97 protein-coding genes (2 of these 97 cut by a window edge) are annotated in these 115343 nt (G+C 70.9%); 43 read left to right on the top strand and 54 right to left on the bottom strand.

Translation table 11 applies throughout. The features are described 5' to 3' along the window. The 6 genes from WMF11_RS08395 to WMF11_RS08370 form a co-directional block, all read right to left on the bottom strand. Positions 1-491, bottom strand: partial view of a rhamnogalacturonan acetylesterase gene (locus WMF11_RS08395; protein ID WP_437977083.1) — the 5' end (the start) only. It extends 514 nt beyond the left edge of the window; the window shows 491 of its 1005 coding nt (coding positions 1-491); the start codon lies at positions 489-491; the stop codon falls past the left edge of the window. Between the two features lie 116 nt (positions 492-607). After that, complete coding sequence (locus WMF11_RS08390) at positions 608-1198, bottom strand: tetratricopeptide repeat protein (protein WP_437977082.1); 591 nt, start codon at positions 1196-1198, stop codon at positions 608-610. After that, a complete protein-coding gene (locus tag WMF11_RS08385) occupies positions 1195-1833 on the bottom strand; it encodes an RNA polymerase sigma factor (protein ID WP_437977081.1) in 639 nt (212 codons plus the stop codon). Before WMF11_RS08385 ends, WMF11_RS08390 begins: the two co-directional genes overlap by 4 nt. Positions 1834-1905: 72 nt before the next feature. Beyond that, positions 1906-3144: an arabinan endo-1,5-alpha-L-arabinosidase gene (locus tag WMF11_RS08380; protein WP_437977080.1), complete on the bottom strand. Its 1239-nt coding sequence runs from the start codon at positions 3142-3144 to the stop codon at positions 1906-1908. A gap of 427 nt (positions 3145-3571) precedes the next feature. Beyond that, on the bottom strand, positions 3572-5062 hold the full coding sequence (locus tag WMF11_RS08375; protein WP_437977079.1) for an MDR family MFS transporter: 1491 nt from the start codon (positions 5060-5062) through the stop codon (positions 3572-3574). A 286-nt stretch (positions 5063-5348) separates the two neighbouring features. Continuing rightward, on the bottom strand, positions 5349-6107 hold the full coding sequence (locus tag WMF11_RS08370) for a hypothetical protein (protein WP_437977078.1): 759 nt from the start codon (positions 6105-6107) through the stop codon (positions 5349-5351). Between the two features lie 703 nt (positions 6108-6810). On the opposite strand from WMF11_RS08370, the gene WMF11_RS08365 reads away from it, so the two are divergent. From WMF11_RS08365 to WMF11_RS08345, 5 genes are read left to right on the top strand one after another with little or no spacing between them, the layout of a single operon-like run. After that, positions 6811-7554, top strand: coding sequence for a TRP-like protein (locus tag WMF11_RS08365; protein ID WP_437550771.1), 744 nt, complete (start codon positions 6811-6813; stop codon positions 7552-7554). Continuing rightward, positions 7554-8429 carry a DUF4388 domain-containing protein gene (locus tag WMF11_RS08360; protein ID WP_437977077.1) on the top strand — a complete coding sequence of 292 codons (876 nt, stop codon included), beginning with the start codon at positions 7554-7556 and terminating at the stop codon, positions 8427-8429. The genes WMF11_RS08365 and WMF11_RS08360 overlap by 1 nt, the downstream gene beginning before the upstream one ends. Then, a complete protein-coding gene (locus WMF11_RS08355; protein WP_437550767.1) occupies positions 8426-9229 on the top strand; it encodes a ParA family protein in 804 nt (267 codons plus the stop codon). The genes WMF11_RS08360 and WMF11_RS08355 overlap by 4 nt, the downstream gene beginning before the upstream one ends. Further along, positions 9201-9770, top strand: a complete 570-nt coding sequence (locus WMF11_RS08350) for a hypothetical protein (RefSeq protein WP_437977076.1) — start codon at positions 9201-9203, stop codon at positions 9768-9770. Before WMF11_RS08355 ends, WMF11_RS08350 begins: the two co-directional genes overlap by 29 nt. 52 nt (positions 9771-9822) lie before the next feature. Beyond that, entirely contained in the window at positions 9823-10197 is a 375-nt protein-coding gene (locus WMF11_RS08345; RefSeq protein WP_437977075.1) for a hypothetical protein, read from the top strand. 272 nt (positions 10198-10469) lie between these two features. On the opposite strand, the gene WMF11_RS08340 is transcribed toward WMF11_RS08345, so the two are convergent. Both WMF11_RS08340 and WMF11_RS08335 read right to left on the bottom strand, forming a co-directional pair. Further along, positions 10470-12146 (bottom strand): hypothetical protein, encoded by a 1677-nt coding sequence (locus WMF11_RS08340; protein ID WP_437977074.1) that lies wholly within the window; start codon positions 12144-12146, stop codon positions 10470-10472. A 139-nt stretch (positions 12147-12285) separates the two neighbouring features. Continuing rightward, complete coding sequence (locus WMF11_RS08335; protein WP_437977073.1) at positions 12286-12942, bottom strand: TlpA disulfide reductase family protein; 657 nt, start codon at positions 12940-12942, stop codon at positions 12286-12288. Between the two features lie 279 nt (positions 12943-13221). Here WMF11_RS08335 and WMF11_RS08330 point away from each other — a divergent pair, with 279 nt between their 5' ends. The 4 genes from WMF11_RS08330 to WMF11_RS08315 all read left to right on the top strand — a co-directional run bounded on the left by WMF11_RS08330 (position 13222) and on the right by WMF11_RS08315 (position 17215). Then, positions 13222-14475, top strand: coding sequence for a GAF domain-containing sensor histidine kinase (locus tag WMF11_RS08330; RefSeq protein WP_437977072.1), 1254 nt, complete (start codon positions 13222-13224; stop codon positions 14473-14475). Positions 14476-14570: 95 nt separating this feature from the next. Beyond that, positions 14571-14987 carry a Smr/MutS family protein gene (locus WMF11_RS08325; protein ID WP_437550758.1) on the top strand — a complete coding sequence of 139 codons (417 nt, stop codon included), beginning with the start codon at positions 14571-14573 and terminating at the stop codon, positions 14985-14987. A 55-nt stretch (positions 14988-15042) separates the two neighbouring features. Next, a complete protein-coding gene (locus tag WMF11_RS08320; protein WP_437977071.1) occupies positions 15043-16458 on the top strand; it encodes a sigma 54-interacting transcriptional regulator in 1416 nt (471 codons plus the stop codon). Positions 16459-16576: 118 nt separating this feature from the next. After that, positions 16577-17215 (top strand): hypothetical protein, encoded by a 639-nt coding sequence (locus tag WMF11_RS08315; RefSeq protein ID WP_437550755.1) that lies wholly within the window; start codon positions 16577-16579, stop codon positions 17213-17215. 88 nt (positions 17216-17303) lie between these two features. Here the strand turns inward: WMF11_RS08315 and WMF11_RS08310 are convergent, their stop codons facing one another. Then, a complete protein-coding gene (locus tag WMF11_RS08310; RefSeq protein ID WP_437550753.1) occupies positions 17304-18647 on the bottom strand; it encodes an MATE family efflux transporter in 1344 nt (447 codons plus the stop codon). 447 nt (positions 18648-19094) lie between these two features. Here WMF11_RS08310 and WMF11_RS08305 point away from each other — a divergent pair, with 447 nt between their 5' ends. After that, positions 19095-20570, top strand: coding sequence for a carboxypeptidase regulatory-like domain-containing protein (locus WMF11_RS08305; protein WP_437977070.1), 1476 nt, complete (start codon positions 19095-19097; stop codon positions 20568-20570). A gap of 463 nt (positions 20571-21033) precedes the next feature. On the opposite strand, the gene WMF11_RS08300 is transcribed toward WMF11_RS08305, so the two are convergent. Next, on the bottom strand, positions 21034-21387 hold the full coding sequence (locus WMF11_RS08300) for a hypothetical protein (RefSeq protein ID WP_437977069.1): 354 nt from the start codon (positions 21385-21387) through the stop codon (positions 21034-21036). A gap of 40 nt (positions 21388-21427) precedes the next feature. On the opposite strand from WMF11_RS08300, the gene WMF11_RS08295 reads away from it, so the two are divergent. Beyond that, on the top strand, positions 21428-22282 hold the full coding sequence (locus tag WMF11_RS08295) for a glycoside hydrolase family 5 protein (protein WP_437977068.1): 855 nt from the start codon (positions 21428-21430) through the stop codon (positions 22280-22282). Between the two features lie 59 nt (positions 22283-22341). On the opposite strand, the gene WMF11_RS08290 is transcribed toward WMF11_RS08295, so the two are convergent. The 9 genes from WMF11_RS08290 to WMF11_RS08250 form a co-directional block, all read right to left on the bottom strand. Continuing rightward, entirely contained in the window at positions 22342-22527 is a 186-nt protein-coding gene (locus WMF11_RS08290) for a hypothetical protein (protein WP_437977067.1), read from the bottom strand. A gap of 175 nt (positions 22528-22702) precedes the next feature. Continuing rightward, positions 22703-24376 (bottom strand): AMP-binding protein, encoded by a 1674-nt coding sequence (locus tag WMF11_RS08285; RefSeq protein WP_437977066.1) that lies wholly within the window; start codon positions 24374-24376, stop codon positions 22703-22705. Then, on the bottom strand, positions 24373-25317 hold the full coding sequence (locus tag WMF11_RS08280) for an SAM-dependent methyltransferase (protein WP_437550744.1): 945 nt from the start codon (positions 25315-25317) through the stop codon (positions 24373-24375). Before WMF11_RS08280 ends, WMF11_RS08285 begins: the two co-directional genes overlap by 4 nt. Further along, complete coding sequence (locus tag WMF11_RS08275) at positions 25314-25640, bottom strand: acyl carrier protein (RefSeq protein WP_437977065.1); 327 nt, start codon at positions 25638-25640, stop codon at positions 25314-25316. Before WMF11_RS08275 ends, WMF11_RS08280 begins: the two co-directional genes overlap by 4 nt. A 251-nt stretch (positions 25641-25891) precedes the next feature. Then, positions 25892-26911 (bottom strand): hypothetical protein, encoded by a 1020-nt coding sequence (locus tag WMF11_RS08270; RefSeq protein WP_437907880.1) that lies wholly within the window; start codon positions 26909-26911, stop codon positions 25892-25894. Between the two features lie 50 nt (positions 26912-26961). Further along, complete coding sequence (locus WMF11_RS08265) at positions 26962-28038, bottom strand: polysaccharide deacetylase family protein (protein ID WP_437977064.1); 1077 nt, start codon at positions 28036-28038, stop codon at positions 26962-26964. Continuing rightward, positions 28031-28879: a methyltransferase domain-containing protein gene (locus WMF11_RS08260; RefSeq protein ID WP_437977063.1), complete on the bottom strand. Its 849-nt coding sequence runs from the start codon at positions 28877-28879 to the stop codon at positions 28031-28033. The genes WMF11_RS08265 and WMF11_RS08260 overlap by 8 nt, the downstream gene beginning before the upstream one ends. A gap of 11 nt (positions 28880-28890) precedes the next feature. Next, on the bottom strand, positions 28891-29694 hold the full coding sequence (locus WMF11_RS08255) for a class I SAM-dependent methyltransferase (RefSeq protein WP_437907877.1): 804 nt from the start codon (positions 29692-29694) through the stop codon (positions 28891-28893). Positions 29695-29993: 299 nt separating this feature from the next. After that, positions 29994-30983: a transaldolase gene (locus WMF11_RS08250; RefSeq protein ID WP_437550734.1), complete on the bottom strand. Its 990-nt coding sequence runs from the start codon at positions 30981-30983 to the stop codon at positions 29994-29996. 113 nt (positions 30984-31096) lie between these two features. Between WMF11_RS08250 and WMF11_RS08245 the strand changes: the two genes are divergently transcribed. Both WMF11_RS08245 and blaOXA read left to right on the top strand, forming a co-directional pair. After that, a complete protein-coding gene (locus WMF11_RS08245) occupies positions 31097-33046 on the top strand; it encodes a MutS family DNA mismatch repair protein (protein WP_437977062.1) in 1950 nt (649 codons plus the stop codon). A 74-nt stretch (positions 33047-33120) separates the two neighbouring features. Then, positions 33121-34065: a class D beta-lactamase gene (gene blaOXA / locus WMF11_RS08240; RefSeq protein WP_437977061.1), complete on the top strand. Its 945-nt coding sequence runs from the start codon at positions 33121-33123 to the stop codon at positions 34063-34065. 21 nt (positions 34066-34086) lie between these two features. Here blaOXA and WMF11_RS08235 read toward each other — a convergent pair whose 3' ends face one another. Further along, on the bottom strand, positions 34087-35034 hold the full coding sequence (locus WMF11_RS08235; RefSeq protein WP_437977060.1) for an alpha/beta fold hydrolase: 948 nt from the start codon (positions 35032-35034) through the stop codon (positions 34087-34089). A gap of 156 nt (positions 35035-35190) precedes the next feature. Between WMF11_RS08235 and WMF11_RS08230 the strand changes: the two genes are divergently transcribed. Then, a complete protein-coding gene (locus WMF11_RS08230; RefSeq protein WP_437550726.1) occupies positions 35191-35682 on the top strand; it encodes an LEA type 2 family protein in 492 nt (163 codons plus the stop codon). Between the two features lie 53 nt (positions 35683-35735). On the opposite strand, the gene WMF11_RS08225 is transcribed toward WMF11_RS08230, so the two are convergent. Then, positions 35736-36416, bottom strand: coding sequence for a nucleotidyl transferase AbiEii/AbiGii toxin family protein (locus tag WMF11_RS08225; protein ID WP_437907872.1), 681 nt, complete (start codon positions 36414-36416; stop codon positions 35736-35738). Continuing rightward, positions 36409-36606 (bottom strand): hypothetical protein, encoded by a 198-nt coding sequence (locus tag WMF11_RS08220; protein ID WP_437907871.1) that lies wholly within the window; start codon positions 36604-36606, stop codon positions 36409-36411. Before WMF11_RS08220 ends, WMF11_RS08225 begins: the two co-directional genes overlap by 8 nt. Positions 36607-36878: 272 nt before the next feature. Here WMF11_RS08220 and WMF11_RS08215 point away from each other — a divergent pair, with 272 nt between their 5' ends. The 7 genes from WMF11_RS08215 (at position 36879) to WMF11_RS08185 (ending at position 42445) form a co-directional block, all read left to right on the top strand. Beyond that, positions 36879-37169 carry a hypothetical protein gene (locus WMF11_RS08215; RefSeq protein ID WP_437550722.1) on the top strand — a complete coding sequence of 97 codons (291 nt, stop codon included), beginning with the start codon at positions 36879-36881 and terminating at the stop codon, positions 37167-37169. 16 nt (positions 37170-37185) lie between these two features. Continuing rightward, entirely contained in the window at positions 37186-38067 is an 882-nt protein-coding gene (locus WMF11_RS08210) for a galactose mutarotase (RefSeq protein ID WP_437977059.1), read from the top strand. Positions 38068-38216: 149 nt separating this feature from the next. Beyond that, on the top strand, positions 38217-39383 hold the full coding sequence (locus tag WMF11_RS08205; protein WP_437977058.1) for a polysaccharide lyase: 1167 nt from the start codon (positions 38217-38219) through the stop codon (positions 39381-39383). Between the two features lie 157 nt (positions 39384-39540). Beyond that, complete coding sequence (locus tag WMF11_RS08200) at positions 39541-39906, top strand: DUF2089 domain-containing protein (RefSeq protein WP_437550717.1); 366 nt, start codon at positions 39541-39543, stop codon at positions 39904-39906. Then, positions 39903-40556 carry a YIP1 family protein gene (locus WMF11_RS08195; RefSeq protein ID WP_437977057.1) on the top strand — a complete coding sequence of 218 codons (654 nt, stop codon included), beginning with the start codon at positions 39903-39905 and terminating at the stop codon, positions 40554-40556. Before WMF11_RS08200 ends, WMF11_RS08195 begins: the two co-directional genes overlap by 4 nt. Before the next feature lie 127 nt (positions 40557-40683). Continuing rightward, positions 40684-41784: an alpha/beta hydrolase gene (locus WMF11_RS08190; RefSeq protein ID WP_437977056.1), complete on the top strand. Its 1101-nt coding sequence runs from the start codon at positions 40684-40686 to the stop codon at positions 41782-41784. Positions 41785-41917: 133 nt separating this feature from the next. Then, positions 41918-42445: a hypothetical protein gene (locus WMF11_RS08185; RefSeq protein ID WP_437907865.1), complete on the top strand. Its 528-nt coding sequence runs from the start codon at positions 41918-41920 to the stop codon at positions 42443-42445. Between the two features lie 71 nt (positions 42446-42516). On the opposite strand, the gene WMF11_RS08180 is transcribed toward WMF11_RS08185, so the two are convergent. The 8 genes from WMF11_RS08180 to WMF11_RS08145 form a co-directional block, all read right to left on the bottom strand. Next, positions 42517-43527, bottom strand: coding sequence for a P1 family peptidase (locus WMF11_RS08180; protein WP_437977055.1), 1011 nt, complete (start codon positions 43525-43527; stop codon positions 42517-42519). A 133-nt stretch (positions 43528-43660) separates the two neighbouring features. Next, positions 43661-45220, bottom strand: coding sequence for a M1 family aminopeptidase (locus WMF11_RS08175; RefSeq protein WP_437979292.1), 1560 nt, complete (start codon positions 45218-45220; stop codon positions 43661-43663). Positions 45221-45271: 51 nt separating this feature from the next. Then, the gene (locus WMF11_RS08170; RefSeq protein WP_437977054.1) at positions 45272-46225 is read right to left on the bottom strand and encodes a M1 family metallopeptidase; all 954 of its coding nucleotides are present in this window, start codon (positions 46223-46225) and stop codon (positions 45272-45274) included. 155 nt (positions 46226-46380) lie between these two features. Continuing rightward, positions 46381-48066 carry a mechanosensitive ion channel family protein gene (locus tag WMF11_RS08165; RefSeq protein ID WP_437907862.1) on the bottom strand — a complete coding sequence of 562 codons (1686 nt, stop codon included), beginning with the start codon at positions 48064-48066 and terminating at the stop codon, positions 46381-46383. A 14-nt stretch (positions 48067-48080) separates the two neighbouring features. Next, positions 48081-49481 (bottom strand): family 2B encapsulin nanocompartment shell protein, encoded by a 1401-nt coding sequence (locus WMF11_RS08160; RefSeq protein WP_437977053.1) that lies wholly within the window; start codon positions 49479-49481, stop codon positions 48081-48083. Between the two features lie 96 nt (positions 49482-49577). Continuing rightward, on the bottom strand, positions 49578-50984 hold the full coding sequence (locus WMF11_RS08155; RefSeq protein ID WP_437907859.1) for a family 2B encapsulin nanocompartment shell protein: 1407 nt from the start codon (positions 50982-50984) through the stop codon (positions 49578-49580). A 21-nt stretch (positions 50985-51005) separates the two neighbouring features. After that, the gene (locus WMF11_RS08150; protein ID WP_437977052.1) at positions 51006-53321 is read right to left on the bottom strand and encodes a family 2 encapsulin nanocompartment cargo protein terpene cyclase; all 2316 of its coding nucleotides are present in this window, start codon (positions 53319-53321) and stop codon (positions 51006-51008) included. 532 nt (positions 53322-53853) lie between these two features. Beyond that, positions 53854-55104, bottom strand: coding sequence for an MFS transporter (locus tag WMF11_RS08145; RefSeq protein ID WP_437550695.1), 1251 nt, complete (start codon positions 55102-55104; stop codon positions 53854-53856). A 292-nt stretch (positions 55105-55396) separates the two neighbouring features. Between WMF11_RS08145 and nrfH the strand changes: the two genes are divergently transcribed. The 3 genes from nrfH to WMF11_RS08130 all read left to right on the top strand — a co-directional run bounded on the left by nrfH (position 55397) and on the right by WMF11_RS08130 (position 59123). Then, a complete protein-coding gene (gene nrfH / locus WMF11_RS08140) occupies positions 55397-55915 on the top strand; it encodes a cytochrome c nitrite reductase small subunit (protein ID WP_437977051.1) in 519 nt (172 codons plus the stop codon). Between the two features lie 30 nt (positions 55916-55945). Then, on the top strand, positions 55946-57373 hold the full coding sequence (locus WMF11_RS08135; RefSeq protein WP_437907854.1) for an ammonia-forming cytochrome c nitrite reductase subunit c552: 1428 nt from the start codon (positions 55946-55948) through the stop codon (positions 57371-57373). Between the two features lie 424 nt (positions 57374-57797). After that, a complete protein-coding gene (locus WMF11_RS08130; RefSeq protein WP_437977050.1) occupies positions 57798-59123 on the top strand; it encodes a M28 family metallopeptidase in 1326 nt (441 codons plus the stop codon). 92 nt (positions 59124-59215) lie between these two features. Here the strand turns inward: WMF11_RS08130 and WMF11_RS08125 are convergent, their stop codons facing one another. From WMF11_RS08125 to WMF11_RS08115, 3 genes are all read right to left on the bottom strand, one after another. Then, on the bottom strand, positions 59216-61366 hold the full coding sequence (locus WMF11_RS08125; protein ID WP_437977049.1) for a substrate-binding domain-containing protein: 2151 nt from the start codon (positions 61364-61366) through the stop codon (positions 59216-59218). Between the two features lie 349 nt (positions 61367-61715). Beyond that, positions 61716-62264 carry a hypothetical protein gene (locus WMF11_RS08120; RefSeq protein ID WP_437907851.1) on the bottom strand — a complete coding sequence of 183 codons (549 nt, stop codon included), beginning with the start codon at positions 62262-62264 and terminating at the stop codon, positions 61716-61718. Positions 62265-62361: 97 nt separating this feature from the next. Next, positions 62362-63063, bottom strand: coding sequence for a hypothetical protein (locus tag WMF11_RS08115; RefSeq protein ID WP_437977048.1), 702 nt, complete (start codon positions 63061-63063; stop codon positions 62362-62364). 98 nt (positions 63064-63161) lie between these two features. Here WMF11_RS08115 and WMF11_RS08110 point away from each other — a divergent pair, with 98 nt between their 5' ends. After that, on the top strand, positions 63162-68138 hold the full coding sequence (locus tag WMF11_RS08110) for a sigma 54-interacting transcriptional regulator (protein WP_437977047.1): 4977 nt from the start codon (positions 63162-63164) through the stop codon (positions 68136-68138). 3 nt (positions 68139-68141) lie between these two features. Here the strand turns inward: WMF11_RS08110 and WMF11_RS08105 are convergent, their stop codons facing one another. The 5 genes from WMF11_RS08105 to WMF11_RS08085 form a co-directional block, all read right to left on the bottom strand. Further along, positions 68142-68936, bottom strand: a complete 795-nt coding sequence (locus WMF11_RS08105) for a hypothetical protein (protein WP_437977046.1) — start codon at positions 68934-68936, stop codon at positions 68142-68144. Beyond that, a complete protein-coding gene (locus tag WMF11_RS08100) occupies positions 68933-70327 on the bottom strand; it encodes an AAA family ATPase (protein ID WP_437977045.1) in 1395 nt (464 codons plus the stop codon). The genes WMF11_RS08105 and WMF11_RS08100 overlap by 4 nt, the downstream gene beginning before the upstream one ends. Positions 70328-70520: 193 nt before the next feature. Next, positions 70521-72215 carry a hypothetical protein gene (locus WMF11_RS08095; protein ID WP_437977044.1) on the bottom strand — a complete coding sequence of 565 codons (1695 nt, stop codon included), beginning with the start codon at positions 72213-72215 and terminating at the stop codon, positions 70521-70523. A 57-nt stretch (positions 72216-72272) separates the two neighbouring features. Beyond that, positions 72273-72791 carry a tetratricopeptide repeat protein gene (locus WMF11_RS08090; RefSeq protein ID WP_437977043.1) on the bottom strand — a complete coding sequence of 173 codons (519 nt, stop codon included), beginning with the start codon at positions 72789-72791 and terminating at the stop codon, positions 72273-72275. 37 nt (positions 72792-72828) lie between these two features. Further along, positions 72829-73386, bottom strand: a complete 558-nt coding sequence (locus WMF11_RS08085; protein ID WP_437977042.1) for a hypothetical protein — start codon at positions 73384-73386, stop codon at positions 72829-72831. A 91-nt stretch (positions 73387-73477) separates the two neighbouring features. On the opposite strand from WMF11_RS08085, the gene WMF11_RS08080 reads away from it, so the two are divergent. The 3 genes from WMF11_RS08080 (at position 73478) to WMF11_RS08070 (ending at position 77518) form a co-directional block, all read left to right on the top strand. Beyond that, positions 73478-74074 (top strand): hypothetical protein, encoded by a 597-nt coding sequence (locus WMF11_RS08080; protein ID WP_437977041.1) that lies wholly within the window; start codon positions 73478-73480, stop codon positions 74072-74074. 325 nt (positions 74075-74399) lie between these two features. Beyond that, complete coding sequence (locus WMF11_RS08075; protein WP_437977040.1) at positions 74400-75035, top strand: hypothetical protein; 636 nt, start codon at positions 74400-74402, stop codon at positions 75033-75035. Positions 75036-75349: 314 nt separating this feature from the next. Continuing rightward, complete coding sequence (locus tag WMF11_RS08070) at positions 75350-77518, top strand: substrate-binding domain-containing protein (protein WP_437977039.1); 2169 nt, start codon at positions 75350-75352, stop codon at positions 77516-77518. A gap of 30 nt (positions 77519-77548) precedes the next feature. Here the strand turns inward: WMF11_RS08070 and WMF11_RS08065 are convergent, their stop codons facing one another. Then, positions 77549-78532: a LysR substrate-binding domain-containing protein gene (locus tag WMF11_RS08065; protein ID WP_437977038.1), complete on the bottom strand. Its 984-nt coding sequence runs from the start codon at positions 78530-78532 to the stop codon at positions 77549-77551. Between the two features lie 126 nt (positions 78533-78658). Between WMF11_RS08065 and WMF11_RS08060 the strand changes: the two genes are divergently transcribed. From WMF11_RS08060 to WMF11_RS08045, 4 genes are all read left to right on the top strand, one after another. After that, positions 78659-81826 (top strand): efflux RND transporter permease subunit, encoded by a 3168-nt coding sequence (locus WMF11_RS08060; protein WP_437979291.1) that lies wholly within the window; start codon positions 78659-78661, stop codon positions 81824-81826. Beyond that, positions 81823-83130: an efflux RND transporter periplasmic adaptor subunit gene (locus tag WMF11_RS08055; protein ID WP_437907839.1), complete on the top strand. Its 1308-nt coding sequence runs from the start codon at positions 81823-81825 to the stop codon at positions 83128-83130. The genes WMF11_RS08060 and WMF11_RS08055 overlap by 4 nt, the downstream gene beginning before the upstream one ends. A gap of 602 nt (positions 83131-83732) precedes the next feature. Continuing rightward, complete coding sequence (locus WMF11_RS08050) at positions 83733-85154, top strand: serine hydrolase domain-containing protein (protein ID WP_437977037.1); 1422 nt, start codon at positions 83733-83735, stop codon at positions 85152-85154. Between the two features lie 164 nt (positions 85155-85318). Further along, positions 85319-85828, top strand: a complete 510-nt coding sequence (locus tag WMF11_RS08045; protein WP_437977036.1) for a hypothetical protein — start codon at positions 85319-85321, stop codon at positions 85826-85828. Between the two features lie 103 nt (positions 85829-85931). Here the strand turns inward: WMF11_RS08045 and WMF11_RS08040 are convergent, their stop codons facing one another. After that, entirely contained in the window at positions 85932-87971 is a 2040-nt protein-coding gene (locus WMF11_RS08040; RefSeq protein WP_437977035.1) for a hypothetical protein, read from the bottom strand. Between the two features lie 139 nt (positions 87972-88110). Next, entirely contained in the window at positions 88111-89451 is a 1341-nt protein-coding gene (locus WMF11_RS08035; protein ID WP_437977034.1) for an ATP-binding protein, read from the bottom strand. Positions 89452-89475: 24 nt separating this feature from the next. Between WMF11_RS08035 and WMF11_RS08030 the strand changes: the two genes are divergently transcribed. Continuing rightward, the gene (locus WMF11_RS08030; RefSeq protein WP_437907834.1) at positions 89476-90021 is read left to right on the top strand and encodes a response regulator; all 546 of its coding nucleotides are present in this window, start codon (positions 89476-89478) and stop codon (positions 90019-90021) included. 371 nt (positions 90022-90392) lie between these two features. Here the strand turns inward: WMF11_RS08030 and WMF11_RS08025 are convergent, their stop codons facing one another. Next, complete coding sequence (locus tag WMF11_RS08025; RefSeq protein WP_437977033.1) at positions 90393-91574, bottom strand: MFS transporter; 1182 nt, start codon at positions 91572-91574, stop codon at positions 90393-90395. A 389-nt stretch (positions 91575-91963) separates the two neighbouring features. Here WMF11_RS08025 and WMF11_RS08020 point away from each other — a divergent pair, with 389 nt between their 5' ends. The 3 genes from WMF11_RS08020 to WMF11_RS08010 all read left to right on the top strand — a co-directional run bounded on the left by WMF11_RS08020 (position 91964) and on the right by WMF11_RS08010 (position 94368). Next, positions 91964-92347, top strand: coding sequence for a hypothetical protein (locus tag WMF11_RS08020; protein ID WP_437907832.1), 384 nt, complete (start codon positions 91964-91966; stop codon positions 92345-92347). Positions 92348-92464: 117 nt separating this feature from the next. Further along, positions 92465-93271: a trehalose-phosphatase gene (otsB, locus tag WMF11_RS08015; RefSeq protein WP_437977032.1), complete on the top strand. Its 807-nt coding sequence runs from the start codon at positions 92465-92467 to the stop codon at positions 93269-93271. A gap of 263 nt (positions 93272-93534) precedes the next feature. Beyond that, positions 93535-94368 (top strand): hypothetical protein, encoded by an 834-nt coding sequence (locus WMF11_RS08010; protein ID WP_437977031.1) that lies wholly within the window; start codon positions 93535-93537, stop codon positions 94366-94368. Between the two features lie 46 nt (positions 94369-94414). On the opposite strand, the gene WMF11_RS08005 is transcribed toward WMF11_RS08010, so the two are convergent. Beyond that, positions 94415-95158: an SDR family oxidoreductase gene (locus WMF11_RS08005; RefSeq protein ID WP_437907829.1), complete on the bottom strand. Its 744-nt coding sequence runs from the start codon at positions 95156-95158 to the stop codon at positions 94415-94417. A gap of 73 nt (positions 95159-95231) precedes the next feature. Here WMF11_RS08005 and WMF11_RS08000 point away from each other — a divergent pair, with 73 nt between their 5' ends. Together WMF11_RS08000 and WMF11_RS07995 are read left to right on the top strand one after the other, a co-directional pair. Next, positions 95232-96128: a cupin domain-containing protein gene (locus WMF11_RS08000; protein WP_437977030.1), complete on the top strand. Its 897-nt coding sequence runs from the start codon at positions 95232-95234 to the stop codon at positions 96126-96128. Positions 96129-96359: 231 nt separating this feature from the next. Continuing rightward, complete coding sequence (locus WMF11_RS07995) at positions 96360-97874, top strand: M6 family metalloprotease domain-containing protein (protein ID WP_437977029.1); 1515 nt, start codon at positions 96360-96362, stop codon at positions 97872-97874. A 97-nt stretch (positions 97875-97971) separates the two neighbouring features. Here the strand turns inward: WMF11_RS07995 and WMF11_RS07990 are convergent, their stop codons facing one another. From WMF11_RS07990 to WMF11_RS07980, 3 genes are read right to left on the bottom strand one after another with little or no spacing between them, the layout of a single operon-like run. Continuing rightward, positions 97972-98370: an SRPBCC family protein gene (locus WMF11_RS07990; protein ID WP_437977028.1), complete on the bottom strand. Its 399-nt coding sequence runs from the start codon at positions 98368-98370 to the stop codon at positions 97972-97974. Next, on the bottom strand, positions 98367-98684 hold the full coding sequence (locus WMF11_RS07985) for an ArsR/SmtB family transcription factor (protein ID WP_437977027.1): 318 nt from the start codon (positions 98682-98684) through the stop codon (positions 98367-98369). The genes WMF11_RS07990 and WMF11_RS07985 overlap by 4 nt, the downstream gene beginning before the upstream one ends. Before the next feature lie 4 nt (positions 98685-98688). Further along, positions 98689-98856: a hypothetical protein gene (locus WMF11_RS07980; protein WP_437977026.1), complete on the bottom strand. Its 168-nt coding sequence runs from the start codon at positions 98854-98856 to the stop codon at positions 98689-98691. Positions 98857-98964: 108 nt separating this feature from the next. Here WMF11_RS07980 and WMF11_RS07975 point away from each other — a divergent pair, with 108 nt between their 5' ends. From WMF11_RS07975 to WMF11_RS07965, 3 genes are read left to right on the top strand one after another with little or no spacing between them, the layout of a single operon-like run. Continuing rightward, positions 98965-100425, top strand: coding sequence for a protein kinase domain-containing protein (locus WMF11_RS07975; RefSeq protein ID WP_437977025.1), 1461 nt, complete (start codon positions 98965-98967; stop codon positions 100423-100425). A 31-nt stretch (positions 100426-100456) separates the two neighbouring features. Further along, positions 100457-101503, top strand: coding sequence for a hypothetical protein (locus WMF11_RS07970; RefSeq protein WP_437977024.1), 1047 nt, complete (start codon positions 100457-100459; stop codon positions 101501-101503). A 1-nt stretch (position 101504) separates the two neighbouring features. Further along, a complete protein-coding gene (locus tag WMF11_RS07965; protein ID WP_437977023.1) occupies positions 101505-102845 on the top strand; it encodes a hypothetical protein in 1341 nt (446 codons plus the stop codon). 94 nt (positions 102846-102939) lie between these two features. On the opposite strand, the gene WMF11_RS07960 is transcribed toward WMF11_RS07965, so the two are convergent. From WMF11_RS07960 to WMF11_RS07925, 8 genes are all read right to left on the bottom strand, one after another. Next, on the bottom strand, positions 102940-104148 hold the full coding sequence (locus WMF11_RS07960) for a PAS domain S-box protein (protein WP_437977022.1): 1209 nt from the start codon (positions 104146-104148) through the stop codon (positions 102940-102942). Positions 104149-104383: 235 nt separating this feature from the next. Further along, positions 104384-105490: a substrate-binding domain-containing protein gene (locus WMF11_RS07955; protein ID WP_437977021.1), complete on the bottom strand. Its 1107-nt coding sequence runs from the start codon at positions 105488-105490 to the stop codon at positions 104384-104386. A gap of 123 nt (positions 105491-105613) precedes the next feature. Continuing rightward, entirely contained in the window at positions 105614-106879 is a 1266-nt protein-coding gene (locus tag WMF11_RS07950) for a PAS domain-containing protein (protein ID WP_437977020.1), read from the bottom strand. Between the two features lie 414 nt (positions 106880-107293). Beyond that, complete coding sequence (locus tag WMF11_RS07945) at positions 107294-107638, bottom strand: hypothetical protein (protein WP_437977019.1); 345 nt, start codon at positions 107636-107638, stop codon at positions 107294-107296. Beyond that, a complete protein-coding gene (locus tag WMF11_RS07940) occupies positions 107635-110064 on the bottom strand; it encodes a TonB-dependent receptor plug domain-containing protein (RefSeq protein WP_437977018.1) in 2430 nt (809 codons plus the stop codon). The genes WMF11_RS07945 and WMF11_RS07940 overlap by 4 nt, the downstream gene beginning before the upstream one ends. A gap of 1 nt (position 110065) precedes the next feature. Further along, a complete protein-coding gene (locus tag WMF11_RS07935; RefSeq protein ID WP_437550623.1) occupies positions 110066-110641 on the bottom strand; it encodes a YfiR family protein in 576 nt (191 codons plus the stop codon). Next, a complete protein-coding gene (locus WMF11_RS07930) occupies positions 110638-111048 on the bottom strand; it encodes a response regulator (protein WP_012234032.1) in 411 nt (136 codons plus the stop codon). The genes WMF11_RS07935 and WMF11_RS07930 overlap by 4 nt, the downstream gene beginning before the upstream one ends. Before the next feature lie 4 nt (positions 111049-111052). Next, positions 111053-113275 carry a HAMP domain-containing protein gene (locus WMF11_RS07925; protein WP_437977017.1) on the bottom strand — a complete coding sequence of 741 codons (2223 nt, stop codon included), beginning with the start codon at positions 113273-113275 and terminating at the stop codon, positions 111053-111055. 312 nt (positions 113276-113587) lie between these two features. Between WMF11_RS07925 and WMF11_RS07920 the strand changes: the two genes are divergently transcribed. Next, positions 113588-114433: a PPK2 family polyphosphate kinase gene (locus WMF11_RS07920; protein ID WP_437977016.1), complete on the top strand. Its 846-nt coding sequence runs from the start codon at positions 113588-113590 to the stop codon at positions 114431-114433. Between the two features lie 388 nt (positions 114434-114821). Further along, positions 114822-115343, top strand: the 5' portion of a protein-coding gene (locus tag WMF11_RS07915) for an RDD family protein (RefSeq protein WP_437977015.1). Its footprint extends 48 nt past the window's final position; only the first 522 of its 570 coding nucleotides appear in the window; the start codon lies at positions 114822-114824; its stop codon lies beyond the right edge, outside the window.

The following is a 115343-nucleotide window of genomic DNA, read 5'->3' as shown; positions in this document are numbered from 1 at the left end:
CCCTCGTCGATGTACCGGCGCGCGGTCCGGCCGCCGATGGCCCGGTTGTCGACGCGCACCCGCTCGTCGAAGAACTCCCCCAGCATCTGGCCCCAGCCCGCCTGGTGAAGGGCGCTGTTCACGTAGGTCTGAACGGTCGAGTCGCCGGCGATGTACACCGTGACGTCCGGCAGCTCGGCGCTCCCGCCGCCGCCTTCCGAGCCGCCTGAAGCGCTCGTCGTCCCTCCGGCCGCGCCGCCGCCGCCACCGCCACCCTCTCCCGCGCCGCCCACCCCCGCGGCGCTGGAGCCGGAAGCGCTGCTCGCACCGCCAGCACCGCTGCTGGCGCTCGTGCTTGCGCCGGCGCTGGTGCTGCTGCCGCCGCCGCTGCCCGTGGTCTGCGCGGCGGGGTGATCGTCGGGGTCTCCCGAGCTGCAACCCCCAGACGCGAGGCCGATACCGGCGACGAAAGAATGAAGCACGATGGTCATGAAGATAGGCCGAATTCGCATGACGAGCTCCTGCAGGAAAACAGTGCACGACGAGCACGCGTCGGGTGCGTGCCCGGAGGGACGTACGTGGCCAGCGGGGGTGAAGAGAGCGCGACGCGATGACAAAGCACCGCGGATCACCCTCCGAGCTCGGCGAGGCGGCGGCGGGCGTGCTCGACGTACGGCGAGCCCGGGTGCTCCCGGAGCAGGCGCCGCCAGGTCTGCGCCTCGTCGCCGGCGCGCCCGAGCGCCCGCAGGGCGCGCCCGCGGCCGTAGAGCGCCTCGACCGCGAGCGGGCGCGGGCCGGCGACGCCGAGGTACCGGTCGAACTGCGCGAGCGCCGCGGCAGGCGAGCCGTTGTGGAGGAGCAGGCCGCCCAGCGACACGAGGGAGAGCGTGGCCTCGGGCCCGCGCCGGACGTCGTTGTCGGGCCGCACGGGCGCGCTCGCGAGCCGCACGGGCGCTCCTTCGCGCCGCCGCCGCGCCGGCGCTCCCTCGCACGGCAGGTCGATCACGGCCCCGCCGATCGCCGCGTTCGCGATGCGCGCGAGGAGCTCTGCGTCCCCGGGCTCCGCCGCGCCCGCGGCGTCGAAGTCCAGCGCGAGCACCCAGCTGATCCGGCACGACGCGCAGGCGCCGAGGTGGGCGTCGAGGGCGAGCCGGTCCGGCGCGGTCGCGACGCCGCGGCGCACCCGCGTGAGGAGCTCGCTCCGACAGCCGGCGGTCATGTCTCCCTCCCGCGGAAGAGCTCGGCCAGCTTCGCGTTGTTGGCGAGCGCGCGCCGCAGCGCCTCCTTGCCGAGCCGGAGCCGGCTCCACACCGTGTTCGGAGAGACGCGGGCGAGCGCCGCGATCTCGTCGACCGTGTAGCCGAGCACGAAATGGAGGGCCAGCGCCTCCGCCGTCGCCTCGGGCATCCTGTCGAGCACCTCGAGCACCATCTTACGCCGCCGGCTCGAGACCGCCTCGGCGAACGGCGACGCGCCGCTCTCGTCCGGGGCCACGTCGATCGGCGCGCCCGGCTCGTCGAAGCGCGCGCGCACGCTGAGGCGCCGGCGCGCGCCGAGCGCGGTCATCACGGCGATCCGGTTGGCGAAGTGGAGCACGGTGCACTCCGCGCGAAAGGACGGCAGCGCCTGGAGCAGCGCGAGCACGGCCTCCTGGGTCACGTCCTCGACGTCGGGGTGATGCGGGCCGAGCACCTTCCGCACGCTCCGCAACATGGCGCCGCCGAGCTCGGTGATGAGCGTGCGGATCGCCGCCGGATCGCGCCCCGCGGCGGCGCGCGCGAGCCCGAGCAGCTCGTCCGCCCGCGGAGGCGCTCCCTCCGGCGGCGCGTGGAGGTCCGTCACGGGCTTTCGCATTCTGGCGACGAGGGAGGAGTCCATGAGTCCCGATCAGGGCGCGCAGCGCGGAGCCCGGCGGCGGTGGCGCGACTAGGGACCTCCGGAGCGTGGCCAGCCGTCGGTGTCCCACGCCAGATCGGAGATCCGCAGCGTGGGGGCGCCGTTCGATTGCGCGTCGTAAGCGTGATAGATGTTGTAAGAGCGATCGCCGGCGAACAGCACGGCGTTGTGCCCGGGCCCTCGCCAGCGGGAGCCTCCTTCCACGATGATGCTGCCGCCGCCGGACATCATCGGAGCCCCCTTCTCGTCGACGTACGGGCCTGTGATGCTCGTCGAACGACCGACGGCGATCTTGTACGTGCTGTCCGTCCCACGGCAGCAGGCGTCGAACGAGACGAACAGGTAATAGAAGCCGCAGCGCCGGACGATGAAGGGCGCCTCGAGCGCGCCGCGGGCGTCAGGGCGAGCGGCGAGGGCGTGGAGCTCCTTGTCGGCCCGCTCCCCCGACGGGGCGAGCTTCACCATCTTGATACCGCCCCAGAAGCTCCCGAACACGAGCCACGGCGTCCCCGCCTCATCCATCGCGACGTTGGGATCGATCGCGTTCCAGTCGTCCCGCGCCCCGCCGTCGTTGGAGCAGATGGCGGCGCCGCGGTCCGTCCAGGGACCTGGCGAGTCGAGCGATGCCTTCGTCGCGTGCCCGATGCACGACCGGTTGCTGCCGAACGTGGAGGCGGAGTAGTAGAGATGGTAGGTGTCGCCGAAGCGCGAGATATCGGGCGCCCACAGGTCGCTCACGCCCGGGACCTTCTCTGCCAGCCAGGCGGGCTTCGCGTCGAACACCCGACCGGCGGCCTGCCATGCGGTGAGGTTCGACGAGGTCTTCATCGGGAGCCTGTCCCCCGTCTGGAACAGGTAGTAGCGGTCGCCGGCCTGGATGACGGCCGGGTCGTGGGTCCCCAGGTTCCCGGACAGGGTCAGCGCCTCTGGCGGGCTCGCCGGGTCGTAGAGGGCATCGGCGCACCTGTCCGCCGCCCCGCCCGCGCCGCCGCTCCCGCCAGCGCCGCCGCTGCCTCCGGCGCCTCCGCTGTCTCCGGCACCGCCGCTGCCGCCCGCGCCGCCGCTCCCGGTGGGGCCCCCGGCGCCCCCCACCCCGGCCGTCGCGCTCGGATGGCCTCCCGCGCCGCTGCTCGCCGTGGTGGCGGAAGCGGCAGTCGCGCCGCCGGCGCCGGCGGCGCCGCTGTCCTGGCCTCCTGAGCCGGAGCCCTGCGCCGAGGGCTCCGTGCTGCAGCCCGCGAGCGTCGCGACGACGCCGATCAGGAGGCTCAACGTGGGCGCGGATACCCGTCGTCGCCGCGACCGGCAAAGCGTGAGATGCATCGTGAACTCCTGAGGATCCACGGGCGGATCATCCGTCGAGGTGCTGGCCATGGGGGTCGGCTCGATGTCCTCCGGGACGAGTCGTCCCGCTCTTCCACGTGGGCCGGAGCGCCCACGATCCATCGTGGGTTGCTCGAGCTTCTCGTGGAGCGTCAAAAACCGTCTTCGAAGAAATTTTATACCGCGACGGCGATGTCACGAATCATCGTGCGACGCGCCGAGCTTCGTGGATGTCGGCCACCCCGCTCCGCGTCGATGCGAAGAACAGGACGGCCCCGTCTCCTCCGCCCTCGCGGCTCGACCGGAGCAGGCTCTGGCGGCCCTCGTCGAACACGCTGGATCGAGCCCCCGTCCCTGCCGGCGAGGGCGGGGCGCCTCACCCGACGCCGGCCCCGCTCGGCGGCGCGACGGCCGCGTCTCCCCCATCGGCCTGGAGCGGCACACGGGGGAACCACAGCGCCGCGATGAAGCCCGTGACGCCCATGGCCGCGATGATCCAGAACACCGTGGTCAGGCCGGCCGTGAGCGCCTCCCCGAGGTGCTGGAGGATCGACGGATCGAGGCCGCGCGCCCCCTCCGCCGTCAGGAGCCGGCTCGCGGCGTCCGCGGGGATCGACGGGTCCTTCGCGAGCTGGGCCGTCAGGACGCCGCCCATGATGCCCACCGCCACGACGCCGCCGAGCAGCCGGGAGAACATCGTGCTCGCGGTGGCGATCCCCCGCTGATCCCACGCGACGCTGCTCTGCACCGCGATGAGCAGCGCGACGTTGGAGAGCCCCATGCCCACGCCGAAGACCAGCGTCGTCGCGCGGAGCATCAGCGGCGTGTCGTGCGCCCCGCCGAGCGCGAGCGCGAGCCCCGCCGTCGCCGTGACGCCGAGGCCGATCCAGATGAGCGGGCGGAACCCGACCCGGGGAATGAGCCGCCCGCCGATGGCGCTCGCGACCGGCCAGCCGATGAGCATCGGCGCGATGGCGCTCCCGGCGTCCGTCGGGGTGCCGCGGAGCACGCCCTGCACGAAGAGCGGCACGAACGTGATCGTGCCCATCATCGCGCCGCCGAGGATCGCGCCGGCCACGTTGGAGATGAGCATCACCGGTCGCCGGAAGAGCGGCAGCGGGATCATCGGCTCGGGGGCGCGGCGCTCGACCGCGAAGAACGCGGCGAACAGCGCCGCCGACGCAACCGCCGCGAGCAGCGTCGTCTCCCCGCCGAGCCTCCCCGTGGCGAGCAGCAGCGCGACAACGCCGGCGGACAGGAGCGCCGCCCCGAGGAAATCGAGCTCGTGAGGCCGCTTTTCGATGCGCTCGTGGAACGACGTGGCCACGAGCGCGGCGGACGCAACGCCGAACGGGATGTTGATGTAGAAGACCCAGCGCCACGAGAAGTAGTGCACGATGAGCCCGCCCACCATCGGGCCGATGATGCCGAACAGCCCCCAGGCGGCCCCGAAGACGCCCTGGATCCGCGCGCGCTCCTTGAGATCGAAGATGTCGCCCGAGATGGTCATCGCCATCGGCTGCATCGCCCCGGCGCCGGCCCCCTGGAGGGCGCGGAAGGCGATGAGCTGCGGCATCGTCTGCGCCGCGCCGCTCGCGATCGAGCCGAGCAGGAAGACGGCGATGCCGAAGAGCATGATCGGCTTGCGGCCGTAGATGTCCGACAGCTTGCCGCAGATGGGCACCAGCACCGACGAGGTGAGCAGGTAGGCGGTGGTGACCCAGGCGTACTGGTGAATCCCGCCGAGATCGCCGATCACCGTGGGCATGGCGGTGGCGACGACGGTCGATTCGAGGGCGGCCATGGCGAGGGCCAGGATCAGCCCGGCGACGGTGAGGGCGCGGTGCGTCTTGCGTTCTGGAGCCATGCAGGTGGTGGATGTGGTGTGGACGAGCCGGCGCGGCAAGCGGGACGCCGCGCCGCGCGTCATCACCGTCGAGAAGACCGGTAAGGGCGGAGACAGTCGTCTGCGTCGCCATGGTCGAGCGCGAGACGAGAACAGGTGGGCATGCCGCCGCTCGCGCGGTCGGCGACCGCTGTCGGGGCAAGATGTGCGTCAACGTCTTGTGCAGAGAGCTCGTCGCATGACGAGCGCCGGGGGGTGGGTCCCGTAGAGCGGGCAGTGCGACCCGACAGGCTTCAACCGCGCTGATTCACGCGGCGAGCACCGACGACCGGGTCATCACCTGGCTCACGCCGTCCGTCTCGGGGTCGGCCACGGGGGCGCTCACGGGGTGCGCGAGGGCATAGCGCAAGAGCTCGTGTGTCCACGGCTCGAATATCGTGAACACCTCGTCCGCGAGCGCGATGTACCGCGCGCGCGTCTCGGCGTCGAGCGGGATGCGCGCGAGCTCGGCGTGGTCGGCGTTCACCGCGTGGCCCGACTCGCGCTCGAAATGGAACGAGCCGCAGTAGCGCAGCTGCGTGCCAAGGCGCTTCTCCAGGGCCTCCGCCAGGGGAAGCATCGCCCCGAAGAGCACGTTGCCGGTCTCTTCGATCGCTTCGATGATGACGAGCCGCTCGAGGCCCGTCGTGCCCTTGATGAGCGCGGTGAGCCGCGCGGTGAGGATCCGATTCTGTATCGTCTCCTCACCCCAGAGGAAGTTCAGCAGGTCCGTGCTCCGGCCCTCGACGTCGTGGCCGAGCTTGGACAGATCCTCCAGGTACCACGGCCAGTGATGGTCGTCCTCGCGCGTGTGGGCGTTGACCATCTCTTGGTATTTGTCCGCGGCGTGCTCCTCCCGTAATACGAATTTGTTCAGATCACCGAAGCTCAGGATGAAGTACGCCATGCATGGATAGAACGCGAGCCGCTCGCTCGGATCGAGCAGTTCGTTACGCATGTGCTCGAACAGGGGTAGACGAGCGTATGCCTGCTTCTTCTCGAAGATGTGCCGCAAGACCTGCCGCATGAGCGATCTCCTTTTCGGCTGTGGGTGTCAGTTGGTTGAACAATCCCTCTGTTTGCGTGAACCAAGCGCCGTGAGTGCCTGAGGCCTCAAGACAAGATCACGGCGCACCGAGCATGGACGTTGCTGCTGGACCTCACCTCGGTTGAAATCCTGCGCCCCCTCGCGCTGCATTCCGAGCGCGATTACTGGAATTTTCCACGAACCACCTCAGACGTTTCTGCAACGCTGTGGGGTGCGTCCAGCCGGTGCATCCACTGTAGCGCACGCCCGGTGTAAGTTGCACCCACAATCTTGGGGTCACCATTCAAATTTGAAACGGCGGCCGGTGGGCGAACCGGCGCTGGGGTGCGATACGGCTTGCGACGTTCGCGATTGGCTGACGATTGATCCTGCGGGACGCCCGAGAATACGTGGCGACTCAATGGACCGAATGTGGAAGCAGGCCGCGGTCATTGCCCCGTCCCATGTCTCCCCCGCCTTCCCATGGGGCGCATGTCGCGGCTCCCCGTGTTCTGGTGGGATGCTGGTTGGTCCCACACGCGCGTACCTGAACGATGACGAGCCGGTCACGATGGCGCGCCGGTATCGACGGCGCGGACCGAGGACGGCCGCTGCGAAGGTTCAGCCAAACAGCTTGAATGCCGGCGGTCGAGGCCTGTAACTTGCCGGCTGTGCCGTGAAAGACCAACTCGACTCAGCTCTGATGGTGGAACCCGAGAGCCGCGCGGTCCCGAAGAGCGCGCCCATGCGGGCGGAGATCGTGCGGCTGGTCCGTGAGAAGCGCTACGAGGAGGCGCTGGCGGTGCTGTACCGGGCGCGCGCGGAGTCGCCCGGCGATCGCGAGCTGCAGGCGAGCATCGAGCGGATCAAAGAGTTCCTCGCCGGCGCCTACGCCAAGCGGCTCGGCGGCCTCGATCAGGTGGCGGGGCCCATCCCGGTGTCGGCAGGTCGCTCGCCCGACGCGCTCCTGGTGGCGCGGTACATCGACGGCTCGTCGACGTTCGACGACATCATTCAAATGTGCCCGCTCGGGCGGCTCCGCACGCTGCAGGTGCTGGTCGGCCTCTACACGGGCAGGGAGATGGCGTCGCCGTTCAGCGACCGGCCGTCGATCTCCTTCCGGCCGCCGCTGGACACGCTGCCGTCCGAGGCCGGCGCCGATCCGGGGCCGCCGACCATGCCGGAGCGCGGTCTGGAGCGGCGACCGCCGGGCGCTCCCCCCGCGAGCGCGCCAGCTCCCCCCGCGAGCGCGCCGTTCACGCCACGGGTATACGAAACCGAGGAGGATCGGCTCTACCGCGAGGCGTTCGCCCGCGGCACCGCCGCGTTCGTGCAGCGCCGCTACGACGCTGCCATCGAGGCGTTCGAGGCGTGCGCGCGCATGCGCCCGGGCGATACGGCGTCGTCGGTCATGCTGCGCCGAGTGCGGCGCGACACCGGAGGCTGATGGCCATCGTCGTGGTCGCTGTTCCCGATCTGCGCGAGCGCATGCGGTGCATCCGCGTCATCGCCGGGCAGGCGCCGGTGAGCGCCCTCGGCGCCGCGACCTGGGAGGAGCTCGATCAAGCCCTCGACGGCGTGCAGAGCGCGGAGCTCATCATCTATGCGCCGTCGCTCCCGGGTGGGCCGGAGGACGCCGTCGCGCAGCTCCTCCGCCGCACGGCGCGGCTGGTGCTCGCCGTCAACGATGGCGTGGAGGTCCCGGGAGCGGCGAGCACCACGCGGGTGACGTGGCCCATCGCCGAGGAGACGCTCATCCTCTTGGCGCACGCCGCGGGCGCCCAGTCGGCGCCGATCGGGATGAACTTCGTGCCCGTCGACTTCTTGCAGATGATCTGCATGTCCGGCGAGTCGCACGTCCTCGTGGTCAGCAACGCCAGCGCCGACGTGGGTCTGATCGAGGTGCGGCGCGGCCAGGTGTGGACGGCGTTCGACGGTCTCGGCGTGGGCGAGGAGGCGTTCGCGCGGCTCATCCGCCCCGAGATGCGTGTGCGCGTCACCCCCGCCGTCGGCTCGACGAAGGAGCGCACCATCTTCAAGGATCTGGCGGAGCTGTTGCTCGACTCGCTGCGCCGGATCGACGAGGGCAGCGTGGAGGTGCCGCCGCCGATCTCGTCGAGGCGGATCGAGATCGCGCTCATCTCGCCGGAGCAGCGCGCGGCCCGCATCAAGCAGCTCAACGCCGACGCGCGGCGCCTCTTGATGGAACGCAGCTACAGCGAGGCGGCCTGCGTCCTCATCGACCTCTCGACGCTCGACCCCGCATCCAGCCTCGTGCGCGCTAACCTGGAACAGCTACGCAAGCTCGGATACCCAAGATGACCCGATCCATCGCATTCGCCAGCCTCAAGGGCGGAGTCGGAAAGACCACCGTGGCGCTCAACTGCGCCTTCGCCTTCGCGCGCCGAGGCGCGCGGACCCTGCTCGTCGACACGGATCTGCAGGGCGCCATCGGCATGTCGCTCGACGGCGTCAGCGACCGGCCCGGCCTCGCCGCGAACCTCGCGCGAGGCGGCCCCCCGCTCGAGGGTCTGGTGAAGACCCGGCTCCCGGAGCTCTGCCTCTTGCCCATGGGCCCCGTCGACGCGCTCGATGAGGATCGCTTCGCCATCAACGCGCGCGAGGCCAACATCGTGGGGCGCATCCTGGAGCACAGCCAGCGCGACTTCGACCTCGTCCTCTTCGACACGCCGGCCGGGCTCGGCGGGATGTCGCGCATCGCGCTGGAAGAGGTGGACAGCGTCATCGCCGTCGCGCAGTGCGAGCCGCTCGCGCTGCGGGCCATGCCCCGGCTGCTCGAGCTCCTGGCGCGGCTCCGCGACATCGGCTCCGCCTGCTCCCTGCTCGGCGTGGTCGGCACCATGAGCTCGTTCCGCGATCCGGTGCTCTTGGCCTCGCTGGAGGAGCTGTGGTCCCTCTACCGCGATCAGGTCTTCGACACCGCGGTCCCGCGCGACAGCACGTTCCTCCAGGCGAGCCGCGCGGGCGTGCCGCTCGGCCTGCTCAGCCGCCGCCCTCCGGCGGTCTCCGCGGTGTTCGACAAGCTGGTGGCCGAGATCGAGGAGCGTCTGGGCTCCAACGCAGGAGGCGAGGATGACGGTCCGATCCGTCTCGTGGACTGACGCGCAGCGGGTGACCTCGCTCCTCGCGCGGGTGACCACGACGCGGTCGCGGGAGCCCGCGACGCTCGTGACCGCCATGGGGGCAGGGCGCGCCGGCGCGCCGGGGAAGGCGGCGCCCGTGCCGGCGAAGGCCGCGCCCAAGGAGGTGAAGCAGGTGAAGGAGGTGCCGCGCCTCGTTCAGACCTCCGACAACCCGGCCGATCGGCTCGACACGCTCGTCGCCTGGACGCTCGATCACCATCCGTGCGTGGGCGCCTTCGTGGCCGACGACAACGGCCTCACGCTGGCGGCGCACGGCATCTCCGAGGCGCACGTGTCCCTCGTGGGGCCGCTGCTCTCGGCGCTGGTCGGCGTCCGCTCCATCCCCGGCGTCGACGCCACGGCGGGCGCGCTCTGGCTGGGCGCGCAGATGATGTCCTGGGTCGAGGCGCGCACGGCGCGCGGCGGCTTCTGCCTCGGCACCGTGGGCGACGAGGCTCTCTCCACGCGGTCGTTCGAGCAGCTGAAGGAGGCGCTCGCGACGACCTTGCGCGGGCTGTAGTACATCCGGGTTTTCAATGCGGGCGCGCGCGCCCAGGAGCGACGGAAGCACGATGATCGATACCAAAGTCCTCGAGGCCGCAGTCCATGATCTCCGCAACATCCTCCGCGACGGGCTGCTGGCCACCGACATCTGGGAACGTTCGGCGGGCCTGTCGCTCGCGGGCTTCAACCAGCAACCGGTGGCGGTGGCCCTCTTCACGCGCATCACCGAGGAGCTGGACAGCTCGCTGCGCGACTCGAACTTCCCTCCGCTGGGGCGGTATTACCTGCTCGACATGGCGGGCAACCACACCGTGGTGGTGGTCAACCACGGGAAGCTGCTCCAGGGCATGCTGGTGGACAACAAGCGGGCGAACCTGGGGATCCTCATCTCCGTCGCCATCCCGCGCATGATCGAGACCATTGCGCACGCGAGCGAGCGCTGAGCTGCTCGGCACCCCTCACCCGCCTCGGCGCCGCTGCCTGGAAGAGCGACGCTCTATCAACAACTTATTCAAAGGGACCTCCTTCACGCCACGGCGAGCTGCGTCGCCCGCCGCGCCGTGGACGTGGTGTGGATGAGCCGACGCGGCAATCGTGATGGGCGCGGCTCACGAGGCCCGCGGCGCGCGCGCAGATCGTCGAGAACGCGCCAGTGCGTCGTGACCCTCCGCCCCGCCAAGAGCCCGGCCTCGCCCAGCACGAACGCGCCGGATCGTTACGGCATCGAAATCGCGTCGGTGCCCGGGACGGGCTGGAGCTCGATCTCGGCAAAGCGGCGATGGGTGAAGTTGAGCCGGATACGGAAGGGCGAGGTGGAGAGCACGGTGGCCTTGGCGCCGCACACCTCCTCGCCCACCCCGATGGACGTCTGCGTGAGGCCGCCGGACAGGGCCCCGTCGTCGCTGATGCACGAGGTCTGGTTGATGCCACTCTTCCGGGACCAGAGGAAGACGCCGAAGCCCTTCTCCTGACCCTCGGGCGGGGGGTACGCCTCGTCGACGTACTCGAACATCCCCACGTGCAGTTGGGCGCCGTAGAAGCCGGTGATGCTACCGTCCCGCTCGAGGAGCCCGGCGGGGCCGCACACGCCGTAATCGAGCTCGTTCGTGCTCCGTCTGTACACGACCGTGCCCACGTCGAGCCCTTCGCAACCGGCGCCGGAGCCCGTCAGCTCCACCGCACCTGAAGGCGTGCCCGTCACGTCGACGAAGCCATCGAGCGGGGTGGGCGCAGGCGGCGTCGGCGCCGGATCGCCCGCACAGAGCGGGACCATGGTGGGGATCGCGGCCCGGGTCGGCCCCGGCTCGGGCAACGTATCACCCCAGCACCAGAGACGGTCGTTCTCCATCACCGCGCACGGCGTGATCCCGAGGGTTACCCGCTTCGCCTTGCCGGCCCAGAGATCCACGTCGACGAAGGCCGTACGGTCGATGTACGCGCCGTTGCCCAGCTCCCCCTGGTCGCCCCTTCCCTGGCACCGAATGCCGCCCTCGAGCGTGACGTAGCACTGGTTGAAACTTGCCTGCGCGACATCCGCGGCAGAGACGTCCGGCACCAGCACCGGAGCCCCCAGGCAAGCGCCGCCCCCGGCGCGCTCGGCGATCCCACAATAGACCGCGCCTGATCCCGTCACCGCGCAGCCCCATCGCAGCGAGATGACACCCTCGCCTCCGAAATCCAGCTGCACCGGGTCACAGGACGCCTCGCGCGGCGTCACGCAGTGGACGGCGCCCGCCTCGTCGAGACCGCACACCGCCGGGTGGTCCGCGATGATTTCCGTGATCCTCGCGCCGTCACCGAGCGCAAAGGACTCCCACGCGACGAGCTGATCGTTCCAGCAGGACACATCGTTGTCATCGCGCAGCACGCAGAAGAAGCTCTCGTCGCTGATCGCGACGTCCCGGATGCCAGCGGGCGTGTCCGGGAACCGGACGGGCTCTCGCTCGGTGCCGGCGACGGCACGCGCATCACGGATGGGGGCGGGCCCTCTATCTGCTCCCCAGTAAAAGAGCTCACCGGCCTGGTTCACCGCCAGGGTCGCGCCGCCTGGAGCGACGTCGAGCGTGAGCACACCGCCCGGCACCGTGACCTGGGCGAGCCCATCTCCATCTGCCCTGTCGTTGGCAATGCAGCTCTCGACGCCCCAGCACCACAACGTGCCGTCTTGCTTGATCACGCAGGTGCAGAGACCTGGGAATATTTCACTCACCTTGCAGGCCGAGCCCTCATCGCCGGTGCCGCCCGTGCCGGATGAGCTACCGCCCTCTCCGCCGCTGCCCCCCGAACCGCCCATTCCGCCGCTGCCGCCGCTCGTCGCGGTGCCCGTTCCCCCGGAGCCCTCCGACGGGTCGCCGCCGGAGCAACCGAGCAGATACCCCAAAGTTGCCATCATCGAGAACCTGACCCACCGGATCCGCAGAGTCTGCCGCATGGTCCATCCGTTCTCACGCGAGACGCCACGCCGTCAACGCGAGCAGCGCCGCAGCAAGGATCGGACGCGCCGGGGAGGTTAAACGATGCTGGGTGTGGCGTCAGCGCGAAGGCTCGTCGAGCAATCCGCGGACGCGCCCCTCGACCGCCGCGAACTCGGGGGTGGCAGGCTCCAGCTTGCCTCCGAGGTGCACGTGCCGCACGAGCCCCGCCCGATCGAGGAGGAAGCTGACGCTCGTGTATTGTCGATTCGGATGGCCATCCATCCACCAGCGCTTGAGCGTGCGCCAGTCCGGATCGATCGCGACCGGAAAGGTGTATTTGAAGTGCGCCAGGTAGCCTCTGACCGCCTCGGGATCGAGGGGCTCGGGATCCTTGTGGTGGTACATCCCGACGACGACGAGCCCTCGTTCACGATAACGCTCGTCCAGCGCCTTGAGCGCCGGAGCCGTGGCGCTGCAGAACGGGCAGCTCGGCGACATGAACCACCGGACCAGCACGACCTTGCCTCGAAGGGCCGCCGGCGTGAGCGGCGGCGAGTTGTACCAGGGCCCCACGTCCCACGCAGGCGGCGGCGCCCCGATGACGCCCGACACATCGTGGTCGAAACCCGGGTCGCCGCTCGACAGGAGAGCGGCGCTTTCCGGAGGCGGCTCAGGCGCGGCGGGCGCCGCCGGCAGGGCCGCGGGCGCAGGCTCCGGGGAGGCACACGCGAGGGCGAGCGCGGCGAGGGGCAGCGAAAACAAGCGAGCGAGCATGGCGATGTCCCCGCGCGAGACGATCGCAGGCCCGTACATGCGAGTCAATCGTGGCCGGCCGGCGTCCCGCCTCCGCGCTGGCACGCCATGTCCGTGAGCCGAGCTCGTCCGTGTCGCCGGTCGCTCGCGTGGGCTCGCGCCGGAGCGGCAGCCAGCGCCGCGCACATCTACCGATCGGCGACAGCGTCGTCATAACGACCCAATCCACCGTTTACCGCCGGCTCGCGCTTCCGCCGCCGAGCGAACGGCGTCGAGCGGATCACGGAGCGAGAAAGCAGCATGTCCGGAAAGGAAGCCTGCTCGAAGGAAGGTAGGCTGATATCGACGCTCCAGCGCTTGCTCGAGCTGCCGGCGGCCGACCTGAGGCAGTCGCTCAACCAGGCGAGTGACCTCCTCGCCGGCGCGCTCTGCGCCGACAAGATCGACATCTTCCTCTTCGACCCCAGCAGGAACACGCTGCGTGCCCTGGGGACGAGCAAGACGCCCATGGGCCGGCTGCAGCGATCGCTCGGGCTCGACATCCACCCGGTCGCGAACGGCGGGTCGATCGCCCGTGTCTTCACGACCGGCGATCCCCACATCACCGGGCACTCGGAGCAGGAGCCCGGCGAGCTGCCCGGCCTGGTCCACGAGCTCGGCGTGCGGTCGCACATCGCGGTCCGGCTCGTCGTCGACGGCGAGCGGCGCGGCGTCGTCTCTGCTCACTCCGCCGCGCCGGATTTCTTCTCCGACGAGGATCTCCGCTTCCTCGGCGCGGTCGCGCACTGGATCGGCGCCCTGACGCACCGGGCGGAGCTCGTCGAGCAGGTCACCTCCGCCGCGCTCGCGCAAGGCAGGCGCCGGGCCGCGGAGGAGCTCATCACCGTGCTGGCGCACGATCTGCGAAACCACCTGACCCCGCTCATGGGCCGCCTTGGTCTGCTCCACCGGCGCGCGGAGCTCGACGGCCGGGTCGACGACGTGCGCGACGCCGACCGGGCGACCGAGTCGGTCGCCCGGCTCGGCCAGCTCATCTCGGACCTGCTCGACGTGGGGCGCATCGAGCAGGGCCTCTTCGAGATCGCGCCTGCGCCGATGGACCTGGTCTCGCTGGCGCGGGACATCGCCGTTGCGCTCGGGACACCCAGCGTCGAGATCCGCGTCGAGGGCCCGCGGGAGCTCGTCGTCGTGGCGGACAGGGATCGCCTCCGCCAGGCCCTGGAGAACCTCGTCAGCAACGCGATCAAGCACTCGCCTCCGGGAAAGGGGGTCCTCATCACGCTCACCAGCGAGCTGATAGAGGGGACGGAGCACGCCCACGTCGACGTCGTCGACCGCGGATCCGGCGTGCCGCCGGAGATCCTTCCCCGCATCTTCGACCGCTTCGTCACGGACGGCTATGCGTCCGGGATGGGCCTCGGGCTGTACCTGGCGAGCAGGATCGCCGCCGCCCACGGGGCCACGTTGGCCGTGAGCTCCTCTCCTGGAAACGGCGCGACGTTCCGACTGAGCTTGCCCGCGAGCGGACCGCCCGCTCGCGGGGACGACCTGTGATCCCGCTGCGGTAGCGGCGCAAACGCCCCCCGCGCCTGCGAGCGCGGCGCTCCGGCCGCGGTGGCGGGCGCCGCCGGCTCGGCTACACCGCGCGGATGCTCCGCCGGCTCCGCGAATGGCTCGACCGCGCGCTCTCGCCCCGCGCGCCCGCGCCCCCCGATCTCGCGGGGCTCGACGCGCCCGGGGCCGGGCCCCCCGACGGAGCGCCCGAGCCGCCCGGCGGCGACGACGTCGTGGTCATGCCGATCGAGGACGCGATCGACCTGCACACGTTCGCCCCGCGCGACGTCGCCTCCGTGGTCGAGGAGTACCTGCACGAGGCGCAGCTGCGCGGGTTCCGCGAGGTGCGCATCATCCACGGCCGCGGCAAGGGCGTGCAGCGCCGCGTCGTCCGGGCCGTCCTCTCGCGCCACCCGGCCGTGGACGGCTTCCGCGACGCCCCGGCCTCCCGCGGCGGGTGGGGGGCCACCGTCGTGTGGCTCAAGCCGGCGGGCGGCGACCTCTCGCCCTGAGCCGCCGGCAGGGCCGCCTCTGGACGAGCACAGGCCCACGCGTAAGATGGCGCGCATGCCGCGCCCCCCCGCCACGCCCGACGACCCCGGCCCGCCGAGCCTCGCGGCCTCCACGGAGCCCCGCATGGCGAAGGGCGAGGTGCTCGCGGTGCCCCGGATCGAGCTGTGCGTCGAGCGCGAGGCGGGCAAGCCCGCGAGCCGGGTCATGGTGCTCGACGGCGATTTCATCCGCATCGGCTCCCACCCGAGCAACGACCTGGTGCTCGCCGACCGCGCCGTCTCCCGCTTCCACTGCATCCTCGAGCGCGTGAAGTCCACGTTCCGGCTGACGGACGTCGGCTCGCTCAACGGGACGACCATCGCCGGCGTCCGCGTGCGGGACGCCGACGCCATCCTGCCGGAGTGCCGCATCGAGCTCGGCGAGTCGGTCGTGCGCATCCGCGACGCCGACGCCGTCGCCGAGACCGAGCTCGCGCGCGCGGTCAGCTTCGGGGCGCTCCAGGGCGTGTCGGTCCCCATGCGGCGCCTCTTCCCCGTCCTCGATCGCGTGGCGAAGAGCGCGCCCGACGTGCTGATCGAGGGCGAGAACGGCACGGGCAAGGAGGTCATCGCCACCGAGCTCGTCCAGCGCGGCGCCCGCGCCGACAAGCCGCTCGTCATCGTCGACTGCGGCGCCATCTCGCCGAGCCTCATCGAGAGCGAGCTGTTCGGCCACGTGCGCGGCTCCTTCACGGGCGCCACGCGCGACCGCGCCGGCGCCTTCGAGGAGGCCGACGGCGGCACCGTCTTCCTCGACGAGATCGGCGAGCTGCCGCTGGAGATGCAGCCGAAGCTCCTCCGCGCCCTCGCCTCGCGCGAGGTGCGCAGGCTCGGCGAGAGCCGGGTGCGCAAGGTCGATATCCGGGTGATCGCCGCCACGAACCGGCGCCTGGAGCGCGAGGTGAACAGCGGCAGGTTCCGCGAGGACCTCTATTACCGCCTCTCGGTGCTCACCGTGCGCGTCCCGCCGCTGCGGGAGCGCAAGGAGGACATCGGCCTCCTCGTCCACTGCTTCCTGAACGAGCTCGGCGCCGTCGACAAGGTGCACCTCTTCTCCCCCGAGGTCATCGAGGACATGAAGCGTTACGACTGGCCCGGCAACGTGCGAGAGCTGAGGAACTACGTCGAGCGCCGCGTCGTGCTCGGCGAGGGCGCCGCCATGGGGGCGGCGCCGCCCGAGCGCAGCCCCGCGCCGCCGGGCGCCGCGCCGCCGGGCGCCGGGCCCGAGGAGCCCGCCGCGAACATCGAGATGCCCTTCAAGGAGGCGAAGGACGCGATCATCGACCAGTTCGAGCGGCGCTACCTCGCCGCCCTGCTGGAGTGGTCGAACGGCAACGTGAGCCGCGCCGCGCGCAAAGCAGGGCTCGACCGGATGTACCTCCACCGCCTCCTCCAGCGCCACGGGCTGCGCCGCGCCGCCGCCCTCGACTGAGCGAGCCGGGCATGCCGGGTCACATCGGGGCCAGCCCGAAGCCGCCACCCTGCGATAGAAAAGGGCGCAGCGGTGCTGCACATGTCACAGTCGCGTCGCAATGGCGCGATCCGTCCGTGTGCGCAACCTCGCAAAATCTCTGAATATTTCAGAAACCGATCTGCTCCTCTGGCTCGCGGAGCACGCGCCAGCGACGGAGCTCCGCCACCCCGCGGACTTCCTCCCGGCGGAGCTCGCGGGCCGGGCGCAGCAGGCGCTCGGTCGCTCCCCGCCGTCGGCGCCGGCGGAGGAGCGGGTCGAGCGCCGCTGCGCCGAGTGCGCGAAGCTGCCGCCGAAGGCCGGGCTGCGCGTGGTCGAGGTCGGCGCCGATGCCGTCTGCGACCTGTGCGGCAGCTCGGCGAACAAGCGGGCAGCGCTCGCGATGATCGGCGCGTTCCACGCGCGCGGGCTGCGGAGGCTGCTCGTGGTCGGCGGCGGGCCAGGCACGTCCGAGGACCTGCGGCAGCTGCTCGCGGGCGAGGTCGAGATCCGCATCGTGGACGGAGAGGGTCACCGCAATGCGGCGAAGGCCGACGCCGATCTCCGCTGGGCGGACGTGGTCGCGGTCTGGAGCTCGACGATCCTCTCCCACAAGGTGTCGAAGCTCTACACCGATCAGCGCGCCAGCTTCCGCGAGAAGCTCGTGACCGTCCCGCGGCGCGGCGTGGCCGCGCTGTGCATGGCCGTCACCGAGAAGGTGGGCGCGCCCGCGGGATGAGCGGCGCCCGGCCTCCCCGGCCGGCTTCCGCCGGGCGGCGCCTCACCCTTGCTCGGGGCGGTTGTTCGGCGAGCGCAAGCGCGAGCGCTCACGCGGGGCGGCTGCTCAGCCGCACCCGGCGGAAGGTGCGCCGCGCGTGGGGCACCCAGCCCTGGAAGTGCCAGCGCGCGGCCATGACCAGCCCGCGGACCCACTCGTCGGCGGCGTAGGCGACCCAGACGCCGGCGAGCCCCCAGCCGAGGTGGACGCCGAGCAGCCAGGACAGCCCGACGGCCACGGCGAACATCGAGAAGACGCCGAACCCGACAGGGAAGCGGGCGTCGCCGGTGGCGCGGAGCCCGTTGATGACGACCAGGTTGAGCGTGCGGCCCGGCTCGACGAGGAGGGTCAGCCAGAGCAGCCGGGAGCCGGTGGCGATCACCTCGGGATCGCGCGAGAAGAGGCCGAGCAGGTGGGGGCCGAGCAGCGCGGTGGCGACCACCAGGCTCACGCACACACAGAACCCGATCGCCAGGCCGCTGCGCACCAGGCGATCGGCGCCCTGAAGATCGCCGGCGCCGATGTGGTGTCCGACAACAATCTCGGTCCCGAAGCCGATCGCCATGCCGAACAGCAGCAGGAAGTGCATGATCTGCATCGTGTACGTATGGGTGGTGAGCGCCGTCTGCCCCATGTTGGCGACCATCGCGAGGATGATCATGAAGCTGATGCGATAGACCACGTTCTCGCCCGCCCCCGGCAGGCCGATGTGCAGCATCTCGCGGAGGCGGTCGGGGCGAATGCGCCAGAAATCCTCGAACGTCGGGCGGATGCCGAGGCGCGAGATCCACAGCTGCCGGTGCATCCAGAACGAGAGCGCGCGCCCGACCACCGCGGCGACCGCGAGCCCCATCATGCCGAGCCCCGGAGCCCCGGCGACACCGAACATGAGCGGCAGGCTGAGCGCGAGCTGCACGACGTACATGACGACGATGAGGCGCAGCGTGTCGCGGGTGTAGGTGTGCGCGCGCAGCACCGAGCCCATCGAGAAATTCACCGCGTCGAACGCCAGCATCACGCCGACGGCGATCAGATAAGGCTCCGCGATCGGGAACAGGGAAGGCGGCAGGCGCATCAGCTCGAGCAGCGGCCTCGCGCCGATCGCGATGACGACGAAGCTGAAGACGCCGAGCCAGAGATTGGCCGCGAGCGACGCCCGCGCGACATGCTCCGCGCCGGCGCGGTCCCGCGCGCCGAGATACTGGGTGACCACCACGCTCGCGCCGACGCTGACGAAGCGAAAGGTGATCATGAAGGTCAACATGATCTGGTTGGACAGCCCGTACGCGGCGGCGGCCTCGTCCGACAGGCGGCTGACCAGCCATACGCCGAACACGCCGACGAGCATGTGCAGCAGGTTCTCGCTGAAGATGGGCCAGGTGATCTCCAGCAAACGAGGGCGAGGGAGAGCGGGTGCAGGTAGGACCGATTGCAAAGCGCCGCATCCTACTCTGCCGAGGGGCACCTCGCCATGACGGAACACGGCCGCGCAGGCGCGGTCTCGCGGTCTCGCGGTCTCGCGGTCTCGCGGTCTCGCGGTCTCGGGCGCGGGGCGCGGTGGTACGCGGAACGAAGGTTGGCGCCGCTGTCGCCTATCTCCTCACGGTCCGCTCGATCGCGCGGAAACCTAGCGAGGCAGAGCGAAACCGAGCGAATGACACCGACTGCCCCGCGCCGCCCCCGGCGGCGCAGACGGAGAGGAAAGCTTCCGTCAACACACGCAAGAGCGTGTTCTGGCTCGCATCCTTGCAGGGTTGTCCCTTCCCGTATCCCCGCGGTTCGATTACTCTGGGAATGGGCGGAGCAGGGCACACTCGCCTCTCTGCGCCTGGAGGATCAAATGGGGATAGTGCACGGCAGCGCCCGATGGCTCCTGGCCGCGGCGGCCATGGCGCCGGCTGTCGCTGGCGGATGCTCCTGCGGCGATTCCGGCGGGACGATCGGCGCCACGTCCGGCGGCGGAGCCGACCAGAGCGCGGGGGGTGGCGGCTCCGGGGGAATCCCCTTCCTGGCGGGGAGCGGCGGGTCGGGGGTCACGAGCGGCGGGTGCGAAGGGCTCGAGTGCCAGCAGATCGCCTGTCCAGGCGGCGGCACGACCACCGTGAGCGGCACCGTGTACGAGCCCGCGGGCAAGCTCCCGCTGTACAACGTCACGGTGTACGTCCCGAACAGGGAGCTTGAGCCCATCACCGACGGGGCGAGCTGCGATCGGTGCAATGTGACGCTCTCCGGCGATCCGATCGCGACCGCGCTGACGGACACGAACGGGCGATTCGTGCTGGAGAACGTGCCCGTCGGGGTGGATATCCCGCTGGTCGTCCAGCTCGGCAAATGGCGGCGCCAGATCACGCTGCCGAAGGTCGAGGGGTGCGTCGACAACCCGACCGTGGACACGACGGTCCGCCTGCCGCGCAGCAGGGCAGAGGGCCACCTCCCGAAGATCGCGCTGACGACCGGCGGCTCGGACGTGCTGGAGTGCCTGCTGTACAAGATGGGAATCGACGCGTCGGAGTTCACGCCGGAGGCGGGCGACGGGCGGGTGAACCTGTTCGCCGGGCGCGCTATCGAGGGCGACAGCGCGACGAGCAGGTATCGAGACGGCCTGAACGACGGCGCCCCCTTCTCCCTCGCGCGGGAGTTCTGGGGCTCTCTCGACGACCTGCGTCGGTACGACATGGTGATCCTGTCGTGCGAAGGCTCCGAGTTCAGGGACGACAAGCCGGAGGCCGCGCTGCGAGCGATGTTCGACTACGCCTCCGCGGGAGGCCGCGTGTTCGCGTCGCACTGGCACAACACCTGGATCCGGCTCGGGCCGGAGCGGTTCCCGGAGACGGCGGAATGGGACGAGGAGAGCGATCCCGACGACGGGCTCCCCGTGCTCGTCGACACCACGTTCCCGAAGGGCCTGGCGCTCCGGGACTGGCTCGCCAACGTGGGCGCGTCGACCGTGCCCGGGCAGATCGAGATCGACGATCCGCAGCACTGGGTCGACTCGGTGAACGAGGAGATCGCGACGCGGTGGCTCTACAACGAGGCCAACACCGATTTCGACGCGCCCGCGGGGGTCAAATACTTCACGTTCAATACGCCCATCGGCGCGCCGGAAGAAGAGCAGTGCGGCAGGTTCGTGTACACGGACATCCACGTTGCGGCGAGCGACGTCGCCGGGGCGCCGTTCCCGAGCGGCTGTGAAGACCGCGACGGGGCGATGCATGAGCTGACCGCCCAGGAGAAGGCGCTGCTCTTCATGCTGTTCGACCTGTCCGCCTGCATCGCGCCGGACGACCAGCCGCCGCCAGTGCCGGTGCCGACGTGACGAGCGCCTCGACGGCGCGGCGAGGCGAACCGGGCGCGGCGCCCGACGCTTGACATCCCGGGGGCGCTCGCTCGCAATTTCCTGAGCGATATTGACGCCCTGCGCATGGATAGGCGATTGCCCAGGGTGGTCACCCGACCACCAAGGGGAGCACTGTAGCCTGCGTGGACCGGCGCGGGACAGCCCTCGCGCCCAGACCAGAGACGCAGCGCATCAGCGTCCGTTCCACGGGCTCCACCAACTGGCATATTTTTTGCGGAGTTTCTGTTGACTGCGTTGCCTGCACACCACAGCTCCCTCAGATCGGCGCCCGTGAAGGCTTCGCCTCACGGTCTCGCTGGAGACCACCGGCCGCAGCTGTCACCTGCGTGAACCAGCACTGTATTTTGCCATACAAACAGCGCGGATTTTATCCCTTGATCAGAGGCACGCAGAGGGCTTGCCATGGCGCTGAACTGCCCTTTTAATGCCGCGCCATCCGGATACTTCTCTTGGAGGACATGATGAAAACTGTTTTGCTTCGCGGTGTGCTTGGCAGGTCGAAGTGGTCATTCGGCCTTGCGGTGGTTGCGCTGCAAGCCACCGTGCTGATCGGCTGCGGTGACGCGGCGACGGAGGACGGCGCGGGCGGCTCGGGCGGCGGCGGGGCGACCTCCGCGAGCGCGACGACCTCGAGCGCCTCGACGACCTCCGCGACGACCTCGAGCGCCTCGACGACCTCCGCGAGCGCGACGACCTCGAGCGCCTCGACGACCTCCGCGAGCGCGACGACATCGGCCTCGTCCACGACGAGCGCGAGCACCGGGGGGATCCCCACGGACGGCACGCCGGTCGAGCGTCATGGCCGGCTGCGGGTCATGAACGGCAACATCGTCGGCGAGCACGGGTCCCCGGTCCAGCTCAAAGGCATGAGCCTGTTCTGGAGCCAGTGGAGCAACTACTACAACGGCAATGTCGTCAATTCGCTCGCGGACAACTGGGAGTCGACCGTCGTCCGCGCCGCCATGGGCATCGAGGGTGAAGACGGGTACCTCCAGGACGCGGGCGCCCAGAAGGCCAAGGCGAAGACCATCGCCGACGCGGCGATCGCGAAGGGCATCTACGTCATCCTCGACTGGCACGATCACAACGCGCACCAGCACCTGGACCTGGCGAAGAACTACTTCCGCGAGGTGGCGCAGGCCTACAAGAACACGCCCAACGTCATCTTCGAGGTCTTCAACGAGCCCCTCAACACGAACACCTGGCCCGCGGTGAAGTCCTACGCCGAGGCGGTGATCTCCGAGATCCGCGGCCAGGGCGCGAACAACCTGGTCATCGTCGGCTCGCCGAACTGGTCGCAGGACGTCGACATCGCCGCGGACAATCCCCTCAGCGATCAGAACGTGGCGTACACCCTCCACTTCTATGCCAACACGCACAAGGCGTCGCTGCGCGACAAGGCCCAGAAGGCCATCAACAAGAAGCTGGCGCTCTTCGTGACCGAGTGGGGGACCTGCTCCGCCGACGGCAACGGCCAGCTCAACCTCGGCGAGTCGCAGACCTGGCTCGACTTCCTGGACTCGCACAACATCAGCTGGGCCAACTGGTCGCTTGGCGACAAGGCCGAGGCGTGCTCCGCGCTCAGGCCCAACGCAAACCAGATGGGCAACTGGAACGACAACGACCTCACCGAGTCGGGCAGGTGGGTGAAGGGGAAGATCGCAGAGTGATCCCCGTACGGGTCACCGGCCGCTCGCGCCGGTGACCCGGCCCCGACCGAGGGCGCCGCTCACCCGTGCGCTCGTTTGCTCTCCACGGACAGGGGCCGCCCGGCACAGAAGGGGCATTGTTCGTCCGAGCACCAGTCGTCGTCCTCGAGGCCGAGCGCCCGGAGCTGCTCCAGCTCCCACGCGCGCGCCTCGGGCGAAAGCGGGGAGGGACAGGTGGACTCGTGGTCTCGCAGGCTGCTCAACATGGACGGTCCCGTTCGGTTGTGCTCCGGAGAGCGATTCCGGGATCTATCGCGCACCGCCCTGCAGCGCCCGCGAAATCGGCCGTTCCCCGCCGCGTCCTCCTACATCCGAACGTTTACGTTCACGTTCACACTCACGTTGGTGACGGATGATGGGGAGAAGGGGCCGGAGCGCTCTTCAGCGGAGCGCACCCGCGCGCAGCCGCTCGGCGACCTCCCGGCGTCGCAGCTTGCCGCTCGTCGTCTTGGGCAGCTCGCCCGGCGGAACCAGGACAACCTGGTCCACCGTGACGCCGTTCGCCCGCAGCGCCTCCCGCACGCGCTCCACGAGGCCGGCTTGCTCGGACGCCTCGGCGCGCGTCTCGGCCACCACGTAGACCGACTCGGTCTGGCGCTCCTCGACGAACAGCCCGACCGCGACGACGCACCCGGCCCGGATCCCGTCGACCCGGGAGGCGATCTCCTCGATCACGGCGGGGATCATCGTGTGACCACCCTTGATGATCACCTCCTTCTTCCGGCCGGTGACGAACAGCGTCCCGCGGTCGATGAACCCGAGATCGCCCGTGCGCAGCCACCCGCCCACGAGCGCCTCGGCGGTCGCCTCGGGCTCGTTGAAATAGCCCTCCATCACCGTCTCCGAGCGCACCTCGATCTCCCCCACCGTGCGCTCCGGGACGGGGCTGCGCTGGGCGTCCACGATCCGGATCTCCGTGTGCGGGATCGGCCTGCCGACGCCGGTGAGCTCCAGCGAGAGGGGGCCAGGCGCGGCCTCCTCGACGCGGCCCTCGCGCTCCAACAGGCCGCGATCCACCGTGAGGGCGCGCGGCTCGGCGTAGAGGTCGGGGAAGGTCACGGCGACCGTCGCCTCGGCCAGCCCGTAAACAGGGAAGAACGCCTCGACGCGGAAGCCGCAGGGCGCGAACGCCTCGGCGAAGCGGCGGAGCAAGGCGGGGGAGATCGGCTCGGCGCCGATCATCGCGCACCGCCACGCGCCGAGATCGAGGCCCGCCTCGGCGGCGCGGCGGGCGAGGCCGATGCAGATGGCATAGGCGCTCGGCGGCCCGAGCGAGATGACGCCCCGGATGCTCGACATCTCCGCGAGCCACGAGAACGGCCGCGTCCGGAACTCGAGCGGCGAGAGCATGTGAACGGGGAAATCGTTGAAGAGCGGGAAGAGCAGCCCGCCGACGAGGCCCATGTCGTGGTGGAGCGGCAGCCACGAGACGCCCCCCGCGCCCTCGCCGCGCACGGGGAGCCGCTGGCTCATCGCGTCGAGGTGCAGCATCAGCCGCTCGTGCGGGATCACCACGCCGCGCGGGTGCCCGGTGCTGCCGCTCGTGAGCTGGATGAGCGCGGGCCCGGGCGCGCGCTCCGGATCGGGCAGCGAACCCGCGAGGGGCGCGTCGAGCAGCGGCTCGGCGGCGAGCTGGAGGAGGCCGTCCGCCCCCTCTTCACCCTGCGCGAAGCCGAGCAGCGCGGACGAGACGACGAGCGCGCGCGCGCCGACGCGGTCGGCTGTCCGCTGGAGCTCGCCGAGGAACGCCGCCACGTCCGTGAGTCGGTAGGGCACCCCGACCTGGATCGGCACCGCGCCGAGCACCCAGACGCCGAAGAGGCACGGCACCGCCACCTCCACGTCCGTCACGAGCAGGAGCACGCGATCACCCGGGCGCACCCCCGCCGCGAGCAGGCCCGACGCCGCCGCGCACGCGCGGCGCCAGTACTCCGCCCACGACCACCCGACGAACTCGCCCTGCTGCTTGTGATAGAACCCGAATCGATCCGGCGTCGCCTCGGCCCGCGCCCTGAGCAGGCCCGCGACCGTCCGCGCAGCGAGCCCGCGGCTCACGGCGCGCGCCCCGGCTCGGGCGAGGGCGCGACGCCGAGGCGCTCGCGGCCGCCGCCCTTCGTCGCCACGATCATGTACTCGAGCGCGGTGCGGCGCGCGAAGGAGAGCCGGCCCACGGTCATGTACGTCTGGAGCAGCCGCGAGAAGCCGGGCGCGCGGGCGTCGATCCGGGCGCGGTTCGCGCGCACGTTGTCGATCCACCGGGCGACCGTGTGCACGTACGAGCTCGTGAGATCCTCGACGCGCCGGACATCGAGGCCGGCCTGCTCGATCATCCCGAGCTCCTCGGCCAGCGAGATCAGGCGGCAATAGCCGAGCGCCTCGACGAAGATGTACTGCGTCGCAGAGCTCTCCCGGTCCCCGCGGGCGCGCGCCGGGAAATAGCAGTCGGAGATGAGCAGCCTGCCGCCCGGGCGCAGCGCGGCGGCGATCTTCTGGTGGATCCGCTCGCGGTTGTGCATGTGCACGATGCTGCCCACGAAGAGCACGGCGTCGAGCGACTCGGGCGCGAGGTCGATGTCCTCGATATGAGCGAGGTCGATGCGGACCCGCGAGGCGACGCCCGCCCGGTCCGCGCGGCGGAGCGCCTCCTGCCGCTGCTTGTCGCTCAGCGTGACGCCCTGGAAGCTCCCCCCGGTGCGCTCGGCGAGATAGATGAGGTTCGAGCCCCAGCCGCACCCCACGTCGAGGACGCGCTCTCCGGGGTGGATGTCGAGCTCGCGGCGGACCCAGTCGTACTTCCGCTCTTGCGCCGTCTCTAGGCTCTCGGCGGGATCGAGGAAGATGCCCGTCGCGTAGGCCAGGCGGCTGTCGAGGACCATGGAGAATATCTCCGGGTCGTTCTGGTAATGCGCGGCGACCTCCCGCCGCTCGTGCTCCCGCTGCTCCTCGGGCGTCCGGACGGCGGCCTCGCGCTCGGCGCGCGTGCGCGGGGCGGTCAAGGCGCCCCTCCCCGGCCGCCCCGCGCCGCGATCTGCGCCTCGACGAAGGCGATGACGTCGCCGACCGTGCTGATCTGCGCCTGATCGGGCGCCGCGAAATCGGGCGCCACGATCTGGAATCGCTCCTCGAGCGCGACGTTGACCTCGATGAGCGCCAGTGAATCCACGCCGAGGCCGCTCTCGAGCGACAGGTCGGGAGTCACGGCGTCGACGCTCATCCCACATCGCTCTGCAATGATGGTACGGACCTCTCTGGCGATCTCCGGATCTCCACCGCTCGCCACCTGCGGCTGCTTCCGAAGCGCCGCCTCGCTCTTGTTCATCGCGCTCTCCAGTCCAGGGTTCGGCGCGCGCGACCATCAGCACGCCGGCGCGATAGATGCTCATGCCAGCGCCGGTCACGGCCGTAGCGCGACGTACCATGATCGCCAGTCGTCGTCCATGGCCGGACGAGCCCGCTCGACCGCGAGGTCAGCGCGTCGCGGGCGCGCTCGCGTGCTGCGCGCCGGAACCTGCGCGCGACAGACGCGCGAGGCCCTGCCGCGGCGCCTCGCCGCGGCCCGGCGCGAGCGGCTCAATCGCCGAAATCGCCGTCGAACCCGCCGCCGTCATCGACCCCGCCGCCGTCATCGACCCCGCCGCCGTCATCACCCCACGGATCGCCGTCATCCGCCCCATCCCCCTCGTCGCCCGCCGAGAGGTCGTCGCCGCCGCGATCCGCGCCGCTCAAGAGGTCAGGATTCTCGGCGGCCTCCTGCGCTGTGCCGAGCATCGTGCCCGCCGGGTTCACGAAGAGGACGTGTGGCGGCGTGAGCATGTGCATGAACGAGGAGATGAGCATCACGTCCAGCATCATCCCCAGCGGGCTGGGTGGGTAATAGACGACGAACGGGTCATAGCCGGGGTGCGTGGGGCTCACGGGAGGCCGCTCGGCGCCCGCGCCGTCGCCCGCTGGCGCGTGCACGACGCGCGCGTCGGCGTGGTGATGCTCCACGCGCGCCTCCGGCATCGTGGCCTTGAGGGCGCCCTCGACCCGCCCGACGAAGGACTCGAACTGCAGCCGCGCCGCCTCGAACAGCGCCGGATCCTTCGCCAGGGGCTCGACGCGGCGGCGGTAGTCCTCCGCGGACTCGCCGGCTCGCGGCTCGAGATCCCGCAGGCGCCCGCCGATGGAGACGAGCCCCGCCGGCTCGTCGTCGGCGTGCTCGGTGCGCGCCCGCGTCTCGATGACCAGGTGCAGCCCCGCCTCCTCGTGCTCGGCGGCGAACCTGAGCTCGCTGAACCCGCGCCCGAACACGGCGGAATGCTCGGACAGCGCGAGCACGAGGTCGGGAAGATCGTCCGGCTTCCCGTCCGTGTCCTGGAAGATGACCGTGTCGTCGATCACGAGCGAGAGGGCGTTCGTGACCCCGAGCTGGACGAGCGCCCCCCGCACCTGATCGACCACGGCGGTGGCCTCGAGCTCGACGCGCACGCGATCGGTGTCGAGATCCACCGTGGCGCCGAAGCTGCGCTTCAGCTTCTCCCAGACGGTGGGGTTGCGCTGGATGATGCTGCCCTTGAGCGAAACGTGGATCTGTCCGATGAGCCGCATACGCGCTACTTAGCACCGCGCAGGAGCCCGGCCGCCCCTGGCCGCCCCGGTCAGCCGAACGTGAACCGCTGCGCCACGCGCTTGTACGCCTGCTCGACGACGCGGCGGGCGTGGTGGATCGCGTTGGAGTGGGGGAACTGCAGCGAGGGCGGCGCGCCCTCATCGACGCCGCGCGCCCCGTGCGTGGAACCGTGCGTGGAAGACGCCGCGTCCGAGAGCCGGCGCGCGAGGGCGCCCACAGTGTCGACCTCGAAGTCCTTCGAGTTCTCGTCGAGGAAGCGGCAGAGCCCGCGGAGCCGCTCGACGTTGAGCCGGTTCGGGAAGCCGCGGCGCGCCTCCGCCGAGTCGAGGAAATAGAACTCGAACGAGTGGGTCACCAGCGTGACCTCCTTCACCCCGAGGGCGCGGTAGCGGAGGAGACAGTGCTTGATCTCGTCGAGGGTCACCGCCGTGATCTGAAGGTGCCTGAAGCGCTTCGTGGGCTCGATGAAGTTCGTGACCGGCAGCTCGTACACCCCCGGCTCGGGCGTCTCGAAGAGGCCGAGCCGCGCGCCCGGATACTGCATCTTGCAGTTCTTGCTGAAGTAGCAGGGGTTGTAGTTGCTGCTCAGCACGAGCCCCGCCCGCTTCATCGCCCGCCATGTGTCGTTGCTCGCGCCGAAGTTGCCGGCGCGGTAGCCGAGCAGCTCGCTCGCCGGGACGCCCGCGCGCACGAGCAGGTCGCGCCCCTCGAGGAGGAGCCGCGTCTGCTCCTCGACCGGGTAGTCGGCGATGTCGTCGGAGACGCGGGGCTCGCCCCGGGTGTGCCAGTCCGCGCGCCGCTGCACGGGGTGCACGTGCAGCTGCACGTCGTGGCCGCGGCTGTGGAGCGCCTGGCACACGCTCGTCAGCCCGTCCATCCCGAAGCTGTACGAGCCGATGGCCTCGACGAAGAACGTCCCGCGCTGGCCGTACGCCTCGAGCTCGCGCATGATGAGCTCGATGCCGAGGGGCTCGCGCTGGTTGACGAAGCGGCCCCAGATCCGGAGGTCGTAGCCCATCGCGGGAGACTTGGTATCGCCCAGGATGCGCTCCTCGGCGCACTCCACGTCCACGGTGATGTATACCCGCGTCCTCCCGTCAGCCATCGCCAGCTCCTCCCTCACCGCGCTTCTGAAGAACCATCGTGATCGTCGGGGACACGCAGCCCACGTGCATCCCGAGCGGGCCGAGCAGCCGGTTCGCCGCCGACAGGGCCATGAGCCGCGGCCCGGACAGCCCCATCTTGGCCTTCAGGTCGACGATCAGCCGGCCGCGATCCTGCTGCGATATGTCGACATAATCGCCGAACCCGCGCCGGAGCTGCCAGGGAAATACGCTGTAGATCGACCTGCCCGGGAACAGCGGGCGCAGCAGCCGAGGCACGTAGTTCATCAGGGGGCGGCGGCTGTGGCACTCGACCGGCCAGAGGCGGTTGCTCGTGCCCAGGATGACGATGAACCCCCACGGCCCGAGCACCCGATCGATCTCGCGCTGGACGGCCGGCAGGCGCTCAGGCGGGACGTACTCGAGCACGCTGTTGCAGGAGACGAGCTCGAACTCCCCGTCGGCGAACGGCATCGCGGTCGTGTCGGGGACGTGATGAACGCGGATCCGGTCCGACAGCCCGTGGCGCTCGACGTTCAGCTGCGCCAGCTCGACGTACATGGGGTCGACGTCGAGCGCGGTCACCTCGGCGCCCAGGGTCGCGAGCACGATCGACGTCCCGCCGAAGTGGCAGCCGAACTCGAGCACCTTCTTGCCGCGGACCGACGTGAAGAGGTCGTCGTAGGCGTGGCGGCTGCGGCGCCACTCCAGCGTGGCATACCCCCCGACCCACGGATCGTCGGGATCCCAGCCGTGGCGCCGCGCGCTCTCGCGGAAGCGGTGATCGGCGTCTGCGTCGCGGACAGCCGGCGGGGTGGCGACGTTCTGGCTCGGTTCGCTCATCGGGGAGAGGATCAAGCGTCGGCTGTCCCTGCGGGCAGCAGGGGCGCCCGGTAGATGGCGAACAGGAAGGGCGAGAACCAGGGGTTCGTCTCGCCGGGGACCACCCGGCGCGCGATCGCCTTGAGGGGCGGGACGACCTTCCAGACGACACGCCGCGCCACGAGCGGCGCCTCGTCGTCCAGCCAGAAATCGAAATGGCCGCCCGTGTAGCGGGCCTGGACGATCTCGGCGCCGTTGCGGCGGGCGGCGGCCTCCAGGAACGGCAGGTTCATGATGCGGGTGTTGTGGCCCTTCAGGTTCTTGCGATCGAACAGCCAGTGGAGCGCCTTCTGCCCGCCGGCGAAGTTCGGCATGCCCACCACCACGGTGCCCCCCGGCTTCACCAGCTCGAAGTGCCGATCCATCACCGCCCCGGCGTCATCGAAGTGCTCGATGAACCCGAAGGAAGCGACGATATCGAACTTCTGCTGGGGCTTCCAGCTGAAGAAATCCCCCTTCTCGATCTTGCCGACCTTGATGCCGCGCTTCCGGATCTCCTGCTCGACGACCTCCGGGTCGCAGGCGTAATCCAGGCCATACGCCGTGAACCCCAGGCGCCCACAGAAGTCGACAAGGATACGGCCTGGTGCGCAGCCGATCTCGAAGAACGACAGCCCCTCCCCGCGCGGGAGGAACGGAGCGACGTCGTCGTAGATCTCGCAGCCGCCACCCAGATCGTCGGTGCCGACGTAGCCCTTCCAGTGGTTCTCCCAGTACTCCTGTGACGTGAGCTTCAACGTCGCCTCCTCGATGCCATCGCGAAAAGGGCGGCTCATGAGGAGCCTCCCGGAGAACCGCAGTCGACCACGCGCGGCGCGGGCGATCGAATGCTGTCCGAAATTCGTCCAGTTTTGACGAATCCTAGAGGACGGGGAGGCTCACATGCAAGCCGGCCCTCCGCCTTCTTCCCGCGCCTCCGTTCCTCAACGCAGGCGCACGCAGGCGCGCGCCTGTCAACGCAGGCGCACCTACGCGGCGCGGGGTCGCCGCGTAGGTGCCCCAGCGCGCGCGGCGCCCGGGCCCGCTCCCAGGAGCTCCGCCGCGCGCCGCGCTCGCGCGTCGCGCGTCGTCAGCGCTAGGAGGCGGCCCCCTGCTGGAGGCGCTCGCGGAGCAGGACCTCGAGCGAGGCGAGCGCCTTCGCGAAGCCGTCGATGCCCTCGCTCAGCTTGTCGCTCGCCATCCGGTCGGCGGCGTGCATCGCGCCGAACGCCGCCTCATCCATCGGGATCTTCGCGATCTGCAGGGCGCGCGCCGCGTCGGGGTCGAGCTTCCTCGGCAGGTCGCCGCGCGCGGAGGCGAGCTCCGAGAGCAGCTTCGGCGAGATCGTCAGGAGGTCGCAGCCGGCGAGCTCCTTGATCTCGTCGATGTTGCGGAAGCTCGCGCCCATCACCTCGGTCTTGTAGCCGTGCTTCTTGTAGTAGTTGTAGATCTTCGTGACCGAGACGACGCCGGGGTCCTCGGCCGGCGCGTAGCTCGTGCGGCCGGTGTCCTTCAGGTACCAGTCGAGGATGCGCCCGACGAACGGCGAGATGAGCGTCACGCCCGCCTCGGCGCACGCGATCGCCTGGTGCAGCCCGAAGAGCAGCGTGAGGTTGCAGTGGATGCCCTCCTTCTCGAGGACCTCCGCCGCGCGGATGCCCTCCCACGTCGAGGCGATCTTGATGAGGACGCGCTTGCGCGAGACGCCGGCCTCCTCGTAGAGGCGCACGATGCTCCGGCCCTTCTCGATGGTCGCCTGGGTGTCGAAGGAGAGGCGCGCGTCGACCTCGGTCGAGACGCGGCCGGGGATGATCTTCAGGATGCGCAGGCCGAAGTCGACGGCGAGCCGCTCGAACGCGAGGCCCACGACGTCGTCCGGCCCCTTGCCCCGGCCCGCCTCCTTCTGGCCCCAGGCGAGCGCGCCGCTCACGATGTCGGCGTACTCGGGCATCTGGGCCGCCGCCGTGATGAGCGACGGGTTCGTCGTCGCGTCCTGGGGGCGGAATTTCTCGATCGAGTTGATGTCGCCGGTGTCCGCGACGACGACGGTGTACGCCTTGAGGCGCTCCAGCAGGTTCTGGTCCATGGGCGGCATTGTACGAGCAGCCAGCCAGGACGCTTCAAAGCTTTCGTGTCCTTCGTGGGAGGACCCCCCTCCGGCTGGATGCACGGCCGGCGGTGGCCTATGGAGAGGGCCCCGTGGAGCCGCCCCCCAACGCCGTCGCGCAGCGCGTCCTGTCCGCCTACGAAGATCGCCTCTCGGTCCTGCGCGCCGAGGCCGGCGCGCTCGATCGCCGCTCGAGGACCTTCTCGCTGCTGCGCGGGGTCTCGTTCCTGGCGGCGGCCGTGGCCGGGGGGTACGCGCTCTTCGGCGACGTGCCGCGGTGGGTCACGTACGCCGCCGGGGCGGTGACCGCGGTGTTCCTCGGGCTGCTCGTCGCGCACGCGCGCCTCGTCACCCGGATGACGGAGATCGAGCAGCGCATCGGCCTCTACGTGCGCGGCAAGCGGCGGGTCGCCGGCGATTTCGCCGATTTCCCGGAGCGTGGCGATCGGTTCGCCGCGCCGGACCACGATTACGCGGGCGATCTCGACGTGTTCGGGCAGGCGTCGCTGTTCCAGCTGCTCAACGTGGCGCAGACGGGCGAGGGCGAGGCCACGCTCGCGGCCTTCCTCGCGGAGCCCGCCCCGGCGACCGCCGTGGCGGCGCGGCAGGAGGCGGTGCGCGAGCTCGCCGGCCTCGGGGCGTTCCGGGAGGATCTCGCGGTGGTGGGCATGCAGGCGGGGGCGCGCGGGCGCGAGGCCGGCCCGCTCATCGCGTGGGCCGAGGCGCCGCCGGCGCTGCTCGGCCCGGAGGCCCGCGCGGGCGGCCTGCCGGTGAGCGCGCTCCTGACCGCGGCGAAGGTGCTCGTGCCGCTGACGCTGGCGCTGCTCGCGGCGCCGCGGTTCATCCCGGCGGAGCAGCTCGGGCTGCTCCGCCACGCCTACCTCCTGCCGCTGGCCGCCCAGATCCTCGTGCTGGTCCTGCTGCGGCCCGCGGTCGAGCCGATCGTCGCCGCGGCCTCGTCGCGCGAGGCGCCGTTCGCCCGGTACCGGCCGATCCTCGCCCGCGTCGAGGAGCAGGCGTTCTCGTCGGCGCTGCTCGGCGAGCTCAAGGCCGAGCTCGCGGGGCCCTCGGGCGTGCTCGCCTCACGGGAGATGACGGCGCTCGAGAGCCGGGTCGGCTACTCGGACCTGCGCCACAGCGGGCTCGTCCACATCGCCGCCAACCTCTTCCTGCTCTGGGACGTGTGGTGCGCGCTCGCGCTGGAGCGGTGGAAGCTGCGCGCGGGCCGGCACGTGAAGGCGTGGATGCGGACGCTCGGGCACATGGAGGCGCTCGCGAGCCTCGCGACGTTCGCGCACGAGAACCCCGACTACGCGTACCCCGACGTGAAGGACGGCGAGCCGCGCTTCACGGCGTCGGGGCTCGGCCACCCGCTCCTCCCGCGCGATCGGCGGGTGACGAACGACGTCTCGCTGGAGGGCGCGGGCGCCGCGCTGCTCGTGACGGGGTCCAACATGTCGGGCAAGAGCACGCTGCTGCGCGCCGTCGGGGTGAACGCCGCCCTCGCCCTCGCGGGCGCGCCGGTCTGCGCGTCGTCGCTGGCGCTCTCGCCGGTCCGCGTGCGGACGAGCATGCGGATCAAGGACTCGCTCGAGCACGGCGTCTCGCACTTCTACGCCGAGCTGACCCGCCTGAAGCGCGTCGTCGACGGCGCGAACGGCGGCGAGCGGGTGCTGTTCCTGCTCGACGAGATCCTCCACGGCACGAACGCGCGGGAGCGCCAGATCGGGGCGAGGGCGGTCGTGCGGCACCTCGTCGCGCGGGGGGCCATCGGCGCGGTGTCGTCCCACGACATGGGGCTCTCCGTGCTGGAGCAGGAGACCGCGGGGCGGGTGCGCAACATGCACTTCGAGGAGCTCGTCGTCGAGGACAGGATGACCTTCGACTACAAGCTGAAGCCCGGCGTGGTGACGAGCGCGAACGCGCTGCGGCTCATGAAGATCGTCGGGATCGACGTCGACTTCGCGGAGGGCGAGCGGACGGCGCCGGCGGCGACCGCGGCGGCGATGGCAGCGACGACCGCGGAGGCGGCGCGGGAATGAGCGGCGGCGACGGCGGTGACGACCGCGGCGATGGCGCGGGAATGCGCGCGGCCCCCGGCCGCGTTGAGGGCGCCATGCTTTCTCCGCTCCCCGGGTACCTCTCGCGCCGCGCCCTCGCCTCGGCGCGTCCCCTGCTCTCCGGCGCGGTCCTCGCGATCACAGCGAGCGCCTGCGCCACGGCGCCGCCGCCGCCGTCAGCTCCCCCGGCGGCGAGCGGCGGGGCGGCCCCGCCGGCCGCGAGCGCGCCGGCCGCGAGCGCGCCGGCCGCGGCGCGGACCGAGATCGACGAGGGCGGGGCGGCGCTCCTCCGCGCCGAGGGCGTGGACGGCGCGTTCGTCCTGTTCGACGCCGCGCGGGGCGTCACCCGCGTCGTGAACCCCGACCGCGCGGCGTCGCGGTACGTGCCCGCCTCGACCTTCAAGATCCCGAACACGATCATCGGCCTGGAGACCGGGGTCATCCCGGACGAGCGCTTCACGCTGCGGTGGGACGGGGTGCAGCGCCGCGTGCCCGACTGGAACCGCGATCACGATCTCGCGTCGGCGATGAAGCACTCGGTCGTCTGGTTCTACCAGGAGGTCGCGCGCCGGATCGGGCCCGAGCGCATGCAGGCGCACCTCGACGCGCTCGGCTACGGCAACCGCGACATCTCGGGGGGCATCGACCAGTTCTGGCTGACCGGGGGGCTCCGCATCTCCCCGCACGAGCAGATCGATTTCCTGCGGCGGCTCCACGCCGGCGCGCTGCCCTGCTCCGCGCGGAGCGTGGACATCGTGAAGCGGCTCCTCGTGCTGGAGCAGACGCCGGCCTACACGCTGCGCGGCAAGACCGGGATGGAGATGGACGAGCGATCGAGCACCGGCTGGCTGGTCGGCTACGTCGAGCGCGGGGCAGACACCTACTTCTTCGCGACCGTGCTCCTCGGCGCAGGCAGCGACGGCGAGCGCATCATGCCGCTGCGCCGCAGCCTGACCCGCGCCCTGCTCAAGCGGCACGGCGCGCTGCCCGAGGACGCCTGACGCCGGCGCCTCTCCCGGCGCCTACGCCGCCGGCGCCGCGCTCGATGGCGACGGCGCCGCGCTCGATGGCGACGGCGCCGCGCTCGATGGCGACGGCGCCGCGCCCGGCGACGCCGTCGAGCGCGCCGCCCACGCAAACGCGGCGATCCGCTCGGCGAAGCGGCGCGGGTCGTCGACCTGCGGGCAGTGCCCGATGCCCTCGGGCTCCTCGATCTCCGCGTGCGGAGGGAGGTGCCGCCGGTAGTACTCGAGGTTGGCGCTCGGCATCAGGCGGTCCGAGCGGCCCCAGATCAGCAGGATCGGCATCGAGAGCGCGGCCAGCTGCTCGGGCGTGAACGCGTGGTCGCACCGGGCCGAGCGCCTGAAGGAGAGGATGGTCTCGCGCGAGAACGTCCGCACGACGTCGCCGGCGATCAGCGGGGTGAACCACGGGACGCGGTGGTAGAGGCGCGCGAAGAACGCGTGGGCGTCGGCCCGCGACCGCAGGTTGAACACGGCGAGCAGCTCGGCGAGCTCGGCCTGCTGCATGCCGGCGCCGGCCGGCGACGCGAGCACCAGCGCGCGCACGCGGTCCGGCGAGGTCAGCGCGTAGCTCACCGCGACCGCGCCGCCGAGGGAGTTTCCGACGACGATCGCCGGCTCGTCGAGCTCGCGGTCGAGCAGCTCGTGCATGGCGGTGGCGAGGCACTCCGGCGTGAACGCCGACGCCGGCGCCGCGCTCCACCCGTGCCCCGGCGACTCCGCGGCGATGACGCGGCGGGCGCGCCCCCGGAGTCGCTGCAACACCGGCGCGTACGGGAGCGCCGAGGAGCCGATGCCGTGGAGCAGGACCACCGTCGGGAGCGGGCCCGTGCCCGGAGCATCGTAGAGGTGCAGCCGGCAGACCGACGTGTCGACCCAGCGGCTCTGCACCCCGGACCTGTTCAGCGCCTTCTTGGCGAGGCGTTCGGCGAGCGGGAGGATGCCCATGTGCCCGGCATAGCAGATCGAAAGGGTTCCTGCGGGGGCGGAAGCGCTGGCGCGCGCGGGGGCCGTCGAGCGATCGATCGGCGCGCCGCGGACGAGGCCCGGTGGCGCGCCCGATTTCCGTTGAGCTCCATGGAGATCCGCGCCACATCTCCCGCCGTGCGATCGCCTCTCCTCGCCGCCGCCGTCGCCCTTGTCGCGTGCTCGCGCCCCGAGCCGCCGACGCTCAAGCCCGAGCTCGCGACGGTGACCGCCGTCACCGTTCAGGGCATCGATCTGCGGGTCCAGATCCAGGCGTACAACCCGAACAGCATCGATCTCTCGACGCGCTCGATGAAGGCGAGCGTGCTGCTCGACGGCAAGTACGACGTCGGCACGGTCACCGCGCTCACGCCGCTCGAGCTGCCCGCGAAGAAGTGGACCCGGATCGAGGCGCCGATCTCGGTGAAGTGGCAGGACCTCACGAGCATCGCGGCGCTGGCGGCGCAGAGCCGCGGTATCCCGTACCAGGTGAGCGGCACCGTCGCGATCGGCGGAGAGACGCTCAACGTGGATGTGCCGTTCCGCCTGGCGGGGACGATCACGCACGAGCAGCTCGTCACGGCGATCGGCAACTCGCTCCCGGGCCTGCCCCTCCCCGGCCTGCGCTGAGGAGGGCTGCCGCGAGCGATAAGCGCGCGAGCCGCCTCGGCCGCTCGCGCGTGTCATCGTTCCCGTTCGACCCTCGCCTCGACCACGGCCCTCGCCTCGGGCGTCACGCACAGCGCCTCGAGCGCTCGCGCACGCCACGCAGGCTGATCGCACAACCGCCGCAGCGCGCGGCGCCACGCGTCCTCGACCGAAGGCCCGTAGGCCTCGCGCGCCTTGTCCCAGGCGGCCTGCGGCAGCCCGCCGAGCACATGCTCGAGCAAGATGAGATCGATGACATCGCGTGCCAGTGCGGCATCGTCGAGAAAACGGTCTTCGTTGGCGAGGAGCTTCTCGGCGACGAGATCTTCGTCGGCGAGGCGTGCCACCGGCAGCGCCGGGTCCTCGACCCCAGCAAGCTCGATCCTGCCTTCGCTGACGATCTCGAGCTTGAGCGGCGCGCCGCCCACGTCGAGCACGACCCGGATACCGTAGCGATCGGCGCGCAGCTCGCGTCGGACCGCCATGTCGGCGACGAAGAGCCCGCGAACGCCGGCCTCGTAGACGCGTTGCCGCAGCTGTCTGTACCCCTCGCGGGAGGCACAGAGGAAATCGACGTCACGCGAGATGCGGAATTCGTCGCAGCGGAGCGATATCGCCGTCCCGCCCGCAAACCAGCACTCGGACTGCCTTAGCAAGGCTGCATCCAGCGACGTGAGCAGGTCGAGGATCCGCCGGTGCTCGTCGCGCTCAGCCATTGAATACGCCTCGGCCGTACCGCGCGACGAGATCGTCGAAGAAGCGCCGCTCGCGCTCGCTCATCGAGGCGCGATCGACCCATTGTCGGTTCGCCTCGTACAGCGCGAGCGCCTCCTCCTCCGTGATTGCGTGATCCTCCCTGTTCCAGAGGAGCAACCGGAGCTGCTCCAGCTCCTCGCCGACGATCATGGCCCAAGGATAGCGGAAGCCGCGGTCGGTGCACTCCTCACAGGGGGCGCGCTCGGGGCGCCGCCACGCAGGCGCGCGCAGCGCAGCGTCAGGCGGCGCGCCGTCCTGGCAAAGGCCCAGCGCGCCCTGTCGTCGCCAGCGTTGTCTCGAGCCCGCAAAGCTTGCAGAATCGCGGCGGAGGAGACGTCCGTGCCCGTCCACGAGGAGCCCCCCGATCGCGCGCGCCCGCGGTCATCGACGCGCTCGCCTCCGCCGCCGGAGGGCGCAGCCCCATGTCCGGCGGCCTGATCTTCCACGACGGCGGCGGCGGGGCCGTCGCGCGCTGCACGCGCTGCGGCGCCGAGGCGGCGGGGCCGTGCGCGCGCTGCGGCGCGCCGGTGTGCGGCGACTGCTGCGTGCTCACCGAGGGCGGCGCGCGCGTCTGGGCGATCTGCCTCGCGTGCGAGGATCGCGGCGGCCGCTCCCTCCGCCGCGGCTGGGCGACCGTCCTCGGGTGGATCGCGCTGCCCATCGCGGCGCTCGCGCTGGTCGTCGGGCTGCTCGCGTGGCTGCAAAGCAACTGAAGAGACCGGAGGAGTCATGTTCAGCGTGAAGGAAGTCGAAGGCGCGATTCCCACCATCGAGCTCGCCGACAGCGACGCCGCGAGCCGCGCGGTGCTGGCCCCGGCCCGCGGCGGCATCCTGACCGAGCTGACCGTCGGCGGCCGCGCGCTGCTCTACCTCGATCGCGGCACGTTCGACGATCGCGCCGCCAACGTGCGCGGCGGCAACCCGGTGCTCTTCCCCTCGCCCGGCAAGCTCGCCGGCGACGCCTGGTCCGCCGCCGGCGCGGCGGGCCAGATGCGCCAGCACGGCTTCGCCCGCACCCTGCCGTGGTCGCTCGACGACCGTGGCACCCTCGAGTCGGGCGGCGCGTACGCGCGCCTCGTCCTCCGATCGAGCGAGGCGACGCGCGCGCAGTACCCCTGGGATTTCCGCGCCGAGTTCACCTACACGCTGCGCGGCAGGGCGCTCCGCATCGATCTGCGCATCACGAACGAGACCGGCGACGGCGCGCCGCCGATGCCGTTCGGCGCCGGGTTTCACCCCTACTTCGCCGTCTCCCAGTCGGACAAGGCCCGCGCCTCGATCGAGACGCGGGCGACGCGCGCGTTCGACAACACGACGAAGCGGGAAGCCCCGTTCTCCGGCTTCGACCTGACCCGGCCCGAGGTCGACCTCCACCTGCTCGACCACGGCTCCACCGAGAGCGCGCTCTCGATCGAGGGCGACCCGGGGGTGCGCATCGCCGTCCGCGGCTCGCCCGAGTTCACCCACTGGGTCGTGTGGACCTTGCAGGGCAAGGACTTCGTCTGCCTCGAGCCCTGGACCTGCCCCGGCGACGCCCTCAACACGGGAGAGCGCCTCATCCACCTCCGGGCGCGCGAGACTCGGGCGCTCTGGATCGAGCTCTCCGCCTGAAGCGATGACGGCCGCGCGCGCGACGCGCTGGAGGGCGCGCGCGCGACGGGCTGGAGGGCGCGCTGGAGAGCCCGAGGAGCCGCGCCGCGTCGGCGGCGACGCGCGGCTTCTCGGTTGACTGCCGGCCGGAAAACGCGTCGAATCCCGCCATGACTTCTACCGATCTCCTTACCGCACATCGATCCCTGCTCGCCCCCTCCCGAGCGCTCCTCGCGCGGCGACCTGGCCGCGCGCTCTCCACCCTGGCCGCAGCCACGCTGGCGACGACGCTCACCGCGGGCGCCTCCGCGGCGCCGGTCTGGACCGGAGACTTCGAGACGGGCAATCTGAACCAGTGGAACACGACCCTGAACGGCGAGCACATCTCCGTGGTGACGTCGCCTGTCCTCCAGGGCACGAGGGCCGGGAAGGTCCAGCTCACCAACGACGCGAGGTGGTCGAACGGCATCAAGCGCGTCGAGCTGAACCACAAGCCGGCCGCCGGGCGCACGGCCGAGGGCGCCCAGACCTACTTCGCCTGGAGCTTCTATCTCCCCGAGGCGCTCGCGGCGGACCCGCCGACGCAGATCGGATACTGGGAGTCCGAAAATAGCTACAATCAGATGATGTCGTTCGAGGTCGTCGGACAGCGCATCAGCTTCGCCACCCGCAAGCCCGACAACAAGGTGCACTGGGAGGCGAACGGCGCGGTGACGCCCGGCGTGTGGCACCGCATCGCGCTGCACATCCGCTGGTCGACGAACCCGAACCAGGGCTCCGTCGACGTGTGGTTCGACGGCAAGCAGGTCGTCACCGGCGGGAAGGCGCAGACGCTCGCCGACAACAACGCGCACTTCACGCAGATCGGCCTGCTGCGCAACCCGTCCGAGTTCACGGACAGCCCCGTCATCGTCCTCGATGACGCCGTGGAGGGGGACACCCTCGAGGACGTCCGCCCCGCGCTGCCCTCCTCCGGGGAAGGCGGCGCCGGCGGCGCGGGCGGCTCCGGCGGTGAAGGCGGCGCCGGCGGCGCGGACGGCTCCGGCGGGAGCGGGGGCACCGGGACCGCCGGCGGCGGCGCCGCAGGCGGCAGCGACGGCGCGGGCGGCGATGTGGCGCCCGGCCCCAGCGCTTCGAGCTCCTCCTCCGCCGCTTCCGGCGCCGGCTCCACCGGCGCGGGGACCGGCGGCACGGACGAGGTGGAGACGGCCGAGGGCGACGACGGCGGCTGCAGCTGCCGCGCCGCCGGCTCGCCCGCGGCCCCCGCGCCCATGGCCCTCGCCGGCCTCGGCCTCATCGCGGCGCTCGCGTCCGCGCGGCGTCGCGAGCGGCGCTGAGCCGTCGCGAGCGGCGCGAGCCGCAGCGCCCCGGGCGGGCCGAAGCCGCGCCGAACGCATGACGAGGGCGGCTCTTAAACAAAATTGATTTTCGGATCAATTTTCATCATCTCGACATTGACAATATTGACCTCGGTGAGGATAATCCACTCATCCCGTGGCAAGATTTGTCGTCCGATGCCCTAGCTGTGATGGGGAGCTGCGCGCGACGCGGCTCGGCTGCCAGAGCTGCGGAACCCACCTGGACGGTCAGTTCGAGATCCCCGCGCTGCTCCAGCTGTCGCCGGACGATCTCGCCTTCGTGACCGCGTTCGTGCGCTCTTCAGGCAGCCTGAAGGCGATGGCTCAGGTCCTTCAGATCAGCTACCCGACGGTGCGAAATCGCCTCGACGAGATCATTGGCCGGCTCGACGCGCTGGAGCAGGGCGTCGCGCGGCGCCGGCACGAGATCCTGGATGCGCTCGAGAAGGGGAGGCTCTCCGCGAAGGAGGCCGAGGAGGCTCTGCGCAAGGTGGGATTATGATGATGACCACGCCCGACGAGAGAGTGCGCGCGCTCGTGCGCGACAACGTCATCAAGCCGGCGGAAGGCGAGCGGCTGCTGGCGACGATGTCGCCGAAGCCTCCCCGGCGCGGATGGCGGCTCGCGCTGAATCCATTCGAGCGCTTCGGCGGGGGAGCCGCCGCAGCGGCAGGCCTCGTCGTGGCGGCGCTGAGCGTCGCGATCACGAGGCTCGGCGTTCGCTTCGACGGATTCCTCGACCTGCACACGGCGCCTCTCGTCATCTCGTACGGGACGGCGCTCCTCGAGCAGATCGTCGTGTGGCCGTTGCCCGCCCTGCTCTTCTGGACGTATGCGCGGCTCCTGCGGCGCCGCGTGCGGATCATCGATTTTCTCGGCGTGATCGGGCTGTCGCGCGCGCCGCTCGTGCCCGCGGCGATCGCGCTCGGCCTGCTCGCCCCGCGGCTGCCGGCGGGCGTGCCCACGTTCACGCTCGAGCTGACCGCCTTCGCCGTCCTCGCGGCGGTGTGCCTCGTGTGGTCCTTGACGCTCCTCGTCCAGGGCTTCAAGAACGCCTCCGGCCTGCGCGGCGCGCCGCTGATCGCAGGGGTCATCGGCCTCGTGCTCCTGTCGGAGATCCTCTCGAAGGTCGCGCTCGCGCACCTCGGCTGAGCCATCGATCTCCCCGGCGCGCCGCCCCGCTCGCGCGGCGCGCGCTGCGGTGCTCGCGCGACCGCGAGGGCGCACCGGTGCGCCCCGGGCGGCCCTGCACCTCTCTCTCATCCTCGGAGGGCTCGTCATGTCATTGCGATCGGTTCTCGTGGTCCCGGCGCGCCGCGCCGCGCTCGCCGTCTCGTGTGCCGCCGCGCTCGCGTCGTCGCCCCTCTGCGCGGGCTGCGGCGCCGGAGAGCGCGCGTCGACTGGCGGGAGCGGCGCGCTCCCTGACGACACGGACGTGCCTGACACGGAGACGCCGACAGCGCCGGACGCGCCGGGGTGTCCGGCGGCGGTCAGCGCCAGGACCACGGTCGAGAACGCGCGAGGCACGCTGGTCGGCACGCTGGTGGTGCCGGCCGGGTGCGGGCCGTTCCCTGCGGTGGTGATCATCCCCGGCTCGGGGCCGACCGACCGGGACGGCAATCAGGTCGCCGCGGGCATCGAGCCGGACACGTACAGGCTCCTCGCGGAGGGGCTCCGGGACAGGGGCATCGCGTCGATTCGCTACGACAAGGCCGGCATCGGCGCGAGCGCCTCCGCGGCTCCCGGGACGGAGCAGGAGCTGCTCTTCGAGATGGGCGCCGACGACGCCGGCCTGTGGGTGAAGAAGCTCCGGGCGGACGGGCGCTTCGCGACGATCACGGTGGTGGGGCACAGCGAGGGCTCGCTGCTCGGTATGCTGGTCGCCCGGGAGACCGAGATCGACGGGTTCGTCTCGATCGCCGGCGCGGGCCGGCCCATCGGCGATGTCCTGCGCGATCAGCTCGAAGGGCTCCCGGACGAGGATCGCGAGAGGGCAAACGCGATCCTCGACCAGCTCGAGGCCGGGGAGCTCGTCACGGACATCCCGCAAAGTCAGGTGTTCATGAGCCTGTTTCGGCCGAGCGTGCAGCCGTTCGTCATCTCCTGGATGAAGCACGACCCCGCGGTGGAGCTCGCGGCCGTGACGGCGCCGATCCTCCTCCTGCAAGGGACGACCGATCTCCAGACCAAGGTCGAGGACGCGGAGCGGCTCGCCGGCGCGCGGCCGGACGCGACGCTCGTCATCGTCGAGGGAATGAGCCACACGCTCAAGGAGGCGACGCTGTCGAACGCGTCGCAGGCCGACGCCTACACCGATCCGGGCCTGCCTGTCGTGCCGCGCGTGTTCGAGGCGATCGAGGCGCTGATCCGGGAGGAGTGACGCAGCCCCGGAGGCAGCGCTAAAGCACCGAACTCACGAATCGTGTCGGGGCGCTCTCGCCCCTCGGCGGCGCGCGCGGCCGCAGCGCCTCCTCGGTCCTCCCGCCGCCGAGGCGTGGTAGAAGGCGACGATCATGAGCAGGCTCTCCGAACGTGCGTTTGCCGAGATGGTCGAGGCGGGGTGTCCCGCGTGCGGGGGACAGAAGCTCAACCTGCGCTCGTATGTCGACGGGCTCGTGCCGCTCATGGAGGGCGAGCCCGTCGGGCCGATCAAGTGGGTCTACAAGGGCGAGATGTTCGTCGACGGGCTGTACGAGATCACGTGCGGCGCGTGCCAGCACCTCGTGTTCACGGACGACCGCTGCCCGCGGTGCCACGCCGAAGGCGGCCTCGCGCGCGGGCTCACGACGACCAACGCGTACGCGGTGCCGGAGCGGTGCTCGCGGTGCGAGCACATCGAGGTGCGTTACATCGCGTTCGTGCCAATGCGCGTGAAATACGAGGGGAAGCGCGCGGACAGGGCACAGACGAGCGTCGAGCTGCACGACCCCGGCTTCCACGGCTATCGCGTCGACTGCAAGGACTGCGGCAAGATCGCCGAGCGCGCGGACGCGTGCCCGATCTGCGAGAGCCCGGCGCCGATCCGGGCGCGCTTCAGCTGATCGTCAGGCGTGGCTCGCGATGAAGCTCGCGGTCGCCTCGGGTGATGAGAGGATCGCCCACGGCGACAGCTTCATCCCAGGTCCCCCGCCGCCGGCAGGTACGCAGCGCCGAGCGTCACGCCCTGCGCCGCGCGGATGGCGCGCACCACGGCCAGCGTGCAGACCTCGGCCGCCATGACGCACAGAGTCATCATGCCGAGCGTCGAACCGGACGCGCCCGTGCCCAGCGCGAAGAGGGCATCTCCGTCGGAGAGCGTGTGCAGCGGGTTGATCGCGCGCGCCAGGCCGTCGTGCCCCACGGTGGCGAGGCGGCAGGCCTGGCTCTTGGTGAGCACGGCGTCGGTGGCGATCACGCCGATGGTCGTGTTGCTGCCCGCGAGCATGGGCCTGGGCATGTCGCCCCGCAGCAGCGCGCGCCGCGTGTCCAGAAGGCGCGTGCCGCGCTCCGTGCGCGCGCCGGCGAGCACCTGGCCCGTCTCCGGGTCGACGACGTCGCCCAGCGCGTTGCAGGCGACGATGGCGCCCACGGTCACGCCGCCGACGGTGACGGAGGCGCCGCCGATACCGCCCTTCATCGCGCGGTGGAAGCCGAAGATCTTGCCGACCACGGCGCCGGCCCCGGCCCCCACGTTGCCTTCGGCGGGCGGCGTGGTCGACGCGGCCTCGCAGGCGGCGTAGCCGGCGGCGGCGTCGGGGCGGATACGCTGGTCGCCCAGCGCCAGGTCGAACAGCACGGCGCCGGGCACGATGGGCACGCGGGCGGGGCCGACGGTCATGCCCACGCCGCGCTCGTCCAGCCAGCGCATCACGCCGCAGGCCGCGTCCAGGCCCCAGGCGCTGCCGCCGGCCAGCAGGACGCCGTGGACGCGCTCGACCACGTTGGACGGCGAGAGCACGTCGGTCTCGCGCGTGCCCGGCGCGGCGCCGCGCACGTCCGCGCCGGCGACGGCGCCCTCGCGCGCGAGCACCACCGTGCAGCCCGTGGGGCGGCGGCTGTCGGTGAAATGGCCGACCTCGATGCCGGCGACGTCGGTGATCGCGCCGGGGCGCGGGGAGGCGGACGCGGGAGCGCCGGGAGGCATGCGCTCATTGTCCATGGCCCCGAGGAGCCGCGCCATGTGGCCGCGGCCGTCGCGTGGCACTCGGCCGCGCAGCGCCGGCGGGCCTCGGCGCCTGCACGTGACGGATCGGATGGGTCGAGGCGCGGCGTCGTCCTCAGCAGCTGGACGGGTCCGCGAGCATCGCGACGGCCTCGGCAGAGAGCTCCACGCCGTCGAGGCCCCCGACAAACTCGCTCCACGCCGCGGCGTCGCCCTGGATCAGCGCGCGGGCGACGCACACCGCCAGACCATCGAGCGGCGTCGTCGATGGGGCGCGCAGCAGCTGGCGCAGGGCGGCCAGGGCCTCCGCGTTCTCCGTCGCGGTGGGCGCCTTCGTGCGACTTAGCCCGTCGAGCGCCTGGTAGAGCAGCTCGAACACCTCCGTGGACGTGACGATCTCGCCGAAGAAGGCGCGGAGGGCGGGGACGTGCTCCGGCCGAGCTCGATCGATGTCGAGGCGGATCCTTGTCATGGCGAGCGAGCGCGCGCGCAGCGAGCTGGACTGCCTGGCGACGTTCCCCCACGCCGATACCACCGTCTCGAGCGGCAGCTCGAAGTTGTACAGGAACAGCAGGTGCGCGTCGGAGAGGTCGCCGGCCGATGGCCCCGCCGCGAGCGCCGACCACTCGTCCGCGTAGAGCGCCAGCGCGTCGACGACCTCGCCGCACGCCCCGTACTCCAGCCACGGCGTGAACTCGGTCCAGTGCGCGAAGGGCGGCCCCGCGAGCAGCGGCGCGAGCGCGCTCGACCAGGCCGCGCGCAGCGCTGGATCCAGCGCCGGATCCGCGGCCCTGACGCACGCCGCCGCGACCGCCATGCCCTTGGCGTCCTCCGCGTCGAGACCGCCGAGGAAGGCCGCGAACGCGCCCGGGGCCAGGGTCTCCGGCAAGCCGACGTTGAGGGCGGCCGTCTGGTGGACGCCGCCGGCCTCGAGGAGGTTCGCGACCTGCGAGGGGCTCGTGGGAAGGCGAAACGAGGAGAAGCGCGCCGCGTGGCCCTCCGGATCCAGGCTGGCGTCGTCGACCAGGTAGAACCAGGAGATGTGGCGGTCGAGCGGATCGAAGATCAGCAGCTCGCCCTCCTGCTGCGGGGCGACGTCCACGCCCTGATCGAGCTCGAGCACCTGCGAGCGCGTCGCTCCGTCGTCCGCGATCCAGAGGAGATCGAGCGGCGCGACGAGCGCGCCGTCCGGATCGCGCAGCGTCACGAGCACGCCGCCGGAGGGGGACCGCCCGAGATCGAGGTGCGGGAGCGCGCTGGCCCGGAGCGCCCGCCGCGCGCGGGCGGTCGCGTCGGGGCCGAGGTGTCGCGCGAAGGCGCCGAGGAACTCGTCCGTACCGACGGCGCCGAAGCGGTGGTCGTTGAGGACGTCGCGCAGCGTGCCCCAGAAAGGATCCTCCCCGATGAGGCTCCGGATCTGGGTGAGCAGCCACGCGGCGCGGTCGTAAGGTCCGCTCGTGTACTTGTCGTCGGGATCGCGGTCCGGATCCACGATGAGGGAGTCCACGACGGCCGCGAAGGAGTCGCCGTTCAGCGTCCCCTCACCGCTCTCATCCAGGTAGAGGCGCGCGCCCTCCTCTGCGAGCAACGTCGCCATGCCCTCCTTGATCCACAGATCGTCCCAGGTCTTGACGGTCACGAGGTCTCCAAACCACTGGTGGCCGAGCTCGTGGATCGTGAGCCTCAGGTCGCCGGAGCTGGTCGGAGCGGTGCTCCGGGACTCCCCCTAGAAGGTGATGCCGAGGTTCTCGAGGCCGCCGCCGTACTCCGGTACGAGCACCAGCGCGTACTTCTCGAAGGGATACGGCACGAGCAGCTCCTCGAAGAGGCCGATCGAGCGGACCACCTCGTCGAGCAGACGGTCGTAATCGCCCGGGACGCCGCGCCGGTGCCAGACAGAGACGGGGAGGATCCCCTTCATCGTGCCCTCGACCTCGAAGTCGCCGATCGCGAAGGCCATGAGGTAGATGGGCACCGTGTAGTCCGTCGCGTACTTCATGCGGCGGCCGGACGCGCCCTGCTCGTCGGAGACGAGCGTGCCGTTCGCGATCATCGTCTCCTGTGCGCCCATCCCGAGGTCGATGGAGAAGACGGCGCGGTCCTCGGGTGTGTTGTGGCACGGCATCCAGAGCGCGGCGTCGAGCGGCTCCGAGAGCGTGTAGACAGCGCGCGACGCGGCAGGGTCCCCCCGGCGGGCGGGGATCGCGCGGAGCGCGACGCTCTCGGCGGCCTCGTAGTCGATCTCCAGCGTGATCGCCTGGTCCGCCGCGATGTCAGGCACGCGCGAGACGTCGACGCGGAGCGCCCGGAGCTCGGCGTCGACCGTATAAGGCAGGTCCGCGCCCCCGGCCACCCGGACCGCCTTGACCTCGGCGACCGCGCTGTCGAGGCGCAGCGAGCGCAGGCCGTCGTCGCCTGGCAGGAGCGTCACCGCGACCGTCGCGACAAGCCGCACTCGGCTCCAGTCGAACTCTCCCGTCACCTCGTAGCGCTGGACGTCGATCGGCGCGCCTGGCGGCGGCTCGGGCTCGGACGGAGGCTCGGGCGAAAGCTCCGTGTCGTCGGGCGGCGATTGCCCTGGAGCGGTGGGATCGGCGCCCGAGCACGCGGCCACGGACGACGCCAGGAAGACGGCAACGAGCCACGTTCCCGGGCGGACAAGAGATCTGGCAAGGTCCATTCGAGCTCCTCGATGGACGAAGGGACGCCCTCGACCTCCGTTGATTGGCTCCTCTTCCCGCCGGTTTCGTGCTCCTGGCACGGAGGGACCCGATCGAGGACACGGCGCAGCTCACGCTGTCGGCGCCTGAGCACGGGCGCGAGACGGACCGCTCGTCAGTCGTCGTTCGTGGGCGAGAAAGGCGTGACGGGCGCGGATTCCTCGATCTCTCGCCTGGGCGGGTTCTTGACGGAGAGCTGGCTGTCGATGAGGACGGCTCGACGCGGGCGCGGCGCGCTGACCTGCGCTTTGCAAAGCTCCTCGACGACGCGGCCGCGCAGCGCATCGTTCACTTCCTTGTTCTTGCCGGGTGGCACGCGCGCGCTGATCCGCAGGACGATCGAACCCTCGTTAAGCTCCTCCACGCCGACCTCCACCTGCCCCGGAGCGCCCGTCTGCAGCTCGACCTCCTTTTCGGCGACCCTCGCGAGGAGCTCACGCACCCGCTGCACGTCCTCCTCGTAAGGCACGTGCACGTCGACCACCGCGTTCACGTAGGATCGCGAATGGTTCGCGACCTTGCGCACCTCGCCATTCGGGATCGAATGGAGCACGCCGATGTCGTCGCGGATCTTCGTGATACGAACGCCGATCTCCTCCACGCGCCCCTGGATGCCGCCGATCTCCACGAGATCCCCGACGAGGAGCAGGTTCTCGAAGAGGATGAAGAAGCCGGCCACGATGTCCCCCACGAACGTCTGCGCGCCGAAGCCGATGGCCACGCCGATGACGCCGGCGCCGGCGAGCAGCGGCGTGGGATCGATGGAAGCCTCGCGCAGACCCATCACGAGAGCCGAGAAGTAAATCGCGTACCGCACGAAGCCCATGGCCACGGGGACCAGGGTCCTTCGTTGCTGGAGCGTCTGGGGGTTCTCCTCAGCCACCTTCCCGAGGAAAAGGTCGTTGATGAGGAGCACGCAGAGCTCGACGAGGACCCGGCTCGCATAGATTATCGCGATGATCCGGAGCCCGACCCGCCCCGCCTGCGAGAGCCACGTGTCGGGCGTGAGCGCGTCGGCGACCCACGTCGCCGCCGTGATGTACACGCAATAATCGACGACGCGCTTCGTGATCCCGAGCAGGTGCGACAGGTTCCCGAGGTACCTGAGCGGGCTCTCGAGGCGGGCGAGCCTCGTGGAGTTGTCGAAGAGGACGTCGAGGAGGAGGTATCCGATCCCCGTCGCGAGGCGGCTCACGTAAAACGCGCCCAGCGTGTAGCTGGCGAGCAATACGGCGCGCTGGGTCCCCGGCGCGAGCGCGAGCTTCTCGGTGAGGAGGACCGCGGCGGCGCCGAGGACGACCACGCGGAGCGCCTTGCGCAGGCGGTTCGTGACCTCTGCGACCGGCACGCGCCGCTTCTCCAGCCAGTCCGAGCGCGCGACCGCCTTTCCCAGCGCGTCGGCGAGCCCCCGGGCGAGCGCGTCGACGAAGAGCGCGCCGACGGCGATCCCGAGCGCGGTGAGCAACCGCATCCTGGCGATCGCGGGATCATCTCCGGCGAGCCCGACGAGCGCGCTCTTCACCACGTCGAGGGCGCGAATTCCGCGAACCATGGCGAACGCCGCGCCGCCCATGAGCACGACCCCGACGAGCGCGACCCAGACGAGCGCGCGGCGACGGACGCGACGCCGGAACGACTTGCGCTCGTCGGCCGTGACGTGCTCCAGCGTCGGCGAGCGCAAGACGAAGGCGTAGCCCCGATGGATCAGCCTGACCACGAGCTCCGAGAGGAGCAGGAGCACCACGATCGCGATGCACAGCGCGACGAGGTTGTGGAGGAGCAGGTCGAGATGCAGCGTCATCGAGGCCGCCGAGGCTACCGCCCGATCTGGACGTTCTCAAGGACGCCGAGAGCGTCCGGCACCAGCACCGCGGCGGAGTAATAGGTGCTCACGAGGTACGAGGTAATGGCCTTCCCGTCGGTCTCCATCCTGCGGGCCGAGACGCCGGGCTCGATCTCCTCGGGGAGGCCCGTGCGGTGGAGGCCGATGACGCCCTGATGCTCCTGCCCCGTGCGCATGACGAGAATGGAGCTCGTTTTGTCCTCGTTGATCGGGATCTTGTCGCAAGGCAGGATCGGGACGCCGCGCCACGCCGCGACCTGCGTGCCGGAGAGCTCGACGGTGGTCGGGTAGATGCCCCGGCGACTGCACTCCCGGTGGAAGGCGGCGATCGTGCGCGGGTGCGCCAGGAAAAACTGCGACTTGCGGCGCCGGCAGAGGATCTCGTCCATGTCGTCGGGCGTCGGGGGGCCGCTCCGGGGATGGAGGCGCTGCTTCAGGTCGGCGTTGTGCAGGAGGCCGAAGTCACGGTTGTTGATGAGCTCGTACTCCTGACGCTCGCGCAGGGCCTGGACGGTCAGGCGGAGCTGCTCCTGGAGCTGATCCATCGGATCATTGAAGAGATCCGAGACGCGCGTGTGGAGCCGGAGGACCGTCTGCGCGACGCTGAGCTCGTATTCACGCGGCGCGGTCTCATAATCGACGAACGTCCTCGGGAGCGCGCGCTCGCCCTTGTGACCGGCGGCGAGGGCGATCGCCGCCTGTCCGAGCTTGTCCTGCGGCTTCTTCAGCCGCTCCTTGAGCGACTCGACGTGCGCGTGCAGCGCAGGGGATCGCGAGATCAGCTCCTCGAAGGCGCGCTGCGGGAGCTCGAGCACGATGCACGGCGTGACGGCCCTGACCGAATAGGTCCACACGTCGTTCGATTCGATGACGGACTGATCCCCGAAATGGTCCCCATCCGCGAGGACGTCGAGGATCGTGTCGGCGCCGTACCTGCCTGCGCCGAGCTTCTGGGCCTTTCCGTGCGCGAGCAGGAAGATCGTCTCCGCTGGCCTTCCGCGCTCGGCGATCAGCGCGCCGGGCTTGACCTCTCGCTGGACGAACCGGCTCGCCAGGGTGTCGAGCACGGCGTCGTCCGAGAAGCCTTGCAAGAGCGGCAATTCGCAGAGCTCTTGCGGGATCACCTGCACCTTCGCCCCGACGTTGCCGAAGCTGAGCCGCCCGTCGCCGACGGCATAACTCAGGCGGCGGTTCACGCGATACGTGCCGCCCGTGACCTCGATCCAGGGCAAGACCCGCAGGAGCCACCGGGACGTGATCCCCTGCATCTGCGGATGCGACTTGGTCGTCGTCGCGAGCCTTCGCGCCCCCAGCGTCCCGAGGCTCGAACGCTCACCATCGTTCCCGATCCCAGGGTTTTCGGCGTTTGCCATGATGTACCTTTCCTTCTGCGGGCTTCGGAGAGCAGAGCGCTCCGCGTATCCCCGGCGTTTGCACGGGGCACACGCGGAGCGCCTACCGCTCGGGGCTCATTCGTGGGCGCGTCCGATCTCGACGCTCTCCAGGACGCCGAGCGCGTCGGGGACCAGCACGGCCGTCGAGTAATAGAGGCTGACGAGGTACGACATGATGGCCTTGTCGTTGATCCCCATGAAGCGCACGTTGAGGCTCGGCTCGACCTCGTCCGGAATGCCGGCGTGGTGCAGGCCGATGACGCCCTGGTTCTTCTCGCCCGCGCGCACGAGCAGGATCGAGGTCGTCCGCGTCTCCGAGACCGGGATCTTGTTGCACGGGAAGATCGGTACGCCGCGCCACGCCGGAACGCGGTGGCCGTTCACCTCGATGCTCTGCGGATAGACGCCGACGCGGCTGCACTCCTGGCCGAACGCCGCGATGGCGCGCGGGGGCGCGAGGAAGAACGACGGCTCCCTCCAGACCGTGGCGAGGAGCTCGTCCATGTCGTCCGGCGTCGGGGGCCCGCTGTGGGTGTGGATGCGCTGCTTCAGGTCGGCGTTGTGCAGGAGGCCGAACTCGCGGTTGTTGATGAGCTCGTGCTCCTGGGTCTCCTTCAAAGCCTCGATGGTCAGGCGCAGCTGCTGCTCCGTCTGGTTCATCGGCTCGTTGAACAGGTCCGCGACGCGCGTGTGGATGTGGAGCACGGTCTGCGCCACGCTGAGCTCGTACTCGCGGGGCGAGGTCTCGTAATCGACGAACGTGCCGGGAAGGACGGGCTCGCCGGAGTGGCCCGCCGCGATCTCGATCGCCGCCTCGCCCGTGTTGTCCTGCTTCTTCGCGGCGAGCGCCTTGAAGTTGTCGAGGTGCTTCTTCAGCGATGGGTGCTGGGCGACGAGCTCCTCGAAGGCGTTCTGCTGGAGCGTCAGCACCGTGACCGTCGTGACGGCCTTGGCCGTGAACGTCCAGTAATCCTGCGCCTCGAGGAGCGCCTGGTAGCTGTAATGGTCGCCGTCCGCGAGGACCGCGAGCACCGTCTCATCGCCGTACTTGCCCGCGCCGATCTTGTTGACCTTGCCGTGCGCGATGAGGCAGATGTGATCGGCCTCCTTGCCGCGCTCGGTGATGACGTCGCCGGGCTTGTATTCACGCTGCACGAAGCGGTTCGCCAGCGCGGTGAGGACCTCGACGTCCTCGTAGCCGCGGAGGAGCGGCAGCTCGCAGAGCTCCTGCGGGATGACCTGGATCTTCGCGCCGGTGTTCGTGAACGTCACCCGCCCGTCGCCCACCGCATAGCTCAGCCGGCGGTTCACGCGGTACACGCCGTTGACGTGCACCCACGGCAGGAGCTTGACCAGCCACCGCGACGAGATGCCCTGCATCTGCGGCGCCGACTTGGTCGTCGTCGCGAGCTGCCTCGCGGCCGCCGTCGCGAGGCTGGTCTGGTGCTGATCGATCGAACCCAGATTCCCTGTGATAGACATGAGTCCCTCTTTCCCGGACGGCTAGGGCCGCCCCTGCTTCACCGGCACGGACCGCGCCGTACCCATTGAAAGATCCGCCTTCGCAGCAGGAGCCCCGGCGCCGGCTCTTCCGGCGCCGAAGAAGCTGCTGATACGCGCCGCAGAGGCGCCAAACCCACGCGCGCCATCGATCGCCCGTTCGATCGGCTGGCGCTCGAGCTCCGCGTCCACGTACCGGCTCGTCACGACGTGCCAGTGGAGGACGCCAGCCATGTACAATCGTTGCTTCTCGACGTATCCGAGCACGGCCTCGCGGGCCGCCTTGTCGAGCTCGAACTCGTCGAGGATGCGGGGCAGCTCGGTCGCGACGATGTGCTCGAACTCCGGCACGCGCGCCGTGAGCAGGTCATTGACGACCTCCTTGGCCCGCTGCGCGTCGCATTCGAGGAACCGCTCGGCGACCAGCACGAAATTGCTGAGCTCGCCCTCGAACTCGATCTCCTTGCGGTACGAATAGAGATCGTTGATCCACCCGCCCACGTCGGCCGTTGTGTTGTCGAGCCCTCGCATCGTCCGCGTGCGGAAGATCGGGGCCGGGACCACATCACCCAGCGTGAGCTTGGACAGGCTCATCGTGAGATCGGCGCCGAACGTCTTGCGGCGCATCTCGACGTAATCGACCGGATCCGGGATCCGGTTCTGGGTCTGGTTCAGGAGCTCCCAGAGCCAGCTCCCGGTCATGGTCTCGACGCTGCGGCGGAGCGATTGCCGCGAATTCATCGACATGGGGGAGGCCGTACGGATCCAGAGATCGAGCAGGCCGCTCTCCACCGGGTTCTCGGGCACCGGGGCGCCCGCGCAGTCGAGGGGCATGAACATCGAGAGCCGGGCGTTGAACCGCTTCGCGCCCGCCATGTCCCGCGTCGCGCCGAACACGAGGGGGAAATAATCGTCGCCGTACGTCCCCCACGTCAGCCAGGCCGAGCTCAGGTCGAGCTCGTGCGGGGACGCGTCCGGGTGAATGCCCGCGGCGCAGATGGGGAAATCGAAGCCGATGAACCTGCGCTCGTCCCAGATCCCGGACCCGAAGACGCCCGGCACCACGTCGAGCATCGCGAACTTCCGGGCCCACTCGAGTGTGTTCCGGCGCGCCGCGGCCAGATGCGGGCTCAAGCGGAGCTTGAACGGCATGTGAATCTTCGGGAGCGGCATCCTGCCCACAGGCTGGAACGGGGCGTGGGTGAGGGTCTTGATCCGCTGCAAACCGAGGGCGGCGGGCGTGAGCCTGATCCGGAACGCCGAGGTGCCGAGCCCCGTCGGCGTCCCGGGGAAATCGAGGACGTCCGCGGATTTGTCCGCGTTCTCGTTCATGTAGCGGCTCGACCGCATGTGCCATTCGTGGCCGCCGGACTGCCAATCCTGCAGCCCCTTCACGTACCTGGCGACGTCGAGGGCTTGCGCCGGCGTCAGCCCGTACTCGGCGCAGAGCGCCGGCACCTCGACGAGCGCCGTGTTCTCGAATTGCTGGAGCCGCGACGTCAGGATCTCGTTCGTGAGATCGGCCGCCTTTTGCGTGGGGACGCCGAGGAAACGCTCGAGGACGAGCACGCAGTTGGCGTTCTCCCCTTCGACCTCGACCTCCCGCTGGTACGAGAACAGGTCATTGCGCAGGTGGACGCCGTCCGAGAACGTGTCGCGCAGGACCTCGAGGGGGCGCGTCGCGGCGACGGCGGCCGGGACCTCGGCGCCCACGGCGATCTCGACGAGGCCCGCGGACCAGGGCGCACCGCCGACCTTGCGGCGCATCTCGATGTATTCGACCGGGTTCGCGACGCGGTTCTCCTGGATATTGGCGAGCTCCCACATGCATTCGAGCATCAGGTTCTTCGTCGCCTCGAGGAAGCGCTCGCGCCAGTGCACCGAGGTGAGCGGGACGGTCCGCGCCCAGAGGTCCGCGAGCGCGCGCTCGACGACGTTCGTCGGCTCCGGCGGCGTCCCCGTGGGCACGACGGGCATGAAGAGCGGCAGGCGGTCGAGGTACGCCTTGGCGCCGCGCATGTCCTTGGTGCGCTTGTAAATCTCGAGGAAATGGTCGTCGAAGAAGAACACCCAGACATACCAATCCGTGATCAGATTGAGCTCGGGCGCGGGCGCGTCGGGGTGGGTGTACGCGCAGAGCAGCGCGTAGTCGTGCGCGTCGAGGTCGCGCTCGGTCCAGATGGGTTTTTCCTTCGGGTTCTCCTCCAGGATACCCATCTCGTAGGACCAGGCCTTGGTATGCGCGCGCGCGCCTTCGAGGTGCGGATTGAGGCGCGCCGGATGCGGCATGTAGAAGTCGGGCAGCGTGAAAGGTTGCATATTCGCTGACTTCTCGCGCGCGACGTCGGTATGGGCGACGCGGGCGACCTGAATGTCTTGGCGGTCCGCATTCCGGACGCACCTCGGCCGCTCGCACGCAGACGTACGACGACGCGTTGCTAGGGATCGTCCCCACAGACCGATCGGGATCGTTCGGACGGGGCGGATCTAGTTCAGCCCAGCGCTCTCACCAAATTAACTGGTGACGAACTCCAGACCGCAGGAACTCCACAGCTGCTGCTTGGTGCGGAACCGCGCGGGCGCCGCGGCGACCGCTTGAGCTCCGCGGGCGGGCTCCGTCATGACACGATCACCCGCCGAGCCGGCCCGCAGCCGGTGAGCCCGCGACAGCAAGCACGTTTCAGTCAGCCCGCTCGTTTGCCCTGACCGCCCGGTGGTGTGGTACCTGCCCCGCACTGCCAGAATGCCGGAACCGCCAGGGCGCCACGAGACGCCAGGATCTTTGTGTTCTTCTTGGCGTCTCGTGTCGTCTCGGCGATCCTTGGCCGGATTTTTGACACACGAAATTAGGCTATACCCGCGCCGTCTCCTCGAGCTCCTTGCCGCGCGTCTCCGGCAGGAGCCACAGGATGAGCGCGAGCGCGACCAGCGGGAAGAGCGCCGTCGCGGACACCGCAGGTCCCCAGCCGATCTCCTCCGCGGCGAAGCCGACGGCGATCGGAGAGAGCATGTAGCCGATCCGGCCGAGCAGGTTGTTCGACCAGGCGATCGCGTCGCTCCGGAGGTGCGTGGGGAAGAGCTCGGTCATGTAGGCGTTCAGCACGGGGAGCACCCCGCTCGCGCCGAAGATGGCGAAGACCAGCGCGGCCGTGAGCGCGCCCCGCGAGCCCAGCGAGTAAGCGCCGAGCACGCCGGCCGCCGCCAGCGCATAGATGATCACCGCGCCCTTGCGGCGGCCCACCACGTCGAGCAGCTTGCCCGAGGCGAAGATGAGCGGCATCGAGACGAGCGCGGCGAACGTGATGCTGCCGCCCACCTCGCCGTCGCTGAGCCCGCGCTCCCGGAGCGCGAACGTCTTCCAGAACGTCACCGCGTTCTGGGTGCAAACGTACGTGAGCCCCCAGATCAAGGCGAGCTGCAGCATCCGCTTGCGGTACGGCGTGCGCAGGATGCGCGTGAACGGCGGCGTCCCCTCCCCCTTTCGCTCGGCCGCCACCTGCTCGAACCGCGCCGTCTCGCGCAGGCCGCGCCGCGCGACCGCGATGAGCACGAGCGGGATGCCGCCGACGAGGTACACGCTGCGCCACCCGTAAGGCGTCGCGAGGAGCAGCGGAACGACGCCCGCGCACACGATGGATCCCAGGCTCGAGAACGCCTGGATGACGCCGATCACCATCCCGCGCCGATCGCTCGGGTACTCCTCGGCCGCGTACACCATGCTGACCGCCCACTCCCCGAGGAGGAAGATGCGCGCGAGGAGCTGCAAGACGGCAAAGACATAGACGTTCGGCGCGAACGCCGTCAGCACGGAGAAGATCGTATACCCCGCGATGGTGACCGAGAGCACCCGCCGCCGGCCCCACTGGTCGGCCTTGCGCACGAGGAGATACGCGATCATCGTGCCCGAGTTGATGACCCCGACGAGGAGCCCCTCGTGGCGGGGCAAGAGGCCCATCTGCGCGCCGAAGTTGGGCAATATCTGCGTGAGCGCCAGGAAGTCGTAGCCCTCGAAGAACGAGGCCACGCTCAGGAACCAGAACAGCCGCCGCTGGTACGGCGTGAACGGCGTCTTCTGGTGGAACCCGTGCTCGTCGAGGGTCACGTGACGTCTCCTGGCCAGCTCCCTAGCGCAGACGGGCGGCGGCGGGAACAGCGGCCGCAGGGAGCGCCCGCCAGCGCGGAATCTGCGCCGCTGCGCACGCCTTGCGGCCGCGTGCGCCGGCCCGCCGCGGCGTCCCGCGGTCGCCCTTCGCGCCGAGTCGGCTCGTCCCGCCGCCGGGCCGTCGATCGCCGCTCCGGCCGAGACGCAGCGGCACCTGCCTTGCAAAGCGGCGGGTCGAGGATCGAGAATCGATGAACCGGTCCGGCGATAGATGACGCACGAGCAAGATCCCATGACGGAAGAGCAACGGCGAGATGAACCGCCGGAGCCGCCGGCGCGCGAGCGAGCGCGCGGCGGGCGTGGCTCCACAGGAGCCTTGCTCCTCGCGCTCTGCGCCGCGCTCGGCGTGGCCGCCGGGCTCGGCGGGTACACCTTCGTTTATGCGAAGGGCGCCTCGTACCTGGGGAGCGATCCGTCGGCGTGCGCCAACTGCCACATCATGAACGAGCAGTTCGCCGGGTGGCAGCGCTCCAGCCACCGGGCGGTGGCAGGGTGCAACGACTGTCACGCGCCGCACACGTTCCTGGGGAAATATGCCACGAAGGCGTCGAACGGGTTCTGGCACTCCTTCGCCTTCACCTCGGGCCGCTTCCCGGACCCGATCCGGATCAAGCCCAGCAATTTACGCATCACGGAGGAGACCTGTCGCGGGTGTCACGGCGACGTCGTGGATGCGATCGACAGCGAGCACCACGGCGCCGCGGGGCTCTCGTGCGTGCGCTGCCATGAATCGGTGGGCCACCTGCACTGAGGGGCGCCCGCTGCACGAGGGATGGAATCGATGACGGAGCCGAAGGACGAAGGATCCACGCAGAAGAGCGAGCGCACCGGCAAGCCGCCGGCGCGCTGGCGCTACCTGCCGCTCGCGGCGCTCGCCGCGGCGGCGGCGACCGCCGGGATCGCCGCGCTGCTTGTGAACATCTTCGAGCACAAGCAGGAGGCGAAGAGCCCGTTCTATCGCGTCGTCGAGCTTGACGACACGATGGACGACCCGGCCGTCTGGGGGAAGAACTTCCCCCTCCAGTACGACGGCTACCGGCGCACGGTCGACCAGAAGCGCACGCGCTTCGGCGGGAGCGAGGCGGTGCCGCGCACGCCGACGGACGCCGATCCGCGCAGCGTGGTCGCGCAATCGAAGCTCGAGGAGGACGGTCGGCTGAAGACGATGTGGGCCGGCTACGCCTTCGCGCGCGACTTCCGGGAGGAGCGCGGGCACGCCCACATGCTCGAGGACCAGGTGTACACCGAGCGGCAGATCGCGGCGAAGCAGCCGGGCACCTGCATTCACTGCCATGCGTCCGTGTACGTGCCGTACAAGAAGCTCGGCGGCGGCGACCTGATGCGCGGGTGGGAGGCGATGAACCAGATGCCCTTCCCCGAGGCGCGCAAGCTGGTGACGCACCCGGTCTCGTGCATCGATTGCCACGACCCGGAGTCGATGCAGCTCCGGGTGACGCGGCCCGGGTTCATCGAGGGGATCCGCGCGCTCAAGGCGTCGACGGGTGAGGCCAATTACGACGTCAACACGATGGCCACGCGCCAGGAGATGCGCTCGTACGTCTGCGGCCAGTGCCACGTGGAGTATTACTTCAAGGGCCCGGAGAAGCGGCTCGTGTACCCGTGGGCGAAGGGCCTCAAGATCGACGAGATCTACGCCTATTACGAGGAGAGCGGCCACTCGGACTGGACGCACGCGGAGTCGGGCGCGAAGGTGCTGAAGGCGCAGCACCCGGAGTTCGAGATGTGGAATCAGGGCATCCACGCGCGCTCCGGCGTGGCCTGCGCCGACTGCCACATGCCCTACCAGCGGGTCGGCGCGACGAAGATCAGCGATCACCACGTGCAGAGCCCGCTCCTCAACGTGAACCGCGCGTGCCAGACGTGCCACAAGTGGCCCGAGGACGAGCTCCGGCAGCGCGTGGAGACGATCCAGTCGCGCCATTTCGAGGCGCGCAACCGGGCGATGGACGCCGTGACCGCGCTCATCAGCGACATCCGCCGGGCGAAGGAGGCCGGGATGGCCGAAGAGGCGCTCGCGGGGCCGCGCGCGGCGCAGCGAAAATGTCAGTTCTTCGTCGACTTCGCCGAGGCGGAGAACTCGTCCGGCTTCCACGCGCCGCAGGAGGCGATGCGCATCCTCGCGTCCGCCATCGATACGTGCCGGCGAGGGCAGCTCGCGCTGCGAGACGGAACCCCGCCCGAACCGTGACCGAACCAACGTTCACGTCAACGTAAACGTGGTCGTGGTCGTGGTCGTTCACGGCCTATCGTTGACGACCACGACCACGACCACGTAAACGACCACGACCACGTTCACGTCCACGTCAGCGTTCGGATGTGGGAGAACGCGGCGCGAAGGTTGGTTAGCGCCTACCGCTCCTCGACTGCCATGCTCCTGGTCCAGGCCACCTGGAGAGCCGGACGGCGGGCCGCGCGGCTGCGCGAACAGGCCGAGCGGCCTCGTCATCACTCACGGACTGACGAGCTGGACCATGACTCCAGAGCTCCGGTGGAGCGCTCATGTGTCCCTCATTGCATTTGACGCGATTCGATCCAAAGCTCGACTCATCGCGAGATAGTGCTTGGATAATTCGTTTGAGATCCGTACGGTGTCGCCGAAAGGGGAAGACGCCATGACAACCTGCCGTAATCGTTCGAGCGCCGTCGCCGCGCTGGGTGCCGCCTTTGCGCTCGTCTCGACGTCGTGCGCGTCCGGAGATCCGGGCGCGCCGGCGGCCGGAGAAATCCACGTTTCGCACGTGGGCAAGGATACGGTCAGCACGTTCCTGAACCGGCTCGCGACGGAGACTGGCCAGGTCGTCGTGACCCGCGCCAGCGTCGATGACGCCTGGCAGAGCGTCACTCTGAGAGAAGAGCGCGGGGCCTCGCTCTACCTCGTGGAGGGGCCGCTGCCCAGCGCGGCGCTCCCGGGCGAGCGCGCGCGCGTCGGCGGGATCGCCGCCGTCGCCGTCCCGACGGGCCGCGACCCCCATGACTGGCTCGGCTCGCACCGCCTTCACGCGGAGCCGCTGGGGGAGCAGGATGTGGCCCTGTCGCGCGCTCCGGGAGCACAGAGGACCCGCGCTCCGGCCGGGACCCGCGCGCGGCTCGACGGCGACGCCGCCGAGCTCCCCGAGCTCCACATCGACGCCGCGTTCCTCGAGGCGCGGCTCAAGGAGCTCTCCGGCGCCGCGCCCGTCACCGTCGGCGGCCGCTCGGCGGTCATCCGCGAGCGCGGCTCCGAGGACGGACGCGCGCTCGCCCGCGCCTGGATGCGCCAGCAATTCGAGGCGATCGGGTTCACCGTCGAGGAGCACGCTTATCAAAGCGGCTGGAGCCAGGGCGTCAACCTGACGGCGGACAGGCCCGGCGCCGATCCGTCGCGCGTCCTCATCCTCTCGGCGCACTACGACACCATGAGCAACGCGGGCGCCGACGACGACGGCTCAGGCATCGTGTCGTCGCTCGCCATCGCCCACGCGCTGAAGGACGCGAAGCTGAGCATCGGGCTCCGCGTCGTCGCCTTCGATCAAGAGGAGGACGGCCTCCTCGGCTCGCGGGCCTACGCGAGCAAGCTCTACCGGAACGGGCAGATGGATCAGGTGGTCGGCGTCCTGGATCTGGAGATGACAGGCTACGACTCCAACGACGACGGGCACTATCACGTCATCCACTGCAACGAGAACACGTCGTCCGATCTGGCCGCGCTGGTCGAGGAGGCCGCGTCACACGGCGAGCTCGGCCTGACCCGGGTGGACGCCTGCACGAACCGCAGCGATCACGCGGCGTTCTGGCGCTACGGGACGCCGGCCGTGGCCATATCGCAGGACTTCTTCGGCGACGACGGCAACCCCTGTTACCACCAGCGCTGCGACCGGGTCGATCAGCTCAACTGGGACTACATGCGGCGGCTGACCGAGGCCGCCGGGCGCGCGGCGGTGAAGCTCCTGATGGAGTGATTCGAGCGATCGCGCCATCAAGCAATCGAACGGGCGAGGCCGCAGCGTGCGAGGAGCGTGCGAGGAGCGTCCCAGGATCGCGCGAGGCGGCGCTACTCTGCCCGCCTCGCCTTCGTCTTCTTTTTCTTTTCTGGTCTGGTCAGCTCGCTGATGGCGGCCGCCAGCGACTGGAAGATGGATATGCCGTGCAGCTCGATCCCGAGGCCGACCATGCCCTGCGCCATCGTGGGCCCGACGCCGACGAGGCTCACGCGCGCGCCGAGCAGCCGGGTCGCCTGCGCCGTCTGCACCAGCGCCGCCGCGATCGCCTCGTCGACGAACGGCACGCCGGTCACGTCGAGCAGCACCCACCGGGCCCCCTCCCGCGCGACGCCCGAGAGCGCGGCCTCCATGATCTGCTGCGCCCTCGCGGCGTCGATCGCGCCTATCAGCGAGATGAGCAGCACCCCGGGCAGCAGCGGGATGACGGGACAGCCGAGCTCCCGCACCGTGCTCGCCAGCGCGCGCTCGCGCTCGTAGGCGGCGGCCAGCATGTCGCGCTCCGCCTGCAGCGCGACCGCCATCTCGTGCTGCTCGAACGCGGCGATCAGGAGCGACACCCACATGGACAGCGGGTGGAGGTTGTCCGCGAAGCTCTCCGTGTGCAGCCCTCCCATGACCAGGGTCCCCCAGTCGCGCTGCGCGCTCACGATCGGGACAATCACGAGAAAACCGCTCGGCTCGTCCGGCAGCGCGGCCGCGCGCAGGGCGGGCGGCGGAAAGAGGCCGGCCGGATACCGTCGGCCCACGAGCGCGGCCACGTCCGGATCGCAGGTGTGCACGCTCTCGATGACGGCCTCCGGCCCGTCCGCGCCCGGATCGTCCGCCCAGCGCGCGACGCACGCGACGCGCACGGTGGTGTGCGCCAGCCACGCCAGGCGCTCGTCGGTCCATACCTGCTTCGAGGTAAGGAGCCTGCTCATGGTCACGTTGGCGCGAACCAGCCGCTCGAGGCTCTTCACGCTGTACCGCTCCGCCGCCACGAGGGCCCGCTGCTGCGAGAGGCGCACGCGGTCGAGGAACCTCTCCAGCCGGCGCGCGGCGTCCGGATCCGAAGCGCCGGCGAGCTGCCGCGCGGCGGTCGCCTCGATATGCCTCACCACCGCGAGGAGGACGTCGATCCTGCTGTTGCGCGCGACCGCCGCGCCGAAGGCGCGATCGAGCGTCTCCACGTCCGGCAGCTCCGCCCCGGTGAGCGCCGCGCCGAGACCCCGCACGATCACCTCGGCCTCGGGCCAGGCGAGGGGCGCCTCGGCGGGCTGCGAGCACGTCGGCCCCTCGATCAAGCCGCTCAGCTGCCGGGGCAGCTCGCGCTCCCAGTCGCAGAGCGGCGCGTCGAGCTCCGGCGCGAGCGGCGCGGCCTCCCACGCAGCGCTGCCGCACGAGCGCCGCACCACGAGCTCGGCGGGGACGCGGGTCACGAGCTGCGGAGGAGGGCGGCCGTCGAGGAGATCGATGAGGCGCTCGACAGCCGTGCTCCCGAGGAGCACCGGGTCCTGCCGTATCGTGGTGAGCGGCGGCTGGCAGTGCTGGGCGGCGCTGATGTCGTCGAACCCCACCACGGCGATGTCCTCGGGCACGCGGTATCCACGCGCCCGAAACGCGTTGATGGCGCCTATCGCCATCTCGTCGTTGCCTGCCACGAGCGCGGTGCAGAACTTGCCGTCGCGCTCGATGAGCGCCCGCACGCGCTGCTCGGTGTACAGGATGTTGCACTCCTGGAACTCGGAGAGCAGGTTGAGGCCGGTCTCGAGGCCGCGCGCGCGCAGCGCCTCATCGAACGCGGCGGCCCGCTCGATGAAGTCGTCCGACGTCGCCTTGCCGATGTAGGCGATACGGCGATGACCGAGGCGGGCGAGGTGGTCGACGAGCTGGTGAATCGTACCGTGGTTCTCCGCCCGAACGACCGGGCAGCGCGAGCCGAGCGCGGGCGCGCAGAAGATCACGCCAGGCTTCCCATCGGAGAGCAGCTCCTCCAGGCCGTCGATGGTGTACATCGTTATCCAGCCGGCCACGTGGTGAAGCGCCATCCCGCGCGCGAGGACGTCCCGAGGCGTCGCGCGGATCAGGAGGAGCTCGTAGCCGCGCGCGCGCGCGGCGCGGTGCATGCCGGCGAAGGCCGCGGCGTTGAAGGAGTTGTCCAGGAAGACCGCCGCGACGCCGATCACCTTCGACGTGCGCTGTTCGACAGGCCCACTCTTCATCCCGGTCGCGTCCTCCCCCCACGTCGCACAGGCGAGCCTATCACCGTCCTCGACGAAACAACTGGAGAACTTCCGAGCAACCGGCTGGACATCGATCCGGAGCGCGCTTCGGGTGCGCGCATGTAATCAATTCTACACGGCCGCACCGCAGCGATCGCTTCTACAGCGGCTTCCGCGCGGCGCGGGCCGAGCGGGCCAGCCGTGAATCGATGTTGTGGGGAGCCCCACGCAGGAGGCGAGAGGCGAGGGCGGAGATGGGGGGCGCTTCAGGGCGCGGCGGGCTCGCACTGCGGAGCGCGCCGGCCGGCCGGGCGAGCGCGTCGGCCAGGGCGGGTAGCCGCGGGCGCGGTCACTTGCCTTGAGCGCGCCCGACGGGGAGCGCCGGGCCGACGCAGCCGCAGCCGCACGCGTCGGAGAATTGCTCCTCTCCCGGCGCGCAGATGAAGTCGACGAGGTGGCAGTACTCCGGATCGTGAGAGACGTAGCGGACGTCCGGATCCGCGGCGTCAGGGCAGGTCTCCGGCGCGGGGCCGACGCAGCCACAGCCGCACTCGCCGCCGAAGAGCTTCTCTGGCGGTGAGCAATCGAAGTCGATGAGGGCGCACTCGTTCGGATCGTGAGAGACGTAACGGACGCCTGGATCACCCGGGTCCGGGCACGCGGGGGGAGGCGCCTCGTCGATGCAGCCGCAGCCGCACCCTGGTTGGGTCATCAGCCGCTGTCCCTCCGCGCAGACGAAGTCGATGAGCGCGCACTCGTCGGGATCTTGAGAGACGTAGTGGACGCCAGGATCGCTCGGATCCGGGCACGCCCCGCCCCCGCCGCCCGTGGGAGGTTTACAGCCGAACAGCCCTACGATCGAAGAGGCCGCAAGAAGCAACAAGGCACAGGTTCGCATGGTGATCTCCGTATCTTTCTCGTGTGGGTTGGGAGCTGCGAGCTCCCCCTCGAGGCCCGTCTCGAGCCTCCCGGAGGAGCGGAGAGCTGGAATCGACTCAGGGAGCGCCGGGCACGAAGAGCGTCACCGCCCGCCGGAAGACCTCCGGTGAAGACACCTCGATCAGCGCCACTTCCTCGCGCGCGGCGGCGCCGGTCGGCCGGTACACAACGCGGAGCTCTCCGGCGCTCCCCGCCTCGAGGACCACGGGGGCCGCCGTTCCCTCGAGGCTGTACTCGGGCGCCGGGGCGCGCAGCGCGATCCTGTCGATCGCGAGCGGCGCGCCGCAGGCGTGCGCGAGCGCGACGGCGCCGCTGGACGTCGCGCCGGCGGCCGCCTCGGGCAGCGCGAGCTCCCGCTCGACCTCGAAGCAGTCCGCGAGCGGGCGAGGCGACGGCTCGAGGGCGCCGACCCCGGCGATGAGGTCCACCGGCTCGGAGCGCAGCGCGCCGCGCCGCGCCTGGAGGCGCAGCTCGTTCCCGCGGAGGCCGCCGATGTCGAGCGCGAAGCTGCCGTCGCCCGCGACCGGCGCGACGACCGGGGGCGCGGTCCCATCGAGGTTCACCGCCCAGACAACGTCGGCGTCGGTCACGCTCCCGGGCGCGCCGGTGAGCTTTAGCGGGGCGGCGTCGCACTCGTCGCACACCGCGCCGACGACGTCGCCGGCGAGCGCCGGCGGCCGCTCGAAGGGCGGCTCCGGGATGGGGTTCACCCCGCACCCGGCGGCGCAAGCGACGAGAAGGACCGCAAGCCAGCGCATCACGCCGCCCCTCTGTTCAAGAGTCGCGCCAATACGATCCGCTGCTTTCCGCGGAGATCGTGGGCCCCTTTTGTACCATTCTGTACCATATTGTACCGATGGTACACCACGGCATTGCGCCAGGGGCCGTGGTCGATGGCCGTTACGAGGTGGTGCGCGCGCTCGGGCGCGGCGGGCTCGCCTCGGTCTACGAGGCGCGCGACCGGCTCTTCGATCGCGACGTCGCGATGAAGTCGCTGAGCTTCGGCTCCGCGGGCGCGCTCGAGGCGTTCCGGCGGGAGTTCTCGCTGCTCTCGGCCTGCGCTCACCCGCGCCTCCCGCGCGCGTACGACTTCGCCCGGACGACGTCCGGCGGCGCGCCGGGCCAGCCGCTCACGTACGCCACGACGGAGCTCATCCGCGGCCGGACGCTGGCCGAGCACGCGCGGGGGCGCGCCTTCCGCGCTGCCCTGCCCGTCCTGCTCGACGCGCTCGACGCGCTCGGGTGGCTCCACGGCGCCGGCATCGTCCACGGCGACTTCAAGCCCGAGAACGTCCTCGTGAGGGACGACGGCGCGGGCGTGCTCATCGACCTCAGCGCGGCGCGGAGGATGCGCGCGGACGCGGGGGACCTCTCGGGGACGGCGCGGTTCTTCGCGCCGGAGCTCCTCCGGGGGGCCCCGCCGAGCGCGCGCTCGGATCTCTTCGCGGTGGGGCGGACGCTCGAGGCCCTGTTCCCGCTCCTCTCCGGGGCGCCGAGCGCCGCCGTTCGCCGCCTCGCCGAGCGGCTCACCGCCGAGGATCCGGCGAGCCGCCCCTCCGGGGTCGAGGAGGTCCTCGAGGCCCTCTCCGCCGGTGGCCTGCCGCGGCGCGCGCCCGCCGTCGTGAGCGAGCCGGGCGAGATCGTCGGCCGGGAGCGCGAGGTCGAGGCGTTCGGCGCGGCGCTCGAGGCGCTGCTCCGCGGCGAGCGCGGGCCGCGCGCCGTGATCGTCACGGGCGAGGAAGGCGCGGGCAAATCGCGGCTGTTCCGCGAGCTCAAGTGGCGCGCCCAGCTGAGCGCGCAGGTCGTCGAGGGCGCGCCCCGCGGCGACGATCCGCTGCGCGCGCTGCTGGTCCGGGCGCTCGGCGGCGCGGCGCTCCCGGCCGGCGTCGACGCGCTGCTCGGGGCCCGCGGCGAGCTCGCGGGGGCGCGCGGGCGCGAGGGCGAGGCGGCGCGCGCCCCGCGGGATCCGCGCGATCTGCGGGATCCGTACGGATTGCCCGCGCCGCGCCGGCCGCGCGTGCTCGCGATCGACGACGCCCACAGGCTGGGCGCGCACGACCGGGCGCTGCTCGAGGCGCTCGTGCGATCGACCGAGCCGACCGACGCCGTCCTCTGGCTGATCGCCTCCGCGGAGCGGCTCGACGTGGGCGGCGGCGCGGTCGTCGAGCTCCCGCTGGGCCCGCTCGGCGAGGACGCGGTCCGGGTCTGGACCGCGCCCCTCGCCACGGCGGCGCGCACGTCGGACCTCGTGCGCGCGAGCGGCGGCCGGCCGCGCGCGCTCAAGGAGCTCTGCGCCGCGCTGGCGCAGCGCCGCCTGAGCGAGGCGGAGCTCGACAGGTTCGTCCACACGACGGGCACCCCGGAGCTCTGGCGACGGCGCGTGGTGGCGCTCGACCGCGGTGAGGCGCGCGCCCTCGCGGCGCTCGCGGTCGCGGACCCGCTCGGGCCCGAGGCCGCCGCCGCGCTCGGCGTGGGGCGCGCGGCGCTCGACGCGCTCGAGGCCGCGGGGCTCGCGCGGCTCGACGGCGAGGGGTTCCGCCTCGGCCAGCCAGGGCAAGCCAGGGCGATCCTGCCCTGGCTCGACGCGGGCGTCGTGCGCGAGGTCGCGGCCGCGATGGCGGCCCACCTCGCCGGTGCCGACGAGGCGGCCCTCGCCCCGGCGCTCCGCAGCCAGCGCGCGGCGGACCGGGCGAGGGCGCTCGTGCTCGCGGGCGACCACGAGGCGGCGCGGCGGGCGCTCGCCGCGTCCGGGCCGATGCTCGAGTGGGCGCCGCGCGCCTGGGTGCGCGCGGCGGACGCCGCCTGCGAGGTCCTGCCGGCGCCGCGGACGCTCGTGGCCGCGGCGTCCGCGATCGAGGCGGCCGGCGACCCGCGGCGTGCGCTCGCGCTGCTAGCGCGGGCGAGGCGCGCGCGGCCGCCCGCCGACGTCGGCGCGGAGCTCTCGTACCGGGCGGCGCGCTGCTACGAGAAGCTCGGCAAGGTCGAGCGGGCGCTCTGGCAGCTCGGGCGCGCGCGGGCCCTCTCGCCCGGGCCCTGGGGCGGGCGGCTCGCGAGCCTCTCGGCGCGCTGCCTGCTGCGCCTCGGCCGCTACGACGAGGCCCGGCGCGAGGCGGAGGGGGCGCTCGCGGCGCTCGGATCACGCGAGGTCGACGGCGCGCCCGCGAGCCGCGAGGCGCGCGAGGTCGGCGGCGCGCCCGCGAGCGGCGAGGCGCGCGAGGCCGCCGCGGAGCTGGCCGAGACGCTGGGCCTCGCGCTCGGGTACCTGAGCGACCAGGCCGGGGCGCTCCAGAGCCTGGCGCGCGCCGTCGCGCTGCGGCCGGCATCGGGCTCGCCCCGCGCCCGCGCCCGCACGCTCAGCTACCACGCGCTCCACGCCTACCGCGCCGGCGACGCGGCCCTGGCGGCGCGCGGGTTCCAGGAGGCGCTCGATCTGGCCGAGGCCGAGGGCCTCGGCGACCTGCTCGCGACGGCCGCGCTCAACCTGGGGACGGCGAGGCACCAGCTCGGCGACTGGGGCGCGGCGCTGCGCTGCTACGAGCGCGGGCTCCGGGCGGCGATCGCCTTCGCCAAGGAGCGGACCGAGGCGACGCTGCGCTTCAACCTCGCCAAGATCCACGCGGACGTCGGCCTGCTCGATCGCGCCGAGCTCGCCGTCGCGCGGATGCGAGCGCCCGAGGGCCCGAGGGCCCCCGAGGAGATCGCCGTGGCGGCGCTCGGGCTCGCCGCGGAGCTCGCCGCCGCGCGCGGGGCGCTCGGCGAGGCGGCGCGGCTGCTCGAGGAGGCCCGCGCCGGCCACGCGGCGCGCGGATCGAAGCGCGAGGCGTGCGAGGCGGTGATCCACGCCGCGGAGGTCGCGCTCGCGGCGCGGGACAGGGCCGCGGCGGGCGCGCGGCTGGCCGAGGCCGCGGCGCTGCTCCGGGAGGCCGACGCGGCGGACCTCGCGCTGCGCCACGCGACGGCGGGCGCGGAGCTCGCGCTGGCCCGCGGCGACACGGGCGCGGCCCTCGCCGAGGTGCAGCGGGGCGCGGGCCTCGTGGCGAGGGTCTCGCAGCTCGAGCTCCACGCGAAGCACGAGGAGGTGTCCGCCGCGGTGCTCCGCCTCCGGTCGGCGACGGCGCTGGCGGAGCGGCACCGCACGGCCGCGCTCGAGTGCTGGGAGCGCATCGGGAGCACGCTCCCCGCCGAGCTCGCCGAGGTCTTCTGGCGGCACCCCCGGCGGGCCGCGCTCCGCGGCGGGCCCGCGCCGCCGGGGGCCCGCATGGAGCTCGTGCTGAAGCTGCTCGAGGTGAACCGGCGCCTGAGCTCGACGCTCGACGCGGAGGAGGTGCTCCGCCTCGCCATGGACGCGGCCATCGAGCTGACCGGCGCGGAGCGGGGCTTCGTGATCCTCGCGTCGCCATCGCCGGAACCGGGAGGCCACGCGAAGGGCAGGCTCGAGGTCGCTGTCGCGCGGAACCTCGATCGCGAGCGCGTCGGCAAGAGCCAGCTCAAGTTCAGCCACGGGATCGCGAAGCGGGTTGTCGAGCGCGGGGAGGCGGTGCTCACGGTCGACGCGCTGGCCGACGAGCGGTTCCACGGGAACGCGTCCGTGCACGGGCTGCGGCTCCGGTCGATCGTGTGCGTGCCGATCCGCGCGCACGGCGCGGTGATCGGCGCCGTCTACCTCGACAACCGGTTCCAGCGCGGCAAGTTCTCGGAGGGCGACGCGGATCTGCTCGGCGCGTTCGCGGACCAGATCGCGGTCGCGCTGCACAACGGCAGGCTGATGGCCGAGCTCCGGGACCGCACGCGGGCCCTGGAGGAGGAGCAGCGACGCGTCGCGGAGCTCATGCGCTCGCAGGCCGACGAGATCGAGCGGCTCTCGCACGAGCTCGAGCGGACCCGGGCGGACGCGCGCCGCGACTTCCCGGAGATCGCGGGGAGGAGCGCGCCGATGCGCGCGGTGCTCGCGCTCTGCGAGCGCGTCGCGGAGAGCGACGTGACCGTGACGGTGACCGGCGAGAGCGGCACGGGCAAGGAGCTCGTCGCGCGCGCGATCCACGCGGGCGGGCCCCGTCGGGACGGGCCGTTCGTGGCGGTCAACTGCGCCGCGCTGCCCGAGGCGCTGCTCGAGTCGGAGCTCTTCGGCCACGTGAAGGGCGCGTTCACCGGCGCGGTCCGCGATCACGGCGGGTTGTTCGTCTCGGCGCGGGGCGGGACGCTGTTCCTCGACGAGCTCGGGGAGGTGCCGCTCGGCGTGCAGGCGAAGCTGCTCCGCGCGCTCCAGGAGCGATCGATCCGCCCGGTGGGGTCGGACCGGAGCGTCTCGGTGGCCGACGTGCGGGTCGTCTGCGCGACGAACCGGGATCTGCGGGAGGAGGTCGCCCGGGGGCGCTTTCGCGAGGATCTCTACTACCGGGTCAGCGTCATCGAGATCCGCCTGCCGCCGCTGCGCGACCGGCCGGACGACATCCCGGCGCTCGCGCAGGCGATCGTCGAGAAGCTCGCGGCGCGCCAGGGCCGCCCGGCGTTCCGGCTGTCCCGGGGCGCGCTCCGGCGGCTCTCTTCGTACGGCTGGCCCGGCAACGTGAGGCAGCTGGAGAACGTGCTGTCGCGCGCGTGCGTGCTCTCGCCGGGCCCGGAGATCGGCGCCGCCGACATCCAGCTGCCGGCGGCGGCTCCCGCGCCGCGGGGCCGGTCGCGCGCCGAGCACCAGGGCGCCGAGGAGGAGCGGATCCGCGCCGCGCTCGAGCTCTCCCGCTGGAACGTGAGCGAGGTGTCGAGGAGCCTCGGGATCCCGAGGATGACGCTGTACCGGAAGCTCGCCCGCTACGGGCTCTTGCGGAAGGAGTGAGGGTCAGCGCGCGAGCCGGGAGGCGTCGCGGCGAGGTGAGGGCGAGCGGAGCGCGGCTCGACTCATGGCCGCGTACTCGGCGTCGTCCGCGACGCTGCGATCGAGCCACGCGCGGGCCCGCGCTCGCTCTGTGGGATCGATATCCGGCTGGCCCACGATCACCTGCATGGCCCGGATGATCGCGAGGTGCTCGCGCCTGCGCTCGAGGAGAGGTTGCCGCTGATTGAGCTGCAGCACCTCGTCGATCGTGGCTTCGGCGCGCGGATCCCCCTCGATGGCATAGGCGTACTCGTCGCGAAAGCCGATGATCCGCTCGGGATCCTCCTGCGCGGGATGAACGAGGAGCGGCGCCTCCGCGGCCAGCTTGGCGCGCGTTGAGCGGGCGCGCTTCCGGGGATCACGCAACGGGAACAGGTTCCTCTTGTGCTTCTCGTTGCAGAGCACGCACGAGAAGAGGAGATTCTCCCACGCGTACGCCAGCCAGTAGTATCCCGGGCGCTCGATGGGCGCCGTCCGCGCCTGCTGCACCGAGGCCTTGGGCCGATAGTGCTCCACGTCCCCGTGAGCGACGTGCTTCACCTGCGACTCGCAGTAGCAGCACTTGCCGTGGTGAGCCGTCTCCAGCGCCGTCTTCACGGCGGGGTGGGCATAGACGGCGACCTCGAAGTCGAGCGTCGCCGCGCCGCGCTGGATCGACGCGCGGGCGCCGCGGTACGAAGCGCAGACGGCCGCGCGCGCCGCGGGCGCCTTGTCTCTCAGCTTCCTGGGCGCCTGCTCCGGCTTCTTGACCCGGATCATCTGGAGGCGCCGCCACCGGCCTTCTTCAGCGAGCGCGCGGCCTGCTGGATGATGTCCATGGCCTCCATCTGCTCGGGCGTCTCGCCGGTCGGCAGCTCGCCGATCTCTCGCTCGACGCGCTCGAGCGCGCGTCGATCCGCCGTCGAGAGGCGGGGCTTGGTCAGGATCTCCCGGCGCTCGGCGAGGAGCGCGTCGAGCGCGGGCGGCCGCGCGCTCGGCAGCCCGAACAGGTCGCTGGTCAGGATCTGATCGACGCGCCAGGTTCGGACCGCCGCGCCGCTGTTGTCGATGACCACATGGTCACCCTCACGACGCAGGACGACGATGTTGGCGTTCTCCGCCGCCTGGACCACGAGCGGGCTGCGCGCGGTGACGATGAACTGGACGTTGGGGAAGCGCTCCGAGAGATAGCTGAGCAGCTTCCGCTGCCAGGCCGGATGCAGGTGCAGATCGATCTCGTCGACGAGGACCACCGCCGGTTCCGCGAGGGGGTTCTCGCTGTCGGGATAACGCTCGTAGAGGCGGCTGGCGAAGTCGACCATCCACGCGAGCAAGGTCTTGTAGCCGAGGCTCAGGCCCTGGAGGGGCACCCGACCATAGGGCGTCTCGAGCAGGATACCGGGGCGGGGGCGTGCAGGGTTATCGTCCAGATCGGCGAGGATCTGGATGTCCTCGACCTCGGGCAGCAGCTCGATGAGCATCGACCGGACCGCGTCCCGCCGGGCGCGAGCCTGCGCCTGGTGCGGTGAGGGCTTGTTCGCGGCGTAGTCGGCCTGGAGGAGCCATTCCTCGGCGTTGCGCAGGGGAACGTGTTCGTCGAAGAGGGTGGCGATGGGATGGTCGCCACGGGGATCCGTCAAGGCGCTCGCGCCCATGCGACGCGAGGCTCCGTAGGCAACACAGAACAGATCGGCCAACTCGACCCGCTTGGCGATATTGCCACGACCTCGGAAACGTTCGACCTTGGCATGCAGTGTCTCCGCGTGGAACTTGGCTTCAGGTGCAGAGATCAAGCCGCCGAACGAAATACGGCTCTCGAGGATTGCAGTTCGTGCCGAGGTGCGTAGCAGTTCTTCATTGTTGATGAGAAACTTCGATGGCGATATGATGTGACAGATAACGTACTCCGGCTCTGCAGCCAACACCGGCCGGCTGGCGACGAGCGCCTTCAGCAGCGTCGTCTTTCCTACCCCGTTGTTCCCCAGGATCACGGTCCACTGCCGCGGCTTTCCCTCGCCGTTCGACAGGTCGAGCGTCTGCGCCGGCCCGAAGCAGCGCACGTTCTCCAGCGTGAGCGACAAGAAGTAGACGCCACGGGCGCCCTTGCTCGGCCCCAGCTTCCGCGCGACCCGGCGCTTGGCCCCGCCCGCCGCTGCCTTCCTCATCGTCATCTCGCCTCCCTATCGCCCATCAACCCGGCCAGGGCAAGCCCGGCCGGCAACGGCATGCCGGGGGAGCCAGGGGGAGTCCTCGTGGCTCTGCCTGCGCGCGCCAGCAGCCCCTCCCCCCGGCCGGCGCCGGTACACCCTGGTCGCTGGGTCGTCGAACTGCCGGGGTCACAGTGCAGACGGGCACGAACAGCGCCTAATCCCAGATGCGCACGACCATGAGCCCCAGGTTCGACCGCTTCCCCGCGGCCACGATGCGGCCGTCGCGCTGGACGGTGACGGCGTAGAGGTAGTTCTGGTCCGGATGGTCGTCGAGCACGACGGCGCCCGAGACGCCGAACCCGGCGTCCCTGGAGCCGTCCGGCAGGAGCCGCAGGATCGAGGCCGTGATGCCCGAGTTCACGGTGCCGCCCGCGACCGCGCCGAGGATCTTGCCGTCGGCCTGGAGGGCGACGCCGTAGCCCCGCACATAGGGCTTCTCTTCGCCGCTCGCGTTCACCATGCCAGTCTCGCCGAACGTCGTGTCCGCCGAGCCATCCTCGTTGAAGCGCGCGAAGGCATAGTGGTTCACGCCGTCGAGCGCGTATCCCACGAGGACCGGCTTACCGTCGCTTCCGAGGGCGAGGTCGGAATCGTTGTACGGCGTCTGCGAGAGGTAGGCGATGCCGCCCGATCCGAAGCCGGGATCGAGAACCCCGTCGCGATCGAGCCGCGCCGCGAGGAAGGTAGTGCCCCCGCCCCGCTTGGTCCCTCCGGCGACGATCTGATCGTCCTCCCCGAGCGCGACGGAGTCCAGCGGCCGCTCGGCCATCGAAACGAGGCCCGAGCCGCCGAAGTCGGGATCGAAGTCGCCCGTCGAGGAGAACCGCGCGACGATGCCGCGGCTGCCGGGGCCGACACCGACGGCGATGATCGCGCCATCGCTCTGGACGGCGACGTCGAAGCCCTCCGAGTCACTGATCGTGGCCGGATCGAGCTTCGCGACCCCGCTGGCGCCAAAGACCTGATCGATCCCGCCATTCCCGTGGAACCGGACGACCGCGAGTTGGTGATCGCGCGTCCCCACGGCCACGATGCGCCCGTCCGGCTGCAGGGCCAGCGACTCGACCGTCCCCTTCTGGCCGACGACGAGGCCGCCTGTGCCGAACTCCGGATCGAGCACGCCGCTCGGCAGGAAGCGCGCGAGCGCCCAGGTGTCCCCATCGACCCCCGCGACGAGGATCCTGTCGTCTTCCTGGACGACGATGGCGCGCGCCTCGTGGGACGTGCCGCTGATGGCGATGCCCTCGCCGTCGAACGACGCATCCAGCGTCCCCGGCGGATCGGCGACGAGGAGCGAGATCGGCAGTTCCCGATCCTCCAGCCCGGGCGCGCTGGCCACGAGCGAGGGCGCGGCGCCGCCGACCGCCGCGAGCGGCTCCGCGGTCAGCGTGAGCACGCCGGTGGCCTCGCCATCCAAGACCACGACCGGGCTCGCCGTGACGCCGCTCGGCAGGCCCGACAGCGAGAGCGCGACGTCGCCCACGAAGTCGTCCGAGCGGGTGACGGCGACGGGGAGCGACGTCGAGTCGCCGCGCACCACGCGCGCCGCCGCCGGGTCGAGCGCGATCGAGAAGCCGGCCTGCGGCGCCCCGCCGCCGCTGCCGTGCGCGGACAGGTCGCCGCCTCCGCCGCCGCCTGCGCCCGACGCGGCGGCGCCACCGGCGCCGGCGCCGCCGTCACCGCCGGCCCCGTCGCGCGAGACGTCGTGAATGCCGAGGATGCCCTGGCAGCCGAGCGCGAGACAGGCCGCGGCCGCACCGGCGAGGAAGGCCCCGCGCGCGAGCCGGACGCCGCGGGCTGGCCGGGGTAGCGCGCTCCTCTGTGCGAGCGGCGCGAGCGGGAGGATCATGCCGGCAGGCTACCACGTCGGCTCCCCGCCGGACCCAGCGCCACGACGGCGCCGGGATCACGCGCTCGGAGACAAGGCGCTCTCGACCTCCTGCGCGAGCTCATCCCACCCGGGGTACCCAAACCGGTATGGCTCGACAGAAAGGCCCTTCAGAAACCGGAGGACCGATCGCGCAATTACGTCCACCTCGTGGCGCGGCGCCATCGGGTGAGAGCGCCATGCACGGAACCGCTCGACCACCTCCCGAGGCGCGAAGGGAAGACACAGCGAGCTCGGGCTCGGCTCGGGATCCGGATAGGACGTCAGCACCTCGATCTCCTGCCGCAGGAGGTCGAGCGCCCCGCGAGGATCGGCCTCTTGCAGGAGGCGCGCGTACTCCCGGTACGGCGTGTGGTGCGACGGGCTCAGCCGCAGGGCCTTCTCGTAGTAGAACCGCGCCCGATCCGGATTGCCCAGCCGATCGCGGTACAGGTTCCCGAGCCTGCCGTACGCCTCGACCGTCCCCGGATAGAACCGCTTCACGTCATAGTAATCCGGGTGGGAAGCGTACGAGTTCCTCGGGGAGAAATCGGGCACGAGCTCGGCGAAGCGCGCGTAATGCTCTGCGGCCTGCTCATGAGCCCCGGCGCTCGTGGAGCTCTCCCAGATAAAAATGATTGACCGTGTAGAGGCGCGGGTCGTGGTACGCCCGCGACACGTTGTCCAGAGTTCGCTCCTTCAGGGGTGCGCGCGGCATGACCTGAGCCGCTCCGCCCCGCCCCCTCGTCATGAGCGTCTCCGCCAGGTGGAAGGAGCGGAGGAGATGGCGCTCCGCCTGATCCGACTCGTGATAATGCCACAGGAACTGGCTGCTGATGATGTAGGCCCCCAGCGGGTGGATGCTGTCCTCGTCCATGAATGGATCCGCGTGTTGATAGGCGGACTCGGACTGGAACGAAGGCGCGATCTCGTCCCACCAGCGCTCGAGCTGGCGAAGCGACGCAAGCGCGCGCTCCAGCGACATGTTCAGGCTCCGCTCGGAGTACCAAGGGTAGATATCGTACGGCATGCGCAGGAAGTCGACGGCCTGCTTGAACGACGCGAGCTCCTCGCTGGACAGCGCCCGCCGCCTGGTCACGTCGTACTCGACGCAATGGACACGGCAGACACAGGCGCTTCCTTGGTCCGCCATGCCTGGGCGTCGGCCACTCCCGGACGGTCCGCCGCGCCACGAGCGCCAGGCACACCTGTACATCCGTTCAATGATCTGCTAGCCGATCGGCATGCGCCCCCGCAAGGCCGCCGCCGCCCTCATCGTCGAAGAGCTGCCGCCCGCCGAGGAACCCATCGACGCGATCCCGCCCGACGACACAGCGGCGGACGAGCCGAGCTCCGCCGTCCGCGAGCCGCTCTCGCTCGGCCTCATCTGCATCGACTGCGGCAGCAGCGGCGGCGGTCACGACGGCTGCGCGCACCGCGAGCGCGCGCGCTTCCACGCGCCGCCGCGAGCAGCGCTCGAGCTCGTCGCGCGCCTGCGCCGGGCCGCCGCCGAGCACCGCGCCGCCGCCCGCGCCCTCCGCGCCCTGGTCACCGCCGAGCACGCGCGCGGTCGCGCCGAGATCGAGCGGGCGGATCCGGTCGAACCGCCGCAGCCCGAGGCGGAGCCGGAGCCCCCCTCGCCGCCCCGACTCGAGATCGCGGCGCCGGAGCCGCCCGCGCCGCCCGCCGTCTGCCCGCGCTGCGCCGAGCAGACCGAGGGCGAGCCGGCGGAGTCCGGGGCGCCGCCGCGCCGGCCAAAGCGCAAGGGGCGGGTGGCCCTCGAGCAGCAGGCGTTTCTCTTTTCGAGCGATTCCGAGCAACGCTCGCCGCACGGGGCCTGAGCCGCGACCAGGGCGCTGCCGAAGGAATCGGAAACCCGGGATCGGCGTTAGGCTGCGCCGATGTCCCCGAGCCCGTCCCGAGCTCCTCGCTTGCGCGCCGGAGGCGGCGCTCTGGCCGCCGCGCTGCTCTGGCAACTCGCCTGCACCGCAGGAGCTCCACCCGGAACTCTGCCCGTGACCGGAGCGCGCCTGTCACCCGCGCCGCAAGTCCCTGAGAGCAGCCGTCTCGGCGCTGGAGAAGCGCTTCATCGACGACGCCATCACCTGGGGAGGCACGACCGCGCTGCACGTCGAGGACGAGACGGCAACGCACCTCCACGTGTCCGTGCTCTCGTCCGACGGCCGCAAGCGGCTCGCGCGCTTCCGCGTCGACAGGCGTACGCGCGAGCTCTCGTGGGACGACAACGGCGAGCTCCGCGGCTACGGGGCGTTCAAGGCGAGCTGGTACCGGGACCATCCCCCGGCGGTCACCGCGCTCGGCCAGCTGCTCGAATGGAAGTGGTCCGGCGTCGATTCGCTCGCGCTGGAGGCATCCCGCGGCCACGTCTTCGATCTCGTCGCCCGGGCCGGCGAGACGTGCTCCCCGGCCAGCGGCATCTGCGCCACGGAGCGATTCCGCGTCGATATGCGGCGCGGCGCGGCGATGTGGCACGACGGCAAGGCCTACGTGCCCATCGAGCGATTTCTTCAGGACCTGGAGCAGAAGGGGCAAAGGGCCGTCCTCCTGGCCAGGGCCTGGGCGCTGAAGCAACGAGGGCCCGCCGGCGCCTCCTGCATCGCCTTCCGGCCCGAGAGCGTCGACAGGGCGAGCGCGCACGTCCGGATGCACCTCGCCCCCCCGTGCAACACCTCCCCGATGCTGATGACGCTCGCGTGGTACTTCGTGGACCTGCGCACAGGCAAGGTGTGCTCGTCCGAGGACGACACGTGCGGTTCGGAGTCCGGGCAGGGCAGACCATGACATGGGCCGGCGGGCGCGGGCCCCATGAGGCCGCCCGCCGCGGCGCCCTTCGGCGCGCGACAATCGGAGCTGACAAGCATCGCCGTCCATCCGATACTCGCGCCGCTTGCCGCACAGCACGGCCATCAGCAGGCGACCGGGAGCCGGACGTGAGGACGCGGGGACGCGGGAGCGCGAGACGACGAGCGCCCGCTCCCGCCGCGAGCGCGCCGCAGAGCGGCATGGCCACACGGGTGTCGCGTGCTACCAGTCTCCGTTTGTGATCGCGTCACGACGGAACGCGGGCGCTGAGGACCACCGAGGATGCTGCCACCATGTCGCTCGATAGAGCCATCGGCATCATGTGCCCCGACATCTGGGGCAGCTATGTTTGCGAGCTTCTCGGCGGTATCCAGTCGGCCGCCGCGCGCGCCGGATACCGGGTGATCGCCATCAGGGCGTCCCCGCGAGACGTCCACAGGCTGCGGCTCGCGCGAGACCAGATCGACGGGTGGATCGCGCTCATCGACGCGGCGGAACTCGAGCCCTTCCTCGACGACGGCCGGCCCGTCGTGACCCTCAGCGCGCGCGCAAACGAGGACGCGCGCTGTCCCTACGTCCTGCCCGACAACCACGGTGGCGCCCTCTCGGCCGTACGCCACCTGCTCGACCACGGCCACGAGCGGATCGTCTTCGCGGGCCACATGGCGCACGAGGACATCCGGCAGCGCTTCCAGGCCTACCGGGACGCGCTCGAGGAGCGCGGCATCTCGTTCGACCCCGACCTCGTCTTCGATCTCCCGAACAACGAGCGGGCGAGCGGCCGGCTCGCCGTGCGGCGCCTGCTGGAAGAGGGCGTCACCTGCACCGCGATGTTCCTGTCGGCCGACAAGGAGGCGCTCGGGGTCCTCGACGCGTTCGCCGAGGCAGGCATCCGCGTCCCCGAGGACATCGCGCTCGTCGGGTTCGACGACATCGAGGCGGCCCGGTACGCCTCGCCGCCGCTGACGACGGTCCGCCAGCGGTTCGACCGGCTCGGCGGGAGGGCCGCCGAGCTGCTCCTCGACCTCCTCGCCGGACGGGAGCTCCCCTGCGCGGGGCACATCGCGCCGACGACCCTGGTCCTGCGCCGCTCCTGCGGCTGCTCACCCGCCCCGGCGCAGCGCGACGCGCCCCCGTCGTCCCGCAGCGCCGCGGCGCCGGCCAGCGCGCCCGCGTCGGCCCGCAGCGCCGGGGCGCCGGCCGGCGCGCTCGCGCGGGAGCTCGCCGCGCTCGCGAGCGCCTCGACGGCCCTCGATCCGAGCGCGCCGCCGGAAGAGGCCTGGCCCGGGGCGACGGAGGTGGTCCTCGGGCTCGAGGCGGCCGTCTGGGGCAGGCCCGGCCCCGCCGCCGCCTCGCTGGAGAGGGCCTGGCGAGAGGCCGCGGAGCAGATGCCCGACATCGACCAGCTCCTCGAGATGGTCGACCGGCTGGAGCGGGCCGGCCAGAAGATGCTCCGCGGCGCGGGGGACGCCGCCGCCGAGCGGCGCGTGGCGACGTACATCCGGGGGGCCCGGCGCGCCATGATGGAGGGCCGGGTCGCGATCGAGGCGGCCCGCGCCGACTACCTGAACGGCCTGCTCGACATCAACCTCGTCATCCGGGAGACGCTCCTGGAGGACGCGGGCGGCGGCGGGAGCAAGCTGAGCTGGCTCTCCGCCGTGCAGATGAGCTGGGGCTGCCTCGCCGTGTGGGAGGCGCCCGGGGACACGGGTCCCCTGCTGCGGGTCGTCGAGAGCTGCTCCCCCGGAGCGGCGGCCGCCACGCCGGAAGCGGGCGCGCGCGTCGCGGCCGAGGCGTTCCCGCGCGGCGACTGGCTGCCTGCCGCCGCCCGGCGCGACGACCACGTCCTCCGGCTCATCCCGCTCCGCAGCGAGGGCGCGGATCGCGGCATCCTCGCCGTCTGCGCCCCGGTGAGCAGCCCGCTCGGGCTGGATCACCGGGACATGGAGATGTGGGTGGCGATGCTCACCGCGGCGTTCGAGCGCGCGTCGCTGATCGAGTCGCTGATCGAGCAGGAGCAGCAGGCGCGCGCCGCCTACGAGCGCGAGCGCGCCCTCGCGGAGGACGTGCGCCGGCTCGGGTGCCCGGTCATCCCGCTCGAGCAGGGCGTGCTGCTCGTGCCGCTCGTCGGCGCCATCGATCTGGAGCGCGCGCGCCACGTGCTCGAGGTGGTGCTCTCGGAGCTCAGCCAGAAGGAAGCCGAGGTGCTGCTGATGGACATCACCGGCGTGCCCTTCGCCGACATGCAGGTCGCGGCGTCGCTGATGAAGACGACCCGCGCCGCCCTCCTGCTCGGCGCCGAGGTCATCGTCGTGGGGATGCGGCCGCAGGTCGCGCAGGGGTTCATCCGCCTCGGCATCGACCTCCAGGGGATGACGCTCCACCAGACCCTCGGCAGCGCGCTCTCGGCGCTGCGCCGCAGGCGGCAGCCGCTCGACGCGCCGCCGGGCCCCCGGGCCTGAGCCCCCGGCGCGCGCCGCGCCTCGGCTCCGCTATTCCGCGGCGTCTGGCCTCGCCGCGGCGGCCCCGCGGGCACGGCGGCCGCGCTTGCCTTCCCCAGGTTCCCCCGGCGCGCCGCGCGCCGCGCGCGGCTTGCCCTTGCTGACGCCGACCCGCCGCACGAACGACAGGAACTGCCGGAGCGTGGGGGACGCGTCGTCGGCGCGCCACGCGACGAGCAGATCGGTCGACGGCGCCCCGACGATCGGCCGCAGCGCGAGCCCCTTGCGACCGACATTCTTGATGGATTCCGGCAAGATAGAGACGCCGAAGCCCGCCGCCACGAGGCTCAGGATGTCGAGGTGCAGCGCCTCCTGCGCGATGCGCGGGGAGAAGCCCGCCGCGCGGCAGAGCCCCATCACCAGGTCGAAGAAGGCCGACCCGCGCTGGCGCGGGAACACGACGAACGGCTCGCGCGACAGGAGCTCGAGCGGGATGCGCTTCCGCGCCGCGAGCGGGTGGTCGGCCGGCAGGGCGATGAGGAGCGGCTCGCGCCGGACGCACTCGGACGCGAGCCGGGCGTCGTGGAGCGGCGCCCTCACGAAGCCGACGTCGATGCGCCCGTCCTTCAGCGCCTCGATCTGCTCCTGCGGCGGCATCTCGCGGAGCGCGAGCTCCACCGCGGGGAGCTCCCCGCGAAAGGTGCGGACCAGCTCGGTGATGCCGCTGTAGGCGAGCGACGACAGGTACCCGACGACGAGGCGCCCGGTCTCGCCGACGCTCGCGCGCCGGGCCTCGTGCACCGCGAGCTCGAGCGCGTCGAAGACCCGCCGGACATGGGCGAGGAGCACCGCGCCCGCCGGCGTCAGCTCGACGCGCCGCCGCGAGCGATCGAAGAGCGAGAACCCGAGCTCGGACTCGAGATCCTGGATCTGCCGGCTCAGCGGCGGCTGGGCGATGCCGAGCCGCTGCGCCGCGCGGCCGAAGTGCCGCTCCTCGGCGACGGCCGTGAAGTACCGGAGGTGGCGTAGATCCATACCTTGAAGGTATCGTGTGATACGAAAGAATAGATTGGACGAACGTCTAGGGCACCCTAAATGCGGAGCCTGCCCTCAGGCGCCACCCCCGGCCGGGGCGCTCCGGAGGGGGACGGGAAGTGGCCCATGTGGCTCGTCCGGATCGCGCTTCAACGCACGTACACGTTCATCGTGATGTCGATGCTGATCGTCATCCTGGGCGTGTTCACCGTCGCCCGGATGCCGACGGACATCTTCCCGGACATCGACATCCCGGTCCTGTCCGTAATTTTCAACTACGGCGGCCTCCCCCCCGAGGAGATGGAGAAGCGCATCGTCAACAACTACGAGCGCTTCCTCACAACCACCGTCAACGACATCGATCATATCGAGAGCCAGTCGCTCACCGGCATCTCGATCATCAAGATCTTCCTTCAGCCCGGCGCCAGCATCGAGGCCGCGACGGCGCAGGTCACGGCGATCTCGCAGACCGCGATCCGCCAGATGCCGCCCGGGATCAGCCCGCCGCTCATCATCCGTTACAGCGCCTCGAACGTGCCGATCCTCCAGGCCGCGCTGGAGAGCGAGTCGCTGAGCGAGCAGCAGCTCTTCGACTACGCGGTCAACTTCATCCGCGCCGACATCGCCACGATCCGGGGCACGCAGATCCCGTACCCGTACGGCGGGAAGCAGCGCCAGATCATGGTCGACATCGACCCGCAGCGCCTCTTCGCCTGGGGGCTGTCGCCGCGCGACGTGAACGCGGCGCTCGGGCTGCAGAACGTCACCCTGCCCTCCGGCACGGCGAAGATGGGGGAGAACGAGTACCCCGTCATCATGAACAGCAGCCCCGCGGCCTTCGAGGAGCTCGGGAAGCTGCCGCTCAGGACGGTGAACGGCAGGACCATCACCCTCCGCGACGTCGCGAGCGTGCGCGACGGGAGCGCGCCGCAGACGAACATGGTGCACGTGGAGGGCAAGCGCAGCGTGCTCCTGAGCATCCTCAAGAACGGGAGCGCGAGCACGCTCGACGTCGCCTCGCGCATCCACGCGATGCTGCCGGCCACGCTGGAGAAGCTCCCGAAGGAGCTCAAGGTCTCGCTGCTCTTCGATCAGTCGGTGTTCGTCCGCGCCGCGGTCTCCGGGGTCGTGCACGAGGCGCTGATCGCCGCGGGGCTCACGGCGCTCATGATCGTGCTGTTCCTCGGGAGCTGGCGCAGCACGCTCATCGTCGTCCTCAGCATCCCGCTCTCGATCCTCGTCTCGATCATCGCGCTGAACGCCCTGGGCCACACGCTCAACGTGATGACGCTCGGCGGGATGGCGCTCGCCGTCGGCATCCTCGTCGACGACGCGACCGTGGCCATCGAGAACATCCACAGGAACCTCGGGCAGCGGAAGCCGTTCCTCCGCGCCATCGTCGACGGGGCGCAGGAGATCGCCGTCCCGGCGCTCGTCTCCACGCTCTGCATCTGCATCGTCTTCGTGCCGGTCGCGTTCATCACCGGCGCCGCGCGGTCGCTCTTCGTGCCGATGGCCCTGGCGGTCGTCTTCGCCATGCTCACGTCGTATTTCCTGTCGCGGACGCTCGTCCCGACGCTCGTGCGCCTCCTGCTCGAGCGCGAGGCGGCGGAGCACGCGCACGGCCACGCCGCTCCAAAGGGCCTCTTCGGGCGCGTCTTCGCCGCGTTCAACCGCGCCTTCGACCGGCTGCGGGCGGCGTACGGCGGGTGGCTCGCCTGGGCGCTCGCGCACCGCCCCCTGTTCGTCGGGGCGTTCCTTGCGCTCGTCGCCGCCTCGGTCGCGCTGATCCCGCTCCTCGGCCGCGACTTCTTCCCGACCGTCGACGCGGGGCTCATCAAGCTCCACGTGCGCGGCCCGCCGGGCACCCGCCTCGAGGAGAGCGAGCGGCGCTTCGCCCGCATCCAGGAGACCATCCGCGGGGCGCTCCCGCCGGGCGAGATCCGCACGATGCTCGACAGCATCGGCATCCCGGCGAGCGGCATCAACCTGTCGCTCAGCGAGGGCGCGCAGATCTCGTCGGCCGACGGGCAGATCTTCATCGCGCTCGCGGAGCACCACCGGCCCACCGCGGACCACGTCCGGACGCTGCGCGCGAGGCTCAACGCGGCGTACCCCGACACGACGTTCTTCTTCCTCGCCCCCGACATCTCGACGCAGGTGCTGAACTTCGGCCTCGCGGCGCCCATCAACGTCCAGGTGGTCGGCCCGATCGGCAAGGAGGACGAGACCTACGCCGTCGCGCTGAAGATCGCCGATCGCATGGAGAAGATCCCCGGCGCCGTCGACGTCCACCTCGCGCAGGTGCCGGCGAGGCCGCAGCTCCGCATCGACGTCGATCGCACCATGGCCGACCAGCTGGGGCTCAGCCAGCGCGACGTGGCGAGCGACGTGCTGGTCTCGCTCTCGTCGAGCGGGCAGACGTCGCCGACCTACTGGCTGGACAAGCGCGGCGTGCAGTACCTCGTCGCCGTGCAGACGCCCCAGTACGCGATGGGGTCGATCGACGACGTGAACGCCACGCCGCTGTCGACAGGCGACGGCCGCCCCCAGCTCCTGTCCAACGTCGCGTCGATGTCGCGCGCGACCGGGCCGGCGAACATCACCCATTACAACGTCGCGAGGACGTTCGACGTCCAGGCGAACGTCGACGGCACCGACCTCGGCTCGGTCGCGGGCGCCGTCGGGCGTGTCGTGGACGAGCTCAGGCCCGAGCTGCCGCGCGGGACGAAGGTGACCATCAAGGGGCAGGCCGAGAGCATGGACACCTCGTTCACGGGGCTCGGCTACGGGCTCCTCTTCGCGGTCGTGCTCGTCTACCTGCTGATGGTCGTGAACTTCCAGTCGTGGCTCGACCCGCTCATCATCCTGATGGCGCTGCCGGGCGCGGTGGCGGGCATCGCGTGGGTGCTGTTCGTGACGCACACGACGCTGAGCGTGCCCGCGCTCATGGGCTCGATCATGTGCGTCGGCGTCGCCACGGCGAACAGCATCCTCGTCGTGACGTTCGCGAACGACCAGCGCAAGCTGGGCCGCGACGCGGGCACCGCGGCCCTCGCCGCGGGCATGACGCGCCTCAGGCCGGTGCTCATGACGGCGCTCGCGATGATCTTCGGCATGCTGCCCATGTCGCTCGGCCTGGGCGAGGGCGGCGAGCAGAACGCCCCGCTGGGGCGTGCGGTCATCGGCGGTCTCCTCGTGGCGACGCTGAGCACGCTCTTCTTCGTGCCCGTGATGTACAGCCTCCTCCGGAACAAGGCCCCGGCCAGAGACCTGCTCGCAGAGGACCTATGAGCTCCCCCGCCCGCCGCTCCGCTGCCCCCCCGACCACCGCTCCCCCGCCTCAGGGCAGCCCTGCCGACGACCTCGGGTTCGATCTGCCGCCGCCCGCCGTGCTGACGAGGACGCGCGGCCTCGCCCTCGGCGTGGGCCTCGTCGTCGTGCTCGGGGCGGCGTTCGCCGCGGCCTACCTGCCCCGCCGCAGCGCCCGCGCCGCGCTCGAGCAGGGCGCGCGGGCCGCCGAGGGCGCGGCCCCGCGCGTGGGGGTCGTCGCGCCGCAGCCGGTGTCGAGCGACCGGGCGCTCGTCCTGCCCGGGAGCATCCAGCCCCTCGCGGAGACGGTCGTCTACCCGCGCGTGAGCGGCTACGTGCGGAGGTGGACGGCGGACATCGGCGACAAGGTCGAGGAGGGGCAGATCCTCGCCGAGATCGACACGCCCGAGCTCGATCAGGAGCTCGCGCAGGCCCGCGCGCAGCTCGTGCAGGCGAGCGCCGGCCTCGTGCAGGCCGAGGCCAACCGCGACCTGTCGAGGTCGAGCGTGAAGCGCTACGAGCAGCTCGTCCCCGCGGGCGTGGCGCCGCAGGAGGAGCTCGAGCAACGGCAGGGGCAGGCGCACGTCGCCGAGGCGAGCGTCACCGTGGCGCGCGCGGCGATCACCGCGCAGCAGGCGAACGTCCAGCGCATCCTGGATCAGAAGAAGTTCGCGAAGGTCGCAGCGCCGTTCGCGGGGACGGTCACCTCGCGCACGACCGAGCGCGGGGCGCTGGTCACGGCGGGCAACGGGACGCCGCTCTTCACCGTCGCGGCGACCGACCCCGTGCGCGTCTTCGTGGGCGTCCCGCAGGACGTGGCGCCCAGCGTGCGGGTCGACGCGCCGGCGAAGGTCACGGTGCGCGAGTTCGCGGGGCAGCCGTTCCAGGGCACGATCGCGCGCACGGCCGGCGCGCTCGACGCGGCGACCCGGACGATGAACACGGAGGTGCGGGTGCCGAACCCCGACGGCCGCCTCCTCACGGGCATGTACGCGGAGGTCGCGCTGACCTTGCCCACGCCGCACCGCGTGCTCGAGATCCCGGCGACGGCGCTCTACAACGACGCCAGGGGGCTCCGCGTCGCCGTCATCGACCCCGGGAGCAGGATCCGCTTCGCGCCGATCGTCGTCGAGCGCGACACGGGCGCGACGATCCAGGTGTCGACCGGGCTCGACGGGAGCGAGCGGGTCGTGAAGCTCGCGAGCGCGGAGCTGACCGAGGGGATGGCGGTCGAGATCCTCCCTGAAGGGCCGCCGCCCCCGCCTCCGGGCGGACCGAACCGTTGAAGTAAGCCTCGATCGCGTCGAGCTCCTGCGCAAGCAGCGCCCTGGAGAACGCCGGGGGGTGGGAGACTTACCCCACCTTGCCGGAATGATGGGGTCGCCAAGACGCCGCAAGACGCCATAAGACGCCAAGATTTGGATGTCACGCCGTGACAATGTCACGATGTCACGCCGTGACAACGTCACGATGTCACGCTCCGCGAGCGTGCCTTCGTGCGGCGCAGCGGCGCGCCGAGCCTCTCCCCTCCTCCTCCTCGCGAGCGGCGCGGCGCCAGGCGGAGGCGGGGCCCGGCGCCGCGCTACCGGGGGCGTCATGAGCCTCGCAAGTGGCTGATATAAAACGCGTTTCCGCGGACTTCGGGCGGCGCCACGGCCGCTCCCGAGGGGCGCCCGGCCGTCGTCGCGGCCACCACGGCGCGCGCGCCGCGCGGGGTGCGCGGCTCGCCGGAGCGCCGTGCGGCCCGCTGGCACGAAGGGTGGATAAGCCCCTGACGGGGCGCGGGCGAAGAGGCGCTCCGAGACCGCAGCCGATGATCCCGACGGCCCTTCGCCCCGCCCCGCCCCGCGCTGAGGCTGCAGCGCCATTCAAGGAAGGAATCGCGAACATGAGAGCCAGTAGCTTGATCTTCTGTGGAGCCGCGGCCGCCGCCCTCGTCGGCATGGCGCCGTCGGCTCACGCCCAGCACACGTACCCTCTGGCGCCAACGGGGTACGAACACCTCCGCCCTGGCACGCCGAGCTCGGCGAGCATGGCCAGCAACATCCTCAACCAGGCCGTCGATGAGCTGGAGGAGGCGGTCGATGACGGGGATATCAAGGGCGCTGTCCTCCTGGTCGCCCGAAGGGGCAAGATCGTGCTCCATACCGCCGTGGGGACGAGAGACGGCCTGAACGAGGACAATCCGAGCATGCCATCGGCGCCCATGCCGCTCGACGGGATCTTCGATCTCGAGTCCATGACCAAGCCGTTCACCGTCTTCCTCGCGATGAGGATGCAGGAGTCCGGGAATTACCCGGGCTTCAACATCGACAACACGGTCGCGACGTATTTCCCGGAGTTCGCCGTCTCCTCGGTCAACAACAAGCACCTCGTCACGATCAAGGATCTGATGAGCTACGTGTCGGGGGAGGATGTCGACTACTCCGACGACAGCAACCCGAACGGCCTCTTCGACGACGCCGACCCCTGGCACTCGATGCTCGTGGCGCCGCTGGAACTCCCGCGGAGGACGCAGGTCCTCTACAGCGATCTCGGCTTTCGGATCCTGGGCCACGTGCTGGAGACGGTCGGGGGCGAATCGCTCCAGGACCTGATGCAGACGTACATCTTCACCCCGCTGAACATGACGGACACCGGCTTTCAGCCGTCGCTCAACATGCCGGAGAAGCAGGGCCGCTTCGTCGGCACGGCGTGGTCCGAGATCCGCGAGCGTTACCTCCGGGGCGAGGTGCAGGACGAGACCGACTACTTCCTCGAAGGGGACGGCCCGGACCCCGCGGAGCACCTCACCGGGTGCGATGGGCTGTTCTCGACGGCGATGGATCTGGCGAAGTTCTCCCAGATGATGTTGAACCGGGGCATCCACCGCCGCCCGTGCAACCCCAACGTTCAGTTCTCCTTGATGTGCGAGACGCCCCTCCTCTCTGCCCAGAAAGTGCTCGACATGACCACGATCCGGACAGGCACGCTCCATCTCCAGAGGCCGGCCTGGACGTACGCCGAGAATCTGTTCTACTCGCGCAAGGGGTACGGCTGGGAGATGTGGGACGGGGGCTCGTGGCCCGGCGGGGAGGCGACCTCGAGCGTCGCCTACAGCAAGACGGGCGGCGCCGGGACGCTCATGGTGATCGATCCTGAGCCGAACCGCGAGATGTTCGCGATCCTGCTCACGAACCACGGGCTGCCGAACTTCGACATCAGCGAAGATTCGACGGGTAAGCTGGTGTGGCCGGGCTTCAACCTGATGATCAATGAGATCCGGGCCCTCGAGACCATGAACAAGGTCTTCGGTTCCATCGAATGGTGACCCGGCCCGCGGCGACGACGCGGGTGGGGCAAGAACGTTTGCCCTTATCGCGTCTCTGACCGTGCGGTACCACCTCCGTATCAGGTCACGGTCGTCGTACGAGCTCCGCAAGGCAACCACCCCGCCGGAGCGACGGACACCGAAAGCATGAATGGAGGCGGAACATGACACACGACATCAAGAGCGCACAAGGCACACTCCCCGAAGGCCAGGACGACTGCACCGCGGCCCGACCCGAAGATGACCGGCGAGCTCGGTCGGGCGGGAAGGGCCGGAGGGTTCTCGCGAAGCTCGGCGGGATGATCGCCGTCCTCGCCTCCATGGCGCTCGCGGGCTGCATCGCGCAGGAGGGCGACGAGGCCCTGAGCGACGAGGACCTGAGCGAGGAGACCGTGGAAGAGGCGGAGCAGGCGCTCCAGATCGGCCTCACGTCGGTGACCTGCAACAGCGGCTGGCCGGGTACGCGGGGCTGCTTCAAGACGATCACGAGCGCGACGAACATCGTCGCCGGCACGATCACCGTGCAGGTCGATGGCCACAACGGCGCTGTCGGGTTCAGCGCGTCCCAGACCGGGCCCAAAACCATCCAGTTCTCGGCCAGCATCCGCGAGGGCGACGCGTTCAACCCGGGGGCGAACACGACCAAGTTCCTCGTGGCGTGGATGCGCCAGTAACAGCGGGACGAGGACCCGACCCAGGTCGGCCGCGCGGCGCGGCGTTGCCGCGCAGGGCCAACCGGGGTCGGGTCACCCCAACCCCGGGACGGACGTGCGCGGATCAGGGGATGGAGCGGCCGACCGTCTCGGCCTTCGCCCACATCTGCGCGAAGCCTTCGGCTCCGCCGTAGAGCCGGTCGACGAGCTGCTCTCCGCCCGGAAGCGCCTCGACGTGCTTGAGGAAATCCGGGAAGAGCCCGATGTGAACGACCCCCTCCTCGTTGTAATCCCACGAGCGGCTCCCCATCCGGGCCCTGGGGAAGCTGGAGTAATCGACGCACGCCGTGGCCGCCGGATCGACGCACCGGTACACGATCTCCATGGCCTGCGTACAGAACGCGCGCGTCGCGGCCTGGACACCTGCGCGGCTGTATTCGTCGGGAGTCGGCGCCTTGTAAGAGCAGGACGTCCTGTCATTGCAGGCGCGGCCGACGAGGCCCGTCAGGTTTCCGCTGGTCTGGATGTCGAGGCAGCCGATGCGCGCGGAGCGCACGTCGATCTCGGCCCCTGTGCACCGGAGCTGCGCGGCCGGGTGGTTCCAGGCGTCGCCTGGCACCGTCACCACCTGGTCCCGGGGCGCCTGGCACTCGGGAGAGCGCGGCATGACGACCATCCCGTTGATGTCCGAGCCGAGGGTGATCTGGAGCGCCTTGCCGCCTGACGTGATCGCCGCCACGGCGGCCGCGCTCCCGAGGAAAGTCCGCGCATCGGAGTCGCCGAAGCCGACGCCCGCGAGCCCGCCGCGCGCGGCGAGCTCCGTGTACTGGGCGCTGGTCCGGCCGTTCTCGTTGCCGCTCGAGCCGCGGAGCCCGTTGTGCCCCGAGACGAGCGGATACGCGCCGCCGGGCGTCGTCCGGGTGAATGCGAGCACGTCGCTCACCATCCGCTGCGACATGTGATCGATGTCGATGACCATCCCGAGCCTCATCATCTCGTTGAGGGCGACGCGGCCCATGGGCAGGAGCCCCAGCCGGTTCTTGTGGCCTTCCCCCGGCTGGCAGCTCGGGAGCGGGATGTGACCGCCGGCGTCGCCGAGCTTCATCAGCTTGAAGAGGTCGTTCCCCGACTGGATCTGCTTCGTGATGCCCTCTCCGCGGGAGCACTCGAGGTCCCACCATTTCCCCGTCTGGAAGCGGTTGGCGCGCGCCACCTCGTCCTCGTAAGCGGCGGTGCCGCCGAAGAGGTTGTCGGTGAGGTGGACCGGGAACACGTAGCGCACGCCGAGGACGTGGAGGCGCTTGATCTCGGCGCGGATCTGGGCCTCCGTGGGCGACGCTCTGTTCCACACGAAGTTGCCGATGTCGTCCAGCTCGACACCGACGATCACCGCGAGCTTGTTCTTCTCCACGATGCGCCGGAGATCGGCGGAGGAACGCGCGATCTCCATCCACGTATCGTGCTTGCCGACGAAGCGGACGAGCTCTTCGATCTGGAGATTGCCCGACGCCCTGTCGTCGATGGGCGGGTTTGCCTCGACGCCGTGGGCGAGCGTGCGGCTGTTGACGGCCAGCGCGACCATCACCCGGAGGCCCCCCTCCTTGGCGCGGCGGATCCAGTCGACCCACATCTGCTGGTGCAGGATATCGTTGTGCGCCGGGAAGTGCGCGAACGTCGGATACCCCACGGGGCGCTCGACCTCGAACGAGCGGATGCCGTGGGATTTCGCCATTTCCCCGAGCACGAGCTGGCGGACATGATTGCCGCACTTGTTCGTGAGAAAATCGTGACCCCGGTGGGTGCTGTAGCTGGTCCCCAGCGCCTCCGCGATGCTGGCGGCGCGCCGCGCCGACGCATTGCACGTGGCGCCTGACACGCCTTGACCGCTGGGGTCGTAGATGGTCCCCGGCGCCATGAGCACGTCGACGTCGGGAGCGCCGTGGAGCACGTGCCCGCCGAAGCCGAGGTGCGCCATCGGGTGGGTGTGGAGATCGACGAACCCGCGCAGCGGCCGGCCGGGAGCGTTGAGCGCCGAATCGAAGATCGGCGAGCGCCGCGCCTGCGCGCTCACGGGGCCGGACGCCGCGAACGTCACCGCGGCCGCGGCGATCGCAATCCAGGTCGGAGCCAACGCAGGACCTGTCATTGGGCTGGTTTTCTTCATGCCGGGTCATCCTTCCGAGGTGTGCGAGCGAGGGAGCCCATGCGAGTCCCCACTTCGCCACCGAGGCGTACCGCGCGGCCAGCGGCGCGATGAGGGCAAATCTTCTTGCCGCCCTGTCCGCGCGCCGCGCGCTCCGCCGTCACACCGGCGCTTCGAGCAGCTCGATGGTGACCTTGGCGCCGCCTTCCGGGAGGTTGGCGCGCAGGACGAGCCCACCGCTCGATTCCACCATGCCGGCCACGAAGCCGAGCCCCTGTCCGGACCCGCCCGGCTTCGGGCTCGGCGTGTCGTGGAACCCGGGGCCGTCGTCCTTCACCTCGATGGCCACCCGCCCGCCGCCCAGCGGGCGCGCGTCCAGCGTCACGCTGGACGCCCCGCGCTCGCCCGTCCCCTCACACGCGTTGACGAGGACGTTGAGGAGCACGCGCTCCAGCACGTCGTGCCCCCCCGCGAACAGGACCGCGGTGCGCTCCGCGCGATCCGTGACGTCGACCCTCACCGCCTGGTAGCGCCGCCGGACGACCCGGAGCGCGCCGCGGGTCGCCTCGCCGATCTCGGCGGGGGCCGTCGCGCGCAGCGCGTCGAGCTCGCGCATCGTCCGATCGCGGATGTGCCCCATGGTCGACGCGACGTCCTCGATGCTCTCGCGGAGCTGCTCCAGCTTTCGCAACATGCGCTCGGCGCTCGCGGACTCGACCCGAAGGAGCTCGCGCCGGAGGAGATCGGTGTCGATGAGGGCGGCCGAGAGCGAGGTCTTCACGTCGTGGTGCTCGTGCAGCATGACGCTCAGGTTCCGCTGAGCGCGCTCGGCGCGCAGCGTGGAGCGGGCCCCGAGCTCGACGACGCGCACCGTGCGCATCGTGGCGAGGAGCGCCGCGCTGGCCGCCGTCAGGAGCAGGAGGAAGAAGAGCGACGCCGGCGCCCAGAAGTCGCCGTGGTGGCCGCCGTTCAGCGCGCGGTCGAGCGCGATGAGCACGAGCGCGGAGAGCGCGTTCGCCGCCGTCGCGAGGAGCACCGCCCGGCGGACGAGCCGGAACGCGCTCACGGACACCGTGATGAGGAGCCCGGCCATATCGGGCAGGTGCAAGATTCCCGGGTAGCCGTCCCAGGGCCAGAGCACGTTCGGCAGCAGCGCCAGAAAACACAGGAGCGCGTCGAGGCCGACCGAGACGAGGATCAGGTGAGGAGGGGCATCGGTCTTCCGGCTCCGCCACCACACGTACAGCGAGGCGGCAACCGCGCCGAGGAGCAGCGGAACCTCGATGAGCGAGCGCGCGTGAGAGCCTGACGGCGTCAAACCGCCGACGGCGAGGAACCGCGCGAGGAGGGCCGCACAGAAGATGCTCCGCGCGATCGAGGCGGTGCGCTCACCCCGCAGCGCCTCGCGCGTGATGAGGGCGTCGAGCTGAGCGCCATTTGACAGGGCCGACACCGCCGGGAGGCTGGCCAGCTCCGCCCTCTTGAGACTATGCGCCCCCATGAACCGGGGGCATTCTACCATACGATGTTACGCTGGCTGGTCGTGGAGGATGACGCGAGGCTCAGGCGCGCGCTGCACGAGGCGCTCGAGGCGCGCGGCGCCGAGGTCGTCGCGTGCGCGTCGGTGGCCGAGGCGCACCGCGCGCTCGCAGACGGGGTATTTCAAGGGATCATCGCCGACGTGATGCTCCCGGACGGGAACGCCGTCGACGTCGTGGAGCGAGCGATGACCTGCGCTGTCGCGCCGACGATCGTGGCCATCAGCGGCTCGGCGAGCCCGGCCGTCTCGTTCCGGCTCGCCCAGATAGGGGTGCGCTCGTTCCTGGAGAAGCCGCTGCGCCTCGAGGAGCTCGAGCGCACGATCGACGACGCGCTGGCCCGGCCGCCCGATCTCCGGCCTCAGGTGCGCGCGGCGGTGGGGCGGGCGTCGATCCAGGACGTCGAGGAGCAGGTGCGCACCGTCATGGTCGACGAGGCGCTCGCGCGCGCCGGGGGAAACCGCCGGAAGGCAGCAAAGCTCCTGAACGTTTCGCGCCAGCTGCTCCAGCACATCCTCCGGCGGCGATCGTAGGAGAGGCCAGCGCCATGACGCGCGGGCCGTGAACCACGGCAAATTCCTCCTCTACCGCAAGCGGCGGCGAGCGGGACGCGCCGCGGCCGGCGCCGTCACTGCCCCTGTGTCGCCGCGAACGGGTTGAGCACGTTCGTGGGTACCCGAGATCCTCCGCCAGCTCGGGCACCGAGACCATGCCCGAGAACCCCTGATAGCGCAGCTCCTGCACCTCGTAGTCGCCGGCGGCGCCGTCGCCGCTGCCGTGGTCTCCCTTCGAGCAGGCCGCGAGCGCGAGCGCGGCGCAGAGGGCCGCCGCGAGCCTGCGGCGCGTCGTGGCGATCGAAGATGGCTTGTCGAGCTCTCGCATGGTGGTCGTCTCTCCTCGGCCGTTACTCTGCGGCGGCGGGCTCGGCGGGCGCGGGGCTCGCCGCCGCCGCGAGGGACGTCCTGCGCGCCACGGCGAGGAGCACGCCGAAGAACACGGACAGGAGCAGGAACATCGTCTGGAGCCCCAGGCTCCGGCCCAGGAGGCCGCCCACGGCGCTGCCGAACAGGCCGCCGGACGGCCCCACGAGCGCCTGCAAGCCGGCCACCTTGCCCCGCCCCGCCCGCGCGCCGATCCGGGCGATGCGGGTGAGGTTCGCGATCTGGAGGATGCCGAGCCCGAGGCCGAGCAGCAGGCCGCCGGCCCGCAGCGGCAGGAGATCGCGCGAGAGGCCGAGCAGGAGGAGCGCGCTCGGGACGAGGACCAGGCTCGCGAGGTAGACGCGCTCGTGCCCCACCCGGCCCACGAGGCCCCCCAGCGCGAACAGCGCGAAGATGAACGTCACGCCCTGCCAGGCCAGGAGCCCCGACGCCTCGGCCGCCGTCAGGTGGGCGACGGTGACGCCGATGGGGATGATGAAGAACATGAAGAACGAGTTGATCGACTGGGCCGCAAACTCGATCAGGCACACGCTGCGCAGCTCGACGTCCTGCGCGAGCAGGGCGAGGTCGGCGCGGACGCCGGAGAGGCGGAGCGATCGAGGGTGCGCGGACCGCGCCGTGTAAGGGCCGAAGACGATCGGCGACATGAGCACGGTGATCAGGAACGAGAGCCCGATGAGCCGGTACGTGCCCGAGAAGCCGAGCGCCTTCGTGAGGCCGGCCGCGAGCATGGGGCCGAGCAGGAACATGCCGACCAACTGGGTGCCGCGGTACCAGCCTGCCTTGCCCTCGCCCACCGTCTCGAGCTGCTGCATGAACACGGCGCTCAGCGAGACGAAGCGCATCGGCATGAAGAAGCTGATCGCCGTCGTGAAGGCCAGCAGGAACACCGGAGACGGGACCGCCGGCAAGGCCATGTAGAGCGACCCGGCCACGAGGCTCCCGAGCACGAACAGGCGTGAGGGCCCGAGGTGATCCACGAGGAGCCCTATGGGGATGCTCATCAGGAGCACACCGACGCTCTGCGATCCAGAGATCAGCCCGAGCAGCGCCTCGTTCGCCCCGAGCTCCAGCGCATACAGCGTCGTGCTCACCTTGGCCACCCCGACGCTGAGGCCCATGACCGAGGACAGCGCCGCGAACACCAGCAGGAAGCGGTTCTTGTCGATGAAGGAGCGCAGTTGGACCTCGGCGCACGGCGCGGATCAAGCCTGTTGATCCGCGCCGGCGAACACCGGCGGTCAGCAACCCCCATGCCGCGCCGGAGCGGGCCGGAACGCGGGGCCGAGAGCCTCCTCGCTGCTGCCGTGGCAGCAGCGGGTGGTGATCCGGTGCCCCGGCGCGAGCAGGCGCGCGCGCGCCGCCGGTAGCAGCTTTTGCGCAGAGCCGCCCGCGCTTTGTTGTTGCCCTCGTCATTTCGAGGGTGGTACTGGTGCACGGCATGAAATTCTCTGCGATTCATGCATTGATCGCCGCGTGTATGCTCTGTTCCACGGCCGCGTGCTCGTGGCAGCCGTATGGCGAGGTCCGCGTCGTGAGACGGACGAAGGTCGGGGGCGAGCTCGCGATCCTGGGCGATCGCGAGGTGGCCATGCAGAAGGCGAGCCAGACGATGGCCACGACCTGCGGCGGACCCGAGAGCTACGAGATCGTCGAAGAGGGCGAGACCGTGATCGGGGAAGAGTCCGTGGCGGAGTCCAGCGAGCGCCGTGAGAAGGATTTCTTCGGGCCGAAGAAGCGGAAGCAGGAGAGCACGCAGACGGTGCAGAAGACCGAGTGGCGCGTGAAGTACGAGTGCAAGCCGGACGAGCCGGCGGCCGCCGCGGAGGGGGCGCCCGCGGGCGACGCCGCGCCCGCGGAGGCCACCGAGGGCAAGACCGAGGGGCGCCGCGTCCACGAGGTGATCATCCGGTTCTGACGCGCGCGGCGGCGACCGGTCCGTCGTGAAGCAGCAAAGCCGGCCACCGGGTCGCTCCCGGTCGCGCCGGCTTTGCCATCGTGCTCCTGGCCTGCCCAGTGGTAGATCTGGTGCAGCATGGACGTTCTTGAATTGGTCGAACGCGCGGCGGCCGCGCCGTCATTGCTGCTCGCGACGGACTTCGACGGGACCATCTCCGAGATCACCGCGGTCTCGGGCGGGGCGGTGGCGGCGCCGGGCGCCCTCGGGGCGCTCGGGGCGCTCTCGCGGGCGCCGGGCACGACCGTGGCGATCGTCACGGGGAGGACGATCCAGGACGTCGCGGCGCGCACCGCGGCGATCGGCGCGGCGTGGCGCGTGGGCGAGCACGGGGCGGAGATCTCGACGCCGGCCGGGGAGCTCGTGTACCGGGCGGAGTCGCCGACCGAGGCGCTCGACGCGCTGGAGCGCGAGGCGGACGCGGCGGTGCGGCGGGTCCCTTCGCTGTGGGTCGAGCGCAAGCGCTGCTCGATCGCGCTCCACTGGCGGCTCGTCCCGGCGGAGGCCCGGCCGGCGGCGTTCGACGCGCTCGGGGCGTGGGCGGACGCGGCGGCGCGGCGGGGGTTCGTGGTCATGCGGGGGCGCAGCATCCACGAGGCTCGGGACGCCGCGCACGACAAGGGCCGCGCCCTCGCGTTCCTGCTGGCGCGGCTGCCGCCGGGGACGCTGGTGGTCTATGCGGGCGACGACACGACCGACGAGCCGGCGATCGCCCATGCCCGGGCGATCGGCGGCGTGGGCGTCTACATCGCCTCGTCCGAGCGGCCGGACCCCGCGGTCGAGCCCGACCTGACGCTCGATGGCCCCGCGGCGTGGATAGCGTTCCTCGCGGCGCTCGCGGCGAGGCGCGGCGGCGAAATCGGCGAGGCGCCGCGCCTCGTCTGAGGGCCGTACTCAAGTTCTCCGTTCTTGCACGTCAGAGAGAAGATCAGGAGAAGCGGTGTTGCGCGCGCCGCGCGCGGAGCACCGGTGTACGGCGGGCAGATGCGGTGGGGTGGCGCGCCGGACGGCGGTGACGCGCCTCGAACGGAGCGTGAGCCTACCTGCGCGCTCCGCCGCCGGCAAACCGCGCGCGCCGTTCGTCCATGGCCGCTCGAAAGAAGAAGTCTGATGTGCGGGTGAGCTGGACCGACAGTAGAGTTCGGCGCATGTGGACATTTCACATCTCAGCACGTCCGCTCCGCCGCACGGGCCGCGTGCAGGCGACATCGGTGCCGCTGTGCCTCGTCGTCGCGCTGGCGGGCTGTTCGCCCAGGGCCCGCAGCTTCCAGGGCTCCGGCGGCGCAGGCGCCGGCAGCGGCGGGGATCAGGGGGTCGGGGCTGGTGACCCCGGCGCCGGCTGGGACGGAGAGGCCCCTGCGTGCGCGGCCGAGACGCAGGCGACCGACTGCGACGATGAGAATCCATGCACCGCGGACGCGTGCACCGCGGGCGCGTGCGTCAATGTCCCGCTCGACGGCGTGCCGGCCCTGCCGTCCGGGCAGATCACGGGCGACTGCCAGATCCTCACCTGCGCTGCGGGGCAGCCGTATCCTGCGCCGGACGACGCCGACGCCGAAGACGACGGCGACCCATGCACGAGCGACGGGTGCAAGCGCGGGGTCGCCACGCACGTCGTGGCTGCAGGCTCGCCGTGCGGCCAGGGCCGCGTCTGCGACATAGCGGGCGCGTGCAGGGGCGCGAACGGCCAGGCGTGCGGCGGGCCGAGGGATTGCGCGAGCGGGAAATGCGTCGACGGCGTCTGCTGCGACACCGCTTGTGACGAGACCTGCATGGCCTGCAACGTCGAGCGGTCGGTGGGCACGTGCTCGCCCCTCGGGCCCGGAGTCGAGGACGATCCGGACTGCGTGCTGGACGACAAGGTCTGCAATGGCGCGGGCGCTTGCAAGCTGGCGCCCGGCCGGCGGTGTCATCGACACGAGAGCTGCGCGAGCGGCGTCTGCCGCGGGAGCGGCCGCTGCGGCGAGTTCCCGGAGGAATGAATCTCCATCATTCTCATCGATCGCCCCCCCGACACCACGTGGTCGCTCATCTGGCCGCAGCCAGCGCCACCGCGTCGGGACCGGCAGGGAAACGGAGCTGCCCCGACGCGTCGTTCGCCGCGCGCCACACCCCTTCGGCCACGTCGGACTCGCTCGTCACCAGGGCAGGCTGCCCGAAGGAGGCGAAGATGCGCTGCGCGAGAGGCGCATAGGCGTCGGGGATCAGGCCTTCCATGCGGGGTCCCCCGTTGCTCGTGAAGCGCGTCGTCGGGCCGTAGCCCGGCTCGACGAGCTTCACGCGCACGCCGAAGTCCTCGAGCTCGAACGCGAGCGACGCGGTGAACCCTTCGATGGCCATCTTGCTCGCTGTGTACACGGCGACCAGCGGCATCGGCGCGAGCGTCGCGCTCGACGTCACGTTCACCACCACGCCCGATCGCCGCGCGCGGAGCTGGGGCAGCACGGCCTGCGTCATCGCCATCACGCCAAACGTGTTGGTCTCGAACACCTCGCGCACCGTGGTCATCGGCGTGGCCTCGAAGGCGCCCAGGAGCCCGATGCCGGCGTTGTTGACGAGAACGTCGATGGGCCCGCTCGCCTCGAGCGCAGCCGCGATGCTCTCGGGCTTCGTCACGTCGAGCGCGATCACGCGCATCCGGTCCGACCGAGGCAGCACGTCCTCTCGAGGCGTTCTCATGGTGGCGACGACGTTCCAGCCCTGCGCGTGGAAGTGGCGCGCGGTTTCGAGTCCATATCCCGAGGAGCAACCGGTGATGAGCACAGTGTTCATGAAGGGAAGATAGCGACGGCGCGCTGGACTATCTACCATTGGTAGTCCACGTTTCGTTTGCTAGAGTCCAGACATGAACGACCCTCTCTCGGAGGTCATCGCGCTGCTCCAGCCGCGCGCCGTGTTCTCGAAGCGCATCAGCGGCGCCGGTCGCTGGGGGGTCCGCTACGCGGACTTCGGCCAGCCGAGCTTCTGCGCCGTGCTGGAGGGCAGCTGTCGTCTCGCCGTCGACGGTGAGCGCGCCCTGACGCTCGAGGCGGGCGACTTCGTGCTCCTGCCGGCGACGCCGGGGTTCACCCTGTCGGGCTTCGAGCCGGTGAGGCCAGAGCGCGTCGACCCGAAGGTGACGCCCGCGCCGACGGGCGAGGTCCGCCACGGCACGCGCGGTGGACGCCCGGACGTGCGGCTGCTCGGCGGCTACTTCCTCTTCGACTCGCCCGACGCGGCGCTGCTCGTGTCGCTGCTGCCAGCGGTGCTGCACGTGCGCGGCGTCGAGCGCCTCTCGGTGCTCGTGCGGCTCGTGGGCGACGAATCGAGCGAGCAGCGATCGGGGCGCGACCTCGTGCTCACGCGGCTCGTCGAGGTGCTGCTCATCGAAGCGCTGCGGTCGACCTCGGCTGAAGACGCGCCACCGGGGCTCCTGCGCGGGCTGGCCGATCCGCGGCTCGCGCCGGCGATACGGCAGATGCACGCCCAGCTCGCGCGCTCGTGGACGGTCGCCCAGCTCGCCAGGACCGCGGCCCTCTCACGCTCGGCGTTCTTCGAGCGCTTCACCCGCACCGTGGGCCTGCCGCCCATGGAATACCTGCTCGGCTGGCGCATGGCCGTCGCGAGGGATCTGCTCCGCCGCCATGGTCTCGGGATCGCCGAGGTCGCCGAGCGCGTCGGCTACGGCTCGGCGAGCACCTTCAGCACCGCGTTCAGCCGTCACGTGGGCCAGCCCCCGGGTCGCTACGCGCGCGCTGTCTAGCCGGGCGTCAGGCAAACCGTTGCTCGTTGACGCAAGCCCGCGCGGTCGCCTCGCCGCCGCCCACGGGCGTCATCGCGCTCTCGGCGCGGGTTCCCGCGAGGCACGGGCGCTGCAAGCGCGCCGCGGCAACGCCGGCCCGGGCTGGGGGCGGACGATCAGCGAGGGCGCCGTGATGGGCACGGCGACGCCGAACGTTCGCCCTGGCCCCGCCGGCGACGAGCAAGGCAGGAGATGACGATTCCTTTCCACGGCAAGGAGTTCACGTTCAGCCAACCCGACGGGACCACGTTGCGGGTTCGCGGCTTCGGCGATCAGCACTTTGCCACCTTCGAGACGCTCGACGGGTATACTCTCGTCGAGGATCCGGCGTCCGGCTTCTATGAGTACGCGACGTTGTCCGCCGACGGCGTGGACCTCGTCCCGACGGGCGTGCTGCCCGGCAGGATCGCGCCGCTCGCGCTCGGCGTCGCGCCGGGGCTCCGCATCACCCCCGACGCCGCCCGGGCGAAGGCCCGCACGATCCCGGGGCTCCCGGTGGGCAACACGCGGTGGCGGCAGCGCCGCCGGCGCGCCCTCCGCGAGCGATCGGCCCCGCTGGCCCGCGGCGTCCTCACGGCGCCGCCGCAGCGCACGACCACGGGCGACTTCGTCGGCCTCTGCCTCCTCGTGCAGTTCCCCGACGTCCCGCACACCATCCCGCGCGAGGAGGTCGAGGCCTTCTGCAACGACCCCGGGTACCGCGGGTTCGACAACAACGGTTCGGTGTACGACTATTTCCATGAGAGCTCGCACGGGAAGCTCCGGTACAACACCGTCGTCACCGAGTACTACACGGCCCGGCACCCGCGGTCTTATTACACGAACGAGCGGGTCGCGCAGCCGAGCCGGGCGTGGGAGCTGATCAAGGAGGCGCTCGCCGCGCTCCGGTCCAGGGGCTTCGACTTCAGCCAGCTCACCGTCGACGACGAGCGCTGCGTCTATGCGCTCAACGTCTTCTACGCGGGCGACATCGTGAACAGGCACGGCAGGGGCCTCTGGCCGCACGCGTACCACCTCCCGACGCGGGTCGAGCTCGCGCCGGGCGTCTTCGCCTTTGACTACCAGTTCACGAACATGGGCCCCGAGCTCACGCTCGGCACCTACTGCCACGAGAATGGACACATGCTCTGCGATTTCCCGGACCTCTACGACTACGGCAACGAGTCGAGCGGCGTGGGCGCCTATTGCATGATGGGCCTGGGCGCCAACGCGGATCCGAAGAACCCGCCGCACATGGGCGCGTACCTCAAGTACCGCGCGGGCTGGGCCGATCGGGTCATGGTCGCCGAGCCGAACATGCGCGGCGCCCTGCGGGCCGGCGTCAACGAGTTCCTGATCCACGCGCGGAGCCAGACCGAGTACTACCTCGTCGAGAATCGGCTCCAGACCAGGCGCGACAGGTCGCTGCCGGACTCGGGTCTGGCGATCTGGCGCATCGACGAGAGGGGCGACAACAGCGATGAGCAGATGACGCCCCGGGACCACTACGAGTGCGCGCTGGTCCAGGCGGACGGTCGCTTCGATCTCGAGCGGCGCCAGTTCCACCTGGGCGACGCTGGCGACCTGTTCGGCGGTCCGTCCGCGCCCCGATTCGGGCCCGACACCGTCCCGAAAAGCGTCTGGTGGGACGGGACGCCGTCGGGGCTGGAGCTCCACGACATCTCCGCGCCGGGTCCGAGCGTCGAGTTCAGCACCAGCATCCGCTGACGCGTGACAGGACGGGAGCGCGCCGGGCGAATCCGTGACGACGAGCGACGCCGATCAGGGCGTTTGCATCGGGCTTGAGGGTTTGCTCGGCGCTCGCTCAGAGCGTCGTTCCGAGCCTCTCCAGCACCTTGGGCCACCCGGGCTTCATGCCTTCGAACGCGCTCTTGCCGCTCGCCGAGTCGAGGTTGAAGCCCTCGTGCGTGAGCGTGAGGAGCGTGCCCGCCCCTTCGGGCGTGAGGCGCCACGTGATGATGGTGTCGAGCTTGCCGATGGCGAAGCGGTACGAGAGGAGCCGCTCCGCTTCGACGGCGAGCACCTCGCAGGCCTGCTTGCCCCAGGGCCCCATGTCGAGCTCGAAGCGGTGTCCGACGACGGCTCTGACGTCGCCCGGAGCCCACCAGCGCGCGTGCAGCTCCGGATCCGTGAGCGCCCGCCAGACGGCGGACGGAGGCGCTGAGTAACGATGTTCGAGGTGGATGGCTGCGGGGGCGTTCATTTTTTTCCTTCTTCGTCGAGGAGATCTTCGAGGGCGGCGAGGCGCGTCTTCCAGTACTGAGTGAACGTGTTGAGCCATTCGTCGACCTCGCTCAGCGGGCGCGGATCGAGGTGGTAGTAGCGCTCGCGCCCGCGCGGCTCCTCGCGCACGAGGCGCGCTTTGCGGAGCACCTGCAGGTGCTCGGACACCGCGGGGCGGCCCAGGTCGAAGCCACGCGCGAGGTCGTTCACGGCGCGAGGTCCCATGCGGAGCTGCATCAGGATCTCGCGCCGCACTGGGTTGGCGAGCGCCGAGAACACGTCGACTTCAGCCATGTCCTCAATATGTCGGAATTCTCCGACGCGTCAACAAGAACCCGACGAGCGGCATCACCAGCACCCCCTCGGCGATCGGCGACAGCGGCGTCACGAGCTCACGTATCGTGTCCTGCTGCGCCGCGATCAGCGCGTCACGCGCAGCCTCCCGCTCGCGCTCCGCCGCCTTCACCCGCGCGTTCCTGCGCGCCAGGTCATCGACGTCATTGTCAGCGGAACGCGCGCGAGCCCATCAAGCGACGCTTGACCTCCAGGAGCCGCTGAGACCACATGGTAAGCCATGATCCAAGCCCCGGTCCGGCCCGGCGACGTCGTGGCGGGCAAGTACCGCGTGGAGCGTGTGCTCGGCGCGGGGGCGGTGGGGGTCGTCGTCGCGGCGCTCCACGTCGAGCTCGACCAGCGCGTCGCCGTGAAGTTCATGCGCTCGGCCCACCACGTCACCGCCGACGTGCGCGCGCGCTTCTTGCGCGAGGCGCGCGCGGCGGTGCGGCTGCGCAGCCAGCACGTCGCCCGCGTGTTCGACGTCGGCACCCTCGAGAGCGGCGCGCCGTACATCGTCATGGAATTCCTCGAAGGGCGTGACCTCGCCGCGTTGCTCAAGGAGAGTGGGTGTCTCTCGCTCGACGACGCCGTGGAGTACGTCCTCCAGACGTGTGAAGCCGTCGGCGAGGCGCACGCCGCCGGGATTGTGCACCGCGACCTGAAGCCGGCGAACCTCTTCGTCACGCAGGACGTCAGCGGCGCGCCGTGCATCAAGGTCCTCGACTTCGGGATCTCGAAGATCAGCGGCGCGGAGCTCGCCCTCACGAACGACGACCAGCAGCTTGGCACGCCCTACTACATGTCGCCCGAGCAGATGAGCTCGCCGAAGGACGTCGACGCGCGCAGCGACGTCTGGGCGCTCGGCGTCCTCCTGTACGAGCTCATCGCGGGGGAGACGCCCTTTCACGCGGAGACCATGGCGGAGTTCTATGGGCGCATGCTCGCGGCCAAGCCCACGCCGCTCCACCAGCGCCGGAGCGACGTGCCGCCGGAGATCGACGCGGTGATCCAGCGGTGTTTGATGCACGATCGCGAGCAGCGCTGGAGCGACGTCGCAGCGTTCGCCGGCGCCCTCGCGCCTCACGCGCCCGCGCGAGCGCCGAGCTATCCGGAGCGGGTTTCGCGGGTGCTCTCCATGTCGCGGTCGTCTTCGCCGGGAGGCAAAGACACGCCGGAGCCGCGCCGCGTGGGAGCCTCCTCGCCGCCGGCCAGCGCCGGCGCAGCGAGGTCGATCGCGCCGCGCCCGCCGGACGCCATGGCAGAAGCAACGCCCGCCGCGTCCCCGCCCCACAGAGCCCTATCGCCCTTCGTCGTGCTGATGTCGAAGCCGCGCTATCGGGCTCCCCTTCTCCTCGGCGGTGCGTTCTTCGCCGGCGCTGCGCTGGCGGTGATCGCCTGGGGGGGGCAGGACGGAGGGGGGCAGGAGCGAGCGCGATCCCCGGCACCGGCAGCCCCTCCCGCCGCCTCCGCCGGCGCGCCGAACGCGGCCCCATCCGCGACCGTTGACCCCCAGGCTCTCCCCTCCGCGCCCGCCTCTCCCGACGCGAGCGCGAAAGCGCAGGCGGAGCCCACCGCGCCTTCGCCGGCGGCGACGGCCACGCGGAAGGCGACGAAGCCCTCCCTGAGGGCGAAGCCCCCGGCCAAGGACGTTCTTGCCCCGAAGCCTGAGCCGGCGTTCTCGTACGACGAGCGTCGCTAACGGTGAGACAACGGCGAGGGGTGCCGATATAATGGGATCGGTGCGTGGCCCAGGACCGACGCGTGTAAAGCGCAGTGTCATCGCTGCGAGTGCGCTGATCCTATCGTTATCGCTCGCGCCGCGCGCCCTCGCGGACCCGACCGCCGAGGACCGCGCGGCCGCCGATGTGCTCTTCCACGAGGGGCGCGAGCTCGTCAAGCAGGGCAGCTACGCTCTGGGGTGCTCGAAGCTCATCGCCAGCCAGAAGCTGGACCCAATGGCCGGGACGCTGCTCGCCCTGGCGGATTGCTATGAGCTCAATGGCGAGACGGCGAGCGCCTGGGCGACCTTCAACGACGCCGAGGCGATGGCCCGCAAGGCGGGCGATGGGCGGCGCACGAAGGAAGCGGGGCGGCGGGCGGGCCTCCTCGAGCCGCAGCTCTCGAGGCTCGTCATCGAGGTGGCGCCGGAGGCCCGGGTCGAGGGGCTCGAGGTGCGGCGCAACGCGAAGCCGCTCGATGCGGCGATGTTCGGCTCGGCGATCCCGGTCGATCCGGGCGAGCATGCCATCGCGGCGGTGGCGCCTGGCAAGAAGGCATGGAGCACGAAGGTGGTCGTCGAGCCGAAGCCAGGGCAGAGGACGGTGCACGTCCCTCTGCTCGAGGACGCGCCCGCGCCAGGGCCGGAGGCGCCCGCGCCTGCGGCCACCAGCGCCGCGCCCGCGGCGAGCTCGTGGAGCGCGCAGCGGACCGCTGGGCTCGTGCTGGGCGGGGTGGGCCTGGCGGGGATCGCGGTGGGCGCTGTGTTCGGTGTCGAGACGCTCTCGAAGATGAGCGAGGCGCGCGACCAGCACGGGTGTACCGACGACGACCCTCCCCGTTGTGACGCCGAGGGGGTCAAGCTCCACCAAAGCGCCAACACGACCGCCAACATCTCCAATGTGGCGTTCGCGGCGGGAGGCGCGGCGCTCATCACAGGCCTGGTCGTGTTCCTGACCGCGCCGTCGAGCGACGCCGTGCCGGCGACGGTGCTGGAAGTGCGCCTCGTGCCTCCGGCCCGGGCGGGAGCAGCGGGGCTGTCGTTGCGAGGTAGCTTTTGAAATGCGTGAGGTGCGACCATGGAGGATCGTCATCGTCGGCGGAGCATTGCTCGTCGCCGGCTGCCAGATCATCGCGGGCGTGCGCACCGACGCGGAGCTGAGCCAAGGAGGCGACGGCGGCGGAGCGTGCAGCGTCTCTCTCGGGTGCCCGAGCGGCGTCTGTCAGGACGGCGTCTGCAAGCCGGCCGAGGCGAAGTGCGCGCTCGACCTCGAGCCGTTCGACATCCTCACGTCCGAAGACCTCGGCGGCCACGAGGTCGACACCTCCTCGCTCGTGCTGGCGAGCGGACCCGATGGCGTATTTGCCTCGATCATCGACAAGACTGCCAGCCGGCTCGTGATCGGGACGGTGCACGAGATCGGGGAGCCAGCCGGGTCGAAGGCGGAGTTCCCGTTCACCGACGGCGCGGCTTTCGTCACCGGCCGCGAATCCGGAGGGCGGGTGATCCTTCAAGGCAGGGTGGGGTACGAGATCGGGCAGCTCGTCTTCCCCACGACCGCCGACGGCGTCTCGTCCGAGGGGACGTTCCAGCGGTTTCCCGCGCTCGCACCGGAGTGCTCGAGCCCCAGCGTGGCGACGTCGATGGCGTTCGTCGCGGCGGGCGATAACACCCTTTACGCCGCGACCTGCGCGGCGCCGGGCGGCTCGACGCGAGCGCTCGTCGTCGGTGGATCGGCCGAGCCTGCGCCGACCCTGGTGGCCCAGGGCGCACGTACCGATGCCTCGCTCAACGTTCGCTACTACACCGTCACGAACGGCCAGCACCTCCTCTTGTTGGATGACAGCGCGACCGGAGAGGCGTTCTTCAGAACGGGCGCCTCTCGCGCCGATCTCGGCGTGGCGCACCAGATCCAGTTCAGCCCGTCTCCTGACGAGGTGGAGTCCTTCTTCGGGGCGTTCCCGCTGCCCGACGGCGATGGCGTCACGCTCTTGATGGTGCACCTCGTCCCTCCGCCGAGGCTCACGCTCTCGGCGGAGGTTGGCGTCGTAAGGGACTTCCTGTCGCTCGGACAGGTTCCCCCGCCCGGCTTCACCCCTGTCTTCAAGCTCCAGAATGTGAACCAGTACAACCCCCCGGGCCCCGTCGCGAGCGACGGCGAGAACGTGTATCTTGCGTTGGTGCCGCCGCCTGGAAAGAGCGTGAGCCTGGGCTGGTTCACCCGAACAGGTGAGAACGTGCTCCCCAACCAGCTCATCTTCTCCCTCCCGGACGGCAGCAGCGCGCAGATCCTCGGCTCGACCGTCGCGCAGCTCGGCGTCAAGCTGCTCGTCGCCTGGATCGAGCAGCGCGACGGCGCCTACTCCGTGCGCGGCCAGCGGCTCATCTGCACGCTGCAATGACGCGCCGACCGGCGCGGCCAGCTTGAGCGACCCGTGGGTCGGCAGGCGCCCACGCAGCGGGGCGAAGCGCCTGGCGGCGCGGGGCGCCGTGCTGTCACGTTCGCTTCAGCGCGTACGCGATGCCGCCCCGCAGCGTCCCCGCCGTGACAAGGCCCCGCAGATCGACGTCGAGCTCGATGAGCGTCCGCGCGATCGCCGGCTGGATGCCGGTGAGCACCACCTGCGCGCCGAGCAGCCCCACGGCGCGCGCGGCGTGCACGAGCATCTCGGCCACCTGGACGTCCACCGCCTTGACCCCCGTGATATCGATGATCGCGATGCGGGCCGCGTGCCTCTCCACCCCCTGCAGCAGCGTCTCGATGATCCGGCTCGCCCGCGCGCCGTCGAAGAAGCCGATGAGCGGCATCACGAGCACCCCCTCGGCGATCGGCAACAGCGGCGTCACCAGCTCACGTATCGTGTCCTGCTGCGCCGCGATCAGCTCGTCCCGCGCGGCCTCCCGCTCGCGCTCCGCCGCCTTGACCCGCGTGATGTCGACAGAGATACCGGCGACCGCGCCCTCCGGGATGCCCTCACCCCAGACAGGGAACTTGATCGAGTAGAACGTCTTCTCGCCTCGGGCGTCAGGGACGGGATCCTCGGCCTCGAGCGGGACGCCGTTCCTCCGCACCAGGTCATCGACGTCTTTGTAAATAGACGCAACTTCCGATGGAAAGAAGTCGCTGTCGGTCTTTCCAAGCATGCTGCCCGGGGTCGCCCCGACGAGCTCCTCCACCGAGCGGCTCACCAGGAGAAAGGCGCCTTCCCGATCCTTTGCATACATGAGGACCGGCGCGTGATCACAGAACGTCGCGAGCAGCGACTCGCTCCTGTGGAGGCGCTGCTCGCGGCGCTTTCGCGCTGTCACGTCCTCGGCCGACAGGAAGATCTCGCGCGCGGCGCCATCCTCGCTTCGCGCGAAGACCTCCGCGCGCACCGCGAAGATGCGCTCGTCTCCCTCTCGGCCTCGCGCCCGGAGCTCGCCCTCGATCACCTCGCCGTCCCGCGCCCCCCTCAGCCGCTCCGCGCTCGCGGCGAGGCCGGCCATGTCGTCCGGGTGGATCCGATCCGAGAGCGCCTCGACGCCGCGTGTCGAGAGCTCTTCGCCCGTACAGCCGAGCGAACGGGCGAGGGCGGCGTTGTGCGCGACGAGCCGCCGCTCGTCGAGGCCCACGACACACAGGATCGTCGGCGCCGCGTCAAGCATCCTCCGGGCTCGCGCGCTGAGCGCGTCCTGCTGCTCCTTGGCCCTGGTCTCGTTCATCGCGGCAGGCCTCTCCTCATGGCGGCTCCTTCCAGGCCCGGCGGCGGACGCGCGGACCAGAGCTCGACCCATGATAGCCACGGCGCGCGCGCGGCGAAACCGAAGACGCTGCGCCGCCTCGCTGTCGCGGATGGCCGGCTGGCGCACCGCAGCGCAGTAGCCTGGCCTACCGGCGCAAGCGACAGCGGCGGCGCGCGTCACGCAATGCAGCCTACCGTGCTGAGCAACAGCGGGCTCAGGGGAGCAAGCTGCACTTCGACAGGGGCGTCCGGTAGTCCATCGCCTGGGTGTTGCGCTCGAACTCCTCCAGGTTGTTCGGACAGACGACGTACCAGCCAGCGTCGGTGAAGGCGCTCACTTGCCGGTCGGTGGTGGCCAGATCGTACGCGAGCATGACGGTATCGTAGCCCCAGCCGAACAGCTTCTGACCGAGGAGCACGTCCACGTACCCATCGCGCATGCGATCCATGTACTCCGGCAGCGTATCGAAGGCCACCGAGTGGATGGTCTTCTCCTTCGCTCTCGCGGTGAGCAGCGGCGCGTTCGCCTCGAGGTCGGGCTCGCCGAGGAGCTTGCTGTAGGAGAAGAAGAAGCCCGTGATCTCCGGATCGCTCTTCAAAGCCTCCTCCGCGGTCTGCGCGCAGAAGGGGTTCGCGTAGTCGCAGCACACGCAAGGGAGGCTCACGGCGTTCGTCATGTCCGGGTACTTCTTCAGCGCCTCGGAGAAGCCGGCGAGCCGGTCGATGAAGGTCCCCGCGGGGGTGGGGGTGTAGACCCCGTTACCGTCGTCATCCATCATCGTCTGCAAGGCGATCTTGCCGGTCTTCCCGTTGATGGTCGCGAGCGCATCCATGAGGAAGGCGGCGGCGGCCTTGTTGTCCATGCCGTAGTAGGTGTGGCGCTTGCTGGCCGGGGCGTCGCCGCCGTACGTGACGACCTTGATGCCGGCGTCCACCGCCTTGTTGATGAGGTCGTTCTCGCATTCCCCGCTGAAGACATCGATGGATATCGCGTCCACCTTCATGTCGATGACCTCCTGCAGCACCTCCATCTGCGGCCGGGAGAGGTAGCAGGCGTCGTCGGGGTCCAGCGGCTTGCCGTCTTCCGTGAGCTCCGGACATTCAGGGTCCAGGATCATCACGTTGACCGGCCGCGCGCTCGTCGTCGACAGCTCGCTCTGCGCCTGCGCGGCGCCCGCGCGACCCAGATCGTGGAACCGATTGCACTTGTTGTGGGTGATGTAAGCGATGGTCAGCGGCGCTTCTGCCGTGCTCTCGCTCGAGCTGCAGGCAAGCGCGCTGGTCGCCAGAAGGATGCCCCCGATGATGGCGCGATCGACCATGAATCCCCTCCTCTTCTCGATATTGCTCGACCCGTTTCACCGTCCCCTGACGGCTCGGCGCGGCTGTGCGCGCGCCGACATCCGGGACCCCCTGCGATGGCGCGCGCTCGGCGCGCCTCGCCCTCATTCACGCCGCAAGTCGCGCGGCTCCTGTCCGCCGCGGGCTTGCCCGACCGGGTACGCATACGCGATGCCGCTCCGCAGCGTCCCCGCCGTGACAAGGCCCCGGAGGTCGACGTCGAGCTCGATGAGCGTCCGCGCGATCGCCGGCTGGATGCCGGTGAGCACCACCTGCGCGCCGAGCAGCCCGACCGCGCGCGCGGCGTGCACGAGCATCTCGGCCACCTGGACGTCCACCGCCTTGACCCCCGTGATATCGATGATCGCGATGCGGGCCGCGTGCCTCTCCACCCCCTGCAGCAGCGTCTCGATGATACGGCTCGCCCGCGCGCCGTCGAAGAAGCCGATGAGCGGCATCACGAGCACCCCCTCGGCGATCGGCAGCAGCGGCGTCACCAGCTCACGTATCGTGTCCTGCTGCGCCGCGATCAGCTCGTCCCGCGCGGCCTCCCGCTCGCGCTCCGCCGCCTTGACCCGCGTGATGTCGACAGAGATACCGGCGACCGCGCCCTCCGGGACGCCCTCGCCGCGGAGGGGGAACTTGATCGTGTACAGGGTCCGATCGCCCTGGGCCTGCGGGACGAGCTCCTCGGCCTCGAACGGGGCGCCGGTCCTCCGCACCAGGTCATCGACGTCTTTGTAAATAGACGCAACTTCCGCCGGACAGAAGTCGCTATCGGTCTTTCCGAGCATGTTGCCCGGGGTCGCCCCGACGAGCTCCTCCGTCGAGCGGCTCGCCAGGAGGAAGGCGCCGTCACGGTCTTTCGCGTACATGAAGACAGGGGCGCGGTCGCAGAGCGCCGCGAGCACCGCGTCTCTCCTGCGGCCGCCCTGCTCGCGGCGCTTTCGCGCGGTCACGTCCTCGGCGAAGAGGACGACCTCGCGCACGGCGCCGTCGTCCCCTCGCGCGAAGACCTCCGCGCGCACGGCGAAGACGCGCTCGCGCTGCCCTCCCCCGATGCTCCGCGCCCGCAGCTCGCCTTCGACGACCCCGCCGTCGCGCGCCGCGGCGAGCTCGGCCGCGCGCGCGGCGAGGCCGGCGAGATCGTCGGGGTGAATGCGCGCCGAGAGCGCCTCGACGCCCCGCGAGAGGAGCTCTTCTTCCGTGCAGCCGATCGCCCGGACGAGCGCGGCGTTGTGCCCCGTGAGCCGCCATCCCGCGAGGTCCAGGACACACACGATCGCCGGCAAGGCGTCGAGTATCTGCTGGGCTCGCGAGCTCGTCGCGCCCTGCATCCGGCTGGCCTCGGTCTCGTTCATCGCGGGCATCGCGGGGACTTCTCTCGAGGGCTCCCTGCCCGGTCAGGGCAGGAGATCACACTTCGTTTCTCGTGGTACATCGATGACGATGACGCTCGCCTTCATGTCGATGGCTCCCTGACGCGCGTCGCCAGGAGGAGACCGCCAGAGAAATTACGGTCGTGCACGCTCCCCCTTCACGACAGGGACACGACGGTCCAGCCGAGTTGCATCATTACGACTATGGGAAACAGAATCGACTGTCAACGCCTTTTACGTCCTCGTTCCCTCGTTCGCAACAATGCCGACAATGCGAGTTCCAGCCGGAGAGCATGCCAATCGACAGTAGGGTGCCGTCGGAGATGACTCCACGGTGAACGATTCGGCCCCTCATGGGGCGATAGGTTGACGCAATCCACCGTAATGAGGAGATGGCCAGCGCGATCACAGCCCGGCGCCGCCCACGCCGCCCGCGCCGCCTGAGCCGCCGTGACCGCCCGCGCCGCCTGAGCCGCCGTGACCGCCTGCGCCGCCCCCGTCATCGGCGCTCGCGCCCGCGCCGCCTCCGCCCTCGGCGCTCGCGCCGCCTCCGCCGGCCGCGCCGGCCCCGGTCGTCCCGCTCGCCTGAGAAGAGCTCGCGGAGACGCCCGTGTCGAAGCAGTTCGGGTTGTCGTCGTCGACGAAGCAGCCCACCTCGATGGGGTGGCCCACCTCGACGCAGCCCCCCGAAAGGAGGCCTGTCGTGGCCGACAAGCGGAGGAGGAGCGCGGGAAAACGTGTGCTCTTCACGGTGAAGCTCCGTGGCTCGCGCGCCCGACGGTCGCGATGGAGGAGGGCCTGGCCGCCGCGGCCGGGCGGCCCGCGGCGGCGTCGTCATCGAGGTGAAGCTCGATCCCGGCGAAGAGCGTAAGGCGGTTCTTTAACGCGAAATCCGCGGTGGGGCCGCTCTCGACGAGGTAGCGCGGCTGCCCCTGGTTGGGGCCGACGACGTAGGGCTCATGGGCCGAGAACGCGTACTGCCCGCCGAGCAGGTACCCGGCGCCCTTCACCCCGGGTATCGCGCCCGTCACCGCCGCGCGGAGCTCGACCTGCGGCGGCACCTCGGGGCGAGGGGCGATGTTCGACGGATCACCGCCATAGTAGGCCTGGTCGGCGATCCGCCGGCCCATGTAGGCGGCCGCCAGGGACACGGCGCCAGCGCCGACCTCGTACGACACGCGGGCGTTGCCGTACACCTGCGGCGCGACCGTGATGGGGACGTCGTCGCCGGTGCCGAACGGCGCGTTCCGATGGATCTGCTCGGCGGACATGCGGCGTCGCGTCGCGGCGAACGTGGAGTTGACGCCGACGCGCAGCTTCCGCTCGAGGAAGCTCGTCTCGAAGCCGAGGTTCGCGCCGTAGTTCTCGATGCCTGGCACGTTGTTGTACCTCGAGACGCTGGGCGCCTTCGCCCTCAGGAGCTGGAGCTCGATGACGTCCCGCCATTCCGAGTAGAAGCCGCCGGCCGTGAAGGAGTACGCGCCGCTCCGGAACGACGAGACCGCCTCCAGGGAGGAGACCTTCTCCGGCTTGAGGCCGTCCGGGTTCGGCAGGAGCCTGCCGCTCACGGTGTAGAGCTCGACGAAGCTGGGGGCGCGGAACGCGCTCGAATAGATGAGCTTGAGCGACACCCGCTCGTCCGGCGTGAGGATCAGCGCGGCGCGCGGTGAGATCGCGTTCGCCACGTACTCGAGGGGGATACGCGAGTCGAGGTCGACCCGGATCCCGGCGTTGAGCGAGAGGGGCCGGAACAGGCGGAGCGTCTGCTGCACATAGGCCCCGAGCGCGGCCTCGTCCTCGAGACGGTGTCCGCCGCCGTGCCAGCGCGTGCGCGCCGGGTCGGAGCCATAACTCTTCCCCGTGAGCTCGTCGAACGCGACGAACTCGTAGGCCGACGTGCGGAGGCGCCCATCGAGGCCCGCCATGGTCGTGAAGGCGCCGTCGCCCGCCCAGTCGTACCGCGCCTGGAGCTCCAGCCCGAACCAGCGGGAGAGGAACAGCGCCTCCTTCCGGCAAGGCCCGGACGGGCCGCGCGGGCACTGCTCCGGATCGAGCACGTCGAGCGGGACGTGCGGCACGAGCGGATCGTGGCCCACCACGTAGCGCGAGCGCTCGATCCGGCTGTACCCGAAGTACCCGCGCGCCACGCCCTCGAGCCGCTCGCTCAGGCGGTCGCGGTAACGCACGCTGGTCAGGACGAGCGACTGCGTGTTGTCGTTGCGGGCGTCGTCAAAGGCCCCGACGCGGTTCTCGTGGAGATCCATGAAGGGCGCGGCCCACGACGCGCGCGTCGCCTGCGCGACGGCGCTCAGGTCGCCGACGTCGAGGCGCACGAAGGCGCCTGCCTTGCGGCGAAACCACTGCTCTTCCACCGTGCCGCCCCAGAAGCCGGGCTCGGCGTGCGAGCCGAGATCCATGACGGACACGCCGTCCGCCAGGACCGGGAGCCGCTGCTTCGGGAAGCTCACCTCGGGCCCCTCGAAGCGGTGCATGTCGACCGCCGCCACCACGCCCGCGGGCTGCCCGAGCAGCGTAAAGCGGCGCCCGAAGCCGATCGCCGCCGTGCCCTCGCCCCCGAGGCCCTCGAGGTCCGGCGCCCTGATGTCGCCCGATTCGTCGAGCGGCGGCGACGCCCCGAGCGTCAGGGAGGCGCGGATGCCCTGGTGATCGGCGGCCTTCTTCGTGACGACGTTGATGACCCCCAGCATGGCCTGCGCGCCGTAGAGCACGGAGCCAGGGCCCAGGACCACCTCGATATGGTCGACGATCTCGATCGGGATATCGTGCAGGAAGACGGCGCCGCCGCCCTGCTCGTTCACGACCATGCCGTCGAGCACGATCAGCACGTGGCTGTTCGCGTCCCGGGTCAGGGCGACCCCGCGCGCGCCGACCTCCGGGACCGACATGCGGTCGTGCGCGAAGACGCCGCTCGCGAGGAAGGTGAGCGCGTCGGCGAGGCGCCGTATGCCGAAGAGCTTGAGCTGCGCGCCCGTGATCACCGACGACATGGCGGGCGCGTCGCTCTCGCGCTCCGCGGAGCGCGAGGCGCCGGACACGACGTTCTCTTCGAGGATCTCGAGGAGCGAGCTGACGTCCTCGGCCCGCGCCTCGCGCGGGGCGGCGGTCGACAACGCGAGCGACGCGGCGCAGAGCAGTGCGATACGGGTCGAGCTCACGTCAATAGATCCTTGCCAGTTTGAGGATGGGAGCGGGGAAGTCGATGTGCTGGGCCCGGGCCTGCGCGAGGTTGATGCTCATGCGCGGCTTGCCGTCCGCGACGTCGACGCCGAGCACGGCCCCCTGCGAGACATAGGGCTCCACGGCCGCGAAGCTCAGGATTCCCGTGTCCGTGAGCGCGCCGCGTATCGCGGCGACCTCCCTGCCGAGCCCCGAGGAGATGTACACGACGTTGATGTCGCGCGCGCGGCACGTCGCGGCGAGCTCGGACGCGCTCGAGTACTCGGCGCTCTCCACGCGGATCGGCTTGTCACGCACCTTGCCGATGTCGTTCAAGGCCCTCCTCATCTGGAGCGCGGCGCTCGCCGAGTCCGCGTCGCCGGCCCGGGAGAGCAAAAGGAAAGAGACCTGTCCCTTCACCCGCTCTGGAAAGCCCCTGTCGTACGGCAGGATGCGCGTGACGATCTCCGCTTGCACGGCGAAGGGCGCCGTCGCCGGCTCCGCCATGACATGGAATGGGGCGAGGGCGGCCGCGACGAAGAGGCCGAGCACGAGGGCGCGCCGGCGAGGCGTCATGTCTTGCGTTCCTTGCCGCGCGACAGGCCGGCGAGCTTGCGTATGCGGAGCGCCGCTTGCACCTGCGGGGTGAGGGCGAGCAGATCGCCTTTCCTGCTGAAGACGCCGTCGAAGCCGAGCTCCGCGTACCGCGATCCGGCCTCGGCGTCCGTCGTGTAGAGGTAGAAGAGCGGCGGCCTCTCGCCCTCGGGCACCGCGGCCTTGAGCGAGCGGAGGACGGCGGCGCCGTCGAGGCCCGGCATGAAGAAGTCGACGATGACGAGATCGCAGCCGCGCAGGTGGCGGGCCGTGCCCACGAGCTGCGTCGTCGTGACCACCTCGTAGCCGGCGCTCGACAGCTCGACGCGGATCCGCATCAGCACGATCTCGCTGTCATCGATCACCAGGATGCGTCCGCCGTGTGACATCGAGTCATTCTCCGTTGCTGAGAGGGACAGCCTGGGGGCGGATCACGAACGCCGCGCCGGTCTGGCGCGACGCGTCCACCTCGATGAGCCAGCCGACCGAGAGGAGATCGGCGCGGACCGCGGAGAGGCCGATGCCGCGGCCCGCGAGGTCGCTCACGTCGCCCTTCGTGCTCACGCCGGGGGTGAACAGGAGCTCGCGCGTCCGGCGCAGATCCTTCGGATCGACGCCGGCGCTCGTCGCGAGCGCGTCGAAGTCGATGCCCTGACCGTCGTCCTCGACGAGGAGGGTGGGCAGCGGCCTGTCCTCGACGCAGCTGGCGCGGATCACGCCCACCTCGGGCTTGCCCACCCGGGCGCGCGCGTCGGGGGATTCGATTCCATGGGCGATCGCGTTCCGCACGAGGTGGAGGAACACGCCCGGGAGCAAGCGGGCGAGATCCGAAGGAATGGAGGCCTCGCGGCCGTCGATCTCGAGGCGGGCGCGCTTGCCCTCCCGCTCGGCCCAGCGAGGGACGCGCTCAAGGAGCGGCGCGAGCACCTCGCCGAACGGCCGGGCCGCGAGGCGGCGGACGATCTCGGCGGCCTCGCCGCCCTGCGGGCCGACGAGCTCGCCGAGCCGGGTGACGTCCGTGCGGCGGACCGTGATCTGGTCGAGGATCGCGCTGCCCACGGGCGAGGCGTCGACGAACGTCTCCTGCGCGCGCGTGAGCTCGTCCGCGACGCGGGTGAGCCGCGCGCGCCACGACGCCGCGTGCCCCTCGACCGAGGGCCTGTCCTCCGAGCGCGCGCGCCCCTGGACCCTGGAGAGCTCGTCCTCGAGCGCCATGATCTCGTCCGCGAGGCGCTCCAGGTCGAACGACCGGGCCTCGCCCTTCATGGTGTGCAGCTGCTGCAAGAGCTCGTCGATGTCCGCGGGGCAGAGCTCCCCGCCGGGCATCAGGATCTCGCTGCACCGGGCCACGCGCTCGCGCGAGATCTCGATGAAGCGGACGAAGACCTGGCCGCCGCCGGCGATGAGGCGGCGCATGGCGGCGATCTGGCGCGCGTGCTCCTCGTCCTTCGTCTTGACGCTCTCCGTGAGGCGCCTGAGCTCGGTCTGGTCGGTCGCGAGCAGCATGATGCGCGCGATCTTCTGGCCGGAGACGATGGGGCAGAGCTCGATCCGCAAGAACCTCCGGTCGCCCGGCGCGCGCTCGAACCACACCTCGCGCGGGGCGAGCTCGGCGACCTCCTGGAAGGCGTCGACCTCGGCGTCGAACGCCGCGTCGACCCATTGCCGGAGCGCCTGGCTCTCGACGCAGAGCGGCCCGCCGCGGTAGAGGAGCTCCGCGACGTGGTTGCCCTCCGCGGCGCGGTCGCCGAAGAGCTGCCTGGCTTCTTTCGAGGCCTCGCTGCCCAGCCGGCCGTCGGGGCCGAAGGCCACGATGGCCTCGCGCATGTTGTCGAAGAGCTCGCGGAGGCTCTCGGTGGCCATCTCGAGCTTGCCCTCGCGCTCGATGATGGCGGAGCTCATCGCGTTGAAGACGTCGGCGAGCCGGCCGAGCTCGTCGTTCGTGCGGACGTTCACGCGGACGGCGCGGTCCCCTTCCCCGACGCGCCGCGCGGCGTCGACGAGCCGCGAGAGCGGACGCACGATCTGCCACCTCGCGAACGCGAGGAGCAGGAAGGCCGTCATCGCGCCGACGATGCCCGCGAACTCGAGGATGTTGCGGCGGGCCGCGGCGAACGCGGCGTTCTCGGGCTCGAGGGAGAAGACGAGGACGAGCGTCCCGAGGCGCCGCCCGTCGTCGCGCACGACCGGGCGGGCGACGCGTATCTCGCGCTCCAGGACCTGGTTCTCGGCGCCGCGCGCGGTGAACACCGACAGGCCGCCTTCCGGCTGACCGATCTTGGCGACGGGCTCGGCGTCGCTGCCCCACGCGACCGCGGCGATGAGCGCGCGGTTCGACCGGAGCTGGTCGAGGTCGCCCTGCGCCGTGTCCCGATCGCCGAAATCGAGCGACGCGGTCAGGGAACCCGACAGCAGATCCGCCATCATCGATGCGGCGTTCGCCTTCGCCGACACGAGGTCATCTCGTGTCTTCTGGATCACCTGATTGGCCACCAGCACGGTGACGCTGGTGAGGACCACCACAGTCGCTGCGGCGAGCTTGACGCCGATGCCGAGGTGAACACCGGAGCGCCGGTGAGCCGCCGGGGGCCGGGAGACAGGGGCCGAGACCAGCATCACGCGCTCGGGGCGGCAGGCCGTATCCGAGCCAAGGAATGGTCGAATCCAAGAGCGTGCGTCATCCGCGCCCCCCCTCCACGGCAGAAGCTTCGCCAGGCGCACCATCGGAAGCACCCGAGGGACGAGGACAGGCGCATGGCGATGCCCTTCCGACCTCGACGGTACGTAGTTCATTTCATTTCTGCAACAGGATTTTCCTTACGCACCGCCAATGTGACTGTCCGCTCGTCGCGTCATCGGCAACGGCGCCATGACGTCGCGCGTCACTCCGGCGACGGCGACCCTGCGGGATCGTGTAGGCTCGCGGGCATGCCCATCACGCGACTCACGAAGCCTGATTCGAAGTTTCGCCTCGATGACGTCTCGACCGATCCGCCTCGGGACGCGACGAAGCAGGAGGCAGCGGAGCGGCTCAAGGAGCTGGGCGAAGAGCTGCTCGAGCTGCAGGAGCTGATGTGGGGAGCGAGGACGCACAGCATCCTCATCGTCCTTCAGGGCCGCGACGCGGCCGGCAAGGACGGGGCGATCAAGAACGTCGTCGGCGCGCTGAACCCGCGCGGCGTCACGGTGAGCTCGTTCGGCGTGCCCACGAAGGAGGAGCGGGAGCACGACTTCTTGTGGCGTATCCACCGGCAGGCGCCGCGCGCGGGGGAGTTCGCCATCTTCAACCGCTCTCACTACGAGGATGTGCTCGTCGTGCGCGTGCACGACCTCGAGCCCAAGTCGCTTTGGGGGGAGCGCTACGGTCACATCAACGACTTCGAGGAGCTGCTCGCCGAGCACGGGACCATCGTGATCAAGTTCTTCCTGCACATCAGCAAGAAGGAGCAGGAGAAGCGGCTCTTGGAGCGCGAGGAGAACCCGTCGACCGCGTGGAAGCTCAACGTGAACGACTGGAAAGAGCGGGAGCACTGGGACGAGTACACCGAGGCTTACGACGAGGTCTTCCGGCGCTGCTCGTCCAAGCACGCGCCCTGGTGCGTCGTGCCGGCCGACGCGAAGTGGTACCGCAACCTCGTCGTCGCCGAGACCGTGGCGGAGACGATGCGGGAATACCGCGACGGCTGGCTGAAGACGCTCGAGCGGAACGGGAAGGCGGGCCGCGAGGAGCTCGACGAATACCGGAGGTCGCGGGGTGGGCGGAGCAAGGGGTGAGCGCGCCCGACCGATATCCGCCCTGACCAGGCGCAGAGCGCGAGTCGCGCGCTGCGGCCTGCGTGGGCTCTCGATGCCATGGCACGGAGCTCCACGCGAGGGATTCCGTGGTTGCATGAACCATGGATGTCCCCAGCCGGCGGGGCCGATCGACGACCTGTGGAATCGTCGGCGATCTCGACACGTGATCCCATGCGGTGGAGTCAGGAGGTCGTCCACGGCGACCGGCGGGGGCGACGGCCCTCGGCTCGCCGACGGTGCTCGTCTTTCAGGGAAGGCCGTGGCCGGGCGCGCTCCGCGATCCCGCGCGCGCCGTGTGGGGCCGAGCGCCTCGGCCAATTGACGCGCTGTCGCTCGGGTGATGCAATTCCGACGAGGAGGAGGGGGCATGCAGCTCGACGATCCCAGGCACGAGTACAACCCGTACGCTGCGCCGACGACCGGCGACGCGCACTCCCATGGCGAGGACGAGCCGGACGAGCACGTCCTCGCCGAGCGCGGCACGCGGCTCGGCGCGCGGATCATCGACAACCTGCTGCTCGTCGGCTCCATGATCCCCGCCGTGCTCCTCCTCCTCGCCACCGGCGCGCTCGATTACGCCGCGCACAGCGAGGAGAAGGCCTACCTGATGATCGGCGTCGGCGCGCTCCTCGGCCCGCTCCCGCTCGTCATCTACCAGTGGTGCCTCATCGCCACGCGCGGGCAGACGCTCGGGAAGAAGTGGACGAAGATCAAGATCATCAAGACGGACGGCTCGCGCGTCGACTTCGCGTCCGGCGTCGTCCTCCGCAACTGGCTCATCGCGCTCCCCGGCCTCGTCCCCGGCGTCGGCCGGCTGCTCCACGCGATCTTCAACGTGATGAACGGCCTCATGATCTTCGACGACGACCGCCGCTGCCTGCACGATCGC

Source organism: Sorangium sp. So ce295, assembly GCF_051527405.1.
In the GTDB taxonomy this organism is placed as follows: domain Bacteria; phylum Myxococcota_A; class Polyangia; order Polyangiales; family Polyangiaceae; genus Sorangium; species Sorangium cellulosum_B.
This window is presented reverse-complemented; position numbering and strand designations above follow the sequence as displayed.

Bases quoted from the DNA above. Each gene is read 5' to 3' on its own strand.
- WMF11_RS08390 (WP_437977082.1), bottom strand. From the start codon at position 1,198: ATGACCGCCGGCTGTCGGAGCGAGCTCCTCACGCGGGTGCGCCGCGGC.
- WMF11_RS08385 (WP_437977081.1), bottom strand. From the start codon at position 1,833: ATGCGAAAGCCCGTGACGGACCTCCACGCGCCGCCGGAGGGAGCGCCT.
- WMF11_RS08375 (WP_437977079.1), bottom strand. From the start codon at position 5,062: ATGGCTCCAGAACGCAAGACGCACCGCGCCCTCACCGTCGCCGGGCTG.
- WMF11_RS08370 (WP_437977078.1), bottom strand. From the start codon at position 6,107: ATGCGGCAGGTCTTGCGGCACATCTTCGAGAAGAAGCAGGCATACGCT.
- WMF11_RS08365 (WP_437550771.1), top strand. From the start codon at position 6,811: ATGGTGGAACCCGAGAGCCGCGCGGTCCCGAAGAGCGCGCCCATGCGG.
- WMF11_RS08360 (WP_437977077.1), top strand. From the start codon at position 7,554: ATGGCCATCGTCGTGGTCGCTGTTCCCGATCTGCGCGAGCGCATGCGG.
- WMF11_RS08355 (WP_437550767.1), top strand. From the start codon at position 8,426: ATGACCCGATCCATCGCATTCGCCAGCCTCAAGGGCGGAGTCGGAAAG.
- WMF11_RS08350 (WP_437977076.1), top strand. From the start codon at position 9,201: ATGACGGTCCGATCCGTCTCGTGGACTGACGCGCAGCGGGTGACCTCG.
- WMF11_RS08345 (WP_437977075.1), top strand. From the start codon at position 9,823: ATGATCGATACCAAAGTCCTCGAGGCCGCAGTCCATGATCTCCGCAAC.
- WMF11_RS08340 (WP_437977074.1), bottom strand. From the start codon at position 12,146: ATGATGGCAACTTTGGGGTATCTGCTCGGTTGCTCCGGCGGCGACCCG.
- WMF11_RS08335 (WP_437977073.1), bottom strand. From the start codon at position 12,942: ATGCTCGCTCGCTTGTTTTCGCTGCCCCTCGCCGCGCTCGCCCTCGCG.
- WMF11_RS08330 (WP_437977072.1), top strand. From the start codon at position 13,222: ATGTCCGGAAAGGAAGCCTGCTCGAAGGAAGGTAGGCTGATATCGACG.
- WMF11_RS08325 (WP_437550758.1), top strand. From the start codon at position 14,571: ATGCTCCGCCGGCTCCGCGAATGGCTCGACCGCGCGCTCTCGCCCCGC.
- WMF11_RS08320 (WP_437977071.1), top strand. From the start codon at position 15,043: ATGCCGCGCCCCCCCGCCACGCCCGACGACCCCGGCCCGCCGAGCCTC.
- WMF11_RS08305 (WP_437977070.1), top strand. From the start codon at position 19,095: ATGGGGATAGTGCACGGCAGCGCCCGATGGCTCCTGGCCGCGGCGGCC.
- WMF11_RS08295 (WP_437977068.1), top strand. From the start codon at position 21,428: ATGAACGGCAACATCGTCGGCGAGCACGGGTCCCCGGTCCAGCTCAAA.
- WMF11_RS08290 (WP_437977067.1), bottom strand. From the start codon at position 22,527: ATGTTGAGCAGCCTGCGAGACCACGAGTCCACCTGTCCCTCCCCGCTT.
- WMF11_RS08275 (WP_437977065.1), bottom strand. From the start codon at position 25,640: ATGAACAAGAGCGAGGCGGCGCTTCGGAAGCAGCCGCAGGTGGCGAGC.
- WMF11_RS08270 (WP_437907880.1), bottom strand. From the start codon at position 26,911: ATGCGGCTCATCGGACAGATCCACGTTTCGCTCAAGGGCAGCATCATC.
- WMF11_RS08265 (WP_437977064.1), bottom strand. From the start codon at position 28,038: ATGGCTGACGGGAGGACGCGGGTATACATCACCGTGGACGTGGAGTGC.
- WMF11_RS08260 (WP_437977063.1), bottom strand. From the start codon at position 28,879: ATGAGCGAACCGAGCCAGAACGTCGCCACCCCGCCGGCTGTCCGCGAC.
- WMF11_RS08255 (WP_437907877.1), bottom strand. From the start codon at position 29,694: ATGAGCCGCCCTTTTCGCGATGGCATCGAGGAGGCGACGTTGAAGCTC.
- WMF11_RS08250 (WP_437550734.1), bottom strand. From the start codon at position 30,983: ATGGACCAGAACCTGCTGGAGCGCCTCAAGGCGTACACCGTCGTCGTC.
- blaOXA (WP_437977061.1), top strand. From the start codon at position 33,121: ATGCTTTCTCCGCTCCCCGGGTACCTCTCGCGCCGCGCCCTCGCCTCG.
- WMF11_RS08235 (WP_437977060.1), bottom strand. From the start codon at position 35,034: ATGGGCATCCTCCCGCTCGCCGAACGCCTCGCCAAGAAGGCGCTGAAC.
- WMF11_RS08225 (WP_437907872.1), bottom strand. From the start codon at position 36,416: ATGGCTGAGCGCGACGAGCACCGGCGGATCCTCGACCTGCTCACGTCG.
- WMF11_RS08220 (WP_437907871.1), bottom strand. From the start codon at position 36,606: ATGATCGTCGGCGAGGAGCTGGAGCAGCTCCGGTTGCTCCTCTGGAAC.
- WMF11_RS08215 (WP_437550722.1), top strand. From the start codon at position 36,879: ATGTCCGGCGGCCTGATCTTCCACGACGGCGGCGGCGGGGCCGTCGCG.
- WMF11_RS08210 (WP_437977059.1), top strand. From the start codon at position 37,186: ATGTTCAGCGTGAAGGAAGTCGAAGGCGCGATTCCCACCATCGAGCTC.
- WMF11_RS08205 (WP_437977058.1), top strand. From the start codon at position 38,217: ATGACTTCTACCGATCTCCTTACCGCACATCGATCCCTGCTCGCCCCC.
- WMF11_RS08195 (WP_437977057.1), top strand. From the start codon at position 39,903: ATGATGATGACCACGCCCGACGAGAGAGTGCGCGCGCTCGTGCGCGAC.
- WMF11_RS08190 (WP_437977056.1), top strand. From the start codon at position 40,684: ATGTCATTGCGATCGGTTCTCGTGGTCCCGGCGCGCCGCGCCGCGCTC.
- WMF11_RS08185 (WP_437907865.1), top strand. From the start codon at position 41,918: ATGAGCAGGCTCTCCGAACGTGCGTTTGCCGAGATGGTCGAGGCGGGG.
- WMF11_RS08180 (WP_437977055.1), bottom strand. From the start codon at position 43,527: ATGCCTCCCGGCGCTCCCGCGTCCGCCTCCCCGCGCCCCGGCGCGATC.
- WMF11_RS08170 (WP_437977054.1), bottom strand. From the start codon at position 46,225: ATGGACCTTGCCAGATCTCTTGTCCGCCCGGGAACGTGGCTCGTTGCC.
- WMF11_RS08165 (WP_437907862.1), bottom strand. From the start codon at position 48,066: ATGACGCTGCATCTCGACCTGCTCCTCCACAACCTCGTCGCGCTGTGC.
- WMF11_RS08160 (WP_437977053.1), bottom strand. From the start codon at position 49,481: ATGGCAAACGCCGAAAACCCTGGGATCGGGAACGATGGTGAGCGTTCG.
- WMF11_RS08155 (WP_437907859.1), bottom strand. From the start codon at position 50,984: ATGTCTATCACAGGGAATCTGGGTTCGATCGATCAGCACCAGACCAGC.
- WMF11_RS08150 (WP_437977052.1), bottom strand. From the start codon at position 53,321: ATGCAACCTTTCACGCTGCCCGACTTCTACATGCCGCATCCGGCGCGC.
- nrfH (WP_437977051.1), top strand. From the start codon at position 55,397: ATGACGGAAGAGCAACGGCGAGATGAACCGCCGGAGCCGCCGGCGCGC.
- WMF11_RS08135 (WP_437907854.1), top strand. From the start codon at position 55,946: ATGACGGAGCCGAAGGACGAAGGATCCACGCAGAAGAGCGAGCGCACC.
- WMF11_RS08130 (WP_437977050.1), top strand. From the start codon at position 57,798: ATGACAACCTGCCGTAATCGTTCGAGCGCCGTCGCCGCGCTGGGTGCC.
- WMF11_RS08125 (WP_437977049.1), bottom strand. From the start codon at position 61,366: ATGAAGAGTGGGCCTGTCGAACAGCGCACGTCGAAGGTGATCGGCGTC.
- WMF11_RS08120 (WP_437907851.1), bottom strand. From the start codon at position 62,264: ATGCGAACCTGTGCCTTGTTGCTTCTTGCGGCCTCTTCGATCGTAGGG.
- WMF11_RS08115 (WP_437977048.1), bottom strand. From the start codon at position 63,063: ATGCGCTGGCTTGCGGTCCTTCTCGTCGCTTGCGCCGCCGGGTGCGGG.
- WMF11_RS08110 (WP_437977047.1), top strand. From the start codon at position 63,162: ATGGTACACCACGGCATTGCGCCAGGGGCCGTGGTCGATGGCCGTTAC.
- WMF11_RS08105 (WP_437977046.1), bottom strand. From the start codon at position 68,936: ATGATCCGGGTCAAGAAGCCGGAGCAGGCGCCCAGGAAGCTGAGAGAC.
- WMF11_RS08100 (WP_437977045.1), bottom strand. From the start codon at position 70,327: ATGACGATGAGGAAGGCAGCGGCGGGCGGGGCCAAGCGCCGGGTCGCG.
- WMF11_RS08095 (WP_437977044.1), bottom strand. From the start codon at position 72,215: ATGATCCTCCCGCTCGCGCCGCTCGCACAGAGGAGCGCGCTACCCCGG.
- WMF11_RS08085 (WP_437977042.1), bottom strand. From the start codon at position 73,386: ATGGCGGACCAAGGAAGCGCCTGTGTCTGCCGTGTCCATTGCGTCGAG.
- WMF11_RS08080 (WP_437977041.1), top strand. From the start codon at position 73,478: ATGCGCCCCCGCAAGGCCGCCGCCGCCCTCATCGTCGAAGAGCTGCCG.
- WMF11_RS08070 (WP_437977039.1), top strand. From the start codon at position 75,350: ATGTCGCTCGATAGAGCCATCGGCATCATGTGCCCCGACATCTGGGGC.
- WMF11_RS08065 (WP_437977038.1), bottom strand. From the start codon at position 78,532: ATGGATCTACGCCACCTCCGGTACTTCACGGCCGTCGCCGAGGAGCGG.
- WMF11_RS08060 (WP_437979291.1), top strand. From the start codon at position 78,659: ATGTGGCTCGTCCGGATCGCGCTTCAACGCACGTACACGTTCATCGTG.
- WMF11_RS08055 (WP_437907839.1), top strand. From the start codon at position 81,823: ATGAGCTCCCCCGCCCGCCGCTCCGCTGCCCCCCCGACCACCGCTCCC.
- WMF11_RS08050 (WP_437977037.1), top strand. From the start codon at position 83,733: ATGAGAGCCAGTAGCTTGATCTTCTGTGGAGCCGCGGCCGCCGCCCTC.
- WMF11_RS08045 (WP_437977036.1), top strand. From the start codon at position 85,319: ATGACACACGACATCAAGAGCGCACAAGGCACACTCCCCGAAGGCCAG.
- WMF11_RS08040 (WP_437977035.1), bottom strand. From the start codon at position 87,971: ATGAAGAAAACCAGCCCAATGACAGGTCCTGCGTTGGCTCCGACCTGG.
- WMF11_RS08035 (WP_437977034.1), bottom strand. From the start codon at position 89,451: ATGGGGGCGCATAGTCTCAAGAGGGCGGAGCTGGCCAGCCTCCCGGCG.
- WMF11_RS08030 (WP_437907834.1), top strand. From the start codon at position 89,476: ATGTTACGCTGGCTGGTCGTGGAGGATGACGCGAGGCTCAGGCGCGCG.
- otsB (WP_437977032.1), top strand. From the start codon at position 92,465: ATGGACGTTCTTGAATTGGTCGAACGCGCGGCGGCCGCGCCGTCATTG.
- WMF11_RS08010 (WP_437977031.1), top strand. From the start codon at position 93,535: ATGTGGACATTTCACATCTCAGCACGTCCGCTCCGCCGCACGGGCCGC.
- WMF11_RS08005 (WP_437907829.1), bottom strand. From the start codon at position 95,158: ATGAACACTGTGCTCATCACCGGTTGCTCCTCGGGATATGGACTCGAA.
- WMF11_RS08000 (WP_437977030.1), top strand. From the start codon at position 95,232: ATGAACGACCCTCTCTCGGAGGTCATCGCGCTGCTCCAGCCGCGCGCC.
- WMF11_RS07995 (WP_437977029.1), top strand. From the start codon at position 96,360: ATGACGATTCCTTTCCACGGCAAGGAGTTCACGTTCAGCCAACCCGAC.
- WMF11_RS07990 (WP_437977028.1), bottom strand. From the start codon at position 98,370: ATGAACGCCCCCGCAGCCATCCACCTCGAACATCGTTACTCAGCGCCT.
- WMF11_RS07985 (WP_437977027.1), bottom strand. From the start codon at position 98,684: ATGGCTGAAGTCGACGTGTTCTCGGCGCTCGCCAACCCAGTGCGGCGC.
- WMF11_RS07975 (WP_437977025.1), top strand. From the start codon at position 98,965: ATGATCCAAGCCCCGGTCCGGCCCGGCGACGTCGTGGCGGGCAAGTAC.
- WMF11_RS07970 (WP_437977024.1), top strand. From the start codon at position 100,457: ATGGGATCGGTGCGTGGCCCAGGACCGACGCGTGTAAAGCGCAGTGTC.
- WMF11_RS07965 (WP_437977023.1), top strand. From the start codon at position 101,505: ATGCGTGAGGTGCGACCATGGAGGATCGTCATCGTCGGCGGAGCATTG.
- WMF11_RS07960 (WP_437977022.1), bottom strand. From the start codon at position 104,148: ATGAACGAGACCAGGGCCAAGGAGCAGCAGGACGCGCTCAGCGCGCGA.
- WMF11_RS07955 (WP_437977021.1), bottom strand. From the start codon at position 105,490: ATGGTCGATCGCGCCATCATCGGGGGCATCCTTCTGGCGACCAGCGCG.
- WMF11_RS07950 (WP_437977020.1), bottom strand. From the start codon at position 106,879: ATGCCCGCGATGAACGAGACCGAGGCCAGCCGGATGCAGGGCGCGACG.
- WMF11_RS07935 (WP_437550623.1), bottom strand. From the start codon at position 110,641: ATGACGCCTCGCCGGCGCGCCCTCGTGCTCGGCCTCTTCGTCGCGGCC.
- WMF11_RS07930 (WP_012234032.1), bottom strand. From the start codon at position 111,048: ATGTCACACGGCGGACGCATCCTGGTGATCGATGACAGCGAGATCGTG.
- WMF11_RS07925 (WP_437977017.1), bottom strand. From the start codon at position 113,275: ATGCTGGTCTCGGCCCCTGTCTCCCGGCCCCCGGCGGCTCACCGGCGC.
- WMF11_RS07920 (WP_437977016.1), top strand. From the start codon at position 113,588: ATGCCCATCACGCGACTCACGAAGCCTGATTCGAAGTTTCGCCTCGAT.